Annotated in this window: 59 protein-coding genes and 2 pseudogenes (1 of these 61 only partly in view); 36 read left to right on the top strand and 25 right to left on the bottom strand. The window is 40.8% G+C overall.

The genetic code is table 11. The features are described from left to right. Positions 1-416 carry the 3' end of a glycoside hydrolase family 31 protein gene (locus N5O98_RS05285; RefSeq protein ID WP_032855760.1) on the top strand. 2,089 nt of this gene lie to the left of the window's left edge, so the window shows 416 of its 2,505 coding nt (coding positions 2,090-2,505); its start codon lies off the left edge, out of view; the stop codon is at positions 414-416. Between the two features lie 46 nt (positions 417-462). On the opposite strand, the gene N5O98_RS05290 is transcribed toward N5O98_RS05285, so the two are convergent. Next, positions 463-4,524 carry a hybrid sensor histidine kinase/response regulator transcription factor gene (locus N5O98_RS05290; protein WP_032855755.1) on the bottom strand — a complete coding sequence of 1,354 codons (4,062 nt, stop codon included), beginning with the start codon at positions 4,522-4,524 and terminating at the stop codon, positions 463-465. Positions 4,525-4,856: 332 nt separating this feature from the next. On the opposite strand from N5O98_RS05290, the gene N5O98_RS05295 reads away from it, so the two are divergent. The 9 genes from N5O98_RS05295 to N5O98_RS05335 all read left to right on the top strand — a co-directional run bounded on the left by N5O98_RS05295 (position 4,857) and on the right by N5O98_RS05335 (position 17,114). Then, complete coding sequence (locus N5O98_RS05295) at positions 4,857-6,056, top strand: glycoside hydrolase family 88 protein (RefSeq protein WP_032855756.1); 1,200 nt, start codon at positions 4,857-4,859, stop codon at positions 6,054-6,056. Between the two features lie 25 nt (positions 6,057-6,081). Further along, a complete protein-coding gene (locus N5O98_RS05300) occupies positions 6,082-7,332 on the top strand; it encodes an alginate lyase family protein (protein WP_004307763.1) in 1,251 nt (416 codons plus the stop codon). 24 nt (positions 7,333-7,356) lie between these two features. After that, entirely contained in the window at positions 7,357-10,449 is a 3,093-nt protein-coding gene (locus tag N5O98_RS05305) for a SusC/RagA family TonB-linked outer membrane protein (RefSeq protein WP_004307764.1), read from the top strand. Positions 10,450-10,460: 11 nt separating this feature from the next. Then, positions 10,461-12,182 (top strand): RagB/SusD family nutrient uptake outer membrane protein, encoded by a 1,722-nt coding sequence (locus N5O98_RS05310; protein WP_004307765.1) that lies wholly within the window; start codon positions 10,461-10,463, stop codon positions 12,180-12,182. A gap of 46 nt (positions 12,183-12,228) precedes the next feature. Next, complete coding sequence (gene rhaM, locus N5O98_RS05315) at positions 12,229-12,540, top strand: L-rhamnose mutarotase (protein WP_004307766.1); 312 nt, start codon at positions 12,229-12,231, stop codon at positions 12,538-12,540. A 27-nt stretch (positions 12,541-12,567) separates the two neighbouring features. Beyond that, positions 12,568-14,052, top strand: a complete 1,485-nt coding sequence (locus N5O98_RS05320; protein ID WP_004307767.1) for an alginate lyase family protein — start codon at positions 12,568-12,570, stop codon at positions 14,050-14,052. A gap of 17 nt (positions 14,053-14,069) precedes the next feature. After that, the gene (locus N5O98_RS05325) at positions 14,070-15,311 is read left to right on the top strand and encodes a BACON domain-containing protein (RefSeq protein WP_004307768.1); all 1,242 of its coding nucleotides are present in this window, start codon (positions 14,070-14,072) and stop codon (positions 15,309-15,311) included. A 70-nt stretch (positions 15,312-15,381) separates the two neighbouring features. Next, the gene (locus N5O98_RS05330) at positions 15,382-16,815 is read left to right on the top strand and encodes a sialate O-acetylesterase (protein ID WP_032845740.1); all 1,434 of its coding nucleotides are present in this window, start codon (positions 15,382-15,384) and stop codon (positions 16,813-16,815) included. Between the two features lie 170 nt (positions 16,816-16,985). Further along, positions 16,986-17,114, top strand: a complete 129-nt coding sequence (locus N5O98_RS05335) for a hypothetical protein (protein ID WP_256387961.1) — start codon at positions 16,986-16,988, stop codon at positions 17,112-17,114. Positions 17,115-17,197: 83 nt separating this feature from the next. Here N5O98_RS05335 and N5O98_RS05340 read toward each other — a convergent pair whose 3' ends face one another. Next, the gene (locus N5O98_RS05340; protein WP_004307770.1) at positions 17,198-18,442 is read right to left on the bottom strand and encodes a hypothetical protein; all 1,245 of its coding nucleotides are present in this window, start codon (positions 18,440-18,442) and stop codon (positions 17,198-17,200) included. Between the two features lie 415 nt (positions 18,443-18,857). Between N5O98_RS05340 and N5O98_RS05345 the strand changes: the two genes are divergently transcribed. From N5O98_RS05345 to cysK, 4 genes are all read left to right on the top strand, one after another. Continuing rightward, on the top strand, positions 18,858-20,180 hold the full coding sequence (locus N5O98_RS05345) for an ATP-binding protein (protein WP_004307771.1): 1,323 nt from the start codon (positions 18,858-18,860) through the stop codon (positions 20,178-20,180). 921 nt (positions 20,181-21,101) lie between these two features. Then, positions 21,102-21,902 (top strand): alpha/beta hydrolase, encoded by an 801-nt coding sequence (locus tag N5O98_RS05350; protein ID WP_004307772.1) that lies wholly within the window; start codon positions 21,102-21,104, stop codon positions 21,900-21,902. A gap of 29 nt (positions 21,903-21,931) precedes the next feature. Then, positions 21,932-22,273 (top strand): cupin domain-containing protein, encoded by a 342-nt coding sequence (locus N5O98_RS05355; RefSeq protein ID WP_004298587.1) that lies wholly within the window; start codon positions 21,932-21,934, stop codon positions 22,271-22,273. 121 nt (positions 22,274-22,394) lie between these two features. After that, positions 22,395-23,342, top strand: a complete 948-nt coding sequence (gene cysK, locus N5O98_RS05360) for a cysteine synthase A (RefSeq protein WP_004307773.1) — start codon at positions 22,395-22,397, stop codon at positions 23,340-23,342. Positions 23,343-23,582: 240 nt separating this feature from the next. Here the strand turns inward: cysK and N5O98_RS05365 are convergent, their stop codons facing one another. From N5O98_RS05365 to N5O98_RS27480, 7 genes and pseudogenes are all read right to left on the bottom strand, one after another. Next, complete coding sequence (locus N5O98_RS05365; RefSeq protein ID WP_118160985.1) at positions 23,583-25,877, bottom strand: glycoside hydrolase family 3 N-terminal domain-containing protein; 2,295 nt, start codon at positions 25,875-25,877, stop codon at positions 23,583-23,585. A 112-nt stretch (positions 25,878-25,989) separates the two neighbouring features. Beyond that, the gene (locus tag N5O98_RS05370; protein WP_004307775.1) at positions 25,990-27,252 is read right to left on the bottom strand and encodes a hypothetical protein; all 1,263 of its coding nucleotides are present in this window, start codon (positions 27,250-27,252) and stop codon (positions 25,990-25,992) included. A gap of 20 nt (positions 27,253-27,272) precedes the next feature. Next, a complete protein-coding gene (locus tag N5O98_RS05375) occupies positions 27,273-28,949 on the bottom strand; it encodes a SusD/RagB family nutrient-binding outer membrane lipoprotein (RefSeq protein WP_004307776.1) in 1,677 nt (558 codons plus the stop codon). Positions 28,950-28,960: 11 nt separating this feature from the next. After that, on the bottom strand, positions 28,961-32,149 hold the full coding sequence (locus tag N5O98_RS05380; protein ID WP_004307777.1) for a SusC/RagA family TonB-linked outer membrane protein: 3,189 nt from the start codon (positions 32,147-32,149) through the stop codon (positions 28,961-28,963). A 20-nt stretch (positions 32,150-32,169) separates the two neighbouring features. Continuing rightward, positions 32,170-32,985 (bottom strand): glycoside hydrolase family 16 protein, encoded by an 816-nt coding sequence (locus tag N5O98_RS05385; RefSeq protein WP_004307778.1) that lies wholly within the window; start codon positions 32,983-32,985, stop codon positions 32,170-32,172. A 774-nt stretch (positions 32,986-33,759) separates the two neighbouring features. Then, positions 33,760-37,731: a hybrid sensor histidine kinase/response regulator transcription factor gene (locus N5O98_RS05390; protein WP_004312240.1), complete on the bottom strand. Its 3,972-nt coding sequence runs from the start codon at positions 37,729-37,731 to the stop codon at positions 33,760-33,762. A gap of 96 nt (positions 37,732-37,827) precedes the next feature. Then, a pseudogene (locus tag N5O98_RS27480) lies at positions 37,828-38,013 on the bottom strand (helix-turn-helix transcriptional regulator); the annotation flags it as partial. A 331-nt stretch (positions 38,014-38,344) separates the two neighbouring features. On the opposite strand from N5O98_RS27480, the gene N5O98_RS05395 reads away from it, so the two are divergent. Continuing rightward, positions 38,345-40,069 carry a hypothetical protein gene (locus tag N5O98_RS05395; protein ID WP_008646743.1) on the top strand — a complete coding sequence of 575 codons (1,725 nt, stop codon included), beginning with the start codon at positions 38,345-38,347 and terminating at the stop codon, positions 40,067-40,069. Between the two features lie 436 nt (positions 40,070-40,505). Here N5O98_RS05395 and N5O98_RS05400 read toward each other — a convergent pair whose 3' ends face one another. The 12 genes from N5O98_RS05400 to N5O98_RS05455 form a co-directional block, all read right to left on the bottom strand. Continuing rightward, positions 40,506-42,908, bottom strand: a complete 2,403-nt coding sequence (locus N5O98_RS05400; protein WP_004312243.1) for a glycoside hydrolase family 3 N-terminal domain-containing protein — start codon at positions 42,906-42,908, stop codon at positions 40,506-40,508. A 263-nt stretch (positions 42,909-43,171) separates the two neighbouring features. Beyond that, positions 43,172-43,651, bottom strand: a complete 480-nt coding sequence (locus N5O98_RS05405) for a pyridoxamine 5'-phosphate oxidase family protein (RefSeq protein WP_004312244.1) — start codon at positions 43,649-43,651, stop codon at positions 43,172-43,174. Between the two features lie 84 nt (positions 43,652-43,735). Next, a complete protein-coding gene (rnr, locus tag N5O98_RS05410; protein ID WP_004312245.1) occupies positions 43,736-45,892 on the bottom strand; it encodes a ribonuclease R in 2,157 nt (718 codons plus the stop codon). A gap of 240 nt (positions 45,893-46,132) precedes the next feature. Further along, on the bottom strand, positions 46,133-47,281 hold the full coding sequence (locus tag N5O98_RS05415; RefSeq protein WP_118160984.1) for an FISUMP domain-containing protein: 1,149 nt from the start codon (positions 47,279-47,281) through the stop codon (positions 46,133-46,135). Between the two features lie 35 nt (positions 47,282-47,316). Next, positions 47,317-48,450, bottom strand: a complete 1,134-nt coding sequence (locus N5O98_RS05420) for a fibrobacter succinogenes major paralogous domain-containing protein (protein ID WP_004312247.1) — start codon at positions 48,448-48,450, stop codon at positions 47,317-47,319. Between the two features lie 3 nt (positions 48,451-48,453). After that, complete coding sequence (locus N5O98_RS05425) at positions 48,454-49,494, bottom strand: BACON domain-containing protein (RefSeq protein WP_004298549.1); 1,041 nt, start codon at positions 49,492-49,494, stop codon at positions 48,454-48,456. 7 nt (positions 49,495-49,501) lie between these two features. After that, positions 49,502-50,818, bottom strand: coding sequence for a DUF4302 domain-containing protein (locus tag N5O98_RS05430; protein ID WP_032856297.1), 1,317 nt, complete (start codon positions 50,816-50,818; stop codon positions 49,502-49,504). 12 nt (positions 50,819-50,830) lie between these two features. Next, on the bottom strand, positions 50,831-51,727 hold the full coding sequence (locus tag N5O98_RS05435) for a zinc-binding metallopeptidase (protein ID WP_004312249.1): 897 nt from the start codon (positions 51,725-51,727) through the stop codon (positions 50,831-50,833). 21 nt (positions 51,728-51,748) lie between these two features. Beyond that, positions 51,749-53,317 (bottom strand): RagB/SusD family nutrient uptake outer membrane protein, encoded by a 1,569-nt coding sequence (locus tag N5O98_RS05440; RefSeq protein ID WP_004312250.1) that lies wholly within the window; start codon positions 53,315-53,317, stop codon positions 51,749-51,751. A 23-nt stretch (positions 53,318-53,340) separates the two neighbouring features. Next, positions 53,341-56,931: a SusC/RagA family TonB-linked outer membrane protein gene (locus N5O98_RS05445; protein ID WP_008646733.1), complete on the bottom strand. Its 3,591-nt coding sequence runs from the start codon at positions 56,929-56,931 to the stop codon at positions 53,341-53,343. A gap of 152 nt (positions 56,932-57,083) precedes the next feature. Beyond that, entirely contained in the window at positions 57,084-58,247 is a 1,164-nt protein-coding gene (locus tag N5O98_RS05450; RefSeq protein WP_118160983.1) for a FecR family protein, read from the bottom strand. A gap of 62 nt (positions 58,248-58,309) precedes the next feature. Then, entirely contained in the window at positions 58,310-58,912 is a 603-nt protein-coding gene (locus N5O98_RS05455; protein WP_004312254.1) for an RNA polymerase sigma-70 factor, read from the bottom strand. Between the two features lie 44 nt (positions 58,913-58,956). Between N5O98_RS05455 and N5O98_RS05460 the strand changes: the two genes are divergently transcribed. Then, positions 58,957-59,964, top strand: a complete 1,008-nt coding sequence (locus N5O98_RS05460) for an NAD-dependent epimerase/dehydratase family protein (RefSeq protein WP_004312255.1) — start codon at positions 58,957-58,959, stop codon at positions 59,962-59,964. Then, positions 59,955-60,920 (top strand): phosphatase PAP2 family protein, encoded by a 966-nt coding sequence (locus tag N5O98_RS05465; protein ID WP_004312256.1) that lies wholly within the window; start codon positions 59,955-59,957, stop codon positions 60,918-60,920. Before N5O98_RS05460 ends, N5O98_RS05465 begins: the two co-directional genes overlap by 10 nt. A 90-nt stretch (positions 60,921-61,010) precedes the next feature. On the opposite strand, the gene dusB is transcribed toward N5O98_RS05465, so the two are convergent. Continuing rightward, positions 61,011-62,006 carry a tRNA dihydrouridine synthase DusB gene (gene dusB, locus N5O98_RS05470; protein ID WP_004312257.1) on the bottom strand — a complete coding sequence of 332 codons (996 nt, stop codon included), beginning with the start codon at positions 62,004-62,006 and terminating at the stop codon, positions 61,011-61,013. Positions 62,007-62,130: 124 nt separating this feature from the next. On the opposite strand from dusB, the gene N5O98_RS05475 reads away from it, so the two are divergent. The 3 genes from N5O98_RS05475 to dprA are packed head-to-tail and all read left to right on the top strand — an operon-like array spanning position 62,131 to position 64,995. Continuing rightward, positions 62,131-63,420 carry a peptidase U32 family protein gene (locus N5O98_RS05475; protein WP_004302691.1) on the top strand — a complete coding sequence of 430 codons (1,290 nt, stop codon included), beginning with the start codon at positions 62,131-62,133 and terminating at the stop codon, positions 63,418-63,420. Between the two features lie 52 nt (positions 63,421-63,472). Beyond that, positions 63,473-63,874, top strand: a complete 402-nt coding sequence (locus N5O98_RS05480; protein WP_004312258.1) for an acyl-CoA thioesterase — start codon at positions 63,473-63,475, stop codon at positions 63,872-63,874. Then, complete coding sequence (gene dprA / locus N5O98_RS05485) at positions 63,871-64,995, top strand: DNA-processing protein DprA (RefSeq protein ID WP_004312259.1); 1,125 nt, start codon at positions 63,871-63,873, stop codon at positions 64,993-64,995. Before N5O98_RS05480 ends, dprA begins: the two co-directional genes overlap by 4 nt. Before the next feature lie 839 nt (positions 64,996-65,834). Here dprA and N5O98_RS05490 read toward each other — a convergent pair. Next, the gene (locus N5O98_RS05490; RefSeq protein WP_032856291.1) at positions 65,835-66,059 is read right to left on the bottom strand and encodes a helix-turn-helix domain-containing protein; all 225 of its coding nucleotides are present in this window, start codon (positions 66,057-66,059) and stop codon (positions 65,835-65,837) included. Positions 66,060-66,184: 125 nt separating this feature from the next. On the opposite strand from N5O98_RS05490, the gene N5O98_RS05495 reads away from it, so the two are divergent. Continuing rightward, the gene (locus tag N5O98_RS05495; RefSeq protein ID WP_032856293.1) at positions 66,185-66,577 is read left to right on the top strand and encodes a hypothetical protein; all 393 of its coding nucleotides are present in this window, start codon (positions 66,185-66,187) and stop codon (positions 66,575-66,577) included. Between the two features lie 282 nt (positions 66,578-66,859). Further along, the gene (locus N5O98_RS05500; protein WP_032856298.1) at positions 66,860-68,635 is read left to right on the top strand and encodes an oxaloacetate decarboxylase; all 1,776 of its coding nucleotides are present in this window, start codon (positions 66,860-66,862) and stop codon (positions 68,633-68,635) included. 166 nt (positions 68,636-68,801) lie between these two features. Here N5O98_RS05500 and N5O98_RS05505 read toward each other — a convergent pair whose 3' ends face one another. Then, positions 68,802-69,197 (bottom strand): helix-turn-helix domain-containing protein, encoded by a 396-nt coding sequence (locus N5O98_RS05505; protein WP_004312261.1) that lies wholly within the window; start codon positions 69,195-69,197, stop codon positions 68,802-68,804. 393 nt (positions 69,198-69,590) lie between these two features. Between N5O98_RS05505 and N5O98_RS05510 the strand changes: the two genes are divergently transcribed. The 9 genes and pseudogenes from N5O98_RS05510 to N5O98_RS27485 all read left to right on the top strand — a co-directional run bounded on the left by N5O98_RS05510 (position 69,591) and on the right by N5O98_RS27485 (position 79,042). Continuing rightward, positions 69,591-70,460, top strand: coding sequence for a hypothetical protein (locus tag N5O98_RS05510; RefSeq protein WP_004298503.1), 870 nt, complete (start codon positions 69,591-69,593; stop codon positions 70,458-70,460). Continuing rightward, positions 70,457-71,722, top strand: coding sequence for a DUF6175 family protein (locus tag N5O98_RS05515; protein ID WP_032856294.1), 1,266 nt, complete (start codon positions 70,457-70,459; stop codon positions 71,720-71,722). Before N5O98_RS05510 ends, N5O98_RS05515 begins: the two co-directional genes overlap by 4 nt. A gap of 11 nt (positions 71,723-71,733) precedes the next feature. Then, complete coding sequence (locus N5O98_RS05520) at positions 71,734-73,611, top strand: LPP20 family lipoprotein (RefSeq protein WP_004312264.1); 1,878 nt, start codon at positions 71,734-71,736, stop codon at positions 73,609-73,611. Positions 73,612-73,641: 30 nt separating this feature from the next. Next, a complete protein-coding gene (locus N5O98_RS05525) occupies positions 73,642-74,223 on the top strand; it encodes an LPP20 family lipoprotein (protein ID WP_004312265.1) in 582 nt (193 codons plus the stop codon). A gap of 68 nt (positions 74,224-74,291) precedes the next feature. Beyond that, entirely contained in the window at positions 74,292-75,299 is a 1,008-nt protein-coding gene (locus N5O98_RS05530) for a hypothetical protein (protein WP_004312266.1), read from the top strand. Beyond that, positions 75,296-76,870, top strand: coding sequence for a hypothetical protein (locus N5O98_RS05535; RefSeq protein ID WP_032856296.1), 1,575 nt, complete (start codon positions 75,296-75,298; stop codon positions 76,868-76,870). Before N5O98_RS05530 ends, N5O98_RS05535 begins: the two co-directional genes overlap by 4 nt. A gap of 12 nt (positions 76,871-76,882) precedes the next feature. After that, positions 76,883-78,169 carry a hypothetical protein gene (locus N5O98_RS05540; RefSeq protein ID WP_004312268.1) on the top strand — a complete coding sequence of 429 codons (1,287 nt, stop codon included), beginning with the start codon at positions 76,883-76,885 and terminating at the stop codon, positions 78,167-78,169. Between the two features lie 215 nt (positions 78,170-78,384). Then, positions 78,385-78,672, top strand: coding sequence for a nucleotidyltransferase family protein (locus N5O98_RS05545; RefSeq protein ID WP_004312269.1), 288 nt, complete (start codon positions 78,385-78,387; stop codon positions 78,670-78,672). Beyond that, a pseudogene (locus N5O98_RS27485) lies at positions 78,656-79,042 on the top strand (HepT-like ribonuclease domain-containing protein). Before N5O98_RS05545 ends, N5O98_RS27485 begins: the two are co-directional and overlap by 17 nt. On the opposite strand, the gene N5O98_RS05555 reads toward N5O98_RS27485, so the two are convergent. Continuing rightward, positions 79,006-79,254: a helix-turn-helix domain-containing protein gene (locus tag N5O98_RS05555; RefSeq protein WP_118160982.1), complete on the bottom strand. Its 249-nt coding sequence runs from the start codon at positions 79,252-79,254 to the stop codon at positions 79,006-79,008. The pseudogene N5O98_RS27485 and the gene N5O98_RS05555 sit on opposite strands and share 37 nt — an antisense overlap. Between N5O98_RS05555 and N5O98_RS05560 the strand changes: the two genes are divergently transcribed. The 5 genes from N5O98_RS05560 (at position 79,160) to N5O98_RS05580 (ending at position 84,006) form a co-directional block, all read left to right on the top strand. Then, positions 79,160-79,519 carry a Gfo/Idh/MocA family oxidoreductase gene (locus tag N5O98_RS05560; RefSeq protein WP_004312271.1) on the top strand — a complete coding sequence of 120 codons (360 nt, stop codon included), beginning with the start codon at positions 79,160-79,162 and terminating at the stop codon, positions 79,517-79,519. The two genes, N5O98_RS05555 and N5O98_RS05560, sit on opposite strands and share 95 nt — an antisense overlap. Positions 79,520-79,587: 68 nt before the next feature. Then, the gene (locus N5O98_RS05565; RefSeq protein WP_004312272.1) at positions 79,588-80,865 is read left to right on the top strand and encodes a DUF3575 domain-containing protein; all 1,278 of its coding nucleotides are present in this window, start codon (positions 79,588-79,590) and stop codon (positions 80,863-80,865) included. Positions 80,866-80,874: 9 nt separating this feature from the next. Further along, a complete protein-coding gene (locus N5O98_RS05570) occupies positions 80,875-81,882 on the top strand; it encodes a DUF5119 domain-containing protein (protein ID WP_008775268.1) in 1,008 nt (335 codons plus the stop codon). Between the two features lie 54 nt (positions 81,883-81,936). Beyond that, positions 81,937-82,902 (top strand): fimbrillin family protein, encoded by a 966-nt coding sequence (locus tag N5O98_RS05575; protein WP_004312274.1) that lies wholly within the window; start codon positions 81,937-81,939, stop codon positions 82,900-82,902. Positions 82,903-83,166: 264 nt separating this feature from the next. After that, the gene (locus N5O98_RS05580; RefSeq protein WP_009040360.1) at positions 83,167-84,006 is read left to right on the top strand and encodes a helix-turn-helix domain-containing protein; all 840 of its coding nucleotides are present in this window, start codon (positions 83,167-83,169) and stop codon (positions 84,004-84,006) included. Positions 84,007-84,539: the final 533 nt, after the last annotated feature.

The following is an 84,539-nucleotide window of genomic DNA, read 5'->3' on the forward strand; positions in this document are numbered from 1 at the left end:
TATATCCACTTACTTTTGAAATCTTCCCCGCACAGGAGGGTGCACAGGCTGCCTTTACTCTTTACGAAGATGAAGGAGAAGACTTAGGATATCAGCGTGATGAATTTGTCAAAACACCGATTATTTGCAGCACTCTGGCAAATGGATATGAACTGACCGTCTCTGCCCGTGAAGGAAAAGGATACACTGTTCCCGGTCCGAGAAATCTGTTGTTCCGTATTTATTCTGCGAAAGCCCCGAAGGAGGTAACTGTCAAAGGAAAGAAGATAAAGAAAACTAAACCGGAACGTTTGGAAGAAAATCTGGAGAATGACACTGAAACTGTGGTATGGAGTTGGGATAAAGAAACTGGTGTATGTAGTGTGCGAATGCCTGATAAGGGAGGTAATGAGCAGATTATGATTGCTTTTAAATAAGTGGTGAAGCGTGCAAGGTACTTTTGTCTTGCACGCATCCATATTACTATATTGAGTGATTATCTTTTTGTTCTTGGTGAAACTTACGATAGGCAGTAGGAGACATTCCGAAATACTCCTTAAAGCTTTTTCCAAAATAGTTTAATGAGCTGAACCCCAGCTGGAAACTGATGTCGCTAATGTTATATTCTTCATTTTCCCGAAGCATTTTTGCAGCAGTTTTCAGTTTTATATTTTGAATAAAATAATGAGGAGATTCCCCTGTTATCTTTTTCATTTTCAGGAATAGCTTTGTCCGGCTTAGTCCTAATTCTGAACATAACAGGGTGACGTTAATATCTCCGTTTCCTTCTTCCAACTTGGTTTGTACAATTCTTATTATATGATCGATGAAATCTTGGTCGAGCTTATTGCTGGTCAGTTGCTCTGCACTACTGTTTTCTAAAGTTTTGTATCGTTCCTGTAATTTTCGTCTGTTATTTAGTAGGTTAATGCATTTTGCGATCAGAATTCTGATATTAAATGGTTTGGTGATATAATCATCGGCTCCACAATTGAGTCCTTTAATATTGTGTTCCACACTACTAAGTGCCGTGAGCAGAATGACCGGAATATGGCTAGTGTCAAAATGAGACTTTATCCTCGCACATAGATTTATACCGGAGATGCCGGGCATCATCACATCTGATAAAATAAGATCCGGTGAATTGAGCTGTGCGATTTTGAATGCATCTTCACCATTCTTTGCTTCATAGATTTCAAAAATGGGCTCAAATATCTCTATGAGTAATTTCCTCAATTCATCGTCATCCTCAACGATAAGTAAAGTCGATGAATGATCGAAATCCTTCTTTTGCTGTATGATGAAATCTTCCAGATTTTCCAAGCTCTCTTCTTCATTCTCTATACTAATCGGGTTATTGATTATCCCTGTGTTCTTTTCATTCTCTATGATGGTGATATTCTTATCTTCTTTAAAGTGCTCATTACCGATTGGTAATTCGACAATGAATGAACTACCTTTTCCTACTTCACTTTCAACCGTTATTTGTCCATGATGTGCCTTTACAATATTGAGTGACAGTGATAAGCCTATCCCTGTTCCGGTGTTGGATAGTTCGCTGTTTACAGAGTTGTTTACTTGAAAGAAACGTTCAAAGATTCGTTCTGTCATGTCTTTAGGTATCCCAATGCCGGAATCATTAAATGTTATAATTACGGAAGACGCAGAAGTCGTTATTTTGATCTCGACTGTTCCATTTTCCGGAGTGAATTTGAAAGCATTCGATAGAATGTTATTGAAAACCTTTTGTAGTTGTACTTCATCAAACCACGTGCACTGGCTTTTTTGGTCGAACACAAAATTGAAATGAATATTCTTTAGTTCGGCATAGCTAACGAACGAATCATATATTTCCTGCGTGAATAGAATTATATCCTGCTGTTTGACTGTTAACGTGAAATTTTCTTTGTTGTATTTCAAGAAGTCGAGTAGTTCATTGATTAAAGTACCCATTTTGGCAGCCCTGTTATGTACCTCACGCAAGCTGTTCTGGATAGTAGACAATGAGTAATTTGACATAAGAATAAGTTCCAGTTGTCCGGATATTAATGCGATCGGTGTTTTTAACTCATGTGATATATTCCCGAGGAAACGCATTTTGGACTCATTTATCGCGTCTTTTTGTAGTTTATCCCGTCTTTCAAGTTCCAGTGAATTTCTTAACAATAACTTGGATCGGTAGAAATAGGCAATGCTGATAATGATGGCTAATATTAGCAACGTATATAATAGATAAGCGTACCAGGTGGCATAAACAGGAGGGATAATCGTGATCCCCAGACTGATTTCATTAAGTTCGGTTTCATCTTTAAAGGAAATGTTTCTTACTTTTAACTTATAGTCTCCATAAGGTAAGTTCATGTAGTTGATTGATTTTTGGGGATGAAATTCAATCCAGCTATTGTTATACCCATCCAGTTTATATTGATATTTGGATTGTCCGAGATTTACGAAGTCATTGATTCCGATTTCGACAGATATATTATTCTCATAATGTTTCAATTTGATATGATCTGTTGCAAAAAGAGAACGAGGCAATATCCGAGAAGAATCATTTGCCGACACTTCTTTGTTATTAACAAATAGTTTGGAAAAGAACATTTTAGTGGGTAGACTTTCTGGAAACAAATTATTTTCAGAAATCATGGCAAGGCCGTTTATTCCTCCCATGATGATACGGCTATCACTGCTTTTCATTATGTCACCCGGAATCATCGACGGCAAGACGAATTTGTTTTGTGATTTATAATTATAGCTTCTTTTTGTTTTGAGATCGATATAGGATAAGCCGTTTGCACTGGTGACCAAAAGTTGATGATCGGACAGAGGATAAACGGCACTTAGATAATCACTATCGAGGTTACTGTTTTTGCAGTTTATTTGTTCGAGCCTATCTTGAGTAGGATGATAAATAAGAATACCTGCACCTAATGTGGTGGCTATGATACGATTGCTATTATCCTGAATAAGAGACGTAATGGTATTCTTAGAAGAAGCGGTGATTTTAGCAAGATATTTGTCAAGACTGCGTACATAATTCTGTTTGATACTGTAATAGCACAGGTTATTCCCTCCAATCCACAAGTTGTCCTGCTTGTCTATCATCAATGAGTTTACAGCATAGATGTATTTGTCGAGAAGGTGTAGCTTTTGAATGCTGTAATCTTCCAGGTTCATATAATATACCCCCGAAAGCGTACCCAGATATAAGATATCTTTATGACGGATGATAGCCTGAACTATTTCCGACCGTTTCGTATGGTCGGACGGGTCGATAGTGAAATGTTTGAATTCTTTTTTATCAATCGAGTAACTGCAAAGTCCGCCGAGATGAGTCCCAATCCATACTGTACTGGATGTATCATCATAATATAAGGTCTTGATATTATTGTGGGATATTGTATTGTTCTCTTTCGTATAGTATGTATATGAATCTGTCTCGGGTAGATAGGATACCAACCCGTCTCCTTCTGTACTGATCCATAGCCGTCCTGTCTTGTCTTCTATAATCTTGCTGATTACGGGTCCGATACCGGCGTGCCCCAGTTTCAGATTATTATATTCAAAGATGTCAGTATGCGGATTGTAGTAATCCAAGCCTCCATAGTAGGTACCGAACCACATTGTGCCTTGATCGTCTTTCATAATAATCCAGACAGAGAGGTTGCTTAGTCCCGCACTACCCTCTTTTTCCAGACCATAAAAACTGATATCACCTGTTTGCGAGTTGATAACATTCAATCCTAACATGGTTCCTATCCAGATATTTCCGTTATTATCTTCACATACTGTTCTTACATAATTGCTGGCTAAGGTAGCTTCCGTGTATTGGATAACGTCGCCCGATGGAGTTAGTTTGAATAATCCTTCATTCAGGGTGCTCACCCAGATGTTGTTCCGGCTATCTTCGTTTATCGATATAATTTCACTGCGGGTAGTCAGTACTTTCTGTTGCCTGCCTGATAGATCAATAGTAAATACCCCGTCATGTTTGGTGCCGATATATAATAATTTGCCGGACGTTTCTTTCAGCGATGAGATGCTTAGGTTGTTGCCATCAATTTTGTATTTGGCCTGGCATATACCTTCTTTATAATTATAGACACTATCCAATAAACCGATCCATAATGAGTTGGTACCATAATTGAAGGCAATGGACGGCAATATCTGTGTGTTTGGCTGGCTGAATATGATACGGCTTTCCTCTTTTATCAGGTCATATTCAATGATGCTGTAATCCGTATTGACATATAGGTGCCCTTTCTTGTCTCCACAGATTGTCGGAACAAGGTTGGACTGTATCCAGTTGTTTATTCCCATGAAGTTGACTGACTCAATATAATTTCCATTATATTTCTTCACACCGTCTTTAGTTCCAATCCATAAGATACCCGATTCATCCTGATAAAGTCCGTTAATCGTAATTTGGGGAAACATGGAATTGAGTGATAAATGCTGGAAGTTTACCGTCTCGAATCCAGTGATGGATGAGACGCATGAAACCAGCATAAATATAATAGCGACTAGTCTGTTATGTTCAGGCATATATTAAAAGCGTTAATTAAGTTTCTATTGTTTCCAAAACTTCTTATATTTAGTTTTGGTATTAATCTTAGGGATTCATATAATGGGGGACTATTATTATATATCTTATATCTGATAGCAGGTTCGATAATCACAAATGTATCGTTATTTTTTGAGATAATGAAACAAAAAACGGTTTGTAATAGGGATATGAACAAAATTATGGAACCTTTGGAACTTTTTTATCCAATGCTGCTTCCCGTAATCTCCTACTTTTGCTCTTGCTATCGGGAGAAAACCTTTGCATGGATCTTTAAATTTTTAATATATCTCAAATTATAAGCAAAGAAAATATGAAAAATTATGTGGCGATATGTCTGCTCTCATTGATGGTATCAGGATGTGCGAAAACCTTGGAACCTTCTATGGAACGCATGGTCGATGATGCCCTGAACCGGGCGGTAGAACAATATAAGTATATGTACTCTGTCATGGATTCTATTCCGGAGATGTTACCCCGTTCGATAGATAAGAATGGCGCGCTTGAAACCTCGGATTCTTATTTCTGGACGAGTGGCTTTTATCCCGGGACTCTTTGGTATTTGTATGAATATACCGGAGATGAGCAGCTCAAGGAGATGGCTTCCAAGATGAGTGATAGAGTCGAGATCCAGAAGTATAATAAAGATAATCATGATGTCGGTTTTATGATAAACTGTTCTTTCGGAAATAAATACCGGCTATTGGGCGATACTTCCTGCCGGGATATAATCACTACTACAGCCCGGTCATTATCTACGCGTTACCGTTCTGCTGTAGGATGCACACGTTCATGGAGTCATCCGGGCACTTTGCATTGGCAGTTTCCTGTAATCATTGACAATATGATGAACCTTGAATTACTTTGTCGGGCAACGGAGTTCTCTGGTGATAAACGTTTCTATGATATGGCAATTTCTCATGCTGATAAAACAATGGAGAATCATTTCAGACCGGATTATAGTTGTTATCACGTGGTGAATTATGATACAATTAGCGGCCATGCACTTCAGAAATGTACATGGCAAGGGTATAGTGACGAATCGGTATGGAGCAGGGGACAGTCTTGGGCATTGTATGGATATACTATGATGTATCGGGAAACGAAACAACCACGTTATCTGGAACAGGCAAAGCATATTGCCAGCTTCCTTCTTAATCATCCGAAGATGCCTCAGGATAAGATTCCTTATTGGGACTTTGACGATCCAAAAGTTCCGGATGCCTTGAGAGATGCTTCAGCTGCTGCCATTATGGCTTCTGCTTTACTGGAATTGTCGGGTTATGTAGACAAGGTAACCGGACAAGGATATATCACTGTTGCCGAAACACAGCTTAGAACATTGGCTTCGGATGAGTATCTGGCAAAGCCGGGAGAAAACTGCAATTTCATACTTAAACACAGCGTAGGCTTTTTACCACAGAATAGCGAAGTGGATGTCCCCCTGACTTATGCAGATTATTATTTTGTAGAAGCATTAATGAGGTATAGAGCTATGCACTTGAAAGAATAGAGTTACTAACTAAAATCATTACTATATGAAAAACAAGTTGATGAAGGTATCGTTGTTACTGTTTTTGATGGCTCTCATCGCAGGCAAGTCACTTTCTCAAAACCAACCGGTTAGAATTAAAGCGGAACATCCCCGCCTGATTCTGTCGAGTACGGACATTGAGTTGATGCGGGGAAATGCTCTTTCGGGCATTGAGCCTTGGAAAACAGCTTGGAAAAAACTGGAAAGTGAGATAGACGGTTATGCAGATGAGAAATGGAAACCGAATGTATATCGGGGAGATGCCAGTATGTCTTTCTATAAAGCCGCCATACGTGACGGGTCGGCTGCAAGAGATTTGGCAATAGGCTATCAGATCACTAAAGATAAACGTTATGCGCACAAAGCCATTGAAATAATCAATGAATGGTCTTCTCCTAAAAATGCTCCGGGCACTTATTTCGATCCGGATAAATTCTATCCTAATACCGGTATGTTGGTTTCACGTGGCGTATTTGCATTCCTTTATGCCTATGATTTGCTTTGCGCGGATAACTTGATAGGAAAAAGTAAGCAGAAACAATTTGAGGCATGGCTCCGGATATTGCTTCCTCATATAGAAGAAGGCGTGAAACGCTGGGTGGAGAATGACTACTTTGGAAAACAATATTTTCAGAATCATATAGTTGCAGAAGTTGTGGGGTTGATGTCTATTGGCATTATTTTACGTGATAATGAGTTGGTGAATTATGTATATGACGGAGAAACAAATCCACATAATATAAAGAAGGTAATTGAGGGTATCATTTTGATGAAAGGACAACCGCCTTACTGTGGTGAGCCCGGCTCATGGTCAACACAGGATGGAGAGATTATGGATCGTTACAGACATTTTGCATTGACTCATTACGGACAGACTACAAAGCCGAACAGAGCTTTACAGTATGCGGGATTGTCGACTAATTTGCTAATGATAGCAGCAGAGATGGGACGTTTGAACGGTCTGGATCTTCATCATTATGTAGCTCCTACCGGTGAGAGTATTAAATTACCTTTGCTCTTCTATGCTGATTTTTATATCACTAAAGATGCTTCTATTAAGGGAGGATTTTATACAGGTGAAGACTCTTGGATTAACTACAACGATCAATCAGTATTTACATTGTGGGAGGTAGGGCATGTCCGTTATCCGGAGGAGAAAATCTTTAATGAGGTTTTGCATACCAATGATCGTACAGCTCATAACCTGCATTTGTTAGGTCCGGTGATTCTGACTCACGGACGCTGTATTGAATAAAATAATCTTTAATAATTAATATCTATGAAACAGAGAAACATCAGTAAAGGAATATATTCATTATATGTGATTATGTTCATGCTCATGATCCCGATAGGAGATCTGTGGGCGCAAGATCCGTTAAACATAAGCGGTAAAGTCGTAGATGTGAACAATGAGCCCCTGATTGGAGCTACCGTTCAGGTAAAAGGGAAGCAAACAGGGACCATTACTAATATAGAGGGGCGGTTTTCTGTCAAGGTTCAGGCAAAAGATATACTTGTCATCTCTTATATGGGATATACTTCTCAGGAAATGATTGCATCAAAGGCTAATGGAGCGACTATCACTTTGGTTGAGGATGGGAAAACATTGGAAGAAGTGGTGGTAGTAGGATACGCTACCCAGAAAAAAGTGAATTTGACAGGCTCGGTATCTACGGTGAACCTGACTGAACAGGCTGAAAGCCGCCCGATGACCAGTCTTTCAACCGGATTGGCAGGATTAAGTTCGGGACTGTATGTCAATCAGGGATCAGCCCGTCCTAATAACGATGGAGCTACCTTGCTTATCAGGGGACAGGGAACTCTGAATAATTCTTCACCATTGATTATTATTGATGGAGCAGAAGGAAATATAAATGAGGTTAACCCACAGGATGTAGAATCTGTTTCTGTACTGAAAGATGCGTCATCTTCTGCTATCTATGGTTCAAGAGCCGCCAATGGGGTTATCTTGATAACGACCAAGAAAGGCTCGGAAGGCAAAGCGTCGATTTCCTATAATGGGTATGTTTCTTTCCAGAAACCTTCGAATACAATTGAAACTGTATACAACTATGCCGATTATATGGAGTACTATAACGAAGCGGCTTATAATGTTGACCCGACAGCAATGCCGGTATATTCGGAACGGAAAATAGCGGAATGGAGAGTTCACCCCAATGAACCTTACTTGTATCCGAATACAAAGTGGGAGGATGAAGTTTTTTCAACAGGGGTGTCTACTAATCATAATTTATCATTCTCTGTCGGAAACCAAAAACTGAAAGCATTTGGATCTGTAGCTTATCTGAACAATCCGGGTATTGTGGAGAATTCGGCTTATGAAAGATTTACCGCCCGTTTGAATGTGAATGCCGAACTAAAGCCTTGGATTACAATGGGAATGAATATTAGCGGTCTGAAATCAAATGCCGAGATGGGTTCCAAATACATGAGTTCGCTTTTTAGTAACATCTCCAGCCCCGGTATTGTTTACCGGCATCCGGATGGCAGGTATGGATCTGCCGAGAATCTGGAAGAGAATCAGCAAGTGCAAAGTCCTCTCTATCATCTGAATATGTATCAAGGAGATATTGAAGTTAATAACTTCACTTCCCGCTTTTGGACGAATATAAAGGTTTTCAAAGGTTTAAATATAGAAGCATCTTACACGTATCGCCGTAATAATTCGCAAGAGGAAGAGACTCCGGTTTATGCTGACCGTTGGAGTTTTCAATCTAACACAATAACCCAGATGGCAGCTGGTAGAACGTTTGTAAGGAATAAGAATTGGACTAATACGCATCACGTAGCTGATGTGGTAGCTCGTTATCAGAAGACATTTTTTGATAAGTTGGATGTAGGTATATTGGTGGGAGCTAGTCAGGAAAAGGATAATGTAAAATGGTTTGAGGCGAAGAGATATGATCTTCTTGCAGATAATTTGTCTGTTATTAATGGTGCTACCGGAGATTCTGAAACAAGTGGGGCTGCAACAGACTGGGTGATGCGTTCTTATTTCGGACGAATAAACCTGTCATGGGCGGACAAATATCTGTTTGAAGGGAATATTCGCCGGGACGGTTCTTCCCGCTTCCATAAGGATCATCGATGGGGGACGTTCCCTTCTTTCTCCTTGGGATGGCGTATGTCGGAAGAGAACTTTATGAAGTCAATTAAATGGCTGGATATGTTGAAGTTGAGGCTCTCATGGGGTGCATTGGGTAATAATGTGGTAGATAATTATGAATACCAGTCTGTGTACAATAAAGATAATTATGTTTTAGGAAACTCTGTTGTGCCGGGATTGGCACAGATACAGCTGGCTAATGCAATGGTTTCATGGGAAACGACCTATGTCACCAATATCGGACTAGACTTCAGTCTTTTTGGTTCAAAGCTGGATGGAACAATAGAACTTTTTAATAAAGATACGCATGATATTCTTATCGATTTACCAGCACCATTGCTTGTTGGTAATGCGTCTATCCCTACTCAAAATGCAGCAAGAGTGCGGAATAGAGGTGTGGAAATGAATCTGAAGTGGAATCATAGGATTGGTAAAGTAAACTATTTTGTGGGTGGTAATTTTACTTTCATAGACAATGAAGTAACCCGGTTTAAAGGAGAGGAAAGGTCGATTTCGGGGACGAACATGATTCAAGAAGGCTATCCTATCAATATTCAATATGTATTGGCGGTAGACCGGATTCTTCAAACGGACGAAGACATGTTGTTTGTTGAAAAGATGATTAAAGACGCACCGCTCGATCCTACCACCGGACAACGTGTTAACCCATTTGCTTCTTATGGAACTCCGAAGAAAGGTGATTTCTTATATAAAGATTTGAATGGTGACGGTGTCATCGACGATAATGATAAATATGCAGTAGGGCATGGACTTGCTCCCCGTTTGACGTATGGCTTCTCATTAGGGGCAGAATGGAATGGGTTCGACTTCTCTTGTTTGTTCCAGGGAAATGCTGGTTTGCAAGTATATTGGCAGGATAAATTTTATATGGGATATATTAATTATGGAGATGTAATCAACAAAGAAATAGCCGAAGGTGCCTGGCGGGAAGGGCGTACAAATGCTACTTATCCCAGATTGCTGACCGGTTTGAATACGTTAAATGCTCAACCGAGTGATTTTTGGGTTCAGAATAAGTCATATTTACGATTAAAGAACGTTCAGATAGGATACAAGATTCCTAAGAAACTTCTTCAAAAGCTGGATATATCCCAACTTCGACTATACACAAGTTTGGAGAATATGTTAACCTTTACTTCCTATAAAGGGATTGATCCGGAGATAAGTGGTACAACTTATCCGACGATGAAGCAGATAACGGTAGGTGTAAATGTAGTCTTTTAAAAAATACGATTATGAAAACAGTCAATTATATTATGGTAGCGGTTGTAGTGACACTGGGATTCAGCGGTTGTTATGATCTGGATGTGGCTCCGTATGATAAGGTCGCTCAAAATAACTATTGGAAAACGGAAGCCGATGCCAAATCGGGAGTTATGGGGGTATATGCCCAACTGAAAGATTACGGTGCTTATGGTTATATGCCTCTTTTCGACACTTACTCGGATATAGGTCACGGACCGGGTGGACCTGTTGAACAGGGTACATATAACGGTGCATATGATTTCCTGGTGCAAAACTGGCAAGACACTTATGATGGTGTGCAGCGTGCCAATACCGTTATTAAGAATGTATCAAGCATGTCAATTGACGATCAGGTGAAAAATAATGTCTTGGGAGAAGCTCATTTTCTGCGGGCTTTGTATTATTTTCATTTAGCTGATTTTTTTGGCGGAGTGCCTATCTATGATGAGAGTTGGGAAGTTTCCGAATCTTTCAATGAAATGTTATTGCCTCGTAATTCAAGAGAGGAGGTTTGGAATTTCATTATTAAAGATCTGACTTTTGCAATTGCAAACCTTCCTCTCAAATGGGCGGTATCCGATTATGGAAGGGCGACAAAGGGAGCGGCTTATGCATTACGTGGAAAGGCGCATCTGTATACAAAGAATTGGTCTGAAGCGATTGCTGATTTTGAGGAAATTGTATATAACAAAACTAATCAGTATGGTTATCAATTGTATCCCGATTATCTGACTTTGTTCACTTCGGCAGGACCGGTTCCTAATGATAATGAAACGGTATTTGCCATTCAAAATAAGGGTACTACTGACAATTTGTATGGTATGCCGCTTTGTACTTTGTATGGAACACGCGGCTCTTATGGTGGTGGCCGTGCTACTTGTATGCCGTCGGTAACTTTAGCGGATATGTATGAAGAGAAGGATGGACAGAAGTTTAACTGGAATAATTATATTCCCGGATATAATGAAAGTGATGCTGTGAAGAAAAAAGCGTTTCAGGCAACCTTGAATTCGACCAAACAGAAATTGGAAGCAATCCCTGATACCACTTTATTAGGTGAGATTTACAGAGGGAGAGATCCGAGAATGATGCAATCATTGATTGTTCCTTACTCTTATTATAATGGCTATATAGTGGGAACAGGGGCTAAAAAGCAATTGTATGCGATTGCGGCAGGTACTACGGTGGCCAATGGTTTTATTCAGAATGACAGAGGATGGAATGTGTATTTCTACCGGAAGTTTGTTCCGATTGAAGATATGGGTGGTGCCATCACCAATCGTAATCACACTCCTATCAACTTCCCTATCATTCGTTTTGCAGATGTGTTATTGATGCTGGCTGAAGCTTATAATGAAGATAACCAATTGGACAAGGCTGTCGCTGAACTGAATAAGGTAAGAAAAAGACAGTCAACGAGTATGCCGGCATTAAATAGTGGACCGGTCTGGTTACAGGTTTCAGATAAAGAGGATATGTTCGAACGTATTATGCACGAGCGGGCTGTGGAACTTGTTGGTGAAGGACACCGTTTTAGTGATTTAAGACGTTGGGGGGTGGCTGTGCAATATCTGAATAATCGTCAGGAGAAAGACTTTACCGGAGAGATTCGCTTTACCCGTAAGTTTACGGAAAGAGATTATCTATGGCCGATCCCAAGTGAAGAAATTCAGCGGAATCCGGCTCTGAAACCTAATAATCCGGGATGGTAACTTGTCTGTTTTTTGTATGTACTTAGTAAACAAATGGAGGTGAACAATGAAAAGAGAAGCTTTTAAAATGTATCTGAAACCCGGTTTTGAAAAAGAATATCAAAAGCGGCATAGCGAAATATGGCCTGAATTGGTAAAGCTTTTGAAAGCGAACGGAGTGTCCGATTATTCTATATTCTGGGATAAGGAAACGAATGTGTTGTATGCTGTGCAGAAGAATGATGGTGCAGGCTCGCAAGATATGGGCGATAATGAAATCGTGAAAAAATGGTGGGACTATATGGCAGATATCATGGCAGTTAATCCGGATAATTCACCTGTCAGTATTCCATTGGAAGAAGTTTTTTATATGGAATAAGAACATTAACTATTAAACGAAATTAATATGAAATTAGAATATAAACATTCGATCATCCTGACTTTGCTGTTGTTAGCACAGATGCTTATGGCGTGTAATGATAATGCGAAGAATACGGAAATAGCTTTAGTTTCAGATGATGCTGTTAATATTGGATATGGTGGCGGGGAAGAACTGATTAAGTTCATTTGCTACGATAACTGGACAATTTCATCAGATGTGTCGTGGATAACATTTGGGGGGCCGACAGAGGGTAGCGGCAATGCAATCATAAAGATTCATATAGAGAAAAATACATCTGGAGGGGATCGTACAGGAAAGCTCTCTATTACTTGTGGAGGTAACATAAAGATAATAGAGATCAGGCAATCTGTAAAAACGATTGATATAGAATATAAACACCCTTCTATCCTTTATACCAAAGAGGAATTGTTGAATATAAAACAAATGGTTGAAGGCAACAGTTCGGCAAGTATAACAACGACTTACAACAATCTGATGAAGCGCTGTAATAATGCACTGACTTATACGGCGGCTCCTTATACGGGACAAGATCCTACAAAGTTTATTGAAGAGAGTTATGTTCCCGGATCAAACTCCCGCGATCTGGCTTTGGCATACTGGTTTACAGGAGATAAAAAATATGCCCGGAAATCAATTGAAATAATAGAGGTTTGGGCGAAAGCGTGTAAAGACATTAGTTATGTGGCTGATGCGGGTAGTGCGATGTATCTTACCAGAGGTATGTATCCAATGGTTTGTGCTTATGACATGCTGATTTCGGAGAATATCATGAGTGATGAGACAAAGAAGAATATAACAGATTGGTTTCAGGTGTTATATAGGGAAGGGATGATTAGTATCAATTTGTGGGAAGATAACGATTACTTTAATAAGCAATATTATCAGAATCATCTTGTAGCCCATTCAATGGGAATACTGATGCTTGGACTGGCTACAGATAATGATGAATTGGTTCAGTTTGCTATCGATTCTCCTGCAAATCCAAGGGATGTAAAAGAGTTGTTAAGCGGCTGTATATTGATGGATGGCGATACTCCGTGTTCAAGAGAAAAAGCTGGTTCGGCTCCTCCTGTGAAGGGAGAAATTTATGACCGTTACCGTCACGACACAGGACCATTAAAAGGATTACAATATACGCATCTCACACTCACATTATTGTCTACAACTGCTCGTATGTGTTATAATAATGGGTTGGATTTGTTTGCATATACAGCTCCGACCGGAGAGAATTTACGTTACTGTTTTGAGTATTACAGTGATTTCTACCGGTCTATGGATTCATGTATAAAGTCAGGATATTATTGTGGTGAAACGGAACGTATGACAAAAGCCGGTGATAATCCGGGTATGTATGAAATGGGGTTGCGATATTATCCGGATAGTGAACCCATCAGGCAATTGATAAATTCGGGTACATTCAACAGAGAGTCGTCATATATGGACTTATTGGGATATACCCGGCTTCTTTCAGCAGAAATTAACGAATAATTCAAAAGTGATAGATTATGAGAAAATATATTTCAGACCATTGGATAAAGTCATTTATGATAATGATAGGTATCGGGCTGTTCGGAGTGTCTGCCGGAGTTTTGCAATCATGTGACGATGATGATGAAATACAGAACAAACCGACTCTTTATATCGTAACGGAAGATATTGAAGCTCTTAGTACTTATGGGGGAACTATACCGGTAGAATTCCTTTGTAACTTGGACTGGCAGGTATCAACAGATGCCACTTGGATCACTTTGGACACTAAGGCGGGCAGTCAGAGTGCTACCATAAATGCAAAGGTTACTAAAAATGATGAGGGGGCGGATAGAATTGGTGTGATTAAGATAGTGGCTGGTGAGTTGGAAAAAAGATTGAATATCCATCAGAAATACAGAGATACTTCTACGCCACAGTTAAACATCACTACCAAAAGTCCTATCAAACTGGATTTTGAGGGTGGAAGGAACTCAATATCTTTCGTTTGTAATGTCGATTGGGAGGCTTCAACCGATGTAGAGTGGATTAGTTTTACCAGTGAAACTTCGGGCTTGGAGGATGGAACCTTGAATTTTGTAGTGGAAAAGAATGGGGATGATGTGATCCGGGAAGGAAAGGTTACTATTACTGCTCAGGGTATCACTAAAAGTGTAGATATTGTTCAGCAAACTGAAGCAATGGGGGGAGTGAACTTATTGGATACTCCTGAAGAAGATTACAGCTTTGAGAGAATTACTACCAACAAATATTGGCCGGCTCTTGGAGAATGGGGCGGATCGGACAGTCAGGGGATTGGTAAATTTGGAGCAAGTGCCACTGCCGTCCGGGTTGCTGCAAACTCGCCTATACCTCACACCGGATCATCTTATTTATTTGTACGTATGCGTGAAAACGAAACGGGCAGTTCTTTAGACTGGTTATGGAGAAAGGTGAAAGGATTAACTCCGGGTAAGTCTTATACATTCTCTTTCTGGTTTAAGACTCCTTCAGCGGCGGAAATGCCTCAAACCGGAAATATCAGGCTTGGTGCGGTGATCAATGAAACAGACATACCGACATTATCTAATCCATTGGCTCCGGAAGTTACTTTTGGATTTGTTGCGGCTTCCGATGGAGTTTTAAGCAGTTCTGATGAGCATAAGAAAGTTTCTTATACTTTCACTATGCCTGCCGATAAGACAGATGTATATATTGTTTGGAGAAGAAATGGACATCAACAGCCGTTCCTTGACGATATGAGTTTGGTAATGAATTAACGGATATGAACGAATCTTGGCCCAGGATACAATTTTAATGTAGACCTGGGCTAAACTTTATATGAACAATATGAAAAAGCTTCTAAGTATTTTGATTTTATGCTTCTGTTTTTCATCTTTTATACAGGGAAAGGTTAAATTACCTGCTATGATGGGAGATCACATGATACTCCAGCAAAATAGTAGTGTTAAGCTGTGGGGATGGGCAGATAATAAGAAAGTTACTGTTACTACCTCCTGGAATAATCAGACTTATCAGGTATTAACGGATAAGAACGGAGCTTGGTTGGTAAAGGTGGATACTCCTGGGGCAAGTTATACTCCTTATTCCATCACAATTAGTGATGGAGAGGATGTTATCCTTTCAGACATATTGATAGGGGAGGTTTGGATTTGTTCCGGTCAATCTAATATGGATATGCGTATGATGGGAAATACGGGACAACCTATTGATCGTTCATTGGAGACGATTCTGCATGCAGGTAATTATCGTAACCGTATCCGCTTCATTGCTGTTTCGAGAACGAAAGATGCACAGCAACGGATTGATTTTGAAGGGAGAAAATGGGAGGTATCGGCACCGGAAGCGGTCATGACTTGTAGTGCGGTTGCTTATTTCTTTGCAAAACAAGTCACAGAAGTGCTCGATATTCCGGTAGGGCTGGTCATTAGTAGCTGGGGAGGTTCACGGATAGAATCATGGATGAATGAGAAAACATTAGCTTCTATTGATGGAGTAGATATAGAGGCTGCCAGAAGTTCGAAATTAAAAATGCATCATCGCTTGGGGTGTATGTACGATACAATGTTGTGGCCTGTGAGGAACTTTACCGCACGTGGTTTCCTTTGGTATCAAGGAGAGTCGAATATCTTTAACTATTACTGTTATGCTCCTATGATGACTGCTATGGTTCAGTTATGGAGAGAGGTTTGGGAAGCACCGAATATGCCTTTTTATTATGTTCAGATTGCTCCTCATAAGTATAAAGATAGTCAGGATACGGATGCGGCTTTATTAAGAGAAGCGCAGATAAAAGCTCTTGAAATAATACCCAACTCCGGCATGGTTTCTACTGCCGACATTGGTGATGAGTTTTGTATTCATCCTCCTCAAAAAGATGTAGTAGGACTTCGTTTGGCTACTCTGGCTTTAACTAAGACATATAACATTTGTGGACTTCCATCTACCGGGCCAACGATGACGAAAGTCAATTACTCAGAAGGTAAGGCAATTGTCACTTTTGATAATGCTTCTGCCGGATTGACACCAGCATTCTGTAACCTGAAAGGATTTGAGATTGCAGGGGCTGATAAGAAATTTTATCCGGCTCAAGCACAAATTATAGACCGTACACCCACAGTGAGAGTTTGGAGTGAACAAGTAGAACAACCGATAGCTGTGCGGTATGCTTTTCGTAACTATGTAGGAAATATTTCATTGCGTAATACTTTTGGATTAGCTGCATTCCCTTTTCGAACGGATGCGTGGGATGATGTGAAATAAACAAGATGTTTTATTCAGGATAATTGATCATACTTTCTTTATAATAATCTCATAATAAATTAAGTATGATATTATCCTGAATATAATCATTATATAGTTCTTTGTTCTTTATTAAACCTTAATATTGCATTTACTACTCGGAAATTAAGTTGGAACCCATGTTGAATAAGATGAGCATCTCAAAATATATATCATTAGAAGTGGTGTCAGCGAGCGATAGCAATGGTGATTCAGATTCAGATAGTGGTGGGAATCCGGGTGGCAATAGCGGAAGGGAAGCTCCTGATCCGGCAGCTTAATTGAAAGAGTGGATGTTGTGTTACAACAAAACATAGGGTATTTTACCGAGGATACCCTATGTTTTTGTTGTTGAAAATGGAAGCTAGTTTATTTGTATAAATGATATAATAGTACTATTATTAGATTCATTGATTGTATTCTCACTAAATATGCCTTTATCAATTTTTGCAGCAACCAATTCACCAGTAGAAAGTTTTCGAGCTCTAAAATGTACTATATCATCAGATTGCACATATATCTTCGAGTATATTATGTTTGGATAATCATAAAAAATGTAATTCCCGGCTCCATTAAATATCATTTCTTTTGTTCCATTTGTTAGATTAAGGCGGAAAATATCACCATCTTTTTCCCAATAAAGATAATTTTCAGTACAATGTATATCATAAATTGTATAAGAATTAACCGCACAAGTATAATCAATAATATTGTTTGGACTTTTTATTACTAATACTTTCTCTTTATTGAATGCAACAGTCATATTATCTTTTCTTAGTATTGAAAAATAAATATCATTCGGTGTATTGGGGTCGTATATAATATTATGGGTTATGACTTGAGTTTCAGGGTTAATTAATGTTTGTTTAAGTTTTCCATCTTCAAAATAAAGTAAACCGCCATTTTCATATTTCTTTAAAGTAAATCCTGAAGGCATATTATCTCTATCGCCAATAACTTTTGTTCCATCAGATAAGATGCATAGTAAGTGGTCAGTACTTTCCACTCGACAATATACAGTTCCGTTATAATCTACATCATATTGATTGACAATATAGTTATCCGATATTCTGTTTGCTATAATTTTGTTATTGATATTACCTTGAATTTTATAAATGGGACGATTGTTGTTTTCATTGATTGTTGCATATATGTATTGGAATTTGTCATAGGGAGGAATATAATACTCATGATCATATTGTCCCCAAAATGATTCTGGAATTTCAAATACTGCTCCATCGGTCTTTCTTATATAGTATTCGTATTGACCTTCTGATGTTTCGAAGTTGAAAGCGATTAAATTATCATTAGCAGGAAATATTTTGCTGTTGAAAAACTCAATGTTATTTCCGTTTTCATCTTGTACTTTAATTTTTGAGCTTGTTCCATCTGCAAGTATTTTATATAAAGCATATGAACTGTTTGTTCCTAAATCTCTAGTTTGTATTATGCTAATATTGTTAACTGTAGTATATAAAGCTTTAGCACCTGATATGTCTAAATGTGTGACTTTCCCTATAGTTATAGTTGGGTTGATTGATTCACTTTTTTCTTTTTCACAACCATATAAAATAGTGATAATTAATGTTGCTAATAAAATTCTTTTCATATCTTTTTGTGTTGAGTTTTTGACAAATGTAATTCAAAAAAGATTAGATTGTTAGGTTTTATAGATATTTCTCATTTTTAATCTAAAAATCAACTAAAGGCTGATACAATGAAGGATTGACTTGCCTATGTTTTAAGATGATTTCTTTGCTGTTTTGCCTATGTTCTTAAAATAAAAGGTGCTGATATGCGTATCTAAACTGGAAATCCTTCCGTCCTCGGAGGGATTTCTTTTTAATTATACGTGTCTGTAAATTTGTCCGCGGATTTTATTTATCAGATATAACTTATTAGTTGCCAAGTATTAATATCTGAATTTTTCTTTCGTTTTATATGGATAATGTGTATATTCGCACAAAACTCATATCAAAAATGTGTAAATTATCACATTTCTGATATTAAAAATGTGATTTGTTATGTTTGAAAGAGATATTATCAGGCAATTGTCGGCATGGAAAATGGACGTGAATAGGAAGCCACTTGTTATTCATGGGGCTCGTCAAGTAGGAAAGACATGGGCTTTGAAGTATTTCGGGAAGGTATATTTTGAGGATGTCGCCTATTTTAGTTTGGATAAAGATGAAAGCGGGCTTTGCGATATCTTTAAAACGACTAAAGATCCTAGGCGGATTATTCAGCAATTGTCTTTCTTGCATGGGAAGAAAATCAATCCTCAAACGACTTTACTCATATTGGATGAGATTCAGGAGTGTAATGAAGCACTAAACGCACTGAAATATTTTTGTGAGGAAGCTCCCGAATATGCGGTAGCTTGCGCAGGTTCTTTATTAGGTATTTATTTGAATCATATTGGCAATTCCTTTCCGGTGGGAAAGGTGAATCATTTGTCTATGTATCCGCTTACTTTTACGGAATTTCTGAAGACAAAAGACCCGAATATGTATGAGTATCTGTGTTTTATTAAAGAAATAGCTCCTCTTCCTCAAATATTTTTCGATAAGTTGCGTGAATCATTTGTTGCCTATTCCATTTGTGGCGGTATGCCCGAACCTGCTACTCTAATGATTGACTTCAATGATATGGAAAAGGTGGATTCGGCACTTCGGGATATCTTGAATGACTATGCATTGGATTTTGTAAAACATACTACGTCGGCATTGGCTCCCCGCATTAATTATGTATGGAATTCCTTGCCTTCACAATTGGCGAAGGAAAATCGTAAGTTTGTTTATCAGTTGGTGCGTCCCGGCGCCCGTGCTCGTGAGTATGAAGATGCTATTTTGTGGCTGGAGCAGGCAGGACTTATCAATAAGGTCGTATTGAGCAAGTCACCCAAATTACCATTGAAAGCGTATGATGATTTGAGTACATTTAAACTTTACGCATTAGATGTAGGACTGTTGAGGCAGTTGTCGGAGCTGGACGCAAGTGTTTTGCTTCTGTCTACTCCCGGCTATATGGAATATAAGGGAGCTTTGGCAGAGAATTATGTGTTGCAGAGTCTTACGGCACAGTTCCAGGCATCTTTTCGGTATTGGACTTCCGGCAATAAGGCTGAAGTAGATTTTCTGCTTCAATACGACAATCATATTTATCCGATAGAAGTGAAAGCAGACCAGAATGTAACAGGTAAAAGTCTGATTCAGTATGAGAAGCTTTTCCAACCCGTTTACCGGATTCGGTATTCAATGCTGAATTTGAAACAAGATGGTAATTTGATTAATATCCCCCTGTTTTTGGCAGATAAGACAAAAGAGCTATTGAAGGATAAAAGTTAAAAGAGTCTTCTGAAGGAATTAGTAACCTTCTTAAAAAACGATGATTCTTAAAAAAGGAATATTTAATCATTGGAAGAAGGACGTGAATTACAGTTTGGTAAAGAAAAGTAGGAAAATGTCCTGCATTTGTAATTACACGATTCTCCCTTTCTGCTGTTTCGAAAATATGCCTATCAAGCTGCGATAGATTTTTATGTATTTTTGTTATTTGGAGAACAGATGCCCGAATAACTAATCATTTTATTGTTTTTTCCTTTCCGATATATTATGGTAAACTAGAGATAAAAATGTTTCTTAATAGTCCATTTTTATCTTCTTCACCGAGGAGCGATAGCTTCCCCGGTGAGGAACAAGTCGATGCACACCGAGGAACACTTCGTTGGTTTTAAAGCAATGAGCGGTTTCTGAATAGAGAAAGATGCATATCCTGTTTGCTTTCATGCAATATTAGGCATCTTTTTGTATGCTCATGCATTTATTTATGCAGTTTATTTTCCGGTTCGTTATTTTCTAATTGGCCATTTCCTTGTATAATATTAAAAATAGAACATTGAAAGTATATATTATCAAGTGTATAATTATTTAAAAGACGCTTATTGATGGAAGGGCGTTCGGTGCTGAATGTTCGGCTAAAGACGGTGGGTGCTTATAATGTAGTATGGATGAAATGCAATTATATAAACAATATCAATAAGTGATTTTTCATTTTGAAGTGGCAGATTGAATAGCGTTTGTTCAAGTTGGAAGAACTTTCCTTTTTAATCAATAGTTAGTGCTTCAGGTAATACAACTTTCTTTTCTTAGTCTTTTTTGCTTATGTTTTTGGAATAAGGTCTTATCTTTGTTCCCGTCTGAAGAAAAGAACGAACTGTTTAGGCTGATAGTTAATATAATATTGAACCATTGAAAATAAATAAAGTCATGAAAAAGATTTGCCTTCTTCTCTTTTTGCTTTGTGCTTGCATTGCTCAAGCACAAAATGCTTATCGCACAAACAAAGATATATCTTATGTCTCTGGCTCCGAAACGGACACCTATCGTCTGGAACGTTGTAAACTGGATATTTATTACCCTGAAAACAAGAAGGATTTCTCAACTATTGTCTGGTTTCACGGTGGTGGTATGGAAGGCGGAAATAAATTTGTCCCAAAAGAATTGAGAGAACAAGGGTTTGCAGTAGTGACGGTGAATTACCGTTTGAGTCCGAAAGCAAAGAATCCGGCTTACATCGAAGATGCGGCAGAAGCTGTGGCATGGGTTTTCAAGAATATTGAAAAGTATGGTGGTCGTAAGGATCACATTTTTGTTTCCGGTCATTCTGCGGGAGGCTATCTTTCGTTGATTCTGGCAATGGATAAAAAGTACATGGCAGCATACGGAGCAAATGCCGATAGTGTAGCTGCTTATCTTCCGGTGAGTGGTCAGACGGTGACACATTTCACTATTCGCAAGGAACGAGGTTTGCCTGACGGTATTCCGGTGGTTGATGAGTATGCTCCGGTAAATAAGGCCCGCAAGGAAACTGCTCCTCTCGTGTTGATTACGGGGGACAAGCATCTGGAGATGGCGGCAAGATATGAAGAAAATGCGCTGCTGGAAGCTGTCTTGAAAAGTATAGGTAACAAGAAGGTGACTTTGTACGAAATGCAAGGATTCGATCATGGTCAGGTACTCGGTCCGGCATGTTATCTGATTGCAGATTATGTGAAGAGATTCAAATAATATAGTTATAAATAAGAATAGATTGGAAGATGAAAACACGCAGTGATGCTTTTCAGTTTGAGAAAGAATTGGATTGGGAGAAACCGGCTCCGGGAATCCGTCGCCAGATAATGGGGTATGACGGGCAACTGATGATGGTGAAAGTGGAATTTGAGAAAGGTGCCGTCGGCTCTATGCACCAACATTATCATAGCCAGGCTACTTATGTTGCAAGCGGTAAGTTTGAATTGACCATTGGAGATCGGAAAGAAATTCTTTCTACAGGTGATGGTTATTATGTGGAACCTGACCAGCCTCATGGATGTGTTTGTCTGGAAGCAGGTGTATTGATTGATACATTCAGCCCCATGAGAGCTGATTTCTTAATATAATATTTGGCAGGAAGTCAGATATATGTGGTATGAATTTACCACATATATGGTATTTACCCTGAACAGAATCCGCACTATCTTTGTCATATATTAAAACAAGAGAAATTTAAAACAGATATATATGGAAAAGATAGCAAGAAAATTGACGGATTTGGTAGGTAATACTCCGTTATTGGAACTTAGTAACTATAATGTAAGTAACGACCTGAAAGCTCGTCTGATTGTAAAGATTGAATCTTTCAATCCGGCAGGAAGCGTGAAGGACCGTGTAGCATTGGCTATGATTGAGGATGCAGAAACGAAAGGAATTTTGCATCCCGGAGCAACTATCATTGAACCGACCAGCGGGAATACCGGCGTGGGATTGGCTTTTGTTTCGGCAGCTAAAGGCTATAAACTGATTCTGACGATGCCCGATACCATGAGCATCGAACGGCGTAATCTTCTGAAAGCTTTAGGTGCGGAATTAGTATTGACTCCTGGTGCAGATGGTATGAAAGGAGCCATTGTCAAAGCTGAAGAACTGAAGGCGGTCACTCCGGGAGCTGTCATTTTACAACAATTTGAGAATCCTGCTAACCCTGCCATGCATTTACGGACTACCGGTCTGGAAATATGGAGAGATACCGAGGGGAAAGTCGATATCTTTGTGGCCGGAGTAGGTACTGGCGGGACAGTTAGCGGTGTAGGGGAAGCGCTGAAGATGCGTGATCCGAGTATAAAGATTGTGGCAGTAGAACCTTCTGATTCTCCGGTACTATCGGGAGGTAAACCAGGTCCGCATAAGATTCAGGGAATCGGTGCAGGGTTTATTCCTAAGACGTACAAGGCTTCTGTCGTAGATGAAATTATTCAGGTGCAGAATGACGATGCCATTCGTACGAGTCGTGAATTGGCTAAACAGGAAGGTTTGTTGGTAGGCATATCTTCAGGAGCAGCCGTATATGCTGCTACGGAACTGGCGAAGCGACCGGAAAATGCCGGGAAAATGATTGTTGCATTATTACCTGATACAGGTGAACGTTATTTATCTACCATTTTGTATGCTTTTGAGGAATACCCTTTGTAATAATGCCGCTTTCCTTCAGATAAAAACAACCGCTCCTTTGGGCTCAAACGATTGTCTTTTTGTTGTAGACATACAGTCGTTTGGATCAAGAGGAGCGGTTGTTTAAATTTGGTTGAACAGCTGTTAGAGGCTGTTCAGCCGGTTAGATGATAATTTGAATTCACCACAAAGTAACGCAGTGTCTCATGGAGTTATTGTCGGGAGTGTATACATTAATAATGCGCATTTACTTATAAATGCCTACTTATAAGTAATAGTCACTACTTGATTTCCGCATTGCATACGGAAATCCCCTTGTTCCAGTACCCATTGCCCGTCAGAATTGACAAAAGCCAAGTCGCTGCCTTTGATGGATAGAGTGACAGTTTGGGTTTCGCCCGGTTGTAGTTCCACCTTTTTGAAGGCTCGTAACCGGCGGTTTTCGGGAGTAAGCGAAGCCACAAGATCACTGCTAAATAGCATGACAACTTCTTTTCCGGCATATTTACCGGTATTGGTTACATCTATGGAAAAGTGCAAATCATCTCCTGTGGTAAACGAAGATTTGTCCGTTTGGAAATTGCTGTATTCGAAAGTGGTGTAGCTCAATCCGTATCCGAAAGGCCATTGAACGGAGACTACCGCATTGTAGTCGTAAGCTCCTTCCATTTTGTCCATCTCTTCACTCACCCGATAATCGTAGGTAGTCAGTGCTGCTTCGTGTCGCGGATATGTGTAAGGCATCTTGGCACTGGGGTTCACGTCTCCTGCCAGAATGTTCGCTAATGCATCGCCACCATAGTTTCCGGGTAATAGAATGTCAATAACAGCATCAGCCAATGGCTCCAACTCGTTGATAATGCGGGGACGACCCTCATTGAGTATCAGGATGATCGGTTTTCCTGTAGCGGCAAGTGCCTTTACCAGTTTGCTTTGGTTGGCGGAGATGGCAAGTTCGGAAAGATTACCGGGTGTTTCGCAATATGAATTTTCACCGATGCAGGCGATAATAATATCCACGTTGCGGGCGGCGGCCACAGCTTTCTCAATTTCCGGTTCATTTTCTTCCATGTAAGCACCTTCGGGTTTGTAGGTTACGCCCTGTTCCAGACGGACATGATCGGCTCCGAATTTGTTGCAGATTGCTTCGTAAATGGTGTTATATTTATCGGCAAATCTGTCGGTCAGATGTCCTTGCCACGAATAGCTCCAACCGCCGTTCAAGCAACGCATAGAGTTGGCGTTCGGACCGGTTACCAGTAGCTTTTTCCCTTGAGGAAGCGGAAGAATATTATCTTTATTTTTTAGCAATACTTCCGATTCTTCGGCTGCATGAAGTGCGATAAGTGCATGCTCCTTGCTGCCGAAGAGAGGATAATCTTTCAATAAAGTGTTCGGATGATCGAACAGACCCAGACGGAATTTAAGTCTAAGCACCCGGCGGACGGCATCGTCAATACGGCTCATGGGCACTTTCTTCTCTTGCACTAACTCTTTTAGTAGTGTACAATAATTGAGATCATACGGTTCCATAGCCATGTCTATACCTGCATTGATTGCCATTTCGATGGCTTCTTTTTTGTCCGCCGCCACATGTTCGCGGGTATAAAGATTGTTGATGTCCGCCCAGTCGGTGATTAACATTCCGTCCCATCCTAAGTCTTCTTTCAGCCATTGTGTAAGGAGTTCGCGGTCGGCGTGCACAGGCTTTCCGTTGATGGAACCACTGTTGACCATTATAGTCAGTGCACCAGCTTCCACACAAGCCTTGAACGGTGCAAAACATTTCTCACGCAGTTCGGAAACCGATATATAAGCCGGTGTGCGGTCTTTACCGGTACGTGGCATGCTGTATCCCATGTAATGTTTCACGGAGGTGGCGATTCGGTCGGCGGGAATATGGTTAGGATCATCTCCTTGGAAGCCTCGAACAGCAGTGCTGCCCATAATGGCATTGACTAAACAGTCTTCTCCATAATTTTCCCATACACGTGGCCAACGGGGATCACGTGCCATATCGACGGTGGGGGAGTATGTCCAGGGACAATTGCTAGCCCTTGTTTCATAAGCCGTTACACGTGCCGCTTCGTAGGTCAAATCCGGATTGAAGGCAGCCCCCATATTGATATTTTGAGGAAAGAGCGTGCCGCCCAATGTATAGGTAGTACCATGATTCTGATCCAGACCGTAGATACATGGAATACCAATCTCCGCCATCGACAGTTCTTGTATTCGACCGATAATCTCGTTCCACTTTTCAGGGCTTTGTGCTACCGGGCCGGGAGCATTTAGAAACGAACCTACCTTGTATTCAGCAATCGCTTTGTGGAGTTTTGCCTCGTCCAATTGAAATTCACCATTTATCGTCTCTCCTAATACATCAATGGCAAGCTCGGTCATCTGCCCAATCTTGGCATCGAGGTCCATCTTTGATAGAAGCTCTTCCACTTGTTGTTCTATTTTTGCGTCTTCAGGAATGGCAGTGGGAACTGCCTGTTTGGAACAGGCAGTCATTGCGACAGATGCGGTCATTAATATAATATTTCTTAGTTTCATTATGATTTGTTTTTAAGTAGCATCGTTTATGTAATCTGTCATTCAGAGGACTTTAACCCGAAGAATGACAGATACTTATGGTATGAATGATTTTTAAACTTACTTAGGAACATTATTTCACGGTTACCAAATCTACATAATAGCCATGACCTACACAGATGAATCCGTTTTCGGCTTGAATCATATTCAGCATGTCTTGGGTCAGTGTCAGTGCGTATTCACCGTTTTCCGAGAAGTTTATCGGGTCTGTGAAGTACGACCAATTGCCGGTAGCAAGTCGCATCTGATGATATTCGGCAGTAGGTTCTATGGAGTAGACAACTTTTAGTGTTGATCCGGCTGTGATACCGGCAAATACATCCATTGGAATCAAACCAAAAGTTTTGTTGGGATCACCGTCCGGCTTATCCCACGAAACGTAATGGTGTCCCGACCAAAGTGTTATTTCGGTAGATACGGTCACAGTCTGTTCGGTAGTTGTAACATTGTCGTTTAAGAACTGCACAGCCTCTCCGCTACGAGTTTTGCCTGTCATCGTATAGCTTCCATCAGACAACTCCGGACAAGTCAGCGTAACTTCCGTAGAAGATTGATTGCTGAATTGAGACACCGTCTGTCCGCCGATAGTTAGAGAAGCGATATTTTCAAGATTGATACCGGAAATGGTCCAGTCCACGTTGGCAGTAGCCCGGTTAGCCCCCGAAATGACAAGGGAAGCATTGGTCACTTTCACCATGTCGGCTCCATATTCATTGCCGGCGGCATCTTGCAGAACGATACGGTAATCGCCTTCGCTTACGCCTGTCGGAACGATGTATTCCAGATAGTTCTCGTCTTCCGATTCAACATAAGTAGGATCGGTGATCGTGTTTCCTCCCAAGAGGATAGCTGTTACGTTTTGTAGATTACTGCCATATAAACGGGCAGTCTTACCGGGAGATACAATTCTCTCAAAGGCTACTTCTTTAGATTGAGGGTCATCAGCCAATGGGTTGACCACCACTAATCCTTCACGGGAAGTCTTCTTCCCTTTCACAGTTTCCACTTCTATTTTCAAATTATACGTACCGGCTTTCAGACTACGGTTGATTTCTTTGTCGGAGTCGGTACCCGATTCTACTTCCTGTCCATCAATGAACCAGGTTACTGTGGTGTAATCTTTCGGAGTCACGGTCAGCGCGATGGATAAGTTCGCATCCCGGCTGATGTTGGCGAATGTTGCCAATTGGCCGTTCGTCCTGTCAGGGAATACCGGAGCAAGGATATGCGGATCATCATTTTCCGTCACCGTAGCGAACGGTTCTTCCTCGGTGCATGCAGTAAATGTGGAGCCTACAGCGAGTAGGGCAAATAGTGCAATATATATCTTTTTCATAATGGATGATTGTTTAATAGTTAGTTTTCAGTATCCCACCACAGAAGGCTGTGCCAATTGTCTGTTCCTCCCATGCGCTCGATGGCTTCATTGTAGCTTTTCTTATTATAGGAAGATTCCAATACAGGATAGCAGAGACGTACCGGAATTTCCGTTCCACCGGTGAGGTATTGTCCGAACCCATATTCTGCCGGTGATTTCAACTTCGGATAACCGGAACGACGCACGTTTGCCCAACATTCGGCAGGATTGGTGAAGTGAAGAATCCAGGCCTGTGTATTGATAGCTTCAAGTTTCTGATTGTCCGTATGTCCGAACGTCCCTCTACCTTGAATGAATGCATCAAACTCTGCATCAGTAGTAGCCGTGCAACCGTAGTTGTCTGTCAGGAAATCCATAGCTGCACGCACTCCTTGCTTGTAAAGATCTTCTGCCAAAGCACTGCCAACGTTCCATTTTTTCACAGTAGCTTCTGCCATCAGGAACTTCACTTCTGCAGAGGTCATCACTACGCCCGGATTGTCGCTTTTTAGGAAATTATTGGCAAGTTTGGGTTCCACTTCACGAGCCATGGTTGCTGTAACAGAAGGGTTGTTAACGGCTAATTCCTTACAAATATCGCTGTCGTATCCTGTAGGCCATGGCTCCCACGAGTAGGAACCCGGGTCGCGCGGACTGAAATCAATCCCTTTTTCAATCATCTCCTGGGTGATGTCGACACGATTGTCGGGACTGGTGGCACTCATCAGCCCGTCATAATAACAACGGGAAATTTTGAATGTACGAGGATCACCGGAATTGTATAACTGATTAAAGAAAGTGGAACAGAGGTAACTTGGATTATTAGCGGGGTCGTTGCCGAACAATAACTGTGACAATGAATTTCCGCGATAATCAGAGTAAGCTTCTTGTCCGAAACTAAATGCGATTGTCATGTATTTGATGAGCGCATCGCTTGAGGCGTCCGTTATCACACCCCCATTGGCAGCTAAAGCATTTTCAAATTCCGTTTGTGCCTTTGTAGGATTGACATTGGAGATTCGCATGGCAAAACGTAGGCGAAGCGAGTTTGCCAGTTGTTGCCATTTAGTTACGTCACCGGCATAGATGAGGTCACCTGTCACTTTATCTTTGGTCGGATCGATTTTATTGATGGCATCTTCCAGCTCCAGAAAGAAAGCGTTGTAAATATCTTCCTGTTTGTCATACTTCGGATTGAACTTTCCTTCGAGGAATCCCAGGCCGGCTTCACTGAAAGGAGCGTCTCCGTAAGTGTCGGTGATGATAGACATAAGATAAACCCGATAAATGCGGAGCACAGAGTTGATGTTCACTTTCTCTGCATCTTCGGCTGTGCGATATTGAGCATCAATGATATTCTTCAGGGATTGAGTGTAGAACGATGTCCAGATACGGCTCATTTCATTATTGTCTAGCGTATGGCGTCCACCGTAGTTGGTGGTGTTCCAACATCCCATCAGTTGTTGGGTGAATGCATAATGGTAGTTACGGTAGATTTCCATCATACTAAGGTCTCCGTACGTTTGCAGTTGGGCAGTGGTGAGCTGAGCATTCGGGTCGATGGTAGCGGCCTTGGAAGGGTCGGTATTCATGTTTTCCATGTATTCATCGCTGCAAGAAGCGAAAAACAGGGCACATGCCATCGTGATGATTGTGATGTATTTAGATTGTCTCATGATATATCTTTTTAGAATTTCACATTTACATTAAAACCATAGCTTCTGCGTGAAGGCAACGAACCGTATTCAAGTCCCATACCGGTGGTATTGTTGTAGTTGGAATCCGGGTCGATATTCGGGATATTCTTCCATACGATGAACGGATTGCGGGCAACGAACGAAACGGTCAGTCCGCTTACTACATTCTTCAGCCAGGATTTGGGTACATTGTAACTCAACGTCAGTTCACGGCATTTCACGTATGAGTTGTCGTAAATAAACATAGAAGGTGCATTACGGCAAACGCTCATCCAGTAGTCTTCCGGATTGATGTAGATGTCGTTGGGACGATATGTTCCATCACCGTTGTCGATGACACCCGGAGCAACGAATCCGCCTGTCGGCTTCCAGTTATCGGCTCCTTTCGCAATGCCGGCTGCCAATCTTTCTTCTTCCGAGCGATACCAGGCGTCGCGTCCTGCCAGTGTCTCCGGACTTTTACCCGATTCGTAAGCAGCACGGGCAGACATAGAATAGAGGTCGGCACCTACTTTCACATCGAATACCGCTACCAGCGAAAGATTCTTGTAGGTAAAGTTGGTGAGCAATCCACCTGTCCAGTCCCAAGAGGCATTACCCAATACGTGGTTGCTCTTGTCATATTGCGGCAGACCGGTTTGCGGGTCAATCAGAATATCTCCCTTTTCGTTCCGTTGGAAGTCCGGGCCTACAATAGAACCAAAGTTCTCGCCTACCTTAGCGGCTACCTGAACGTCGAGCCAAGATGCTTTTTCCAGTTCAAACATATCCGATTCGCCATCCAGTTCTTTTACTTTGTTGCTGTTTTTGGAGAAGTTCAGATTAATGTCCCAGGAAAAATCGCGTGTTTGAATCGGTCGTGTGCTAAGGGCAATCTCAATACCTTTGTTTTCTATCTTGCCGGCATTAATCAAGCGATAGTTGTAACCGGTTGTCCAGGAACTTGCCATTCCCATAATCTGGTTTTTACTGATTTGAGAATAGTAGGTGAAATCCAGCCCGATACGGTTCTTCAGGAATTTCAATTCCAATCCCATTTCCACGGAGTTTGTTTTGGTTGGTTTCAAGTTTTTGTTGGGGATGGTTCCGTTATCGATATATCCGATGGTATATCCGGGATAAGCATATTTGGATTTCGTATAGACGAGTCCCAATTGATAAGGATCGGTATCGCTACCTACTTGCGCCCATGACATACGCACCTTTCCGTAAGGCAGGAGGTCGCCCAGTTTTGTCAGCTCGGAGAATACAAAGCTGCCGGAGAAAGAAGGATACATATACATGTTGTTGCCAGTGGGAAGGGTAGACGATTGGTCGCCACGCAACGTAGCATCGAGGTAAAGCATGTGTTTCCATCCCACGTTCACTGCTCCGTAAACCGAATTAATCTGCTTGCGGTAACTGCCGGGCACTACACTGATCTCGTTGAAGCTCGTCAATGAAGGGACATCGCGTATCTTCATGTCTTGAGCGGTGGTAACGGTGGTCTGGTTGTTCACCTTATATACATTGCCGCCTAACGTAGCGTTGAAATCGAAATCACCCCAATGGTTGTTGTAGAGAGCCAACACTTCAAAGTTGTACATGCGGTTGCGGAAAGCACTGTTTTGAAGTCTTCCGGCTTCGAATCCGGGAGTGGTAGGTGCTTTGTAATCATCGAACGTGAACCAGTTGAGTTCGGCACCCAGCGTTGCCTGAAGTTTCAGATGTGGGTCGATGTTCCATACGGCCTTGCCGTTCATGCGGAACAAGTCTTTCTTGGATTTATTGAAGTTCTTATAGATATCCCAGTACGGATTCACGTTGTAGGGATCCATGCCGTTCCAGTTGGAATATTCGCCGTCGGCAGTCTGATAGGTTTGCAACCATTCCTGGTCGTAGGTGGTGGCAAGGGTCATCAGGTTTTTACCGATATTGGACTTGCTGTCGCCCAGTGCCGGACGGTTCTTCACGTCTTCCCGTGTATAGTTGACGCTGAAATCCAGGTCTACCTTTCCTGCAGACGTATTGGCGCGCAGGTTGAAAATGTCACGGCTCATGTGCGTCTGGGGAACAATGTCTTTATTGCGCATATCCGTATAGGTAAAGCGAATTCCGGTTTTTCCGCTGTTCACACCTATGATGGCGGAGTTGGTGGCGGTGATACCCGTGCGGAAGAAGTTGGACGTATTGTCGGGGACAATGAGGAAAGGGCGTTCTACGCCGTCGAAATACTTCAGCATGTTTGAACCGTCCGCTTTGGGGCCCCAACTTTTGTTTGTGTTGGATATGGCATCATAGCTATAAGTACCGTTGCTTCCCATACCGTATATCTGTTGCACTTCATCCCATTTGGCAAGTTGGGTGTCGAAAGTCAGCGTTCCGTTATATTCCACACTGACTTTATCCTTGTTGGCTCGCTTGGTTGTAATCAAGATAACACCGTGGCTGGCACGGCTACCATAAAGTGCGGACGCCGCAGGGCCTTTCAATACCGACATGTTTTCTACGTCATCAGCATTGATGCTCGAAATACCGTCGCCCAAGTCGAAGCCTCCGTTTGTGCCGGCACTGCCGAAATTGGTGTTGTCCAAAGGTACACCGTCCACTACATAAAGAGGCTGGTTATTGCCGGTCATTTCGGTACTGCCTCGCAGAATAACGCGCGTAGAACCGGAAGGACCACCGGCGGTCTGGCTGACTACCAAGCCCGGCACACGTCCTGCCATGGAGTTGATAAGATTCGTCTCTTTCGCTTTGGTCAAGGCTTCACCTTTCACTTCATCAATGCCGTAGCCCAACGCTTTGCGCTCTCTCTTGATGCCAAGGGCGGTAACTACCACTTCATCCAATGCTTTGGCATCCTCTTTCAAGGTGATGTTCAAAGGACCTCTTCCCGCTTTTACTTCTTCGGATTTATAACCCACGTAGCTGACAACGAGCGTAGCTCCCGCTTTTACATTCAAACTGAAATTTCCATCCAGATCGGTAATCGTTCCGTTGGCAGTTCCTTTCTCCACTACGGAAGCCCCAATGATGGGACCTGTGGCATCGCTCACTTTTCCGGTTACCTTGTTGCTTTGTTGTTGAATAGCCTGGGAACTTGGTTCCGTTGCTGCATACACTTGCTGGAAACTTCCCGCCATCCAAAGGGCGAGTGTTCCGCAAAACAGTAGATACTTACATTTTTCCATATTCATAGCATGTATATTTAAGATTCCTATAATATTTTCACCCAGTCGATGTACATATTCACTTTCTGACCGTCTTTCAGACCCGTCAGTTTATTAATGTCGGTAATTCCTGTAAACGCACCTCCCACGGCGAGGTTGAACAGGATGTAGAAGTTGTCGTGGAAGTATGTGTTCGAGCTAATGTCGAACGTATGAAACTTGACGTTGTCGATGGATATTGTCAGGTTGTTTTCATCCCAATCCAGAGAGTAGGTGTGATAATTGCCGTCTTGCAGGCTGTTGGCAACATTGGCTTTGTAGTATTGCTGTTCGTGAGCCGCTGCGCTAGGGCCATAGTGAATGGCGGTGTTCACTTGTTTTTCCGAATCGCCCGCAGCCATTCCGCTCTGTTCTCCCATTTCCATAATGTCGATCTCCCCGCATGCCGGCCATTCTTTGTCGTTATCTCCCATCATCCAGAACGCAGGCCACAGTCCGCCGTTAGTCTTGGGAAGCTTGATGCTTGCTTCTATCTTGCGATACTTGAAACTCTTTTTCCCTTTTGAATTGATCCTGCCGGAGTAGATTTTATTCCCTTTGCGTTCGGCGGTAAGAATCAGAACCGATTTATCCCCGTCCTTTCCAACCGATACATGAGCGGCATCGTATGCCTGTAGCTCTTGATTGGTCCAACCGGGTTCATGAGTTTCTTTCGTCCATACTTTTTCGTCGAAAAAGTTGAAATCGTCTTTAAAAAGAATGTCTTGTGGATTTTCCTCCGGTTCCGTTCCAACAGAATCCGACGAACAGGATTGTTGCGCGAAGCAAACGGATAAAAATAGGAATAGTGCTACTTTTTTCATCGTTTTAGCATTTTAAAGGTTAAACGTAATATGTGCTTTATACTTGTAAAGCTTGGTGCAAAGATGCTAATATCCGGCTAAAACGATGGTCAGATTGCTGACATATTAGGTTTGATTGCTGACAAATCTGCTGATTTTTATCGAACGGACGTTATCTTACCCATTCTTTTTCGAAGATTGTTGCTATACAAGAATGAGGTAAATGATAATTTTGCGGAGTGCCCTGAAAGGGCTTAATTATATAGCGTAGGGCAACGCCCTACGTAAAAACGACAATCTGAATTTGCGCCCTGAAAGGGCATAATTGTATACGGTTCCGCCCTTTCAGGGCTTGTGGCTGGTGTGTTTTTTTCGTAGGGCGTTGCCCTACGCTATATAATTAAGCCCTTTCAGGGCACCCCAATAAATATATAATTGTAAGGCTTTCAGCCTAACTGCAAAATTCCCATTTAACCGATAAATTCTCATTTAAACGCTAAATTCTCATTTAACCGATAATTTCTCATTTAACTGCAAAATTCCCATTTAATTAAGAACGGTACGGAAATGAGGTAAACTCATACAATTATAATTCAAAAAAACTTCCGTAAACATTCTCAAGTATACTTATCACTATGAGAAAAAATACTCATAGGTATGAGAAGAAATACTCATTATAATGAGAACTTTTTCTCATTGCAGTGAGAATATACCCTTGTCAGAATAGGCTGAAACAGTTCATTACTGTACCGGAAACGAGCTAATTCTAATTCAAAACCGAACATGAATGGTTGTCTACTTCCCACTATATTTACTTGGCTGCATCCCGAATTGTTTCTTGAACAATGAACTGAAATACTTCGTGTTGACAAATCCGGTTTCGGCGGCGACATCGGTTACGCTTTTACCTTCTTTCAGCAGTTCGGCAGCTTTTTGTAGCCGGATGATACGGATAAACTCTTGCGGCCCTTTTCCCGTCAGTGATTTAAGGCGACTGTAGAATAGTGTCCGGCTCATTGCCATTTCATGGCACAAGAGATTGATGTTGAAATCGGGTTCATCCAAATGTTCAAGAACAAACCGGGTAGCTTGCATGATAAACCGGCGATCACCCTCGGCCATTGTTTCGCTTGCTGTCGTTACGTTTTTGTTGTCGATACTTTCATTGTTTTCATTGCTTTCATTGTCGTCACGTTTGCCGCCCGCCTCTACTTGAGCGATGGCTTGCCGCATGAAAAACTGCCGTTGCCTGTTTCGATTGTCAATCAATCCTTGTACTTTCAATTTCAGTATCTCTGTACTGAATGGTTTGGGGATATAATCATCCGCGCCTTTCTTCAATCCTTCCACTATTGCTTCGTGGTTAGCCTTTGCCGTCAGCAGAACGACCGGAATACCTGATGTGTCAGGATTTTCCTTGACCATTCTGCAAAGCTCGTCACCCCGTATGCCGGGCATCATGACGTCGGAGAGGATGATATCCGGATATTCATTGGCGAGACAGGCGATAGCTTCGTGTCCGTCGGCAACATCAATCACCCGATAGAGGTGCTCAAAGGTCTGGCGGAGGTAGTGACGGAGAGTTTCGTGGTCTTCTACAATGAGCAATGTATTCCGGTCGTCCGGAACTTTTATTTTATCCGTTTCGTGGCTGTTATTATCCGATGTGCCGGCAAGGTGTTCGAGGGATGATTCGTGCGACACGGGTTCGGCTACGGTGGTGGTTCGCGGCAATGTTACGATGAAAGTAGTTCCCTTGCCCTCCTCGGAACAGAAAGTGATTTTTCCATGCAGCATCTTTACAATGCGCTGCACCTGCAACAGTCCGAATCCGGTTCCTTCTTCCTGTGACTGCCGGGCATTTTCGGCTCTGTAAATATCGGAGAAGATGTGCTTCTTCGCTTTCTTCGGTATGCCTATTCCGTTATCTTTCAACGAAAGGATGGCTTTGCGTTTCGTGGCTTTCAAATCCAGACTGATTTCTCCCTGGGGCATGGTGTATTTGCAGGCATTGGAAAGAAGATTGTCGAGTAACATCTCTATCAGGTGTTTGTCGGCTGAAACGAAAACGGATTCGTTGGGTTGGGTCAGATTCAGTGTCAACTGCTTCTTCTCGCAAAAAGACCGGAAGACGGAGACTTCTTTCAGCAAAACTTCATTCAGACAAAGCGGAACCGATGAAGAGGATGGCTTGTGGGCGTCTACCTTTTCAAATTCGAGCAACTGTGTGATGAGCGAATGGAGTTTTCGGGTACTTTCATGAGCCAGATTCAGGTAATAACGGGCTTTGTCCGAGAGATCCTGTTCCCGGTTCAAATCCTCCAGCGGTGCCATGATAAGCGTTACCGGCGTGCGAATGTCGTGCGCCGTGTCGATGAAGAAACGTATTTTGTCTTCGTCGTATTTCTTTTGGAGTTGGTTGCTCTTATAGCGCAGGATGAAATAGAAAACGAAGCCTATTATAAATAGGTAAATAGTCCAAGCCCACCACGAGTTCCACCATGGCTGGCTCACTTTCACTTCTAAGGTGCTTTCGGAGATTGTCTTTCCGTCGCTGCGCCGCAGGCTGCGCACCTTAAAAAGATAAGTGCCCGGCGATACCTTGGTGTAGGATGCCTTGCCCTCGGCAGACGGTTTGCTCCAGTCATTGTCATACCCCTCTAAAATATGCTGATAGACAATATCGCGCTGGAAACGATAGTTGATAGATTCAAAAGAAACGGTAAACGAGTTGTATTTATAGCCGAGCCGTACCGCACGGTCGGCAAGCATATCATGGATGGCGGGTCTCAACGATTCTTCTTCCTGGACGTTTTGATAATCAACCGTCAGTCCCGTGAAACGCAGGAGCGTCCAGTAGTCTACGGTTGAAATGTCGAGTGGCATGATAAAGACAGCACCATCCGTGCTGCCATACACGAACTCGCCGTTCATCAACCGGGCAAATGAGGATTTGTTATATTCCTTGTCTATATTGCCCGCATAGTTGAGGTTCGACACGCGCAGGCTGTCTATCAAGGCAATTCCTTTTCCGGTGCTGACCCACAAGCGTTTCTTGTCGTCTCGCTGCAAACTATATATATCGTTGGACGGCAATCCCTCTTGAACAGTGAAAGTCTTTACCGTCCGGTTTTTCATGTCATATAGATTCAATCCTCCCCCTTCGGTTCCCAGCCACACGGTTCCGTCGTCATTGAACAGCATAGAGATGATATAAGCACTGACATTCTGATTGTGAAATTCCTGGGAATTGGCATAGTGCTGTATATTCCCTGTATGTTTGTCCACCAGGAAGAAACCATTGACGGTAGCCACCGCTACCCGGTTTCGGTCGATAGGTTCAATGGATTGTACCCAATTCACGTCGAAAGACCGTCTGCTGCCTTTTTCTTTTTCAAACATGATCAGGCATCCGTCCAGACCTCCTATCCATAAGTCTCCCTCCATGTCTTGTCTGACGGAGAAAATATAATTGGTGGTCAATTGCCCTTGTTGCTTGGTGAGATGGCGTAACACGCGTCCGTTGTTATCCAGTAGATACACTCCGTCTCCGTACGTTCCTACCCATACGTTCCCATTTCCGGATGTGCAAAGAGAAATGGTTACGATTTCTTTCAGCACGTGTTTCCAAGTGCCTGACAAGGTGTTTCGGATGCTGATTCCATCATCGGTAGCGAACCATTGGTTGCCATCCGGATTTTCTTCGATATCATTCACGTTGTTGCTGATGAGAGAATGGGTATTTCCCTTTTCGTGTGCTAATATCGAAATGGGATGTTTCAGCAGGATAGCCACGGATACGCCTCCCGTATAACTACCTATCCAGATGTTGCCCTGGTCGTCTCTGGTTACGGCATATATGCCGTTTCCGCGCAGGTAAGTATCTGTGTCATCTTTGGTATTCATCAGTAAACGGGCTTTCTTGGTGTCCTTGTCTATCGCATACACACCGCCACCGTCTACGCCTATGAGTATGGTATGTACATCATAGTCTGTAATTGCCCGTATCGGATGAAGGAACGTGCTCCCTTGTCCCTCCAGCGCAAGCACTTTGGAAGTGTCGAGGTTCATCACAGACAAACCGCTGCCAAATGTGCCTATCCAGAGTTCTTTTTTCGGTTTGTCGCAGAACAATGTTTGTACATTCCACCCCTCCAGCAGCTGGCGTTTCTTATCCGGCAGGGTGTGTGACAGTTGCCAGACTCCGTTAGAAGTACCCACAAAAAGCGACTCGCCGGCAAATGCGATGTCGTTGACATATTGTCCTTTCAGTACGGCAACTATACGATGGTCCGCTTCTTGCTTGTATAGTCCTTTATCCGCCCCCATCCACCAGGTTCCGTCACTATCCAAACAGAGTTTGTTCAAGATGACTTCTTCCTGAATCAATTGTCCCAGGTGGAGGACTTGCTCAAAATGATCCAGGATGGTGGAGTATCGGTAAATTCGTCCGGTATGGTCGTAGGCAAACAGTCCTTGTTGTGCGTCGTACAATAAGTAAAGCCTGCGTCCGGCAAGATCACCATAATAGAAACTGCCCGGCAAATCATAGTTCTTTACCGTATGACCGTTGTATCTGTCTATTCCGGTTTTTGTAGCAATCCACATCGCACCGTCTCCATCCTCGACAATCGAAAAAACGCGTTGGCTACTAAGGCCTTCTGCATAGCCTACATGCCTGACATCGAACATCCGGTTGGTCAGTTCGGCTTTGACAGCTATGCTTATCATTAGTAGTAAGGTGATAACAAGATTAAAACGAACCATATTCTTTTAATTGTTGACATTACAAAGATAAAGTTTCTTTAGAAAATCCCAACAGAATAGGGGTGTGAAATTAGAAGGAATATTCAGTAAATGTTCCTATGTAAAGTCAATCAGAAAATCAACAAGATTAATATTTCCGGGAATGGCAAGTTTCTTTCTTATTCGATAACGGGCTGTTTCTACCCCACGAATAGTAAGATTGGTGAACTGCGCAATATCTTTGGTCGATAGATTTAGCCGTAACAGTGCACAAAATCTCAACTCACTGGCTGTGAGACTGGGAACTTAAAAAAGTATCTTTTTAAAGATTTATATCCGATTTTTTATAAGGAATGATTGAAAAAATAGAGAGATAAAGTTTGTCGATATTGGGCAAAATTGTATATTTGTCAGGTAACTATTATTTGATTATGATGTTATCTTCTTATAGTTTTTAATTAGTCTTGAAAACGTATAAGGATAAAGCTAATAATGAAGTTCATGTATTGAATATGTTAATTCTCGTAAGTGTTGATGATAGAGATATAATTGTGAAAAATGATTGGTGTTACATATTTAATATATTGAGATATAATGTATTTCTATAGAGTAAAACCTTTTAAATTTTATTATTATGAAACATGTATCTATTTTCTTCGTTATTTTATCTGTTTTTATTAATTATTCATGTACAGATGAAAGTCAAAACAATTTGTTGGATTTAGAAGTTAATGCATCGGCAATTACTAGATCATTGGCCCCTCCAAACTTTGAACAAGATTGGGAAAATCAAACATCGATTCAACTGACTGATAATAAGGTTGTTGATTTGCCTTGGGTTGAATATGCTCCTACAAGTATAATTTATGATATAAGGATGGACATAAAAAAAGAAGATGGATGGGTGTTCTTGAGTACTCCAAACAAAGATATTGGCAGTGATTATTTGATTTTTTATAATAAATATACCGGGATTTTAAAGGTGTTTTATTATAATCAGAATTCTTTCTTAAGTAATAATGCTGTTTGGGAATTTTTTGATGAAAGATTTTATGGCTATTTTAATCAGGGAACTACATTCACAGCGCCATTGGATCGGGCTTCTATTCAGCGTGTAGGTGTCAATTGTTTGAGCAATAACACCACCCTGGGCATTGACAGAGGTTGGAATTGTTTTCAGATACCGCTAACTTATACAGGAAAAACAGACGGGGGGATCAATGTTTATTCAAAAGTGTTAAATATCTCAGAACTAACTATTACAGGAAATTACAAAGACACAACAACAGGTACTATTATCGAAGATCATTATTCCTCATCTCCAAATCTTTTGCAAAAAGGTGCAAATACCATTGTAAAGGCGGGAGGAGATGCAGCTGAAAAATGGGTGAAAGGAGAGGCTGAAAAGGCTATCAATAATTCTTCATCTGGAATTTTAAAAAATGTAGGAAATGTAGTTGCTGGTGGACTGGCTGGATTAGCAAAGGGAGGAGTTTCAGGATTGATAGCTGGAGGATTGAACGCTCTCTTTGGATCATTTCTTGGTTCGAAGAAGGTTAATGAGCCCACTATACAAACGGTTGAATTATCTACCAATGGAACTATTGATTTAAAAGGACAGATGATTGGTAATAGCTCGATTCCGGTATTGCCTTTGACTGCTATAAAATATGATGAAGGATTTGGGGCCTGGAATTTAACATCTGCACCAATATTAAATATAACAGGAACTTATCATGAAATAACGGCTCGACCAGATATTGCTTCTGCATATAATTGCAAATATTCTGGGAAATATTATAGTTTATCGTTTCATCCAACATTTAATGTAGTTATTAATCCAGCCATAGCAGATGAAGTAACTTATAAAGTTAGTTCTAATGTTGTCGAATTTGAAGGAAGTGAATGGGATACTCAATTTAAGGATTATTATAATAGAACCCCTAATCCTTCTTATACAGGAGTTTATGTTTATATACCAAGTAAAAGGTCTGGATACGATTTTACTCCAACGGTTATTCAGGATGAGAAGAAAGGCACAAAGGTTAAGTTTGCATCTTATTACGAATATCCGATTGTTATAGGTGATCCTGATACTTATATTAATGGTTATTCTACATATGCAGGGACTTTCAAGTTATATTCTAATACTATATTCTCATATATGTCATCTTATAATCGTACTGAAGTCGATGCTTTTCCCCGCTCAATGTGCAATATGTGTTTAAATGGTAAACCTGTATTGTATGTAGCGAATCTTGGGGTTAATGTTACTGTTACTATGACTGTGAAGAGTACAGGGCAGGAAATAATATCTAGTAGAACATATATACCGGAGTATAATATAAAATTTAAATAAGAATTTTCTCTGAATATTGTATGTGATTCATTTCATTTGCAAATACTTTCTATAGGTATGTATAGAAGATTTGTGTTTTTTATTTGTTCTTGTTTTTTAGAGAAAGTGTAAAAAGCTTGTTGCATTATTAGTTTACTGTAGGGGCAACGTTAGTTGCCACTACAGTAATATATAAATAGTCTAACGTTCTGGAATACCAAACGCTTTTATTGCAGCATTGTTAGATCTGATAGCCAATTAATCCAGTCAAAAGTAGAAGTCGTTTTCTTCCTGTGGCAGTAAAATCATCTATAGTTGATATACAAAACAGATATAGCAATTTTATTAAGCATAACTTATAAAGATGCCGGTTTTATTTGTTTTATTAAGTATAACTTATAGCTCTATCCTAATTGGCGAAAGAGAAATAAAAGCAATGTGACTGTCTTGGATTTATTTATTGCACTTCGAAACTCCCCTTCAACCGTATATCCTGTGAAGAAGCTCCCACCATCACCGAGAAACTTCCCGGCTCTACCGTGAACCGATTATTCTTGTCCCATAATCCCAAGTCTTGAGGAGTAAGGGTAAAGTTGACAGTTTGTTCTTCTCCCGGTTGCAAGTGAATACGTTCAAAACCACGCAAAACTTTATCGTAGGTGGTAACGCTGCTGAAATCATCCCGGATATAAAGCTGGACTACTTCATCCCCTGCTTTCTTTCCTGTATTCTTTACAGTACATGAAAGAGTGATATTTTCCTGCGGACCGATCACCGGTTTAGATATTTTCAAGTCTGAATATCCGAAGGTCGTATAGCTTAAACCATATCCGAAAGGATAGAGCACACCGTCTACACGGACTTTTCCTTTGGAGTCAGAGCCCGGCTTGAATGGGAATGCAAAAGGAATCTGTCCCACTGATTTCGGGAAAGTGACAGCCAGACGTCCTCCCGGATTATAGTCTCCGAAAAGAACTTTAGCGATGGCATCCCCCATAAATTCTCCGGGGAACCAGGCATGGATAATGGCAGGAACGTATTTGTTTGCCCAGTTGATGGTTGCTGCTCTTCCGTCCACCATCACTAGAACGACAGGTTTACCTGTTGCATAAACCGCTTCCAATAATTGTTGCTGACGTCCGCAGAGGTCAAGATTGGTACGTGAGAACTCTTCCCGAACCGTTTTCTCATTTCCACCCAGTACAAGAATAGCGACATCCGAAGCTTTTGCTAATTCTACCGCTTCATGAATCATCGCCTGCTCTTGTGTATCTAATGGAACATTGTACAGTTCGCTCTCCGGGAAATACTTATCAATAATATCACAGCCTTTAACATAGCGAACTTCCGAGTTAGGCAGATATTCTTTGATTCCCTGATATACAGTCTTAATAGACGCATTGGCGGGACCATATCTGCAAGTCAACTCCTTCACTTCTTCCCCATTCGGACCAATCACAGCTATTTTGCTGAAGTTCTTGGATAACGGAAGCATCTGATTCTCATTCTTCAAAAGAACGATGGACTCTAAAGCGGCTTTCATAGATACTGCTTTATGAGCGTCGTTGTGTACCACTGTCTCCGGACGACGGTCATCACCGGGATACGGATTATCAAAAAGTCCCATCATAAACTTGACACGGAGAATTTCACCGACACGTTGATCGAGCGTGTGCAAAGAAACTTTGCCTTCGTTGATAGCACGGCGCAACGGGAGAATAAAATCTTGTGGCGGAGTAAAGTTAGTACGGATATTCAATCCTGCATTGACTACTTGTGCTGCCATCTCTTCTTCAGTCGGAGTGATACGATGTTTGGTATGCAGAAACTCTACCGCCTCACTATCCGATACTACATATCCCTTGAATCCCCATTGCTGACGCAGAATCTCCGTGAGGAAATGATAACTTCCGGAAACAGGCTCCCCGTCATAATCATTATACGAACTCATCACCCCTAGAGCACCCGCTTCCTGAATACCTTTGCGGAAAGGTTCCAGATAAAGAGTCTTCATCTCACGCGGGGCCACGTGCGGATCAGTACGCGTACCTCCGTCACGTCCACCGACCGGAATACTGTAAACGGCAAAATGTTTCGGAGTAGCAACGATACCTTCATTTTGCAGACCGAGAATCATCTGTTTTCCCAATTCGCCCACCAGATAAGGATCTTCCCCATAACTTTCCACCACACGTCCCCAGCGAGGATCTTGTGCTATATCCAGAATAGGAGAATAAATATTGGTATATCCCAATGCTTTTGCCTCATCTGCAGTGACTTTCGCAATTTCCCGGATCAGTTTTTTGTTCCACGTGGCACCTTGCCCGCATTGAGCGGGAAACATGGTAGCCCGGTCGTGACATAATCCGCGTATTCCTTCATTGGTAAAGTCCACCGGAATACCCAGTCGTGTCTGTTCCATAAACCAGCGTTGAATGGTGTGTCGGTTCTTTACGCTGTTGGCATACGGATAGGAGATTTCAGAACCGAATTTACCCAGTCCGTTCGCCTGCTCATCAATATTTCCGATACCGTCCTTCCAAATTTCCGCTGACCATCCGGCAGTAGGCCATGCATCTTTCAATACCCGTCCCGAACCGTAGAGAGTAGCCATCTGACAGGTTTTCTCTTCCAGTGTCATTTGCGAAAGCAAATCCGCGATGCGGGCTTCGATAGGAGCGGAGGGATCTTCGTATACATCCTTTATACCGTTTTTATTGAAGTCGATCCAGGTCTTTTTGTATATGTCCTTTGAGTTGTTGCCGGATTTGTTATCAGTAGGTTTGTTGTTTGCCGAGATACTTCCGGAGTAGATACTTCCGGCAGATACTAACAGGGCGAGACATAGCAGTTTCTTCATAATCTATTTTTTTGCAAGAGTACTTATCTATTTTATTTATGTTGCAAGTATACAAAAAGATTTTGATATGAGAGGATAGAATAGTCTTTATAATCACCTTTACCCTCACACCTGTAATGCCGATGGATAAAGAGATACAGACAATGGTGAGGGTGTGAGGGTAAAAGTGATCTAAACTTTTGTTTAGAGAAATTAGTTTGGAAATACTCTACAATGCTTGTTGAATACTCTACTCAAGTATTGTCGAAAGCCGGAAAACCGCTTCATGGCTTTTCGTTGGCTCGCAGACCGAAAACTTTTCCTGTCATCTGATCGATACGTACTTGCCATACTTTGACATTACGTACCGCAGGATCGGAATAGTTGAACTCACTATCCGTGTAATGACGCATGATAATATCCAATGCACGGCGTTTCTCATCTATTTCTTCGATGAATTCTACTTGCCCCCGACACATCGCGCTTTCCGAACGCATACTGTAACTGCAGGCTACCTTTTCGTGTTGGTAGACAAGTTTATGTCCAACGCTGAAAGTGATGCATACATTATTATTATGTTCCAGCATCTCCAACTTGCTGCCTTCAGGACCCGAATGAAGATATATGATGCCATTCTCATAACCGAAGTTCATCGGAACTACATAGGGATTACCTTCCAAATCAGTAATGCCTACAAAACAGGCATCGCAATGGAGAATAATGGATTCGATTCGTTGTTTATCTTCAATAATGACAGTTTTCATAATGGCTGTTTGGCTTACCACAGAGGACACGGAGTACATGAAGTCTTTTTACTTCCTGATTTCTTAGTGTACTCTGTGGTGAATTTACTTTTCTATTAATTCAAAATCCAATTGTTTCTTTTCCAGATTAGCACGAGCTACCCGAACAGTAATAGCGTCTCCCAGACTGTATATTTTGTTTTTGCGGCGTCCGCGAAGACAATAGTTCTTCTCGTCGAATTCGTAGTAGTCATCATCCAGATCACGAACAGGGACCAGACCTTCACATTTGTTTTCGTTCAGTTCTACATAAAGTCCCCACTCGGTTACGCCGGAGATTACACCGTCGTAAATCTGCCCCAGACGTTCGCTCATAAATTCCACCTGTTTATATTTGATGGAAGCACGCTCGGCATTGGCTGCAATTTGTTCCATGTTCGAGCTGTGGTCGCAGAGGTCTTCGTACTTAGCTTCGGATACGCTGCGTCCTCCGTCCATATACTTCGTCACCAAACGGTGTACCATCATGTCCGGGAAACGGCGGATGGGAGAAGTAAAGTGAGTGTAATATTCGAATGCTAGTCCGTAGTGACCGATGTTATGGGTTGAGTAACGTGCTTTCTGCATGGCACGGATGGATACGGTTTCTATCAGGTTCTCTTCTTTCTTTCCGTGTATGTCGTCCAATAAATGGTTGATGGATTTTGAAATATCAGTCTTCGTTCCGCTTGTACGCACTTTGTAGCCGAAGCGGGCGATGAACTGTGACAAGTTCTCCAACTTCTCCGGATCGGGCAGGTCGTGGATACGGTAAGGAAGCACTTTGGCTTTCTTGTTCTTTGGCACACATCCTATCTTTTCTGCTACGGTCTTGTTAGCGAGCAACATGAATTCTTCCACCAGTTTATTGGCATCTTTTGACTCTTTGAAGTAAACGCTGATTGGTTTTCCTTTTTCGTCAATTTCGAACTTCACTTCGTAGCGGTCGAAGTTGATGGCTCCTGCAGAGAAGCGTTTTTCGCGCAGTGCTTTGGCAATCGTATCTAACGTGAGTACTTCTTCTTTGAAGTCTCCTTCTTTTGTTTCTATGATTTGTTGTGCCTCTTCGTAGGTGAAGCGACGGTCGGAGTTGATAACTGTATGTACGATACGTGAGTCTCTGACTTCTCCTTTTTCCGTAATATCGAAGATAACGGAGAAAGCTAGTTTTTCTTCGTTCGGGCGGAGTGAACAAATGAAGTTACACAGCCGTTCGGGAAGCATCGGGATGGTACGGTCTACCAGATAAACGGAAGTTGCCCGCTTTTCTGCTTCCTTGTCGATGATGCTGCCTTCTTTTACGTAATGTGTCACATCGGCAATGTGTACGCCTACTTCCCACAATCCGTCCTTTAGCTTGCGGATGGAGAGTGCGTCGTCAAAATCTTTGGCGTCTTTCGGGTCGATAGTGAAAGTTGTTACCTTACGAAAATCTTCGCGTTTGGCAATCTCTTCTGCTGAAATCTCGGCAGGAATCTTGTCCGCTGCTGTCTCTACTGCTTTCGGATATACATACGGCAGACCGAACTCCGCAAGAATTGCGTGCATCTCTGTGGTGTTGTCGCCAGCCTGACCTAATATATCTATTACTTGTCCGATAGGATTCTTTGCCTTGTCCGGCCATTCGGTTACTTTCACGATGGCTTTATCTCCGGTCTTTCCACCTTTCAGCTTGTCTTTCGGGATAAAGATGTCATTGGCAAGTGTACGGTTTTCCGTCACCAGGAATGCATAGGATTTAGCTACTTCCAGCGTGCCGACGAAAGTATCGTTGGCGCGTTCCAGTATTTCTATCACTTCTCCTTCTGCTTCTCTGTTTTTCCGTTTGGCATAGAAGGCAATCTTTACTTTGTCATTGTTCATAGCATGTGCCGAATTACGTTCGGCTACAAATATCGGTTCGCCTCCTCCTTCAGGAATGAAGGAATTCTTACCATTGCTTTTCCGTTGGAAAGTGCCTGTCATCTCCGTTCCATGATTGTTGAGACGGAACTTTCCTTTCTCTACTTCAGAAATATAATCGTCAGCTAAAAGGTCATGTAATATATCGACGCATAACATTTTTTGCGGATGGGTAGTGAGACGCAGTTCTGAAAAAATATATTTCATACTTAAGGTCTCGCTGGATTTGGCATGGAAAAAGTCTATTAATAACGCTGCCAGCTCTTTCTTACTCATTCTCTTGCCGGCCTTTTTCTCTTTCTTTTCTTTCTTTTTTGCCATAATGTAGTCTTTTAAAATATCTAGTTACAAAGATATATAATAAAATGGAAGAACATTCAGAATTTGTTTTATTTCGTGATATTGGATATCGACTAATTATATGTTTGAGTGAGTTGATAACTAGGTGTAAAAAGATATATTAAAAGGGAAGCATATCTCCCGACATACTTCCCTTATCTTTAAGAGAGAATTTATTAATTCTGTAATGAACTAATTGATAAATGTTTATCTATAATATAGTTAATCTTTTACGCAACGTACTGAAAGGCCACGTTTTACTTGTATTCCTCCTTTATCAGAAGAATAACCTAACCCATAACTCATATTACTGAAATATACAGTTCCTGCTCCGTAAGTAGCTTGGTCTGTGCTCCAAAAGTCTGTTCTACTCTGTGACTTAGGCGTTTCAAAACTTCCGCTCTGATAACATTGTCCGGCAGGTATAACATTAAAGCCATAGGTGTCACGTGGACCTTTAGCGAGATCAGGATTTTCATCTATCATGCCGGATTCTCCCCAACCGTCAGCATCCAGTTTTCCTGTCAATGCTGACCAGACGTTTTTACAGTCTTTATCGGAGTATTTATTTCCTTCATCATCTGTCCATACATTACCTTCAACTGGTGCTAATTCATCTGCAACAAAACTTTCTAGTTTTTTCCACTCTGCTTTGCTGGGTAGATGCCATCCGTTAGGACAGATTCCTTGAATGCCGCTTGGTATGGCATCCGCATTTCCACCGGTTGCGTTCTTTTGGTTCATAGCGGCATACCAATTATACAAGACTCCGTATGTCTTGTATTCTTTCGTGGCTTTAGCTGCATTTACATCTTTGCCATCATAGTTGAAAACAAAATAGAGCGGATCTCCATCACTGGTAGCGGCATCTTCCGGTTTGCTAACTGATGGTAAATAAGCCAAGTTCTCTGCCATCCATATTTGTTCACCAATTGTAACAATTTTGTATTCATGATTATCCCGTGGGTCAATCATCTTTCCTTCTTCCGGTTCTGGGGTTGGTTCGGTCTTTTTTAGTGTGACATTTACTTCACTTGTCGCCATGGCACCTTGATCGCCTTTGACGGTCAGTTCAATTTTTAGTGCTCCTACGGCTTGACTGGCTTCGAATGTGTATTCATAACTAAATGGAACGGAAGTTACTTCTGAAATTTGTTTGTCTCCGATTTTAAGAGTAACATTCGATATTTGACCAATGTCAACAGTTGCTTCTCCTTTGATTGTCATCTTTTCAGCTATGTCTATCGTTGCTCCTTCGGTAGGAGAAGATATGGCACATGTTACATGTTGTTCTGGAGCGGGATCATTGTTGTCATCACCGCAAGCCGTTAGTCCTAAGACTAAAAATAAAAGGAATCCTAACTTCTTCATAATTGTATTTTTATTTAGTGAGTAATAATATATGGTTAATCTTTGATACAACGAACGGGGAGTCCTACTCCCGGATTAAATTCTGCATTGGTTACAAATGTGTGGAGGTCTGACCACATACGTACGGTAATACCAAATTCTGGTCCCATTTGTACTCCCGCTGTTGAACTCCACCAACCCGCACTGTAGGCTGAATGCATCCAATCTTCGTCGCCTGCACAAGCACGGAAACCTATAGGCAGACCATTGAATAAGGTTGCATTATTCTTTTCCATCTCAACTCCAACCCAGGTTGGCTGTGGTTCTATTTCTGTGTATTCCGGCATCATCCACATCGTTGTTGAAGCTAGAGCCTTTGCTAGGGCTGTTTCATCTACTTGACCATCATTCATAATTGCTGCCATTCCGGAATCTAATACGTATTGAGATAATTTTTGCCATTCTTTTTGAGAAGGAATATGCCATCCATCAGGGCAAACTCCTTTTATTATACGTGTTTCATCGGGACCTAAAGCCGTTTCGTTTTGTAGAGCAGCAGGTAGGTTGTAGTAAGCTCCATATGCATTCAGGAAACCTTTTCCAAGTTCTGTTTTTGCATCATTATCAAACATTACGTAATATCTTGGTTCGGTTGAGGACACATCAAACTGTTGCTCTGGTAGATAGCGTAAATTTTCTGCCATCCATAACTGGTCTGCAAGTTGTACGGTTTTGTATGTATTTCCATCACGGGTATCGGTTAGCACTTCTCCATATTGAGGGGGAGCAGGCCTGTTTCCTTGTTCTGTTGTCACTGTAATAGTTGTCAAGGCACTACCTTCGTGATCTCCTTTAACTGCTAACTCAATTTTCAGTTCTCCCGGTTCGGCATCTTTGGAGAAGGTATACTCATAATAGAATGGAACTGAAGTGATGTCAGTGATAATCTCTTCCCCGACTTTCAGTTCTGCAGAAATGATTTTACCATAGTTTGTAGTCCCTTCTCCTCTGATAATCAGTTTGTCTGACATAATAACGGTTGCGCCGTTAGTCGGCATAAATATCTCACAGCTTACCTGTTGGTCTGGAAGTATTTCTCCTCCTCCGCCTGCGGTGCTGTTGTCATCTTTACAGCTTGCACCAAGTAATCCTAATGCCACGATAAAGCTAGTTAATAGTATCTTTTTCATATGTTATTGGATTATGTCTTCTTTAAATAGAATACAATTAATAAAAATGGACAGATTGTCTATAACCTTCTGTAGTTTTGCATCTTCATATACCCGGAAAACAAAACCGAAAGGATCACTCTCTTTTATTCCGGAAAAAGCGAAAACGAATGTTCCGTCTGTTAACATTACGGGGCCTAATGAGATTGTTACAGAAGGATCTTTTACATAATATAGGTCAGAGCTAAGAATTTCGAATGAGAGATATAAATTGTCCTCGAAGACTCCTAGGTTTTGACCGGCCCCAAAAGCCAGGCAATTGTCTATGGCTTTTGCTTTCAGTTTGTAAGGCAATCCGGTTAGAATGTTTGAAAGCAGGTATGTTCCGTCTTCCTGTTTTTCAATGATGACATCTTTCAAGCCGTAATTCATTTGCCCGTCTGAAAACATGCCTTGCCATGTTCCGGTAAGTTCGTCAACATCATATTGTATTACCTGATAAGAAGCCGATCTGTCTTTTGCTGCCACATTGACAATAGCTCCTCTCATTTTTCCGGAGGTATTTTCTTTTACCTTGAAATTTATTCCCTTCGCATTCTGTTCAAATGACAACCATTCTTGAGCTTCTGCGGGTATGTCTATTGTATAATCGAAAGAACTTTGTAATTTTATAGGTAGCGTAGCTGCTTTATTGTCGGTGCGGAGCATCCACTCGTCTTTACCGAAGATGAAAACAGCTCCGGATTGATTGATATTGAACGCCTTTTTTTCTACTCCGTTACTGATTGTCAATAAAGCGTTTCTACCAGAGTATCCGGTGTTTTCTTTTACTTCGAATACTACTTCATTGGGGTTTACTTCTTTCAGCACACACCAGTCGGCATTAACATCTGCTGTTATATTGCCTGTTGCCTGAAGTTGTATATAGCCTTTTCCTCCAGTCGCTTGGAAATTAGTATTTACAGCTTTGATCTCTAACCTGGATTCGCTGCTTTCCGTATCATTGCATCCCGCTATTGCTATGGTGCAAAGTACAAATAAGAATATATTAAAAAACTTTCTCATAATTGTATTAATTACCTTCGTTTTCTTTTTCCATTAAGATTGAGTTATACCAACTCCAGTAACCCATTAGTCCTGAAGTTGAATATTCATCGGATGAATAAGCCCAGATTATCAATGACGTATTTTCTTGGCTTGCTTTATCCGCGAAGTAGAAAGTGAAAGGATTGGTTTTCACCGTAACATTTACTAATCCGCTGCGTAAGCGTGAAGGCAAACTTAATTCTGTGTGAGCATATCCTTCTACACCTGCCGCACACGCAAAGTAGTAAGACGATGAAGAAACCGGACTTATACTTTGTGAATCTAAGATCAGTTTTCCGCTGGCTTTGTCATACAGAAGAGTGAAGTTGAATCCGCCAATACTTTTTAGAGTATAACTTTCTCCTCTGACTTTAGGAGTGATGGTTACAGATTGTGAAGTTGGACCTTCATCGTAATCGTCAACCGTTGCGGTGTAGGTGCCAATATAGTCTTCATATTGCAGATAGTTTTCGGGATAATACTCTTTTAATACAATATCCGTTGCATCTGCATCGGTACAAACAAATAGCCTGGACTTTTTATCCCATTTGAAGTGCTGGACTTCAACTCCGTTGACATTATATGGAGACTGTAACTTCAGCCCTTTTTCTGTATAAATATATGGTAAACTTTCTGCACTGCTATAATCGGTACTGTAAACGGAGAATGTAGACATTGTGCCATTGTCACGTATAAAGTAGTTCAGTACTTGGCCCCCTTTCTCCATGCGATATGTATTCAGAAAAGCATCTTTCTCGATGTTAATGATATCCTCAAGCTGGATACGCCATGGTATGTCTTTGGGCATAGGCGTCATTTCCATTATATTTTTATATTTTTTTCCTTGTAGAATAACCTTGTCGGGAGTTGCGCTCATGATAATAAACTCATAATCTCCTCCCACGTTCATGTTCAGGCCTAAAGGACCTGAAAACATGTGGATCAGCTGGTTGTATGAGTCGAAAGTGAGCATAGTGCTTTGTTCCGATTTAACTTGATACAGGGAGGTTATTATGGTACCCGGCTTGTAACCTTCTGCTCCTGCTTCCGACGCCATTTCTACCTGTTTTCCATCAAATTTCATTAGTAGGGTGACTGCACCTGCAGAATAGTTGCTTCCTATGTAATATTCCAGTTTCCATCCGTTCGGAACATCTTTAAGAATCTCCTGGCATTTTATTACATCGGCTGTAGCTCTGTTGGCAGATGATTCGTCGAATATTTCTTCTTCAGAGAAAAGACAAGATTGTAATACAATGCAAGTCAATGCCAGAAGTGTGTATATTGATAGATATTTCTTCATAATTTTCATAGTTTATTCAATAATACTTAAGTCTACATTGCCGTTTGCTATATCATCTTGGCGGCGTAGAACGATGTCGCGTAATTCGTCCAGATTGATTCCCCAGGTTTGTTCCATGTAACTATAGACTATTTCGAATTTCTGTTTGATAAGTGCACGACCGCTTTCACCGGCATTTTGTAGCATATTATTCCAGTAGTCTTCTGTATTTGTGACGTACACCGCAATGTTTTCAACAAAATCTTCACGTGATTCACTCATTGCGTAGGAAGTGACAAATCCTTGTTGCCATGCATTGCGGTTAGCTCCCACCATATACCAGTCGCTGCCGATATAGGCATTTTCTGTGATACGATCAAATGCCGGATCATAGTTTTTGGTTTGATGCAGGATGTGGGCGAACTCATGATGCATTGTTTGGAAATAGTATTCGTTTAGCAGATTGATATCTATTTTATCAGGATTGATGTCATTTACATTGTATAATGTAATTTTCATACCACCTTCTGCCGTTCCCAATACCATGGTGCCATTGTCTTCATAGGCAGGAGAGCCGATAAAGTGAATGGTCTTGGGGATGTATTGACGTAAGAAGTCCGGATTACCGGTCGCTTCATCGTATGCTTCCAGCCATACATGTTTGATAATTTTAGCCAGTACTACGGATTTTTTATAGTCGGCAGGAGCTAATACATGTGTCATATCGCTCTCGTTATCTTCCATGCGATATTTCAATGCAATGTTGTACGGATGGGTGTAATTACCCAATATCCAGTTGTCGAATGGGCTGCGTTCTACTTCTTCTGTAGAGAAGATGCTGTTTGCTTTGTCCACGCCCTCGTCGTTGTTGCAAGCTCCCAGTCCGCAGGTTAATGATATGATTAAACTATATATGATGTATTTCTTCATATTTTTCCCTCCTTAAGTTAGTTAGTCATTTCTTGGATTTGGTTGCATACCTGCCGTAATGACACTGGCCGGTAGCTGAATTGCACGTCTGGGGTCATTCGTGTCCATCTTGTCGGTGATATTCACCAAGGTATAACCTTCATAATAGCGGCGGTAGATTACAATGCCATAGCGCTTTATATCTTGCCATCTAAGTCCCTCTTCTAAAGTTAACAGGCGTCTCGCATGTAGAATACAGTGTATCAGATTCTCTTGCATTCCTTTTTCTATTATAAAATCCGGATGCAATTCCTTTTTTACTGTCGGGGCTTCCGGTGTGTAATATTTTAATTGAGCATAAAAATCATTGATTGTCTCTTTGGACAAGGTTTGTGTATTTTTCGTAAAGGCTTTCTGCCAGGCGTCTATATCGGCTGCAGCTTCGTCGTAACGTTTTAGTAATGTGTAAGCTTCAGCCCGGCAAAGTAATGCTTCATCGGTAGTGAAAGCAGGATACAGCATATAACCGACCCAGCTGTTGCCTGATGTGAACTGCTGATAGATGACTAAACGGCGGAATCCGTTCTTGATAGAGCCACCAGGCGCAAATGGGATTTGGTGGTAGCTTGACTGGTCTCCCCATGGACCTTCGGATTTACAACTTTCCGAGGCAGTAATATTATTCATGCAGTATCTTTCACAGTTGGCATAACCCGGATCGGAAACCAATGGCCAATATGAAGCTGCTGATATTACCAGTAGATTTGCCCGATTATCTGCATCTACATAAGCGTTCGGCTGTATGTTCTTGTTGGGAGATAAAGCTCCTAATGCAGCCCAGTCACGTAAATATTGGGAAGCATTCGTGCCGAGTACTATATTGGCATAATTGATAACCTTCTGGCAGTTAGAAAAATCCGGCTGTGTGTAATATAGATAAAAGCGGGCAGCAAATGCATAGGCAGCCTTTTTATTAAAATGATATTTCACTCGTGAGTAAATATTGTCGTCGATTAGAGGCAATCCTTCTTCTAAATCGGCTGCGATATTTTGATAGACTTCAGCAACAGTTCCGCGTGAGTATTGTGGATTTACAGATGTTTCCGGTTCCTTTATGTAAGGTATACCTAGGTCTTTATCTGCATTTGTACCATACGCTTTGCAGAATGTGGTAGCTAGTACGAAATGATTATATGCGCGACATATTAGAGCTTCACCTCTTTGTGCTGACAATGATTGAGGGTTTCCCATTTGCTCGATGGCTGCCAGGGCTTGGTTGGCCGATGCAATCGAGTTATAACAATCATTCCATAAGGCATGAGGTGAGTCTTGATTCTCTTCAGTGGTTTGCTGCCAGCGATACAAGTGCTCGTTTAACCGGAAAAGATAGCTGTATGCTTTACTATTTTCATCAATGTTGTCACTGTAGAATTCGCCTATATGACAGTTGGTGGTCATTGGGTATGCAGATACCAATACTTTGGTAATGCTCTCTTCGGTAGTTAGTTCAGTTCGGTTGTCCGGCATTTCATCCAAAAAATCGCTACAGGAGGTTATTCCCAGGCATAAGGTTGAAATGACTGCTGTATATAATACGTTTTTATATTTCATCATTTTTATAATTATCTGAATGGTTAAAATCCTAATCTAAGAGTTAATGTGAACTGACGGGGTACAGGGGAGGCAACTCCACCGGTATTGAAGAATTCCGGGTCCTGTCCGTTTAGCTTCTTATCTGCGTAGATTAGGAATAAATTGGTAGCCTGAAGTTTCAAAGATAAATTGGATATCTTTGCTGATGTAATCCATGATTTTGGAAAATCATAGGACAAGGAAATTTCTTTCATACGAATAAAGTCTCCTTTGGCAATTCGTTCTGTAGAGTAATTATAGGCATTATATGCATACATCAAATCTTTATTATCTTCATATTGACGTTTGGAAATGATGGCAGGGATATTGGTATGCTTCTCATCACCCGGAACTGTCCAGCGATTTTTGAATTCACGGGGCATAGAGGATAAGTCACTGTATTGATAATTGAAGCACGGATTTAAACGTACTACATTACCAAATGAATAGGTGATAAATACATTTAGTTTGAATGCTTTATAGGTGAAGATATTACCAAAGCTACCTGTTATAGTAGGATCAGTGGGACCTTCATATTTTAGATAGTCTATATTGTCACGTGTTTGGAAATCAATATCAGTACTGGTTATTTTTCCATTGATATTATACATTGGGATACCATTTGAACTTAGGCCGACAAATGGGATAGAGAACAAACCACGCACCGGGTAGCCCTGACGCGCAAAACCATAGCCTGAAACCAGATCCATCACGCTGGAACGGGCGTTAAGCTCGGTCACTTCATTTTTTGCTTTGGAAAAGATGAAATCTGTATTCCATGAGAAGTCTTTCGATTGGATATTCTTGCTTGAGATGGTGAATTCAATACCATGTGACTTCATGGAGGCTATATTGGCATATTTATAAATAGAACCACCTACTCCTTGTGTCGGAGTTATACCAATCAGGTCATAGTTGTTGCGTTTATACCAGTCGATTGAGAAATTGATCCGGTTGTTTAAGAATCCCATATCAGCACCGATGTTTAATTCATGCTTCTTTTCGTAAGTCAATTCGCTATTTTCGGGGTCGGATACATAAAGTCCGGTTTCCTGTCCGCTGGTGAAAGGGCGAAATGGTGAATAGCTGGTGATTATGGCATGTGAATTTGTTACATATTCCGGACCTCTGTCGGCAGTTAAAGAGTAGGATGCTTTGAATGTCAAATGTGACAGCACGGAGCTGAGTGTTTCGAAGAAATTTTCTTCATGTACATTCCATGCTCCTGAAATATTCCATGTAGGTAACCAGCGGGAAGAACGGCTTTTTCCCATGCGGTTGGTGCCTTCATAGCGGAATGTTCCGTTTACTGTATAACGGCCATCATACGAATAGGTTGCATTGGCAAAACCTGCTACACTCCTTGTTGTGGTATGGTTTAATCCATAATAATTTTCACCGGACTCAATACCTTTCTTGAAAAATTCATATACGTACGATGGAATTTCGCCCATTGTATATTGCATTCCCCATCCTTGAAAATAATTCTGCATGCGTTTTAAATCATTCACCTCCATACCAGCGAAAAGATTGGTTATATGCTTTTCTGCAAATAAATGATTCCAGGATGCTGTGGCACGAAAGTCTACTCCCAGCATGCGATAGTCCTTACGCTGGTAAATACCGCCTTCCGGCAGTATGCTGATGGGTAAAGCATAAGGATTGTCGGGGTTGGTGTAGAGTAAATTATTGTTGTCACGAATAGTGGCGTCATCCATTCCTGTGCGATATGCTGTTGCCTGATTCGAGTGGTCTTTAATATTATGTTCTTGCGAAGAAGCTTGATATCTGACTGCTCCTAATGCGCTAAGCTCTAATTCTGGAAGTGCTTTCCATTTTACTTCTCCTTGGAATTTAACGTCAACTACGTTTAAGTCCATATAATTGTTATCCAATTCATGAAGGATATTGAATGGTGCGTAGTTAGCTGTATAGTTGACTGCCGGATCCAATGCGCGTGATGTGTTTAGTGCATACGAATATGGATTGATGTCAAATTGACGGGTGACTTCTCCACTAGCTGCATTCACTTCAGAACTCAGTGTTCCGGGCGCTTTCTGCTTACGGTAGGAAGCACTGGATATTAAATTTATAGATAAATTCTTATATATATTATATGTTGTATTTAAATTAGCTGTATAGCGTTTTACTTCACTTTGCTTGTACCACCCCGGGTCTGACATGGCACTTAATGAAGCATAGAATGAAGATTTTTCTGTTCCGGAAGTGATACTGACAGAATGATTTTGTGTGATATTGTTGGAAAATAAAGTATCAAACCAGTCGGTATTTCTCATTTCCGCTTCACGCAGGTAAGCGTTACGTGCTTCCGGAGTGTTGGCAAGTCCGAATTGTCCTGTAACCGGATTGTATTGATTGATTAACTGATACATACGTCCATACACTCCGCTATCTTTTGCACGGTAAGTATCGCTATTGTTGAGCCATCCTTTTTGTTCCATTTCTTTATAGATTCCCATTTGTTCCTGTGAATTCATGATATTGAATTCTTTATAACTGGGAATCATACGAGTTGTAAATTCACCGGTATAGCTGATTTTGCTGACACCGGCTTTTCCCTTTTTGGTGGTTACTACAATAACCCCTGCCATGGCTCGCGCACCGTAGATAGAGGTTGCTGATCCGTCTTTCAATATTTGAAAGCTTTCAATATCATCTGAATTCAATCCGGCAATAGCTGAACTAATCAATGTTTCGGCATCTCCTGAGGATAAGTCATCCGGACCTACGTCGATAGCATCTTCCATGATGACTCCATCTACCACCCATAGTGGCTTTGAACTACCGAAAATAGATGTAGCACCACGTACCCGGATTTTTGGGGCGGTACCAAATGTGCCGGAAACATTTTGTACAGATACGCCTGCGGCACGTCCTTCAAGTCCCCGGCTGATATCAGGCAAACCATCTAGTTTGACCTCATCTGCGGACAATTGTTTGGTTGCTCCTGTAAACAGACGTTTGTCCATTTTCTGCATACCTGTTACTACTACTTCAGATAATGTTTGTACATCAGGCATTAATGTAACATTCATATTTGGAGCAGGAGTCAGGTCTTGCGGTTTCATTCCTATATAGGAAAATTGTAACAGGGATTTATTGGATACATTTTCTATCGAGAATTTTCCATCTATATCCGTTAATACACCGGACTTACTTCCTTTGATGACAACGGTTGCACCAATGAGCGGCTGTCCGTCATCACCGGAAATAACCACTCCTTTCACATTGAATACTTTCGCCTGTTTGGAAGGACCTTTGATAGTAATTGTGATAAATTGGTCTTCAATATGATATTCCAGTGGCTTATTAGCTAAGATTATATCGAGAGTCTGCTCTATACTCTTATCCTTGACGGAGCCAGAAACGGTGAATTTCTTGACATCGTCATACGTAAACAGGATCTTATATCCGGATAGTTTTTCTAAACGTTTTAGTACGGACGGCAACCGTTCGTTGCTAATTTCAATCGTGATTTTCTTTTGCGATTGCACCTGAGCATTTACTTGGTAGGGTCGGAAACATAATACGCATAGAAAACACACAATAAGTAGGTTCCAATTATTTCTCATACGTTTGTCTTTAATAACACTATTTTGAACATGTTTATATAACTAGTTCGTATGAGAAGAAAATATGGATACCCCTTTTGTGATTTATTTTTTAATAAAAGTGATATTTTGTTGTATTTTGCATAGATTAGTTATACTTATGCAATAAAAATCTAGTCTACAGTAAGCGTATTGCCTTGCAAGGTGACTGTCACTTTTTTCATTCTATTAAGTAATGAGATTGTATGTTCCAGGTCTTTGGTACGATCGGATATAAAGTGCATTTTATACTCCATCGCTTCTTTGTTTCTGAACTCTATGTTTACATTGTACCAACGTCCCAAATTTTGCATAATATCTTTCAATGTGACATTGTCAAAGTAGAAATAGCCGTCTTTCCAATAAACATAGGAGTCTAGATCTACTTCTGCCAGGATAAAGTTGCCATCAGATTGCAGATGTGCATCTTCTCCCGGATATAGTCTGGTATATGATCCTCCTTTGGTATTGCTGACTTCTACTTTTCCATTAATAAGCACTACATGAGTATCTTCAGGAGTATAGCTGCGTATATTAAATTCAGTACCGAGAACGCGGGTTTGCACAGTTCTGGTTTTTACGATGAAAGGTCGCTCCGGATCTTTGGCCACTTTAAAATAAGCCTCACCTTCTAAAGTGACGATACGTTCGTCGCCAATAAAGGCCGTTGGATAGACAAAGTTACTATTGGCATTGAGCCAGACCTCCGTGCCGTCACATAACACTACCTTGAAACTTTCACCGCGTGGAACAGTGAGTACATGTGTTTGAGTGGTCGTTGAAATGACTTGCCTGTAATCCAATTCTTTCTTTTCGGACTTTGAGATCATTTTCTGTGGTAAGGTTTGATTGTTTGATTGCGGTTCGTCTAATACAATCTTTTCTCCGTTATCTTTTTGCAGAGTGATATGTTGAGGGGCAGCATCCGCAGTAAATACTGTGATTGGTTCCAGGGCAGGGGTCGTCAGGGTATTGATAAGATAGTAAGTTCCAAATAGAACGGCAATCATGGCGGCTATTCCCATACTTACTTTCCAGAAGTTGGAACGCATTCTTGCCGTGTACTGTTTTTTCTTGAATCGTTCTAGCTCCATCTCTATATTGGGTAGTTCCATTCCACTTTTTTGTTGTAGGAAGAGGCTGCTATCCATGATGTCGCGACAAGCCTGCAGGGTTTCTTCATCTTTAAGCATTTCCTGCAGTTGTTCGACGTTTATTTCTGAAGAGCTCTCCATAATGTCGAGTGCCTTCTCTACAGATTTATCTGTACTATCTATATTGTCAATATCTTTATTCATCACTGTTCGACTGTATCATACTTATTTATATTACGTTTAATCATAAAATAAAGACACCTGCTTTATGATTTTTTTGCACATTCTTCACGTATCACCTGTAATGCTTTCACAATATGCTTCCTGACTGCACTGACACTAATATTTAATTCCTCTGCCACTTCCTGATATTTTTTGCGTTGAATATAACATTCTTCTAAAATATGCCTGGTATGTGGAGTCAGTTTTTCCATCGCCTTACTGATATGCATCATTCTTTCATCCTGCTCCTGATACTCCGTCTCAACATAACTTTTGGTCAGTTCGGAATAGATTTGTACGTATTGTTCGTGTGTATTCTGATGCCGCAGGAAATCAATGCTTTTGTTGCGAACGTAGACATATAGATAAGATTTAGCTGTGGCTTTATCTATTTTAGCATAATTGGCCCAAATAAATTCGAAGGCGTCGCTGACGATATCTTTGCTAGCCTCCATATTATTAATCAAATGAAATGCGTAATAATAAAGTTGAGGATAGTACTCTTTAAAAAGAAAATCAAAATCGGCCTTATCTTCCACGTGCTTTAAAAGTGTTGAATAGTAAATAAATCGCGTTGCAAATAAACAAATAATAATTGAGAAAAGCAAAATGGCTTTTATTTTATATTTATCGTATCTTTGTGGCATCATATTTTTTGAATCAATATTCATGTAGAACCAGAGAAGTAATAATGGAGAGTGTTTTAATTACAGGTGCAAGTGGTTTTATAGGAAGTTTCATCGTGGAGGAAGCGTTGAAACGAAAGTTTGGTGTGTGGGCCGGAATTCGCCCCACGAGTAGCAAGCGGTATTTAAAGAACCGGAAAATTCACTTTCTGGAACTGGACTTTGCACATCCCAATGAGCTTCGCGCCCAACTCTCCGGGCATAAAGGTACTTACAGCAAATTTGATTATATCATCCATTGCGCCGGTGTGACAAAGTGTTCTGATAAAAAGACCTTTGATTATGTGAATTATCTTCAGACTAAATATTTTATAGACACGCTGAAGGAATTGAATATGGTTCCGAAGCAGTTTATATATATTAGCACGTTGAGTGTATTCGGACCTGTACGTGAGAAGGATTATACTCCGATAAGCGGAGAAGATACTCCGATGCCTAATACGGCTTATGGATTGAGTAAATTGAAAGCGGAATTATATATTCAGAGTATTCCCGGTTTTCCTTATGTCATTTATCGTCCTACGGGAGTCTATGGTCCCCGTGAGTCAGACTATTTCCTGATGGTCAAGTCCATTCAGAAGCATGTAGACTTTTCGGTCGGTTTTCGACGCCAGGACTTGACTTTTGTTTATGTGAAGGACATTGTGCAGGCGATTTTTCTGGGAATGGAGAAAAAAGTGGTTCAAAAGGCGTATTTCCTAACAGATGGGAAAATCTATAGAAGTCGTGCCTTTTCGGATCTGATACAAAAAGAATTGGGCAATCCGTTTGTTCTTCACTTGAAATGTCCATTAATTGTGCTAAAAGTTATATCTTTGTTCGCTGAATTCATTGCTACACGTTCCGGGAGGAGCAGTACCTTGAATTCGGATAAATATAAGATAATGAAACAACGCAACTGGCAATGCGACATATCCCCGGTAATGAAAGAACTTGGGTATGTACCCGAATATGATTTGGAAAAGGGAGTTCGTGAAACCATTGCCTGGTATAAAAATGAAGGATGGCTTTAGACTTATTTAAGCGCGTAGAAACCCGGAAAGGGTTGTTTGCTGTGGAAAAGATTACACTGATTTATAATCTGTTGACTTCCATATTGATTCTATTCCTGTTTCAGCGAATGGATCATCCATGGCACATGTTGCTGGATAGGGCTATGATCGCGGCGATGACCTTTTTGTTGATGTATCTTTATCGTCTTGCCCCCTGTAAGTTTTCAGCGTTTGTGCGCATTGTTATCCAGATGAGTCTATTGTCTTACTGGTATCCGGATACTTTCGAGTTCAATCGTTTCTTTCCGAATTTAGACCATGTATTTGCAACTGCCGAGGAGTTTATTTTCAATGGTCAGCCTGCTATCTGGTTTTGCCATACGTTTCCGCACCTTATCGTCAGTGAAGCATTTAATATGGGATATTTCTTTTATTATCCGATGATGCTGATTGTGGCATTGTTTTATTTCATTTATAAGTTTGAGTGGTTCGAAAAGATGTCTTTTGTTCTCGTCACTTCCTTCTTTATCTATTATCTGATTTATATATTCGTTCCTGTCGCGGGGCCTCAATTCTATTTCCCTGCCATCGGGATTGATAATGTATCTAAAGGTATTTTCCCTGCTATCGGTGACTATTTCAATCATAATCAGGAATTACTTCCCGGACCGGGTTATCAGCATGGATTCTTTTATAGCTTAGTAGAAGGCTCACAGCAGGTAGGCGAACGTCCTACGGCAGCATTCCCCAGTTCACACGTCGGTATTTCTACTATTCTGATGATTATGGCTTGGCGTGGCAGCAAGAAGTTGTTTGCCTGTCTTATACCTTTCTATATGTTGCTTTGCGGGGCTACCGTATATATTCAGGCACATTATGTGATTGATGCCATTGTAGGGTTTTTCTCTGCATTCCTATTGTATGTGGTTGTGACCTGGATGTTTAAGAAGTGGTTTGCACAACCGATGTTTAAGTAGAAAATTGGAATATACTTCTGTATTTTGAAACAAATAATCTCCATCCGCAGGAGTCAGAGTTTGCGGATGAAGATTATGATCTATGGTGGATTAAATTTCCGGATTCTCTTTACGTTGGGAAGTGATTTCTTCAAATATGCGGAAAAGCTCTTCCTTTGTTTCTGCCCGTAACATGGAAATACGCGTATTACGGAAATTAGGGATTCCTTTGAATAATGGGCTGGCAGCCAAATGACGGCGTACATGCAGAATACCTCTGCGCTCATCAAGTAGATTTACACTGTCAACCACTTCTTGGCGAAGCACCTCCATGCACCAGTCGAAACTTAGCGGTGGTAATTCTTCCCCAGTCTCCAGATAGTGTTTCACTTCTTTGAATATCCATGGACGACCAAAGCTGGCACGACCAATCATGACAGCATCTATTCCGTAATGGTCAAAACACTCTTTGCAGCGTTGAGGCGTCGTCACGTCACCATTACCGATAATAGGAATATGCATCCGTGGATTATTCTTCACTTCGCCTATTAATGTCCAGTCTGCTTCTCCGGTATACATTTGTGCACGGGTGCGGCCATGTATAGTCAGTGCAGCAATACCACAATCCTGTAACTGTTCTGCTAGCTCTACAATTACTTTGTTGTTAGCATCCCATCCTAGGCGGGTCTTGACCGTTACGGGGATTTTCACCGCATCTACTACCGCACGGGTGATCTCCAGCATCTTGGGGATATTCTGTAACATACCTGCTCCTGCTCCTTTTCCGGCTACTCTTTTTACCGGGCATCCGAAATTGATATCCAGAATATCAGGTTGTGCCTGTTCCACAATCTTGGCAGCTTCCACCATCGTTTCCGTATCTTTCCCGTATATCTGGATGGCAACGGGACGTTCGGCATCACTGATACTTAGTTTCTGCGCAGTCTTGCTGACAGCGCGAATCAGCGCATCGCTCGACACAAATTCGGTGTATGCCATATCTGCTCCGAACCTCTTGCACATCAGGCGGAAAGCCGGATCAGTCACATCCTCCATCGGAGCAAGTAAGATGGGATATTTACCCAAATCTATTTGGCCTATCTTCATATATGAATCTGATATTTACTGTTTATGATTGAAGTAACTTCTTGTTTTCGCTGCAAAAATACGGAAAAAAGCCTACCTTTGTACGCATTCATTTGCTTAACTGATACAAATAAGTATATATTCTATGAGTCTTAGTTTGAAAGATTTTGAAATAATGGCTCCTGTCGGTTCGCGCGAATCTCTTGCTGCGGCTATTCAGGCAGGTGCCGATTCTATCTATTTCGGTATAGAAAACCTGAACATGCGTGCCCGTTCGGCCAATACGTTTACGATTGATGATTTGCGGGAGATCGCCCGTACGTGTGATGAACACGGGATGAAAAGCTACTTGACGGTCAACACGATTATCTATGATAAAGATATTCCATTGATGCATACCATTGTCGATGCAGCCAAGGAAGCCGGAATCTCTGCGGTGATTGCAGCTGATGTGGCGGTGATGAACTATGCCCGTCAGATAGGGCAGGAGGTACACCTTTCCACTCAACTGAACATCTCCAATGCAGAGGCTTTAAAATTCTACGCACAATTTGCAGATGTGGTAGTATTGGCCCGTGAGTTGAATCTGGAGCAGGTAGCCGAAATCTATCGCCAGATTCAGGAAGAACATATTTGTGGTCCGAGTGGTGAACAGATTCGCATTGAGATGTTCTGTCACGGTGCGCTTTGTATGGCTGTATCGGGTAAATGTTACCTCTCTTTGCATGAGATGAACCATTCTGCCAACCGCGGCGCTTGTATGCAGGTGTGTCGCCGTTCCTATACAGTCCGTGACAAAGAGACGGATGTGGAACTGGATATTGATAACGAATATATCATGTCACCGAAAGATTTGAAGACCATCCACTTTATGAATAAGATGTTGGATGCCGGTGTGCGTGTATTCAAAATTGAAGGCCGTGCCCGTGGACCTGAATATGTACGTACAGTGGTAGAATGTTACAAAGAGGCTATCAAAGCTTATCTGGAAGGAACATTTACCGATGAAAAGATTGCAGCTTGGGACGAACGTCTGAAAACAGTATTCAACCGCGGCTTTTGGGATGGCTATTATTTGGGACAACGTTTAGGCGAATGGACCAGAAACTATGGCTCGGCAGCTACGGAACGTAAGATATATGTAGGTAAAGGTATCAAATACTTCTCTAACATTGGAGTTTCCGAATTTCTGGTAGAGGCTGCGGAAGTTAGCGTAGGCGATAAACTTCTCATTACCGGACCGACCACAGGTGCTCTATTCATGACTTTGGAAGAAGCCCGTGTTGACTTGGAATCCGTGCAGACTGTGAAGAAAGGCCAGCACTTCTCCATGAAATCAGATAAGATACGCCCCAGTGACAAGCTGTATAAACTGGTATCAACCGAAGAACTGAAGAAGTTCAAAGGACTCGATATTGAGCAAAAAAGAGGCTAACTGCTATTTCTCAACTTTTAATTTTTAATCTTCAATTTTTAATTTTTAATTGATGAACTATATCTATGAATTGGAAATGAAGGTGCGTGATTACGAGTGCGACCTTCAAGGGATTGTTAATAATGCGAACTATCAGCATTATTTGGAACATACCCGCCATGAGTTTCTGACGTCGGTAGGCATCAGTTTTGCTGCACTCCACGAACAGGGAGTCGATCCGGTAGTGGCACGCATTAATATGGCATTCAAAACGCCGTTGAAAAGCGGAGACGAGTTTGTCTCTAAACTCTATATGAAGAAGGAAGGTATCAAATATGTATTCTATCAGGATATTTTCCGTAAGAGTGATAATAAAGTAGTAGTGAAATCCACTGTTGAAACGGTATGTGTGGTAAACGGACGTTTGAGTGACAGCGAATTATTCGATAGCGTCTTTGTCCCTTACCTGAAATGAGCAGTTCCGAGGAAGAACAGATTTATAGTATCGCCCTGACAATGGTGCCCGGTATCGGGCACATAGGGGCGAAACATCTGATAGACGGAATGAATAATGCTGTTGATATCTTCCGTCTGCGTAAAGAAATACCGGAACGTATTCCTGAAGTGAGTCAACGGGTGGTAGATGCGTTGGATTGTCCGCAAGCTGTGATCCGTGCCGAACAGGAATATGAATTTATCCGGAAGAATCGGATCGCCTGTCTGTCCTTTCATGATGAGGCTTATCCTTCCCGTTTGCGGGAATGTGAAGATGCTCCTGTCGTTCTTTTCTTTAAAGGAAATGCTGATCTAAATTCCCTTCATATCCTGAATATGGTAGGAACCCGTAATGCTACTGATTATGGGACACAAATCTGCGCCTCTTTTCTGCGGGATCTGAAGGCACTTTGTCCTGATGTGCTTGTAGTTAGCGGCCTTGCTTATGGAATCGATATTCATGCGCATCGTGAAGCTTTGGCTAATGAATTACCTACAGTAGGTGTTTTAGCTCATGGGCTGGATCGTATTTATCCTCATGTCCATCGGAAAACAGCTGTTGACATGCTTGAAAAAGGGGGATTACTGACCGAATTTCTGTCCGGAACGAATCCCGATCGCCATAATTTTATCAGTCGAAACCGTATTGTTGCCGGTATGTGTGATGCTACCATCGTCATTGAGTCGGCAGAAAAGGGAGGTTCATTGATTACGGCCGAACTTGCTGAAGGTTATCATCGCGATTGTTTCGCTTTCCCCGGTCGCATGAGTGATGAATATTCAAAAGGATGCAATCGGTTGATTAGGGATAATAAAGCATCCCTGTTATTATCTGCCGAAGATTTTGTGCAGGCTATGGGCTGGAATATACCGATGACTCTTTCGGAAAAGGTAAGTGTGCAACGTAGTCTTTTTATCGAATTGTCTGAAGAAGAGCAGAAGATAGTTGCTATTTTGGAGAAACTGGGAAATCTGCAAATCAATTCTCTTGTGGTAGAAGCAGATATTCCCGTAAATAAGATGACTGCCCTACTGTTTGAACTGGAAATGAAAGGGGTGATTCGTGTATTGGCAGGAGGAATGTACCAATTATTGAATTAACTCACATGAACTAATCTCACATATAGACATAAAAAAAGGAGCAACGCCTTGCTCCAACCTTTGTTAACCTTAAATCTAATACTATGAAAAAAATCACATGACAAATGTAAGCGTTCAACTGATTCCTTCCAAATAATTCTGTTGTATTTGTTTCTCTTTTAAATTCTTTCACTGATTTTCACTGTTATCGGACACGACGTACTTCTAGTGGATAAAATATAGCACATTTATGGTAAATAATGGAGAGAAATGCAAGCCTTCTTGAATATGTTTTCATAGTCATTCGAAGGGCTCGTGAAATGAGACTTAAAATAAGTGCTTTGTTGGTTTAAAAGGAACGCCTCGTTGGTTTAAAACCAAGGCATCGTTCCTTTAAAACCAACGAGGTGTTCCTTTTAAAGGAAAATGTGAACCTGTATATCGCTTTGTATTTGCGTTTTATGATTTTAGGTTCACTAATATTATTCATTTACCAAATTGGCCAAATTTTGGTGTGTACATTTCTAGGCACGGAATATTTTTCAGTCTGTCTCCTATATAATATCTTGTGTTTTGTTAGGTAACTTCTAGGTGATATACTCCTTTTTAAGTCGTGTTCTGAATATGGGTAGCTCAAGTAATTACTTTTTTATAAGCTGTTTCCGTAATGATTCGTTTTTATAGGATAATGTTAGTCAAAGTGTCTAAGGAATATTTTGAAATAACTTCTTTGTTGTGAAATTATAGGGCAGATTTGACAAACTATGCCGAAATTTATTTTTTAACTTCTAGATAATAAATCAAAAATAATATCCGTTGCACAGTATATTATGATATAGTTATCTTCTTCTTCTTTGTAACTATACTATATCTTTTAAATTCACCTCTAAGGTATTAGCAATTTTTACGAGGGTACCAATTGTGAAATTTGTTCTTCCTTTTTCTATTCGAATAACATTATTGTATTCTATTTCAAGCTTATCTGCAAAGTCTTGAATAGATAGATTCTTACTTTCTCGCAATCTTCTAATTCTATAACCTATCTCGTTTAATGTTTCTTGTTTATCAAGCATAATTTCTGTCATATATGATTGTTTTCAAAGAAAAGTATTTATATTTGCATATCTACAATCATATATGATTGTATTGTGAAGTTTAATATTGGTCATTAAATATTTAGCAGAGTGATAACAATAAAAAAAATGATGAAATGGATACTCTTAATTTGCATTCACACTTTGAGAATTTACTGTATGTAGGAAGAAGCGTGCTCACCAATACAAGTAGCCGCATTCGAAGATTATTTTTTAAAAATGAGATGTGTATATATGAATACTTGTTTATGGAGGAGGTAAATAAAGGTATTGAAATTGTAGTAGATAATGCTGTACTAGTCTGTGTTTTAGAAAATGATGTCTGTAATAAATCTATTCTTTATTTTAATGATTCAGTCAATATTGCATCTTATATTAATTATTGTAATAGTAATTTTGAGTATAATAAAGCCCTTGACAAGTGGATTATGCCTGATGGTTATCTTGGTTTGTTTATACCTACTGATGATTTTGAGAAGCGATTTGCTTTTGTACAAACTTTAGTATAAATAAACTTTCTGGTATAGCTTCAGAAGCCGTTAAACGTCAATGAATGAAGGTGATGAAGTATTTGGCAATCTTAAAGGAATGATATATGTACGAACATAAAACAATTTGATTTGTTATTTATAGTGAATGGATCTATATAGAGGTGGTTTTATTGCATTATGATATTAAACATCTCTTTATATCTATTTTTTAAGGTGATTGTTTGACTATATGTCAGTTTAAACCTTTATATTTGTATATGTGAAGTTAACCGAAGAAAAAATCACTTATTATTGGCTATGATGAAAAAGGAAATTAAATTCAGTCTTGTTTATCGGGACATGTGGCAATCTTCCGGTAAATATCAACCTCGGGTTGATCAGCTTGTCCGTATCGCTCCTTTGATTATTGAGATGGGCTGTTTTGCCAGAGTTGAAACGAATGGCGGTGCTTTTGAGCAAGTGAATCTGTTGTACGGCGAAAATCCTAATAAGGCCGTCCGTGCTTTTACCGCACCTTTTAAAGAAGCGGGTATTCAAACGCATATGCTCGATCGCGGATTGAATGCGTTGCGCATGTATCCGGTTCCGGCAGACGTACGTAAATTGATGTATAAAGTCAAGCATGCGCAAGGAGTGGACATCACACGCATTTTCTGTGGACTGAACGAAACAAGAAATATCATTCCTTCTATTAAATATGCTTTGGAAGCAGGTATGATTCCGCAGGCAACTCTTTGTATCACCTATTCTCCCGTACACACTGTTGAGTATTATGCCCGAATTGCCGATCAACTGATTGAGGCTGGTGCACCTGAAATATGCTTGAAGGATATGGCGGGTATCGGTCGTCCGGGTATGTTAGGAGAATTGGTCAGGACTATCAAGGAGAAACATCCGGATATATTGATTCAATATCATGGTCATAGTGGACCGGGATTGTCTATGGCTTCTATTCTTGAAGTTTGTGAGAATGGTGCGGACATCATTGATGTAGCTATGGAGCCTATGTCTTGGGGCAAAGTGCATCCGGACGTAATCTCTGTGCAAGCTATGTTGAAAGATTTAGGTTTCCAGGTCCCCGACATAAATATGAAAGCATATATGAAAGCTCGTGCCATGACGCAAGAATTCATTGATGATTTTCTGGGTTATTTTATGGATCCTACCAATAAATATATGTCTTCACTTCTACTGAAATGTGGTTTGCCGGGTGGTATGATGGGTTCCATGATGGCAGACTTGAAAGGAGTGCATTCCGGTATCAATATGATATTACGGAGTAAGAATGAGCCGGAACTTAGTCTGGATGATTTGCTTGTGATGCTTTTTGATGAAGTGGAATATGTATGGCCTAAGCTGGGTTATCCTCCTTTGGTGACTCCTTTCAGCCAATATGTGAAGAATGTTGCATTAATGAATCTTATGCAGCAGGTAAAAGGGGAAGAGCGCTGGACAATGATAGATAACCACACTTGGGATATGATTCTGGGTAAAAGTGGACGTCTTCCGGGTAAGCTCGCTCCGGAGGTCGTAGAATTGGCGAAATCTAAAGGATATGAATTTGTCGATACCGATCCGCAGTTGAATTATCCGGATGCTTTGGATGAATATCGAAAGGAAATGGATGAAAATGGCTGGGAATATGGAGAGGATGACGAGGAACTGTTCGAACTGGCCATGCACGATCGCCAATATCGTGATTATAAGTCCGGGGTTGCCAAAAAGCGTTTTGAGGAAGAGTTACAACATGCTAAAGATGCGGCAATGGCAAAGAACGGATATTCGGAAGAGGAAATTAAGAAATTGAAACGTGCCAAGGCAGACCCGGTCATTGCTCCTGATAACGGGCAGGTACTTTGGGAAGTTTCCGTAGAGGGACCATCCATTGCTCCATTCATCGGACGTAAATATCAGCATGACGAAGTTTTTTGTTATCTTTCTACCCCGTGGGGAGAATATGAAAAGATTCTGACCGGATTTACCGGAAGGGTTGTGGAGATATGTGCACAGCAAGGTGCCAATGTACATAAAGGAGATGTAATAGGTTATATTTTACGGAGTGATATTTTTGCGTAGACTCTTATAAGAGTTAGGGTATAAGCTACACCTAATAAAGAATTTTAGTAGGGTGTCTTAAAAGTGTTTTTAAAATAGTAGTGATGCACAGAAAATCGATAACTAATCGGTGATCTGTGCATCCTCATTATTGTTACCTTAATGTAATAATTCTATGAGTATGTTACTATACCAGTACTTTATTTTCTAAAAGTTCTATGCGTTTGCACAATATCTCGATAAACCGGCTGTTTGCCTTGATTAGTTCACGGAGATCCTCTGCAGCTTCGATGCGGACAGTGCTACAATCTTTCGCGACTCCGATATTTGTCCCGATTGTACCTGTGTTATTGACATACACATTTCCATCTATTTTATTAAATAGCTCCAATGCAGACATATTTAGCACTTCTGCTATTTTGTTCAGCCTTGTTAATGTGAGGTCGGTTTCACCATACTCAATCTTACAATAGGCACTTGTTGATAAGTTCAACTTTTCTCCCATTTGTTCTTGAGTAAGATTCTTTTCCATACGAAGCATTTGCAGCCGATGTCCTACTATCTTCTTTAAATCTGTTTCCATGTATCTTGTTATTGGGAAGCAATTTATTATTGGACAAATGTAACAATTTTAGTGGATATAACAAATGCTATTTTATACTTATTCGAGAGAACTGTGGAAAATGCGATGGTGCAAATAGCTTGGAGACGGGAAAACGACCTCGTTTTATTGAACATACCACTCTTTTCCCTTTTCTCATTGATATTTGGAGATAACTATTCGTTTAACGGATGGTTGTAGTAAATATTGTGTATACAATGCACCTTAATGTGTGCTTAACTTTGCAGTCAGAGAAAACACAATCATTCATAACAGTAAATCATTATTGAAAAAAGAACATTCTATATTGTATTAAAAGAGCGAAATATTGCACTAAAAAACAAACATAGCATTAATAATAAATAATAAACAGACATGAAGAAGATTTTACTATTGTTCTCTATTTGCCTAATTCCAATGTTAGGCTATGCACAAACCGATGAAAACGGTAAAGAAAGAGTCTATATTGATTATTTCTCGCGTCCCGGTACTATCAGTAATATTTTGGCGGAAGCATTGCGTAATAAAGTAATAGAAGGTATCCAGAAGATGGATCGTGTAGAACTTATTGATGTTGATTCTAATGAAGCATTGAAGACTGAAGCGAAAAGACGCCAAGAGGCTTCTGCTATGGGAGATGCCGTTTGCAGAAGCGAGGTCATGACAACGTTAGGCGCCCAATATCTTATTCAGGGAAATATTACCAGTATGCAGGGAGTTAAAAAAACAGATAGTAAAGGGAAGACCTATTATCAGGGGAGTGTTTCTTACACGTTGAAAATAGTAGACCCTTCTAACGGTACACTCAAAGGAACCCAGACATTCACTCACGAGGGGCTGACCGGGAATATTGGCGATACTCCTGATGAAGCTATCATTAAGACTTTGGATTATGTAGTAATAAGCATGGACGATTTTGTTGACGAGTATTTCAAAATGAAAGGAACGATTGTACAGATTGAGAGTACCAAAAAAGATAAAGCACAAACTGTATATATCGATCTTGGAACCAAGAGAGGGGTACAAAAAGGCCAGAAATTTATCGTTTACATAGAGATGGATATTGCCGGAGAACTGTCATTGAAAGAAGTCGGACGCTTGAATGTGAAAGAAGTATTGAGCGGAACACGTTCTTTATGTACCGTGAGCAAAGGCGGTGAGGAGATAATGAAAGCATCGAAAGAAGAAAAGAAATTGATTATTCTTTCTCGAAAAAATACCTTTTTAGGCGGACTTGGACTATGATGAAGTTACGAATACTGCTTTTGAACCTGCTAGTTGTATACACTATTCATTTCATGGCACAGGAGTCATACTCCAATGACGTAACTTGTGTGAAGGCAGATGATAACATAGCCGTTATCACCGCTTCCGGAACAGCCGAAAAAAAGAAGGATGTATATAATATGGCATTGAAGTCGATCTTTAATGCTATATTCCTCAACGGCATTGACGGAGTGGAAAACGGACAGCCGCTCGTCGGGAAAGAAGATTCTTACTATATGAATCAGTTTTTCAGTTCACGTTATATGCTTTTTGTGAAGAACTATGAAACGGTAGGAGATCTGGTACGGCAATCTTCCAATCTATACAAAGGTACAGTAACGGCTCAAATCTTATTAGGTGCGCTTAAAAAAGACTTGATACGGAACAAATTGATGACGAGATCCCAGGAAGAAATGTCGATGGAGGAAACTCGGCAACAAATGGCTTTGCCGACAATCATGGTAGTCCCCTATAAAAGCAATGACCGAAGCTCATACGCCGATATTCTGAAAAATGATTTTGATCTTCGTATAGCCGTAAGTACGGTAAAGGAGGGATTTGTTAAGCTTGGCGTGAAGACGGTGGCTGCCGAGGGAAAACAGTCAGGAACTTTGCGCGCTTCCGAATGGGAAAGTAAGAATGCTGATTCCAATGATAAGCAGTTGTTGATGAATTCGGGAGCGGACGTCTATGTGATTGTTGATTTACAAAAAGACATATCTGCAGCTTCGGGAAGTAGAGTCTCATTGATTATGACTGCTCGTGAAACGGCTACCGGAGTAGATTTGGCTAGCCGGAAAAGCTGGACGAACCGCTTTAGGACGACGGACGTGGATAAGTTATGCGCATACGCGGCACAAGATGTTCTGGATGGTTTTCTGAAAGATATTTCGAAAGAGTTTGCCCGGAAAGTTCAACAGGGGAATACGGTTGTTCTTCGGGTTAGTCTCGCAGATAATGCTATCAATACGATGAATAGCCGGATAAACGGTAGTACTACTCTTTCGGCGCATATACGCAATTGGGTACGAAAAAATGCCCAGGGAGGACGCTACCATATTCAAGGTGTTGTGGACGATAGTCTGATATTTGATTCGATACAGATTCCTGCAAAGGACAGCGACGGCTTGCCGATGGATTGCATCACGTTTGCGGATAATCTGGTTAATTATCTGAATGATTCCGGAATAGATAGTGAACATAGAGTGGATGGAAGTACCATCTATTTGACTATTCAATAAATCAAGGACGTATGAAACATTGGCTTTTATTTATTCTTGTGATTTCATGGTTTTGCTTTCCGCTTTCCGGTCAACAAACGAACCGTCCTGACTGGGTGAAACAGCATCCTGTTAGTGGTTTAAGTTACATCGGAATAGGAATGGCTGAAATATCGGAAGGAGATTATCAGCAAAAGGCAAAGCAAAACGCTTTGTCTGACCTTGTATCTGAAATTCAAGTGGTGATTGCCGCCAATTCTTTGTTGAATACGTTGGAGGACGATGGTAATGTGAAACAAACCTTCGCAGAAAGTATTCGTACAGAAGCCCGGGCGGAAATAGAGAACTTTCGTCTGGTGGATTCCTGGCGAAGTGACAATGAGTATTGGGTTTATTATGAATTGAATAAGGGCGATTATGCGGCCTTGGTGGAAGCACGTCGTCAGAAGGCAATCCGTAACGGATTCGATTTTTGGTATAAGGGACACATTACTTTACAACAGGGAGATTTAATGACTGCCATTGAATTATTCTCAAATGGAATGGAGGCTATACGCCCGGTGCTTAATCAGGAGTTGTTCTGCTCTTACGAAGGAAAGACAATTAATCTGGCGACCGAACTATATGCGGCTTTGGCTGGAGTATTTGATGGAATAACGATTGTTCTGAATCCGGCAACCGTTTCAGTCACGCCGTTTCAAGGTATAAGGGAGCCTATTGCTATAGGTGTTTACCGTAATGGAAATCCGTTAAGGAATATCCGGTTGAAAGCCGAGTTTGTTTCCGGGTCGGGAGATTTGTCTTCCATGTCTCCCACCGACGAATCGGGAGTTGCCGCTCTTTATGTGCGCAATATTACTTCTAAACAGGCACAGCAGGAAATTGGAATTTCATTAATTGATGATGTGTTCAGCTTGTTCCGGAAGGGAAGTTATGCAGCTTTATTCAAACAAATGCTTTCTTCTCTTCCCGGAGCAACGTTGACTATCAACACGGTGCAGACACAGACTTCTGCTTATGTTAGAAGTGCGCAGAGCGATATAGAGGCGGTGGAACGAACTGTGAAGAGTTTGCTGAACAATCATTTCTTTAACGTAGTTGCATCTCCTTCTGAAGCCGACATTATCGTTACATTGGATAATAAGTGTCGTAAAGGCAATACCGTTCCGGGTGAACTGTATAACTTCATCGAATTCTTTTCTACGTTGGGGATTAAAATAGAAAATAACCGGACGGGGCAAACCATGTTGAATTATTCTATTAATGATGAACGGACATTAGTACCTGAAAATAAGTCCGCTTCTCAAGGCAAGAATATGGCGGCGCGTGAATTGATAAAACGGCTGAACCGGGAGTTTGCACGTGAATTGAAGAAAATAACATTCGACAGAACCGGAAAGATTCCGGAAAGACAGAAGATGTTGCCGGATGTTCCTGTTCCGGTAGTCGGTTCTTCCGTACCGGAAAAAGAAGCTGATCCGGTTATATCTGTCCCTGTTGTGGTGCCGGAAGTTATTCCTGCTCCTTTGGTTCCGGTTAAGTCCGCCAAACCAGAGAATCAAAAGGCAATTCGGGTTGAATGGTTGGATGGTGTCTTTGTTGAATTTGACAAACTTGCAACTTTGGGAGACAAATCGAGGATACATCTTAAGATTGTGAATACAAATGCTGACGATTGCGAAGTGGACTTATATAGTGGAAATCTGACGGTTATAAACGAAAAAGGTGAAGAATCTCCGATTGTCAGTCTCAAACTGGGGTCTAAGTTCAATGACCGCAGAGTCACTGCGCTCATTGTGCCTGATCTGCCTACGGAGATGGTTATTGAGGTAAGTAAGTTGCAATCTGTGGCACTGCTGCAATTGAAGGATTTCAAAAATAATATAGTGAAGTTGAGAGGCTTGAAATGAATCATATATTAACATTAAAAAAGACTTGAAATGAAAAGAATTAATTTATTGGGAACAGCATTGCTAATCATTGCTGTTATGACAAGTTGCGGTAGTTCAAAACCTGTAACACAAACAGTGCAGCAACCGGCAGTGCAACAGGACGTAGAAATTAATGTTCCTTGTTCGGGACCGGAATTTCAAACGAACAAAGAGTATTTTAGAGCTAGTTCGATGGGACTTTCTACGGATATGTCTATTGCAAAGAAAAAAGCGATGACGGAGGCCCGGGCTGAAATTGCTACTGCTATCAATGCAAAAGTGAAATCGGTAACCGATAGTTATGTTTCCTCTTATCAGCAAGGTGAAAATGATGAAAGCAAAAGTCGTTATCAATCATTGACCCGTACGGTAGTGGAACAGGAATTGAGCGGTACGCGTGTAATTTGTGAAAAAACCATGAAGACTCCTGATGGTAAATACAAAGTATATGTCTCTCTTGAACTGGCAGGAGAGGAAATCATGAATGCTATGGCAAATCGTATTAAGAATGATGACAAATTGCGCATTGACTTTGAATATGAAAAGTTCAAAAAGATATTTGAAGAAGAAATGAGTAAAAACGCCCAATAAGCAGCTTGTTTAAAACATTGCGGATAGTAATGATCTCTTTAATGACTACCCAACTATTTGAAGATTGAATGATGAAGCTTAATTTGTCGGATATAAGATATAATTGGGTAGTTATTTTTATTATCCAGTTGCTTTTGTCTCCCGGTATTGATGTGTTTTCACAGGCAATGCCTGTTGATACAGTTTATAACCAATCTTATGACTGGAGACCGGGACAGCGGGAGACTTTGCCGGAATGGGTGTTTGCTTCTCAACGGAAAGGCCGGGTAGTTGGTATATCTGATCCTTGTATGAAATCCGAAGCTGCAAGGATGCTTGCTTTGCAAAGAGCGGCTTATCTGTATTCATTGCAGCAAGGGGTACAATTGAGACTTCTCTCGGACGTTTTTTCCACCATGGAGACTGCCAGTAATACATACGAAGACCAAAGAAACAAAATGCTTGTACTGGGAGTGATCGAACATCCCGTTCAACATGTTTCCTACCGGATTGAGCATGAATATACTTCTATATTTGGAGAGAAATTTCTGGAGGTATCTTTTACTCCATCGAATGATAGTTGCGATTTTTCTTATCATTCCATTAGTGAGTTGATGCTTTTGTTTACGAAAGAAAGGGTTGAGGAAGAAGAGGTGAAATTCAATTTATTGTTGGAATCGGATAGTTGTAGGGAGCAATCAGACCAGTCATGGTTTCAGCTTAAGGGAACACAGTCATCTCCTCAAATAATTTCATATATGAACGGAGTTGAAATTTGTTCTTCACAGGAAGGCTGTTGGTATGAAGATGCCGGTTTTGGAGGTCAGGACGGATTGGAGAAGATGGATATGAGGAATGCCTTTTGGAATGCCTATATGTCTTCTTTGGTGAAGGCACTGTTGTTATATCCGTTTTCTGATGTAAATGTCAAGCAGGTGGACGATCGTTTCAATGGTGGCACTGATTCCGGTTGTGGTTTGTATCGGGAGAAGGTTGTCGCTGTCTTGTCCATTTCCCCCTTTATCAAAGATATACGGAATAATAAGCTGTATGTGGATTGGCAGATAACAGAACAACAAAATATAATAAGGAAATGAGGAAAAATAGGATACGAATACTATCTATGGTAGTTTTTTCATTGTGTTTGCCGTTTAGTCTTTTTGCGCAAATAGATAAAGACATGAAGGAGTTTGACGATTTTGTGAAGCAGCAGCAAAAAGAGTTTGATGATTTTGTGAGCGAACAGAATAAGGAATTTGCCGAATTTCTGAAAGAAACCTGGAAAGAGTATGACTTGCAGAAGCCGGTGGCACGTCCTCAAAGGCCGGAGCCTGTAAAACCGGTCAGCTTTGACCATAAGAAGCCGGCAACAAAACCGCAAGAGGTTAAAGTAGGGGAGGTGACACGACTCCCCATTCCGACAGTGACTCCAAGTGCGACATTTTCTCCTTCAAAGGGGAAAACACAGGTTCCGGTTGTACCGGGAGGTAAAGATGTGGCTGTAGAACCGGAAAAGGATTTTGCGGTGCTCCCTGAAATAAAACCGGAAGTGAAGCCTGAAGAAACCGTTCCGGCCAAACGCTCACTTTCCAGTGTAGAGTTTTCGTTCTACAGTAAAGATTGTGTTGTCAATGCTTCATTGAAGAACCGGCTCACTTTAAAAGGGATTGCAGAGAAAGATATTTCTGCCGGATGGGAGACGTTATCGCGTAGCAACTATCAGCCTTTGATAGACGACTGTCTGGCTTTTAAAAAGGATAATGCCCTGAATGACTATGGTTATCTGCTGTTGACGAGGAAAGTTGCTACTGAACTATGTGGAAGTACTCATTCCGATGAAATAGCTCTTATGCAAATGTTTCTCCTTTCTCAATCGGGATATAGGGTTAAGGTGGCGCGTATGGATAACCGCCTTACTTTATTCTATGCTTCGGGTAACATGATTTATGCTACCTGTTTTATAACTTTGAATGGAGTAAACTATTACAGGTTTGATACTACCCCGGATAAAACTAATTCTATTTACACTTACAACCGTGATTTCGCCAATGCGAAGAACCCGGTAAATATGAATATCACTGCTCCTCAACCCTTTTCAGGAACTTACGTGGAGAAAACGTTGCAAGCGAAAGCTTATCCATCCGTCAAAGTCTGCTCGAAAGTAAATTCGGGACTTATTTCCTTCTATAAGGATTATCCGCAATGTGACTTTTCTGTCTATGTGGGAGCTCCTGTCAGTCAGGAAGTACAACAGACGGTGCTTCCATCATTGCAAGCTGCCATACAAGGGAAAAAACAATCGGAAGCTGCTAATATACTGATTAATTTCGTGCAGACAGCTTTTGATTATAAGACAGATGGTGACCAGTTTGGTTATGAAAAGCCTTTCTTTGTGGATGAGCTGTTCTACTATCCTTATTCCGATTGCGAAGACCGTGCTGTGTTATACTCTTATTTGGTACGTACTCTTATGGGGCTTGATGTTGTATTGTTGGAATATCCCAATCACATGGCAACAGCGGTCTGTTTTGATGAAAACATTGACGGAGATTATATAACTGTAAGCGGAAAGAAGTACATAATTTGTGATCCGACTTATATTGGAGCTTCTATCGGGCTTGCTATGCCGCAATTTAAGAACGTGGCAGCCAAAGTGTTGAAATATTAATTTTATTATATTATGAAGAATATTAAAAAGTATTTGTGTGCCATTGTAATGATGGTTATTTCGATGACTGCATTTGCGCAGGAAGATGTTTTTAGCGGTGACTGGCTAGGAGCAAATAAAGAAGGCGATTTAAAGGTTGCGTTCACATTGAATTGTGATGGTAATTGGCAATTGAATCCTTATAATGAGAATGCCAGATGCAATGGATTTATGGAAGTGAATATGCTGGAACCCGGTGGAAGGGAATCTTTGATGGCAACTTATGAGTTTTACGTCGAGAGTATGAACGGGAATGAACTGACTCTTTCTTTTGTAGGCGGACGTCCGGAGGTTGATGCCGGGATTTCCGGTCAATGCAAAGTCGTTTATAAAGATGATAAGTTGTCGTTTTCCGGACTTGATAAAGGCGGAAAAGATGCTGCCTTTAATGGATTGACACTTGTAAAAAGCGGTAGTGGAGCTGATGCAATAGCTGATGCTGCGGCGGATGACGGAGTTCCTTTGGGAGTAAAGATATTGGCTGTTCTCCAACTGATTTTGTATATTGCCGTTGTTTTATTTATTGTGGGGCATATGTTTTTTGTATGGTATAAGGGCGCACGTTATAAAGAGGTTTTTACGGTAGAAGGAATGTTGAATAAACGCCTTGCAGCCGGAATGCCGGAGAAAATGACGGATGAAGAGATAACGGAGGCGTGGAAGCTGATGGATGAGGCATTCGCTACTTGGACGGTGATTGAAAAAACAGATGATGATGAATTCAGAAAGCCGACAAAGATGAAGCAAATTAAGAAATCTGTTCTTTTGATTGATCAGGTTATCGGTATGTGTCCTACTGACGCTGATGTCATAGAACGCTTAAACTCATTGACTGATGTGATTAATAGTGGTGAAGAACGTCATTTTGATGGTTCCAGGAAATTAATCTGGTTAGGTGTCATTGTGGGTATCTTGATGTATTGGATGATGGGAGTCGGTATGATGTTTTCTACTTTAATAGCTACCGGTTTGTATGTGGTAGCGAGCAGGACGCCTCAATTCTTAATTGATAAGCGGGCACTTCGTGGCGGTGGAAACATTCATAATGGTATTTTTGCCGGAGTGTTCGGGTTATTGGCAGGAGCGCAGACAGTGCGGACAATATACAAGTTTAATGATGGTCATAAAGAATATTCTGATGATCATTCACAACATTGGATTGCTTTGGCAATCGGACTTGTCGTTTTGTTTGTATTGGCAATGATGATGGCGTTCTGGGCACTTCTGAACTATTTACGTAATTATGTCCTGTACTTTTGATGGATAAAACTAACATGGTTGTTAATAATGGATTCGGCAGCATAATTAGGCTATTTATGTTTTGAAGTAGAATTTAGAGTAGTAGGTGTACAGGGGATCGATGAAAATTTGATGACCTGTGCATCTTTTTTTAATTAGTGATACCACAAAATATGATTAAGAATTTGCTAATTCCAATATTAATTTTAATATTTGCATTATAACAATAGTGTCAGTTGAAAACAAAAGATGAAATAATCGCTATTCTCCGGAATTTTAAGGAAGAATTTGGGGAGAGATATGGAATTGAAAAGTTAGGACTTTTTGGTTCTGTGGCTCGTGGTGAGCAGAAAGAGGATAGTGATATTTGTGTAAAGCTTCAAGATCCGGATTATTTTACTCGAATGGAAATAAAAGAGTCATTAGAAGAGCGTTTTAATGCAAAAGTGGATGTCGTGTCTTTAACCGCAATTATGCGTAGTTTATTTCGCAATCATATAGAGAAAGATGCAATCTATATCTAATGCTGACATATTGGATATGCTTCTTTTTGTAGAAGAGCGTATTAATACAACTATAGAAAGATGTGGTAGTGTCATTTCTGTAAATGATTTCTTAGCTTCTCCTGATAAGATGGATATTTTTGATGCAACTTGTATGCGTTTGTAAACCATAGGTAAGACTGTTAAGAATATAGATAATCTGACTAATCATGAATTATTGATAAATTATGCCGGTACTCCATGGAGGAGCATCATTGGACTGCGCAATATTATTTCTCATGAATATTTATCTATTGACCCCGAAGAAATTTTTAAAATAGTAAAAGTGCATCTGCCTGGATTGCTTCTTGCAATTCAGCAGATCAGGAATGATATTGCTGCTAGTATATGAGACCTTTGTAGCTTTCCTATTTTTTTATTATGCAAACGGTAGTCTTTAGGTGCCACTCCTATCCGCTTTGTAAACTTCTTATAGAAATGTGATCTATTCATAAACCCACTTTGATACATGATTTCTTCAATGGTGAGTGAAGTGGTCACAAGAAGTCTTGATGCAAAATTGATCCGTTGTTCTTTAATGAAGTTTTTGGGTGGGGATAAAATATCTCGTAGAAAATTCTTGGCGACTCCCGATCATAGCTATTTCCCGATTTGTATGGAGGCGATGAAGCTTGGCATCCATGTGTATGTGGAAAAGCCGCTTGTCAGAACTTCCTATGAATGTGAACTGCTGATGCAGGCGGAACAGAAGTACGGTGTTATCACGCAGATGAGTTACCAAGGACATTCTTTCTGTTTATTATTGACCTTAAACTCTCAAAACTTGCAAAATCGTTTCAATCGTTTCACAGAATCTTTCATGTCTTGATTTTTGTTTTAAAAGTATGATTCGGTTTGTTTTCTAACTTCTATATTTGTCAGCAGAAACGAACGACAATGAAACATGGTATCTATATATTGGCTATTCTTATGGTTTTATTAGGCCTTCCAGAAAGTGGGTATGCTTCGATTCCATTTTTCGCTGTTGCGAATGATACAATCCGGCGGGTAATGATATATTTTGATGCGAATGATGCGGGAGTGAATTCATGTTATAAAAGTAATAATCAGGCAATTGCAACTTTGGATTCTTTGCTTTCCGGGAATTTGGGTACGAAATATGTAACTGCGCTTAATGTGAAAACTTTTGTTTCTCCTGATGGCAATGAGTCTTATAATAGAGGTTTGGCTGCCCGAAGAAATGATTCGATAAAGGAATTCTTACAACGGTATAATTCGGATGTTAGTGTTGATAAGATTCATTTTTTTTCAGAGGGAGAGGATTGGTCGGAGTTTCGTAAGTTGGTGGCATCCGACTCCAACTTGCCGGATCGGGAAGAAGTGCTGATGTTGATTGATTATCATAAGAATGATATCGACAAACGGAAGCGACTGTTGCGAAAATTGAATCGGGGAATTGCTTACCGATACATTGTTCACAATATTTTTCCGGAACTGCGGCGATCGGTTATTACGATTGTTGGAGAAACTTCGAAATTAGGTAAAGAGGCTTTTGAACCGGTATCTTCTGTCTTCGGGTTGTTTGTTTCAAATCAGGAAGAGGCGCTTCCGAAAGATCAACCTGATAAGTCTGTGGGAGAAAGTGAAGAAAAACAGGCCTGTGAGGTCGATATATCGGAGACAGAAGGGCCGGTGAAAAGCCAAACTGTACTTGCAGTGAAGAATAATCTGTTATATGATTTGGCATTGGCACCGAATATAGAAGTAGAAATTCCGATAGGTAAGAGGTGGTCTTTGAATACTGAATATAAATGTCCGTGGTGGCTGAATAGTAAACACGATTTCTGCTATCAGCTCCTTTCTGGAGGGATGGAAGGACGTTGTTGGCTGGGAAACCGGCAGAAACGCAACCGACTGACCGGACATTTTATAGGACTTTATGCTGAAGGTGGAATATACGATTTCCAGTTACGTGGAGATGGGTATCAGGGTAAGTACTATGGAGCTGCCGGAGTGACTTATGGATATGCACGGCAATTGGCACGGCATTTTTCTCTAGAGTTCAGTCTTGGCATAGGGTATTTGACAACAGAATATAAGAAATATACTCCTTATGAGGGAGATATTATATGGACAAACAGTGGGCGTTATAACTTTATTGGCCCTACCAAGGCGAAAGTTTCTTTGGTATGGTTGATAACAACAAAGAGATAGGAGGGCGCAATGCGAAATACAAGATACAGGTTTCTTGTGCTTTTGTCCTCGCTGCTGATGCTGACCGGGTGTAGCCGTCGCGATATATTGGATGATTATCCCGTAAGTGGGGTAGATATAAAGCTGGATTGGGATGGAATGACAGATCAACTGCCGGAGGGAGTTCGGGTGATTTTTTATCCGAAGAACGGAGAAGGCAGGAAAGTAGATAAATACCTTTCGGTACGAGGTGGAGAAATGAAAGTTCCTCCGGGACGGTATTCGGTAGTAACTATGGGTTATAACTTTAACTCGGATCGTATACGAATTAGAGGAGAAGAGTCCTATGAATCTATAGAAGCTTATACAGAATATTGCAATGATTTGGGGATTGCAGGAATGGAAAAGATGGTTTGGTCACCCGATTCGTTGTATGTATTGAATATAGATGAGCTGAAAATAGAGAAGAGTGAAGAAGTGCTTCATTTAGACTGGAAGATGGAATCTGTAGTGAAGAAATATTTTTTTGCAGTAGAGGCTAAAGGTTTGGAGTATGTTGCAACAGTGGTAGGGAGCATTGATGGATTATCCGATTGTTACTGTATAGGCAAAGGTCGTGGAGTGTGTAGCTCACAACCTATCTACTTTGAGGTAAAGAAGGGAGACAATAAGGTAACGGCATCTTTCACCGCTTTCAAACAAGTAAAGGAAATGACAATGCCGACGCGAATGTCAATATCAGAGAGGGAAACTTCTAGTGAGAAAGATGCTATAATATTAATATTGAAATTTATCAAAACAGATAATACAGTTCAGGAAGCAACAATTGATGTTACTGAAATAATAGGTACACTTGAAAATGCTGGAACAGGGGAAGATGGAAAACCAACCCCACCACCGGAGATTGAGTTACCGCCTGATGATAAGATTGAAGTTGATAAGCCGGAAACACCACCGAATCCTGATGGAGGTGGAGGAATGGGTGGCAATGTTGATGGATGGGGACCCGAAGATAATGTTGAGTTACCCGTGAAATGAAATAGATGCTATAAACAAAATATAACAATATTATAAACTTAAAAAAATACAGTTATGAAGAAGATTTTATTGGCAGTAACAGCTGCTTTGGCAATTACGGGTTGCTCACAGAATGAAGAGTTTGAAGCCCCTTCACAGAAGGCCGAAATTAATTTTAATACGGCGGTAACTAGAGCTACTGAACTGGATATAGACGGTTTAAAGAGTTCTGGCTTTCAGGTTTACGCGTATAATACGAAGGCAGAGGAGATGAGTGCTACGGTGACTCTTTCGACACCATGGATAAATGGTTCTGCTACTTATTCGGATTCTAAATGGACGGTATCTGGAGGTCCATATTATTGGCCTCTTGCAGAAAATCTGCAATTCTTTGCATACTCTCCAAAAGACGGAGTTACATATACAGCTCCGAATGGTACTACTGATAAAGGATATCCTAAGTTTACTTATACAGTGGGAAATACAGCTGCCCTTCAAAAGGATTTAGTGATTGCATCTGTGGCAAATGCTCAAAAGAAGACAAATGAAGCAGCAACAGATGTTTCTTTAACTTTTAAACATGCATTGACTCAAGTAAATATCGAGGTGACAAAAGAGGCTGGTTATACCTATACTATATCTAAAGTGGAATTGACTGGAATTAAGGGAAGTGGAACATTTACATATGCAGGTGTTAACGCAGGGACTTGGACTGCAGGTACAGAGACAAGTGTCTCTTATGCATATGAACTTGGGGCTTTTTCAGATGATAAGACAGCTGTAAAAGCAGGTAATGCGTTGATGTTAATACCGCAAGCTCTTACTGATGCAAAAATATCTATAGAATATACCGTAGAGAAAGATGGAAGTAAGATTGCTGAAAATAGTAAGGAAGTATCTTTGACAAGTACTGCTGCATGGGCGTTTGGAAAGAAAATACTATATAAACTAACATTGCCTATTGGTGCTCAAGAAGTTGGTATCACTGCAACTGTTACTGGTTGGGATGCTGAAGATCCTGTAACTCCAACTGTTGACTAACACAAGATTAAATCTATGGAACCGATGTAATTTGTATGTTACATCGGTTCTTCTTGTGTTTTGGAATTATGATAGAAAATATAGCCTAGTTTCTCCAGAAAAAGACTGGGAATTTTAATTCTATATGTTACTTACATTTTTGTAGTGGATACCTTTTTTCTCTTACCTAACCTCTTTTTCACTTTTCTCTCTTTTTTTATGGCAATATGAAAGATTTCATATATTTTTGCTGGCAGCATAAACAAAAACAAACACAGTCAGCGTATGCCATCTATTTGTCAAGGAACCTGGGATTGTCAAATATGTCCAAAAGCGGTGAGTAATGCCATTACTCATGTGATTTATCAGCGTGGTTTTCATAAACCGGCTCAAAAGTGTGAAGAAAATCTTATCCTTTTTTTGATGAAGGGAGAAATACTGGTCAATAGTAAGGAATATGCGGGGACAATGCTTAAGGAAGGTGAATTTATCCTTCAGGCCATTGGCTCTATGTTTGAGATGCTTGCTATGACTGAATGTGAGTGCATTTATTATCGTTTTATCCAGCCCGAACTGTTTTGTGATTTCCGTTTCAATCATATCATGAAGGAAGTATCTCCTCCACTTATTTATACTCCATTAAAAATAATTCCAGAACTGCAATATTTCCTCAATGGGTCTATTACTTATTTGAAAGGAGATAAAGTCTGTCGGGATTTGCTATCTCTGAAACGAAAAGAATTGGCGTTTGTATTGGGATACTATTATTCCGATTATGATCTTTCGAGTTTGGTGCATCCACTCTCTAAATATGTAAACAGTTTCCAATATTTCGTTATTCAAAACTATAAGAAAGTAAAGACAGTGGAAGAACTGGCACAATTGGGTGGATATACCCTTAGTACATTCCGTCGTATCTTCAATAACGTCTTTCATGAACCTGTTTATGAATGGATGCTGGCGAGACGTAAAGAGGGCATTCTGGACGACTTGAACAACTCCGAATATAGCATTTCGGAGATATGCTATAAATATGGTTTTGAATCTTTACCCCATTTTTCTAATTTCTGCAAGAAATCTTTTGGTGCCTCTCCACGTAATTTACGTAGGCAAGACATTTCATAAATGCAACTATGTAAGATAATTGCGGTTCACCGGTTTCATCCAATTCTCTAAATGCCGATGAATAAGGTAACAGCGGGTGAAAGCAAGGGAGAAATTCAGGCGAAACTGAACCTTCCCGGTTTCACCTATTGAGTTTATTCATACCGACTGTTGGACATATAGCTCCAAGGTGTTGGATATATAGCTCTAAGGTGTTGGATATATAGCTCCAAGATGCTAGATATATAGATGCAACAACTCAAGTATTAACACATGAGAACTAAGGTGTTAAGACCTGGCGGCCAAAGTACTACATCCGCACAGTTCACTCATTAATACCTGAAAGCGGATTTGCTATAAGCATATCCGGATTAGCTATAATGATAATTGTTTTAGCTCAAGGGATATTTTAATAAGACAGGTGAAAGCGGTAACGTAAGCGTCTCCGCGATTCTATATAGTGTATTAAAATAAAAAGGCTAATGATCCCTTTTTAGTCATTAGCCTTTTCCCATCTGTCAGGAAGCAGTTCCCTGTATTTTTCAATTGGTGTG

It is taken from the genome of Bacteroides sp. LFL-34, assembly GCF_027257075.1.
Taxonomy (GTDB): Bacteria; Bacteroidota; Bacteroidia; order Bacteroidales; family Bacteroidaceae; genus Bacteroides; species Bacteroides ovatus.

Bases quoted from the DNA above. Each gene is read 5' to 3' on its own strand.
- dusB (WP_004312257.1), bottom strand. From the start codon at position 62,006: ATGAAGATAGGCCAAATAGATTTGGGTAAATATCCCATCTTACTTGCT.
- N5O98_RS05305 (WP_004307764.1), top strand. From the start codon at position 7,357: ATGAAACAGAGAAACATCAGTAAAGGAATATATTCATTATATGTGATT.
- N5O98_RS05445 (WP_008646733.1), bottom strand. From the start codon at position 56,931: ATGAGAAATAATTGGAACCTACTTATTGTGTGTTTTCTATGCGTATTA.
- N5O98_RS05495 (WP_032856293.1), top strand. From the start codon at position 66,185: ATGGATACTCTTAATTTGCATTCACACTTTGAGAATTTACTGTATGTA.
- N5O98_RS05505 (WP_004312261.1), bottom strand. From the start codon at position 69,197: ATGGAAACAGATTTAAAGAAGATAGTAGGACATCGGCTGCAAATGCTT.
- rhaM (WP_004307766.1), top strand. From the start codon at position 12,229: ATGAAAAGAGAAGCTTTTAAAATGTATCTGAAACCCGGTTTTGAAAAA.
- dprA (WP_004312259.1), top strand. From the start codon at position 63,871: ATGAGCAGTTCCGAGGAAGAACAGATTTATAGTATCGCCCTGACAATG.
- N5O98_RS05355 (WP_004298587.1), top strand. From the start codon at position 21,932: ATGAAAACACGCAGTGATGCTTTTCAGTTTGAGAAAGAATTGGATTGG.
- N5O98_RS05570 (WP_008775268.1), top strand. From the start codon at position 80,875: ATGCGAAATACAAGATACAGGTTTCTTGTGCTTTTGTCCTCGCTGCTG.
- N5O98_RS05490 (WP_032856291.1), bottom strand. From the start codon at position 66,059: ATGACAGAAATTATGCTTGATAAACAAGAAACATTAAACGAGATAGGT.
- N5O98_RS05530 (WP_004312266.1), top strand. From the start codon at position 74,292: ATGATGAAGCTTAATTTGTCGGATATAAGATATAATTGGGTAGTTATT.
- N5O98_RS05340 (WP_004307770.1), bottom strand. From the start codon at position 18,442: ATGAAAAGAATTTTATTAGCAACATTAATTATCACTATTTTATATGGT.
- N5O98_RS05310 (WP_004307765.1), top strand. From the start codon at position 10,461: ATGAAAACAGTCAATTATATTATGGTAGCGGTTGTAGTGACACTGGGA.
- N5O98_RS05580 (WP_009040360.1), top strand. From the start codon at position 83,167: ATGCCATCTATTTGTCAAGGAACCTGGGATTGTCAAATATGTCCAAAA.
- N5O98_RS05520 (WP_004312264.1), top strand. From the start codon at position 71,734: ATGAAACATTGGCTTTTATTTATTCTTGTGATTTCATGGTTTTGCTTT.
- N5O98_RS05450 (WP_118160983.1), bottom strand. From the start codon at position 58,247: ATGAATAAAGATATTGACAATATAGATAGTACAGATAAATCTGTAGAG.
- N5O98_RS05335 (WP_256387961.1), top strand. From the start codon at position 16,986: ATGAGCATCTCAAAATATATATCATTAGAAGTGGTGTCAGCGAGCGAT.
- N5O98_RS05295 (WP_032855756.1), top strand. From the start codon at position 4,857: ATGAAAAATTATGTGGCGATATGTCTGCTCTCATTGATGGTATCAGGA.
- N5O98_RS05440 (WP_004312250.1), bottom strand. From the start codon at position 53,317: ATGAAATATAAAAACGTATTATATACAGCAGTCATTTCAACCTTATGC.
- N5O98_RS05370 (WP_004307775.1), bottom strand. From the start codon at position 27,252: ATGAAAAAGATATATATTGCACTATTTGCCCTACTCGCTGTAGGCTCC.
- N5O98_RS05380 (WP_004307777.1), bottom strand. From the start codon at position 32,149: ATGAATATGGAAAAATGTAAGTATCTACTGTTTTGCGGAACACTCGCC.
- N5O98_RS05540 (WP_004312268.1), top strand. From the start codon at position 76,883: ATGAAGAATATTAAAAAGTATTTGTGTGCCATTGTAATGATGGTTATT.
- N5O98_RS05525 (WP_004312265.1), top strand. From the start codon at position 73,642: ATGAAAAGAATTAATTTATTGGGAACAGCATTGCTAATCATTGCTGTT.
- N5O98_RS05420 (WP_004312247.1), bottom strand. From the start codon at position 48,450: ATGAAAAAGATACTATTAACTAGCTTTATCGTGGCATTAGGATTACTT.
- N5O98_RS05345 (WP_004307771.1), top strand. From the start codon at position 18,858: ATGTTTGAAAGAGATATTATCAGGCAATTGTCGGCATGGAAAATGGAC.
- N5O98_RS05560 (WP_004312271.1), top strand. From the start codon at position 79,160: ATGATTTCTTCAATGGTGAGTGAAGTGGTCACAAGAAGTCTTGATGCA.
- N5O98_RS05290 (WP_032855755.1), bottom strand. From the start codon at position 4,524: ATGCCTGAACATAACAGACTAGTCGCTATTATATTTATGCTGGTTTCA.
- N5O98_RS05365 (WP_118160985.1), bottom strand. From the start codon at position 25,877: ATGAAACTAAGAAATATTATATTAATGACCGCATCTGTCGCAATGACT.
- N5O98_RS05325 (WP_004307768.1), top strand. From the start codon at position 14,070: ATGAGAAAATATATTTCAGACCATTGGATAAAGTCATTTATGATAATG.
- N5O98_RS05320 (WP_004307767.1), top strand. From the start codon at position 12,568: ATGAAATTAGAATATAAACATTCGATCATCCTGACTTTGCTGTTGTTA.
- N5O98_RS05400 (WP_004312243.1), bottom strand. From the start codon at position 42,908: ATGAAGAAACTGCTATGTCTCGCCCTGTTAGTATCTGCCGGAAGTATC.
- N5O98_RS05425 (WP_004298549.1), bottom strand. From the start codon at position 49,494: ATGAGAAAGTTTTTTAATATATTCTTATTTGTACTTTGCACCATAGCA.
- N5O98_RS05575 (WP_004312274.1), top strand. From the start codon at position 81,937: ATGAAGAAGATTTTATTGGCAGTAACAGCTGCTTTGGCAATTACGGGT.
- N5O98_RS05500 (WP_032856298.1), top strand. From the start codon at position 66,860: ATGAAAAAGGAAATTAAATTCAGTCTTGTTTATCGGGACATGTGGCAA.
- N5O98_RS05565 (WP_004312272.1), top strand. From the start codon at position 79,588: ATGAAACATGGTATCTATATATTGGCTATTCTTATGGTTTTATTAGGC.
- N5O98_RS05535 (WP_032856296.1), top strand. From the start codon at position 75,296: ATGAGGAAAAATAGGATACGAATACTATCTATGGTAGTTTTTTCATTG.
- rnr (WP_004312245.1), bottom strand. From the start codon at position 45,892: ATGGCAAAAAAGAAAGAAAAGAAAGAGAAAAAGGCCGGCAAGAGAATG.
- N5O98_RS05390 (WP_004312240.1), bottom strand. From the start codon at position 37,731: ATGGTTCGTTTTAATCTTGTTATCACCTTACTACTAATGATAAGCATA.
- N5O98_RS05475 (WP_004302691.1), top strand. From the start codon at position 62,131: ATGAGTCTTAGTTTGAAAGATTTTGAAATAATGGCTCCTGTCGGTTCG.
- N5O98_RS05430 (WP_032856297.1), bottom strand. From the start codon at position 50,818: ATGAAGAAATATCTATCAATATACACACTTCTGGCATTGACTTGCATT.
- N5O98_RS05395 (WP_008646743.1), top strand. From the start codon at position 38,345: ATGAAACATGTATCTATTTTCTTCGTTATTTTATCTGTTTTTATTAAT.
- N5O98_RS05375 (WP_004307776.1), bottom strand. From the start codon at position 28,949: ATGAGACAATCTAAATACATCACAATCATCACGATGGCATGTGCCCTG.
- N5O98_RS05510 (WP_004298503.1), top strand. From the start codon at position 69,591: ATGAAGAAGATTTTACTATTGTTCTCTATTTGCCTAATTCCAATGTTA.
- N5O98_RS05465 (WP_004312256.1), top strand. From the start codon at position 59,955: ATGGCTTTAGACTTATTTAAGCGCGTAGAAACCCGGAAAGGGTTGTTT.
- N5O98_RS05455 (WP_004312254.1), bottom strand. From the start codon at position 58,912: ATGCCACAAAGATACGATAAATATAAAATAAAAGCCATTTTGCTTTTC.
- N5O98_RS05415 (WP_118160984.1), bottom strand. From the start codon at position 47,281: ATGAAGAAGTTAGGATTCCTTTTATTTTTAGTCTTAGGACTAACGGCT.
- N5O98_RS05515 (WP_032856294.1), top strand. From the start codon at position 70,457: ATGATGAAGTTACGAATACTGCTTTTGAACCTGCTAGTTGTATACACT.
- N5O98_RS05480 (WP_004312258.1), top strand. From the start codon at position 63,473: ATGAACTATATCTATGAATTGGAAATGAAGGTGCGTGATTACGAGTGC.
- N5O98_RS05460 (WP_004312255.1), top strand. From the start codon at position 58,957: ATGGAGAGTGTTTTAATTACAGGTGCAAGTGGTTTTATAGGAAGTTTC.
- N5O98_RS05350 (WP_004307772.1), top strand. From the start codon at position 21,102: ATGAAAAAGATTTGCCTTCTTCTCTTTTTGCTTTGTGCTTGCATTGCT.
- N5O98_RS05435 (WP_004312249.1), bottom strand. From the start codon at position 51,727: ATGAAGAAATACATCATATATAGTTTAATCATATCATTAACCTGCGGA.
- N5O98_RS05330 (WP_032845740.1), top strand. From the start codon at position 15,382: ATGAAAAAGCTTCTAAGTATTTTGATTTTATGCTTCTGTTTTTCATCT.
- N5O98_RS05405 (WP_004312244.1), bottom strand. From the start codon at position 43,651: ATGAAAACTGTCATTATTGAAGATAAACAACGAATCGAATCCATTATT.
- cysK (WP_004307773.1), top strand. From the start codon at position 22,395: ATGGAAAAGATAGCAAGAAAATTGACGGATTTGGTAGGTAATACTCCG.
- N5O98_RS05300 (WP_004307763.1), top strand. From the start codon at position 6,082: ATGAAAAACAAGTTGATGAAGGTATCGTTGTTACTGTTTTTGATGGCT.
- N5O98_RS05385 (WP_004307778.1), bottom strand. From the start codon at position 32,985: ATGAAAAAAGTAGCACTATTCCTATTTTTATCCGTTTGCTTCGCGCAA.